We start from the raw sequence: 115,343 nt of genomic DNA, 5'->3' as shown, positions 1-115,343 counted from the left end.
GACGGAGGGGAGAGACATCACGATGCGAGTCGATATAGTCGCGCTCCTGTACGTTCTTCAGAATGTCGGCATAGTCGGCAGGCATTCCCTTTTGCTGCAACTCGTCGTAGCGGCGCTGGGCACGTACCTCTGCACTGGCTGTGACGAAGATCTTGAGTTCGGCATTGGGGAAGACAGTGGTGCCGATATCGCGTCCATCCATCACGATACCACCTTCGAGTCCCATCTTCTGTTGCTGGGCCACAAGGGCTGTACGCACAAAGGGGATGGCAGCGATGGGGCTGACGTGACTGCTCACCTCGAGGCTGCGTATCTCGAGTTCCACATTCTCGCCATTGAGGAATGTGGTGGTCTTGCCATCGATGAGGCGCTGGTCGATGTTGATATCAGGCATTACCTGGCGCAACTGTTCCTCGAGTACGCTGCCGTCGGCTGCAAAGAGCTGATGGCGTAGGGCATAGAGGGTGACGCAGCGATACATGGCGCCTGTGTCAACATAAACATAGCCCACACGACGGGCAAGTTCCTTGGCCATTGTGCTTTTGCCGCACGAAGAGTGGCCGTCTATTGCTATTGTAATCTTTTTCATGTTTTTTTTATGGGTCTAATGGGTCTAATGGGGTGAATGGGTCTAATGGGTTTGATGGGACGTCAGAGTGCATAGCTGAAGTTAATCATCAGCGAGGTGCTGCTGACGTGATACTTGCCATAGGCGATGTGGAGCTGCAGGCGTTCAAGCATCATGCCGGCACCCAGCGAGAGGGCTGCACCATGAGAGCTCTCCTCGTCGCCAGCAGTGATCTTCATCTCTGAGGCACGCAGGGGGTTATAGCCTGCTGCGACGTAGAACTGCTCAGAGAGCAGGAGGTCGGCACCTAAGACGAAATGCTTGCCTATCCCATACTGCCAGTCGTTGAGGCGCACCAGCGTAGCCGAGAAACGCAGAGGTGAGCCTACAAGTCGCTTGCTGACACCCAGTTGCAGGTCGAGGGGCATTCGCTCGAAGTCATCATCATAGGCTTTGAGCTGTCCTCCCAGATTACGGGCCACAGCGCTGATGCTCCATTCCGAGTCAGGGTCGTAGTAGTTCAGACCCAGGTCGACAGCCGCTGCCAGCGAGTTGTACTGTCCGATATATGAGGCTACCATCTTGGCTGTGACGCCACCACTGATAAGGTCGGTAAGTCCATAGGCGAAGGTGCCACCCAGCGCAATGTCCCTGGCGCCAAAGGTGCCCGTCTGCTGGTTGTCATAGGTGGTCTCTTTCATCTCGCCATAGCTGATGAAACGTCCCTGCACACCCCATGTGCCGCGTTCACCGATGGTCTGAGAATAAGAGGCACTACCAGTTATCGAGCCCTGCATGTAGGTCATCATGTTGAGACCTAAGGTGCGGTCGCTGACATTATAGAGTAAAGCAGGATTATGGAACACCAGCGAGGCATCGTCGTCGGACAGTGTGATGTTGTCGCCTCCCAGTGCAGCAGCATGGGCGCTGACGGGTAGTCGCAAGAAGTTGAACACAGTCTGGCTGTCCTGCGCATGAATCATCATGGCAAGTGCCGAAAACAGGACTGACAGCATCAAACGTTTCATAATTCGGGCACAAAGTTACGAAATTCGTAAGAGAAATGAAAAGAAAAAACAAAAATATTTCCTATTGTCGGCTTTATTTAGTACTTTTGCACACCGAATGTTGGAAGTAAAGAAAAGCAGGAAGGCGGACCTGGAGCATGGACGATGGGCCAGATTCGCGCTGGGGTTGGTGGTTGCACTGGCCTTCCTCTTCGTTGGCCTGAACTACAGCCTGACGCCTGACGACCCACTGGACGACCCCGACTTGCTGGATATGCTGTCGATGGACGAGGAACTGCCATCGATGATGCAACTTGAAAATGAGCTGGCGCTGGCCCCGAAGGTGGAGCCAGAACCCTCGAAGAAGCTGGTGGTGGCTGAGGAGGAAGAACAGGTGGAGCCGCTGAAGGATGACGAGCCAGTAGAGACAGATATGGACAACGACATGAGCGCCCTGGACGGTGAGGAGGAGATAGAGCCGCCAGCACCTATGGACGATGATGTCATCAGTTTCCGCATTGTGCAGGACCTGCCGCAGTTTCCTGGTGGTGCTGTGGAGATGATGAAATGGCTGCAGCGCAACCTGAAATATCCCCCACTGGCGCAGGAACGTAAGATACAAGGTAAGGTGGTGGCAGAGTTCATCGTCAACAAAGACGGCTCCGTGACTGATGTCAAGGTGGTGAAGTCGCTCAACCCCATGTGTGATCGCGAGGTGCTCCGCGTGCTGAGGATGATGCCCCGTTGGACTGCAGGTATCGAGAACGACCAGCCCTGTCGCACCAAGGTGTGCATACCAGTGGTCTTTAAACTGTAAAGAAAATAGGTAAAAAACAAGAGATATGACAACATCAGAAGAAATCTTGAGAATCGTGAACGAGGGATTAGAGTCCCTGCCGTATGAAAGAAAACCCGCATCGCTCTACGATCCCATACGCTATGTGCTCTCGCTGGGCGGCAAGCGCATCCGTCCTGTGCTGATGCTGCTGGGTTATAACCTCTTCAAGGAAAAACCCGAGGACATCCTGATGCCTGCCCTGGGTCTGGAGACGTATCATAACTACACGCTGCTGCATGATGACCTGATGGATAAGGCCGACATGCGTCGCGGACAGCTTACCGTACATAAGAAGTGGGACGACAACACCGCCATCCTCAGTGGCGACTCAATGCTGGTGCTGGCCTATCAGCGTGTGGCAGCATGTGATGCCGCCCATCTGCCTCAAGTGCTGGAGCTGTTTACGGAGACAGCGCTGGAGATTGGCGAGGGACAGCAGTATGACATGGACTTTGAGACACGCAACGACGTTACAGAAGATGAGTATATCGAGATGATTCGTCTGAAAACCAGTGTGTTACTGGCCTGTGCCCTGAAGATGGGCGCCATCTTGGGTGATGCCTCACAGGAGGATGCCGACCTGTTGTATCAGTTTGGTGAGAAGATTGGTCTGGCCTTCCAACTGCAGGACGACCTGCTCGATGTCTATGGCGATCCCAAGGTCTTCGGCAAGGCCATTGGTGGTGATATCACCTCGAACAAGAAGACCTATATGCTCATCAATGCCGTGAATCGTGCCAACGCCCAGCAACGTGCTGAGCTGATGCGATGGATTGAGGCGAAAGAGTTCAATAGGGCTGAGAAGGTGGCTGCCGTCACCCGTCTATACGACGAGATTGGCATTCGTCAGTTGTGCGAGGAGAAGATCAACTTCTACTTCGAGCAGGGCAAGAAGCTGTTGGAACAGGTCCATGTGGACAGCGCTCGCAAGGAGCAGTTACGCCAGTATACTAACGAAATGATGCACAGGGAGAAGTGACCTTTATCGATACACATTGCCATTTGGATGGCGAGGAGTTTGACCAGGATAGGGTAGAGGTGATGCAGCGCGCTCGAGAGGCAGGCTGCAAAGCAATCTTCCTGCCTGCCATCGACCTGCCGTCATCGCAGCGCATCGTCAGCCTCTGTCAGCAATACCCTGATTTCCTTTATCCCATGATTGGCCTGCATCCTGAAGAGGTGCATGCCGACTGGCGCGAACAGATGGCGCAAATCAAATCTATCCTCCCGTCACCTTTCACCCTTCACCCTTCACCTTTCACCGTTCTCGCCATTGGCGAGGTAGGCCTTGATTTCTATTGGAGTCGTGAGTTTGAGCAGGAGCAACTGGAAGCCTTCGAGGAACAGGTGCGATGGTCAGTAGAGATGCAACTGCCCCTGATGATTCATTGTCGCAAGGCGCAGAACGAGCTGGTGGCTATATTAAAAAGGTATGCGAAAGAGTTACCTGGTGGCGTGTTCCATTGTTTTACTGGCAACGAGAAAGAAGCCGAGGAACTGTTACAGTTCGACAAGTTCGTGCTGGGAGTGGGTGGTGTGCTGACCTTCAAGAAGAGTCATCTGCCAGAAACCCTTCCGCAGACAGTGCCCTTAGACCGCATCGTATTAGAGACCGATGCCCCCTATATGGCGCCTGTGCCCATGCGAGGTCAGCGCAATGAGTCGGCTTATATCAGTTATGTGATTCAGCGAATGGCAGAGGCCTATGGCATCAGCGAAGACGAGCTGACAGCGCGTACCAACGAGAATGTGGCTCGTGTGTTTGGCGTAAAATGATAAAGAATATTAAATTATCAATTGCCAATAATCATTTGTCAATTTTATGCATTACCTTTGCATCCGCTTAACAGTAAGGAGAGGTGCTCGAGTGGTTGAAGAGGCACGCCTGGAAAGCGTGTAACCGGCAAAACCGGTTCGCAGGTTCGAATCCTGTTCTCTCCGCTAGGAGGAACAGGTTCAAAGCCCTAAGGCGAAATTGTTCTCTCCGCCAGGAGGAACAGGTTCAAAGCCCTAAGGCGAAAATGTTCTCTCCGCTCCCCCCTTGATTTTTGAATAACATGATGAAAAGATTAATGACTGCTGGTATTCTGGCAGGTTTGTTGATGCTGGGACAGCCGGCTTTGGCTCAAGACTTGCAGGTTGCTGACTCTATGGCAGAGACCCAGATGGTGGCTGCCGATAGTGCTGTTGGCGACCTGACGGTAGAAGAACTGATAGGTGCCGATGATATGGCAGCACTCGACTCGCTGGCCAGCGAAGGTGGTTTTGGGTTGCACGACCAGTTGAAGACGAAGTTCATGGAGGGCGACCCGCGATTCATGTCATTGGTGGCACTGGTATTGGTGCTGGGCCTGGCGCTGTGCATCGAGCGAATCATCTATCTCACCTTGGCCGAGATTAACACCAAGAAACTGCTTGCCGACATTGAGAAAAAGGTGGAAGCAGGCGATGTGGAAGGAGCAAAAACCATCTGTCGCGATACCCGTGGTCCTGTGGCCAGTGTCTGCTATCAGGGACTGATGCATATTGACGAGCCTGTCGAGGATATAGAGCGCAGCATCATCAGCTACGGCTCTGTGCAGACAGCCCGTCTGGAACGTGGCACCTCATGGATTAAGCTGTGCATCGCCATCGCACCCTCGCTGGGATTCCTGGGTACTGTGATTGGTATGGTGATGGCTTTCGACCAGATTCAGACTGAAGGTGATATTGGTCCCACCATCGTGGCCGAGGGCATGAAGGTGGCCCTGCTCACCACTATCTTTGGTATCGTGGTGGCCTTGATACTGCAGGTGTTCTATAACTTTGTCAATAGCCGCATAGACCGTCTGACCATTCAGATGGAGGAAGGCGCTATCACGCTGTTGGACATCATCTCAAAGAGTAAAAGGGTAAAAGAGTAAATATAGTAAGGATATGATTGACGTTCTGCTCTATACCATTTACGTGCTGATGGCACTGATAGTGGTGCTGATGGCTTGGGCCGTGATTCACCAATATACCACCCATAACGACTGATGCAATGTTTGCACGAAGAAGAAGAGAGATGCCTGGTCTGAACACCACATCGACAGCCGACATATCGTTCATGCTGTTGATCTTCTTCCTCGTAACCTCATCAATGGACAGCGACTGGGGATTGCCTCGCCAGCTGCCAAACCCTGAGAACCAGACGGAAGAACAGGAGGTTATCGTCAAGAAACGTAATGCGTTATGCCTGAAGCTGGGTGCCGATGGTGTGATGACCTGCAACGACGAGCCCATAGCAATGGACGCGTTGACGGAACGTGTGAAGACCTTTGTGGCCAACGATGCCGACGACCCTACATTGCCTGAGATGAGTGAACGTGAGGTGCATCTGCTGGGACGCTATAAGGTGAGCGATCGTCATGTCATTATGATGGATGTGCATCGCGATGCCTCTTACGACATGTATTTCCAGATGCAGGATGCCATCGTCAGGGCCTATCACCAGTTGCGCGAGGAACTGGCACAGAAGCAGTTTGGAAGGACGCTGGCCAACTGTAATAACGAGCAGCGTGAGGCTATCAATATGGTTTATCCGCAGCGTATCAGCGAACAGGCTATCACAGAGGAAGGAGGTGGCCGATGAAACGAGGAGTCTTCCGTCGTCGCCGTAGTCGTGAGTTGCCTGAGCTGAACACCGCGTCGCTGCCCGACCTTATCTTCACGGTGCTGTTCTTCTTTATGATTGTCACCCACATGCGTGATGTGGATTTGCAGGTACGTTATGAGGTGCCGCAGGGCACAGAACTGCAGAAGCTTACTCATAAGTCGGCAGTTACCTATGTCTATATTGGTCGTGTGAAAGATGCACCAGTCGACAGCTTTTACATCCAGCTGAACAACAGTCTGGCTACTGTCGATGATATCAAGGCTTATGTGGAGTCAGAACGTTCGAAAATGTCGTCAGAAGACCAGCCTCGCATGACGGTTTCTATCAAGGCAGACCGCGATGTTCCTTTCGGCATCATTTCAGATGTTAAAAAAGCCTTACAACAATCGTTTGCTTTGAAAGTTAACTATTCTGCTACCGAAAAGTAACAATTTGAACTACGCAACGCGTTTTTTCTTCACAAATTGTTGTAGTTGTCAGATTTTCTTGTTACCTTTGCACATCAAAATTAATATAGCAATATGGCAAATCAGAAACTTGACGGGCTGGATAAGCAGATTTTGAAACTTATTGCAGCCGATGCGAGAATACCTTTCTTAGAGGTGGCTCGTGCGTGTGATGTGAGTGGTGCAGCCATTCATCAGCGTATTCAGAAGTTAACAAATATGGGCATCCTGAAAGGCTCACAGTTTATCATGGACCCAGAGAAGCTGGGCTATGAGACCTGCGCCTTCATTGGTCTGAACCTGAAGAATCCTGAGGATTTCGACAGAGTGGTAGAGGAACTGAAGCATATTCCTGAGGTGACGGAGTGTCACTATACCACTGGTAACTTTGATATGTTCATCAAGATCTACGCGCAGAACAACCACCATCTGCTCACCATCATCCACGACAAGCTGCAGCCGCTGGGACTCAGTAGCTCGCAGACGCTGATATCTTTCTATTCAGCATTCGAGCACCAGTTGCCCATTATGGAGATGGTTGATACAGAAGAGTAAGGTTTTAAGCAGAACAACAAACAAAAACAGGAGCGCTGAACTCCTGTTTTTTTTATTCTCCATATTTCCTCTTTCTTATTTCCCATATTTCTCTACCGCCTCGTAGTAGGTGTCGAGACTGCCTATGTCGAAGCGTCCAGCACTCATGGGCCAGGCGTGCATTGTGGTGTGCTCCACCATATAATGAGCCAGATTGCCTGGTGCATCTTTGCCGCAACCATTTTCTACAGAGTGACGTACAAGGTCGAGGTCTTTCTTTAGATAGATATAGAACGGTGGTACTGCCCAGTGACTTTTGGGCACCTGAGGCTTCTCCTCCATGCCCAGCACCTTGTTGTTGGCATCCAACTCTACGACACCAGTACGCTGCAACTTCTCTATTGAAGGTTGTTCGTGGCACATGATACAGCTGGTTCCCTTCGCCTTTGCGAAATCAACGAATTCCTGGAATGAGAAGAACAGCAAGTTATCTGCAGCCACCACCAAGACCCCCTCCGACTCCCCCTGCTTAGGGGGAGTGTTTAATACCAAAAGAAGATCGTTTACGGCACCTAGGCGCGTTTCGTTGGTTTCGGTACCATCGTCGACGATTGTTATTGGTTTGGAATAATGCTGCTCTGCAGCCCATTGCTTGAATATGGGAGCAAACTTATGATTTGTAACTATGATATGCTCGGTGATGTCATCGATTGTATCGATGTCATCAAGCATTCTACCCAAAATAGTGTTATTGCCTATTTTAAGTAATGGTTTGGGAAAGTTCTTGGTGAGTTCCCCAAGTCTGGTTGCATAACCAGCAGCTAAAATTATATTTTTCATAAAGACCCTCTAATCTCCCTGCTTAGGGAGACTTTTATTATTTCAATTACTTTGTTAGTATCAAATAGAACCTGCTCATTTGTAAAACGTACTATTTTGTAGCCTTGATGCTCAAGCCAATCAGTACGTAGAGCATCGTTTTCCTGTTGCTCGTTTGTGAAGTGATAACCTCCATCAATCTCTACTATAACTTTACTCCTACGGAACAAAAAGTCAACTATATAATCTCCTACAATATGTTGTCTTAAACAACGTTCTCCTAAAGCATTCTTCTTCACCACCGACCAGAAAATGCTTTCTGCTTCTGTCATGTTCTTACGATTACTTCGAGCATCCTCTTTTAATAATTCGTATGTCATTGGGTCAGCAGTCCTCCACTTAGACCCTTTTAAATCATCCCTTTTTTGCATGTAATCATAGGAAAATGTGTGGGGCAAGAGCTTCCCCCTAAGCAGGGGGATTGAGGGGGTCTACAAATCTTGCTCCGTCGTCAGGCGATACCCAGAATACTTGGAAGGTCTTTTCGTATTCAGGGAACTGATCCAGATAGCGTTGGGTGAGCACCTTCTCGATGTCTGTAGTATGGGCAGGATCGACGAGGGCAATACAGGCACCCTTGAAGCCAGCTCCAGAGAAGCGTCCACCATAGACGCCAGGCAGCTGCCGCATGATTTCGTAGATGGCGATGAGCTCAGGCGAACCACATTCGTAGTTATGGATAGAGCTCTCACACGAGTCGAAGCTGAGCTTGCCGAAGAGCTTCAAGTTACCTGTCTCCCAAGCGGTGACACCCTGACGAACACGACGATACTCGCTATAGAAGTGCTCAGCACGACGGGCAAAACGTGCTGGCATTGCGATGCGTGTCTTCTCGAAGGTCGCCTTGGGGATATCACGCAAAAAAGTCTTGTCGAAGGTCTTCAAAGGCTGCTCCGTATAAGCCAGCATGTTCCATGCTGCCGTCTTACATTCATAGACACGCAGGTTGTAGTCGCTATTCACCAGCGAACGTGTGAGTCCAGAGAAGAAGATGCCAATCTTGAATTCAGGCATCTCTGGATGACGCTTGATGATGCGCCATTCGTTGCTGTCGCAGTCAAGGAACAGCAGTCCGTCTTTCTTTCCCAAGGCGATGCATGCCTGGTCCAGCAGTCCGTTGTTCAGTCCAATATACTCGCGCTCTGCCTCAGAGGCAATCTGCACCACCTCGAAAGGCTGCAGCGTGATACCGTTGGCCTTTGAGAATGCCATCACATAGGCGATGAGGACTGCCGCTGATGATGACAGGCCACCTACAGGCAGCGATCCTTGGATGACGCCGTCGATACCGTTTTTCAGTTCGAAGCGTTTCTTCAGCGCATATTTCGCACCACGGGCATAGTCGCCCCAATGGTGCTCCTTCACCTGTGAGGGAGCATCCACCTCGAAGTTCACCTCGCCCTCAAACGTCTTCGATACCAGATGCACGTGACCATTGTTGTTGATATTGAACCACAGGTCCACACCCTTGTCTATGGCGAAACCTGTCACCAGTCCGTGCTGGTGGTCCACATGGGCACCCAGCGGGCAAACCCTATATGGTGAAAAGATATGATACTGATACTCACTCATAACTCAGTTTTTGTTATTCTATCGTCTTTACTTCTTAACTCCTTAACTTCTGACATAATCCACAAAGCTATAGGCAAAGGCATGCTTCTCGTCTGTAGCATGGTCTTCGCGCCACGTCTCCTTCCATTCGCTGTAGTCTGGGAAGAAGGTGTCAGCCTGTGCTGGGGTATCGTCAATCTCTGTGAGACACAGGCGCTGGGCCTTGTCAATCAGTCCGCTATAGAGACTGGCACCACCTATTATATATATGTCCTCGTCAGGCTGACACGAGGCGATGAAACTGTCCCAGTCCTTGAAGCACTCGCAGCCAGGCAACTGCTCTGTGCTGCGTGTCAGCACGCAGTTACGACGATTGGGAAGTGCTCCTTTCGGCAGACTCTCAAAGGTCTTGCGTCCCATCACGATGGTGTGGCCTGTGGTTAGCGCCTTGAAGCGCTTTAGGTCGTTAGGCAGCCAGTATATCAGTTTGTTCTCGAAGCCAATAGCGCGGTTGCGCGCTACGGCAGCAATCATACTTATCATCTTGTTAATGAAGAATTAATAATGCATGCATCATATTTTGATGCAGAATTACACGTGTAGGTCTAACACGAAGCGTGTACCCTTGGTGAACTTTGGATCAATCTCCAGGTCGCCATTCATCTTCAGCGCCATCTGCTTACAGATGGGCAGTCCCAGTCCGTCGCCTGTGGTCAGGTCGTGTATCTCGAGGAAGGGCTTGAACACATCCTCGCGCTTCTCTTCTGGGATAATCTGACCTGTGTCTGACACCAGGAACTGATAGGTGTGGGGACTGCGTTTCTTGAACTCCAGACAAACGGTGCCGCCCTCAGGTGTGTAGATAGCTGCGTTCTCCAGCAGGTGGAGCAGGATGTGCGACACATATTTCTTGTTGAGGCTGACGCTCATCTTCTGGGCGTTAACGGTGATGTTGACTCCGTTCTTCACCTTGTCGCGAATCTGGTCGATGAGTGCCTCGCAGAAGGGCTGTACCTGTGTTTCCTCCAGCACGATGCTGTCGCTGGGCGTGTTCTCCAGATCTGAGAGTGTCTGTATGTGATTTGAGAATTCCAGCATAGCCTTGACGTTGGCGTTGTTGGTGTCCAGTTTCTTTAGTTCTGGCTCCAGGTGGGCTGCGATGTTACTGATGAACTTAGCCTTCAGGGCGTTGGTCTCGTTAGCCAGGTTGATGGTCTTCTTCTGCTTGCGGGTGAGCACGATGAAGCGCATGAGGATGATGGCGCCTACTACCAGCGCACCAGCGAGGATGGCAGCGAGGATACCCAGACTCACAATCATGGCCTGACGTGAGCTCAGCGAGCTGTCCTTCTCTTCTATCGTGGCCTCGTGGTCAGCAATCTGCTTGTTCAGTGCCCCGATCTGGTCAGCCACCTTCAGCGCATTGATAGAGTCTTTCCAGACAATATAGCTGCTGTAGGTCTGTGCCACCATACTGGCATTACCTGAGCGGCGTCCGTTGGCAATCAGTGTCTGATATACCTCGTCCACCTTGTTGTATTCCTTCGATGCCGTCAGCTTGTCGGCCATCACCTTGAATACCGCATTACCCTCGGCATTCTGTCCGAAGGTGTAGTAGAAGATGGCTTTGCTATAGAGCAGGTCGTCGTTCAGCGTTTCGTCGCTAGCCTGTTTGGCATAGTTTTCCATCGTGTTCAGATGCTCTTTGGCGCTCTCGCTACGTCTCATCTTGATGTACATCTGCATACGCTCCTTGGTGACCCAGTAATGCATGCCAGCCTTCTGACTGTTGGCCGCTTTGCGGTCTGCATTAATCGCTTGGTCTATGCGACGCAGCAACTCGAACGACTCTTTGTAGAGGCTCTCTTTGTAATACAATGCAGCGGCTTTGACACCACACTCCACACCCTGCTTCGTCTGTCCCTTGGCGGCATAGTCGTCAAAGGCGCGGATATACAGCGAGCGTGCTTTCGCAATATTCTGCGAGGCATCTACGGCCTCGGCTTGTTTCTGAAGTTCGCTCTTCTCCTGTGCATAAATAGCGCAGCAGCAAATCAGACTGAAAAGGATAACAAATAGTTTTCTGTTCATATAAGCTATAATTATGAATAATGGATTTTTCTTTTCTTGTTTATACCGATACCTCGGCCTTGATATGTGGCCAGGGGTCGTAGCCCTCCAGTTGGAAGTCTTCGTATTTGAAGTCGAAGATATTCTTCACGTCAGGATTGATCTTCATCGTGGGTAACTTACGAGGCTCACGTGTCAGCTGCAGACGGGCCTGCTCCAGGTGGTTCAGATAGAGGTGGGTGTCGCCAGTGGTGTGGATAAACTCACCAGGCTGCAGTCCGCAAACCTGAGCCATCATCATGCAGAGCAGCGCATACGATGCGATGTTGAAGGGCACACCCAGGAAGGTGTCGGCAGAGCGCTGATAGAGCTGCAGCGACAGCTTTCCGTCAGCCACATAGAACTGGAAGATGGTGTGACAAGGAGGCAGTGCCATCTTGTTGACCTCTGCCACATTCCATGCTGAGACAATCATGCGGCGTGAGTTGGGGTTGTTCTTAATCTGGTCCACCACATACTGTATCTGGTCGATGGTGCCTCCATCGTAGTCAGGCCATGAGCGCCACTGGTGTCCATAGATAGGTCCCAGCTCGCCATTCTCGTCAGCCCACTCGTCCCAGATGTGTACGTTGTTGTCCTGCAGGTACTTGATGTTGGTGCTGCCTTTCAGAAACCAGAGCAGTTCATAGATGATACCCTTCAGATAGAGTTTCTTCGTGGTCAACAACGGGAAACCCTCTGCCAGATTATATCGGCTTTGGGTGCCAAAGATGCTCAGGGTGCCAGTGCCTGTGCGGTCGCCCTTCTGTGCACCTTCCTTCAGAATGCGGTCAAGTATGTCTAAGTATTGCTTCATATCTGTTTTATTATTGGTTCGTATTCGTTGGGGATATGTGTTGTCTTTATTCTCCAAGGCTTGGGGTAGAGGTTGTTGGCGCGAGTGCCAATGTTCTTTGCCAGCCCTAATGACTGTCCCATGAAGCATGCCTCCACCTCGCCGCGTGGCGTTTCTTCAGGCAAATGAAGGGCTTCGCCGCGCAGATAGGCCATCGCCTGCTGGTAGGACAGCTCCACATGGGGCACGTCAGCGTGTATCTGATTTGTTTCCATAGGAGAAATAGTTTTTTCCCTTTGGAGGAATAGTTTTTTCCCCATGGAGGAACAAGTTTTTCCCAATGGGGGAACACTTTTGAAACTTCCTTTTCTTAAAACGCAGGCAAAGAGGCCCTCGCTGCGGGTGATGCCTGGGATGAATCGATAGACTGGCTCATGGAAACCTTCGAGAAGCGAGCCAGTGATGTGCCATTCGGCTTTTGTCTCTATGGGTAGCACCTCGGCACCCAGCTCTTCCATCATCCAGCGCACGTTCTCCTCGTTTTCCTTTGTATTAAAGGTACACGTACTATATATAAGGATGCCACCCTCATTCAAGCATTGCCAGGCGTCGCTCACTATCTCGCGCTGCAGTTGCCAGCATTTCTCCACGTTCTGAGGGCTCCATTCCTTGATGGTGGCCTCGTCCTTGCGGAACATGCCTTCGCCAGAGCAGGGCACATCGCAGAGGATAAGGTCGAAATGCATTTTCGCCTTGCGATAGTCCTTTGGGTAGAGGTTGGTGACGAAATGATGCTCGTAGCCCCACTTCTGCACGTTCTCCAGCAGGATGCTGGCACGATTGCGGATGGGCTCGTTGCTATAGAGCACGCTGTCTTGGGGTAGTGCAGCACGCAGGAGTGTTGACTTGCCGCCTGGGGCAGCACACATATCGAGTGATGCGAGATGGCTGATGTCAGAGGGAAGATGTTGGCGAAGGGCCTCGTCGATAAACATCGAAGCGGCCTCCTGCACATAGTAGCAGCCTGCATGAAACAGCGGGTCGAAGGTGAAATTGGGGCGCTTGCTCAGATAGTAGGCGTTGCGACACCAGGGCACAGGCTCGGCCTTATCTGCCATTTGCCATCTGTCGTCAGATGTTTTCTTGGGGTTTAGACGAATGCTGACGGGAGGCTCCTCATCGAACGACTGCAGATAGCGTTCGAAGCGTTCCTGTCCCATCAAGTCGCAGGTTTTGCATACAAATTCGTCAGGTAATTGCATATTCGCTTGCAAAATTAAGAAAAAAATCTTATCTTTGTGCAACTTTTACGATTAAAGTTTCGTCAAACGTTCAGAAAGAAATTAAAAAACAATATGATTATGAAAAAGATTCTTATGGCTTTGGCAATGATGTTCGCCCTTCAGGCAACATCGATGGCGGCCCCAAAGGCGCCGAAAGACTCTGTAGATGAGGTGGTTGTGTATTCAGACACGACAACGAGTGAATCAGCTTATGATGATGAATGGAACTGGGATGAAGACGAAGATGTGGACTATAACTACTCTGGTTCGTTCTCCGATTTTGTAGGCGCTGACGAAGGCTTGGTAGAAGCCCTGGGCGGTGTGCTGGTCTTCTTCCTCGTCCTCATCCTTATCTTTATCGTTGCACCTATCGCTCTTATTGGATTGATTCTCTACTTCGTCTATAAGAGCCGCAAGGACAAGATGCGACTGATGGAAATGGCTGTCAAGAACGGCAAACCGCTGCCTCCTCATATTGTGTCGCCCATTGCCAACCGCGACGACTACCTGTGGAATAAAGGTATCAAACAGATGTTCCTGGGTGTGGGTCTCGCTATCCTGCTGTACTTCATCCTTGGTAAGTTTGGCATCGCCATCGGCGCACTCATCTTGCTCATTGGCTGCGGCAACCTGGTGATAGGCTATAATGCCCGTCAGAAGCGCCAGGAGCAAGCGCTGCACGACCAGCTTTTCAATCAGAACAATCAGAATAATAACAATCCTGAAGGCGAAGACGCATAATACTCACGATGGACTCGCTCAGTGACATATCCCTTGTTGCCCAGGTGGCTGTGTTCCACAATCGGCGGGCCTTTGACCAGCTGGTGAGGAAGTATCAGTCGCCTGTGCGCAGGTTTCTGCTCAACCTGACGTTGGGTGACGAGTCGCTCTGTGACGACCTCGCTCAGGACACGTTCCTGAAGGCTTACACGCACATCACGCAGTTTCGCGGCGTGGCTTCGTTTCAAACGTGGCTCTTCCGCATTGCGTATAATGTTTTTTACGATTACAAGAGAAAAGATGGTGAAAAGTATCTGGTGAATGGTGAAGGGAGTATAGACTCCAAGACGGAGTTGGCTTCTGGTCATGTATCATCATCAACCAGTCAACTGAAGATGGATATTAGCACCGCGCTGGCTCAACTGAAGGAGGACGAACGGGCCTGCGTGACGCTGCAACTGATAGAAGGCTACTCAATTGACGAGATAGCGAAAATATTAAAGATGCCTGCCAATACGGTGAAATCGCATTTGCGCAGGGGAAAAGAGAAACTGACTACTTACCTTAAAGAAAATGGATATGACGGAAATAGATGATAAACTACTGCAACAGTTCTTCGAGCCTGCTCGTCAGCAGCAGATAGAAGACAATGGATTTACGGAGCGTGTGCTGAGCTGCTTGCCTGACAAGTCAATTCAGCTGTCGCATTATTGGACAGCGTTCTGCCTGGCCGTTGGCCTCATATTATTTGTGGTCTATCGTGGTTGGGAACCGCTGATTGTCAGCTTGGTATCGCTGGCACGCATGGTGTCGCAAAACATCCATCCCATACCATTCTTTATGGTGCTGGGTATGCTGGGTTGCTGGCTTATTGTTGATCTGACTCAGCGGATGTGGAGGCTGCAGGTATAAGGTCCATACCATAGGTGGTGCGCAGAACCTTGAACTCCGTACGACGGTTCAACTGGTTCAGCACCTCCTGCTTCTCCTCATCATCGATGGCGCGTATAAACTCTTCCGTCAGTACGTCGCCCTCTTTCAGCCAGTCGTACTTCTCCGTCAACTTGCGTTTGATGGTCTTAGGCTTCATCTTGCCATAGCCCACAGGTTGCAGTCGTGCTTCGTCAATACCATGTTCTATCAGGTAGTTCACCACACTCTCTGCACGTTTCTGCGATAGTCGTTCGTTATACGCCTCAGAGCCGCGATAGTCGGTATGTGCGCTCAGCTCTATCGTCACGTTGGGATTTTCGTTCAACAGCTCTATCAACTTGTCCAATGCCTCTGTCGACTCAGGTCGCAGGGTGGCTTTGTCGAAGTCATAGAAGATATTGTCGATGAGCACGGGGGCTGTGATTGATGCCAACGGGAACTGCAACACATACTCCTCTGACTCCAATACAGGTTCTACCCTTAGCTCTTCCTTATGGTTTAGGTATCCCTTGCAGGTACCCAGGAATACGTAGTCTACTCCTGGCTTGATATACTCTGTAAACGAACCGTCGCCTCTGACGCTGAGCTTCAGGTTAGTGCCATCGTTGCCTACCATATATACCTGTGCCTCAGGTAGTTCGTAGCCGTCTTTCTCATACACCCAGCCTTTCACTGTCTGCACCACCTCGTGCTTCTCAAACGAGAAGATATGGTCCCAACCGCGAGCATCACCTCTGTTCGAGCAGAAGTAGCCGCGATTGTGAAGACCCTCGAACGTCATACCGAAATCATCGCCAGCAGAGTTAAGTGGTGCCCCAGGGTGCTCCAGCTCCCAATGGGTGGTATCGGGCTGTGCAATAAAGATGTCGAGACCTCCGAATCCTGGGTGTCCGTCGCTCGAGAAATACAGGTCGCCATTGGGACGGAACGTAGGAAACATCTCGTTGCCAGGCGTGTTGATGGGCGCTCCCAGATTCTCTACACCACCCATACCACGAGCATTTATCTCCACGCGCCAGATGTCGTAGCCACCCATGCCGCCAGGCATATCGCTGACGAAATAGAGCCACATGCCATCAGGCGAGATGGCAGGATGTGCAAAGGTGGATAGCGTGTCACGTGTGATCTCCAGTGGTGTGGCCTTGCCCCACGAGGCATCGCTGCGCTGCGAGGTGGCAATCTGTGCATAGCGGGGGTAGGTGGGGTCTGTGCGACAGATGGTCAGATACATCGTCTTGAAGTCTGGCGTAAAGGCGCATGCGCCCTCGTCTAGCTCCGTATTCAGTTCACTATCAATAACTTCCGGTTTTGACCACTTGCCTTTATCGTCCATCTGCGACATGAAGATATCAGCATTTTTCGTGCCTGTGATGCCACTCAGCTCGTCGCCTCTGGCCTGATTTCGTGTTGAAGAGAAATACAGTTGTGAGTAATCGTCGCCTGCCAACATGGGCGAGTATTCTGCTCGTCTGGAGTTAAACAGCTCCTGCTTCTTCACCTCATAGCCCGAATACTCGGCTTCCGCCTTCCATTGTGGAATCATCTTGGCACTCTGCAGTCCGTTTTTCACCAGTATATTGTTGGGCATCGAGTCAAGTAGCAGCGTAAAGGTCTTCTCTGCATCCTTATAAGAGCCGTTCTTCAGTTGCAGACGTGCCAAATGGAACACAGCGGTCGAGTCCGCCTGCTTATAGCGAACAGCATTGTTATAGGCAGCGATGGCCTTCTGTGTATAGTTGATGCGACGATAGCAGTCCGCCATCTTCAGGGCTCTCTGTCCTCGCAGCGGCTTTTCCTTCGCCTTGGTGTGTGCATAGGCCTTCTTATACTGGGTTGCAGCATCATAGTACTCACCCAGCTCGAAGAACTTATCGCCCTTCTTCATGGCACCCTCAGCACCGCATCCTACTACGAGCAGGCCGATGAACCCTATATATAATATGGTGAAAAGTTTGCGCATACCTATATATAACGCAAACTTTCCTGTTTTATTGTCCTGGTGGCACACGACGGTTGCTGGAATCGCTGATCACGTCGCGCACAATCTCCGTCACCTGCTGTTTCAGCTCGTTGATAAACTGCTGTGGGTCGTACTTCTGCGCTTCTATGTCGCGCAGTTTTTTCTCCCAGATACCTGTCAGCTCGGCGCTCTTCAGCAGTTCCTCGCGAATCAGGTCTATCAGCTCTATGCCAGTGGGTGTGGCCAGCAGGTTCTTACGTTCTTTCTTGATATAATGGCGCTTGAAGAGCGTCTCGATGATGGCTGCACGTGTTGACGGACGACCTATGCCGTTCTCTTTCATCACGCGGCGCAGCTCTTCGTCCTCCACCAGCTTACCAGCCGTCTCCATAGCACGCAGCAGTGTGGCCTCGGTGTAGTACTTAGGAGGTGTGGTCCATTTCTCCGTCAGTGTGGGGATATGGTCGCCACTCTCGCCTTTCACGAATACAGGCAGCGTGCGCTCTTCCTCTTCAGGCTTCTTCTCGTCATCGTCGGCCTGTGTGTCTTTGGCATATACGGAACGCCAGCCTGGGTCGAGAATGGTGCGTCCTGTGACCTTGAACTCTATGGCCTTCTGCTGTTCTGTTTGTTGCGTGGGCTGTTCTGTTTGTTGCGACTCAGTCGCAACAGGCTGGACCTCTCCAAGCACGGTGGTTTGGGCAAACTTGCAGTCGGGGTAGAAGACAGCGATGAAGCGGCGTGCTATCAGGTCGTACACCTTACGTTGCACGTCAGTGAGGTTCTGCGGCACGATGCCAGTAGGGATGATGGCGTGGTGGTCTGTGACCTTCGATGAGTCGAACACCTTCTTCGACTTCAGCAGAGGCTTGCCACCCAAGGGACGTATCAGGTCAGCGTAGGGTGCCTGACCTGCCACTTTCACCTGAAACAGACCGTTCATGGTCTGCGGACACTTGTCGTAGACATCGTCAGGCAGGAAGGTTGTATCCACACGCGGATAGGTGGTCAGCTTCTGTTCATAGAGCTGCTGAATGATGTTCAGCGTCATCTCGGCCGAAAAGCCGTATTTCTTGTTGCAGTCCACCTGCAGCGACGTCAGGTCGTAGAGGCTGGGAGGCGTCTCCTTACCGTTTTTCTTCTCCACCTTCGTCACAGTGAAGGGCTTGCCCTCGATGGCAGCAAAGGCCTTTTCGCCTTCCTCCTTCGAGGTGAACTTACCAGAGGTAGCCGTGAAGGTGGTATCGCGATAGACGGTGGCCAGCACCCAGTAAGGCTCTGGCTTGAAGTTGTCAATCTCCTTCTGACGATTCACGATGAGGGCGAGGGTAGGGGTCTGCACGCGACCAATGGAGAGCACCTGACGGTTCTGACCATATTTGATGGTGTAGAGGCGTGTGCAGTTGATGCCCAGAAGCCAGTCGCCCACGGCTCTTGACAGTCCTGCCAGGTAGAGTGACTGATATTCCGCTTGGTCTTTCAGGTTGGCGAAGCCCTCACGGATGGCCTCGTCAGTCATCGACGATATCCACAGACGCTGCACAGGACACTTAGCCTGCGCCTTCTGCATCACCCATCGCTGAATGAGCTCACCCTCCTGTCCGGCGTCACCACAGTTGATGATGCCGTCGGCCTGCTGCATCAGTTTCTCGATGGTGGCAAACTGCTTCTTGATGCCTTCGTCATCCTTCAGTCGGATGCCGAAGCGTGGTGGTATCATGGGTAGTGCCGACAGGCTCCACGCCTTCCACATGGGCGTGTAGTCCTCTGGCATCTTCAGTTCACACAGGTGTCCAAACGTCCAAGTCACCTGATATCCATTACCTTCCATATACCCGTCGCGACTGCTGTTGGCGCCAATAATGCGCGCTATATCTTTCGCCACGCTGGGTTTCTCTGCTATACATACTATCATACGGACTGCAAAGGTAGTGAAAATCGAGGGAAACGCAAAGAAAAAACAGACCTTTTTACTTTTTCGGAATACGTTTCGAGACGCCGATGGCTCCTGCAGGACATACCAGTCGACAGAGGTGACAACCCACGCACTTCGTGCCAATCAGTCTGGGTTGACGTGTCTCATAGTTGAATACAATAGCTTGGTGTCCTCCGTCGTAGCACGACACCTCACAACGTCCGCAGCCTACGCACAGCTCCTTGTCGAATTTCGGATAGATGATGGTGTCGCGATCCAGATGGTCTGGGTTCAGGAACTTCTCCAGACTCTCGCCCACCAGTTGCTGCAGCTCGTTGACACCGCGTTTTGCCATATAGCGCTGGAGACCCAGAATCAGGTCGTCGATGATGCGATAGCCGTATTGCATCACAGCCGTACACACCTGCACATTGCTGCATCCCAGCTGTATGAACTCCATTGCGTCGCGCCATGTCTCAATGCCGCCGATACCGCTCAGTTCCACGATTCTTCCATCGCACATCTGAGCCAGTTCTAGGATGTGACGCAAGGCGATAGGTCTTACAGCTCTGCCAGAATAGCCTGAGATGGTGCGCCGTCCAGTGACCTCCGCGAAGGTATCCATCGTCACGCTCTTGATGGTGTTGATGGCCGAGATAGCATCGGCCCCAGCCTCTACGCAAGCCATCGCAGGTTCTGCGATATGCGTGATGTTAGGTGTCATCTTAGGAATTACGGGTATCTTCACGCTCTTCTTCACGCAGGCGGTGTAGGTCTTTACCAGTTCAGGACTCTGTCCCACGTCGCTGCCCATGCCCTTATGCTTCATCTGCGGACATGAGAAGTTCAGCTCCACAGCGTCGCAGCCAGCCGCTTCCGCCATCTTTGCCAGCTTCATCCATTCCTCCTCCGTCTGTCCCATGATTGAGGCGATGACCACTTTCGTGGGATAGTCCTGCTTCAGCCGTCGCAGTATGTCGAAGTCCATATCCACGGGGTTCTCGCTCAGCTGCTCCATATTACGGAAGCCGTAGAAGTCGCCATGGGTGGCGTTACTGTGCATGGCGTCGAATCGTGGCGACACCTCTTTGATTTCCTGCAGACAGATGGTCTTATAAAACACACCGCCCCATCCAGCCTCGAAGGCTTTTGCCACCATTTCGTAGTTGGTGCATACTGCCGATGATGCCAGGAAAAAGGGGTTCTCGCATTTGATGCCGCAGAAATCGATGGCCAGCGAAGGGTAGGGCGCTGTCACATCATCAGGATGAATGGCACGCATCATCTCCTTGATGCGAATGGGCCAGTTGTAGTGGATACATGCCTGCTCGGCCCGTTCCAGGTCGTCGTCAGTACAGGCCTTCACCCATTGCAGCGCAGGCTTGTGGTTATCGAACCTGATGGCACGAATAGCACGTGCTGGGTCGCCAGTCTTACAGGCCTTGGTACATGGTGCGTCCTGACACAGCAGACATCTGTTAGCCTCCTCGTAGATGTTCATAATTTGGTTGGTTAGTAATTAATACGAATTTTTGAAAAAAGGAATAACGGGACCTTCGCCCCTAAAAGAATTCGAAGGTCAGCCAGAGACCAGCTCTTACCAGAGTCGGTTTCCCAGCTGACCTTTTCGATACGATGATTGTCAGTAATTACTTAGCTTCTTCCTTTTTCTTTGGAGCAGCTTTCTTTGCAGCGGGTTTCTTAGCGGCAGCCTTCTTTGGAGCGGCAGCCTTCTTGGGCTCCTCTTCTTTTTTCTCTGGCTGCAGCTTGGCCAACTTGGTCTTCAGTCGCTCAATCTCGATGTCCTTCATCTCGATCTCGTCGCCCTGGTTCTTGATGGTGGTCAGCAGCGAGTTCAGCTGCTCGTTGTCAATCTCCTCAGGATAGAGGGCGTTGACCCTGTTGATAAAGTCGCCCAGGATGTTCATATAGTTCGTGAAGGCATCGAACGGACCGCTGTAGATGCCACGATCGAGACCTACGTTAGAAGGCTTGGTGGTCATGAAGCGGAAGTTGTTAGAGGCCTGCAGATAGTCCCAGTCCTGATTGATGCGAGGGTCGTTGGCAATGAGCAGACGGTCAGCCACTGAATACAGCTTGTTGAAGGCCTCACGCTGCATGGCGTTACCCAGCCAGCATGAGCAGTCGCGCTCCTCATCAACCCACGACAGCGTGTCAGGCACGTCGATGGCACCCACGCTCTTGGTCTTCATGCAGATCTCAGTAGGCGTAGAGAAGGTGATGCCTTTCTCCTTAGCACAGGCGGGCAGTGCCTGCAAGAACTGCAGGATGTTTGAACTCAGGGGCTGAGCGATGCCCAGTGCCGACAGCTCCATGAAGATATTGATGATCTGCTCTTCCTCTGGGAAGCGTGCGATGCGGTCGATATAGGCATCGGCAAAGAGGGGATAGCCCTCCCACTCGGCGTTGTTGAAGCGCAGAGAGATATCGTCAGACAGCTCTACGTCGCGCAACAGCAGCTTCAGCGATGGTGCCATGTTACAGTTGTACACATAGTGTGGTGACTTCCATCCCAGCACGTGCTTGGCACCCTCGGTGAGCATGCCCTTGAAGCCCAGCGCAGCGATCTGTGCGCCGATGTCATCGCTATAGATCAGTGACGAGTTACGTGCCACAGTAGGTTTCTTGCCGAAGAGCTCCTCCATCTTGGCGCTCTGCTTCTTCATGTCGCGAGCGAAAGCCTCAGGGTTAGCCAGCGACGAGAGTCCGTGACTATAGGGCTCTGCGAGGAATTCTACACAGCCAGTCTCGTTGAGCTCCTGCAGTTTCTCGATGACTTGAGGAGCATGATACTCCAGCTGCTCGATGCCAGTACCTGAGAGCGAGAAAGCCACCTTGAAGTACTTGCCGTGCTCTTTGATCATCTGCTGCAGGGTGTTGAGTGCGGGCATATAGCTGCGCTCTGCAATGTCACTGATGCTACGCTCGTTCTCGTAGTCATCGTAATAGTAATGGTCGGTACCGATATCGAAGAAACGGTATCTCTTCAGATGAATAATCTGATGTATCTCGAAATATAAACAAATTGTTTTCATAACTATTAATTCTTAACTCTTAATTCTTAATTAAATTAGTCTTCCCAGCCGAGTGTGCGACGATAGAGTGTGCGAATCCAGCGACCCACCTTCTCCCACGTAATCTGGTCCACCTCTTTCTTTCCCTCGTCCTTGAGGTAGTTGAAGAGCGACTCGTTGACACAGATAGAGTAGATGGAGTCGGCCAGCGCATGCACATCCCAGTAGTCCACCTTGATGCAGTTGTTCAGAATCTCGGCGCAGCCACTCTGCTTCGAGATGATAGAGGGCGTGCCGCATTGCATAGCTTCGAGGGGCGAGATGCCGAAGGGCTCTGATACAGAAGGCATGACATAGACGTCGCTGGCCTTCAGACACTCGTACACCTGCTTGCCTCGCATAAAGCCAGGGAAGTGGAAGCGGTCGGCGATGCCACGCTCTGCAGCGAGGTAGATCATCGCATCCATCATGTCGCCAGAGCCAGCCATGCAGAACCGCACGTTGCGTGTGCGATGCAGCACCATATTAGCGGCCTCGACGAAATACTCAGGTCCCTTCTGCATGGTGATACGTCCCAGGAAGGTCACCACCTTCTCCTTGCCCGTATGGTCAGGACGTGGGATGTCCTGATACTCCTGCGGCAGCGGATATACGGCGTTGTGTACTGTGAAGCACTTACGCGGGTCCTGATGATACTGGTTGATGACCGTCTGTCGTGTGAGCTCAGACACACACATGATGCAATCGGCATGGTCCATACCGTTCTTCTCGATAGAATAGACGGTGGGGTTCACCTTGCCGCGGCTGCGGTCGAAGTCTGTGGCGTGAACATGTATGCACAGGGGCTTGCCGCTGACCTGCTTGGCGTGGATGCCAGCAGGGAAGGTGAGCCAGTCGTGTGCGTGGATGATGTCGAACTCCTCCGTACGAGCCACGACGCCAGCGATGATCGAGTAGTTGTTGATCTCCTCGTGCAGGTTGCTGGGATAGCCTCCGGCAAACTCCATAGCACCTAAGTCGTTGACGTGCATATAGTTGAAGTCGGCATAGATATGCTCACGACACTTGAAGTAATATTCTGGGTCCATGATATTGCCCACACGCTGTCTGACGTAGTCGTAGCTGACATCGCGCCAAGCGATAGGCACAGCGTTCATAGCCACGATGCGACAGGCGTGCTGACTCTCATCACCAAAGGGGTGGGGCAGGCAAAGCACCGTCTCGATGTCGCCCTGTGCCTTCAAGCCCTCTGATATACCGTAGTTAGCGGTGGCAAGTCCACCGAATACATGAGGAGGATACTCCCATCCAAACATTAATACTTTCATAGTCGGCCCTCCTTACTTCTGATATGAATATTTTTCCAACAGCTTCATGGTGCGCAGGATCTCGGCCACATTCATGGCAAACGACATAGCTCCGCGACCATGGAACGGTGGGTTACCGTCAAACAGTTCTGAGATGGTGCCGATGGCATGATAGTCCATCTCGTCCTCGTAGCCCACCATCTGACGCTCTACGAACGACAGTCGTGTGCGCTTATACAGCTTCAGGCAGGCTTCCATGTAGAATCCGCCCAGCCAAGGCCACGCCGTACCCTGATGGTAGGCATAGTCGCGCTGTGTCTGCGGACCTACGTACATGGGGTTGTAACCGCCACTCTTAGGCGACAGCGAGCGCAGTCCCTTGGGTGTGAGCAGCTCGCGTGTGCAGATATCCACCACGCTCTTCATCTGCTGCTGCGAGAGTGGTGAGTAGTCGAGTGCTACGGCGAAGATCTGGTTGGGGCGAACGCTCCAGTCCATCATGTTGCCATCGACATAGTCGAGCAGATAGCCGTACTCGTTGACAAACGTATCGACAAACGACTGCTTGGTCTTCTGGGCCAGCTTCTCCAACGCCTCGGCACCCTTGGCGTCGCCCTTCTCGGCAGCCATCGAAGCACAGAACTTCAGGGCGTTGTACCACAGGGCATTGAACTCTACGATATAGCCCGAACGGGGCACCACGGGCTTGCCGTTGGCCACAGAGTTCATCCAGGTGATGGCCTTGTCGCGTCCGTCGGCAAAGAGCAGTCCGTTGTCGTCGAGCCTGAGGTTGGGATGCTTGCCATCCTTTATATATATAATAATGTCTTGCAGCAGCTTGCCGTATTTCTCGAAGGCCTTGTCGCGACCCATATAGCGGGCATACTGCTGAATAGACCATACGGCCCAGAGGGGCACGTCGGGCTGGTCCATCTCGTAAATCTTTACCGTCAGCGGCTTACCCTCCATAAACTCGCGCAAACCCCGCTCGGCGGTGTTCATTACCAGCTCGAAGTAGTCGGCCTCGTTGATAGACAGCGTCAGACCAGGCAGCGAGATAAAGGTGTCGCGTGCACGACACTTGAACCAGGGATAGCCAGCCAGCAGATAGCGGGTATCGTCAGCCTCGCGGTTGTGGAACTGATGGGCGGCAGTAACCAGACAGTGGTAGAAATTGTCGCGCGGCACGCGCAGGTCAATCTCCTTCTGGAACAGCGCCTTCAGCGAGCTCGACTTGATCTGCGATGTTGAGGCAGCGAAGACGATGCTCTCGCCCTTCTTGATGGGCAGCTCGAAGTAGCCAGGCACGTAGAGGTCCTCGTTAGAGGCGTAGCCGCGCTCCTGCTCCTTCGGATATTCTATGCCGCGATACCAGTCGGGCTGGAAGATAAACTCGTTTTTCTTGTTAAACTGCATGAAGAGGTCAGGATAGCCTCTGTACATACAGGTCTTGATGCCGTTGTCCACCTGCTGGTACTCACGGCTGGCCACCGAGTTCTCGTGTGTGAACTGGCGTACGCTGCGAAATGCCAGGAACGGACGGAAGCGCAGCAGTGTGGCTGAGTGTGCATCCTCCAGCGTATAGCGGATGAGGATACGGTCCTCGTAGGCTTGGAAGATGGTCTCACGTTTCAGGATGACGCCTCCCACGCGATAGACGGTGGTAGGCACGAGGCTGGCATCAAACTCACGGATGTACTTATGTCCCTTGGGACTAAAGTTGTTGCCTTGATACTTATGGAGTCCCAGGTTGAACTCTGCTCCGTGCTGCACCACTGTACAGTCGAGCGACGACAAGAGCACATGGTTCTCATCGTCAATCTCTGGCACAGGCACCACCAGCAGTCCGTGGTACTTACGTGTGTTACAGTCCACCAGTGTTGATGCGCTGTAAGCACCACTGCGGTTGGTACGGAGCAATTCACGACGCAGGCTTTCCTCCAGATTTGTCATCACGGCTTTCTCGAATCGTAAATAACTCATAGGTCCTATAGGTTTTGTAATTTTGTTAATAATTCTCGTTTTAGATTTGATTTTCCAAAAGTACGCATTTTTCTCGTGATAACAAAATATTTGGGCAATTATTTTGCTTTTTTACGAAAAAAAACCGAAAAGCGGTTGTTTTGGTCCCCTTTTCGGCTCTTATCGTGTTTTTTTTGCGCTGCATTATTTTCTACGCAGGAATCAGGAAGTTGATGACCTCCGGCTCCACATGGATGCGATATTCGCCCACGGGTCGGTCTATGAGTCGTCCGTCGACGCCCACCAGCGCCTTGCCTGTGTCGGCCTTCATGTCGCGGGTGCGATAGGGGTGCACGCTCTTATGGTTCAGGAAGCGTCCTGTGACCAGCAGCCACAGGCCCTCGAGCAGCTGTTTTATCTTGGGGTTATAGACCACCGACACGTCCAATAGTCCGCTGTATGGTGTGGCGCTGGGTGTCTGTCCGTAGCCTCTGGCGTTGCCCACGCATACCGTCATCACGCTGCGTTCCACCACGTCGTAGTCTATCTCCAGTCGCATCTTATAGTCGTGGGGGTGAAACAGCATGGGCACCAGCGACCACAGGAAGGCCAGCTGTCGTGAGCCCAGCACCTGTCGAGCCTGTATGCGCAGGTTCATGATGTCGGCAGTGAGTCCAATGTTGATGCAGTTCACGAAGTAGCGGTGCTGCTCCTGGTCGTTCTTGTCGCGATAGGTGATGCATCCTGCGTCAATCTTTCTCACCCTGCGTGCCTGCAGCCACTCTACGGTCTGTGCGTCGTTGTCCTCGTCGAAGCCCCAGAAGCGTGCAAAGTCGTTGGCCAGTCCGTTGGGCACCAGTCCCAGCGCCACCTGGTCGCGCACCATCTTCTCCTGCCTCATCAAGCAGTTCACGGCATCGTTGAGTGCTGTGTCGCCACCTACGATGATGATGGTTCTGTAGCCGTTGTTGATGAGCATCGTCATCAGTCGCTCCACGCTTTCCACCGACTCGCTCTGCACGAAGTCATAGTGTATGCTGCGTGCGTCCAGCTCCTGCTGCAGCCGGCTCCATCGCTTGCGTGTGTTGAACCATCCTTTCTTCGGACAGTACAGTATTGCCCATCTTGATTCTTCTACTGCCATAATCCGTACTTTTGTGAAGTTATATTCGTGTAATTCGTGGTTTTAAAAAAGTGTTCGTTAATTTATCGTCATGCCATCGATGTCAGGACACCAGCCGCGTGGGTTTTTGATGCTGATGGTGTTGTCGCCCTTCTTCAGGTTCACCTCAATCATCACCGTCTCGCGTTTGTTGAAGTCGCCGGCGGGCACCTTGATGGTCTTCACGAAGCTGCCGTTGACGTAGATGTCCATCTCGCGCTCGTCGCCGGTGAAGTAGGCTATGGTCATCTTCTTCACGCCGCCCTTCTTCACGTTCACGTGCTGCCATTGCAGGTCGTTGTCGGCGCTGTTGCCCAGGAACCTGACGATGTATCCGCCCTCGGCGCCCTCTTTCTGTTCGTAGATGGCGGTGTTCGCGGCCTGGTTGTTGCGCAGCTCCTGATAGCGGCTCAGCCATGCCGTCTCCGCCTCATAGCGTGTGCGCTCCAGTCGTTTCCCTCCTTTCACCTTGTATATCTTCGTGCCGTGGGCAGGAACATACACGGGAATGGCGTTCTGGTCGTACAGATAGGGTGCCTGCATCACGCAGTCGTAGTACTGCACGGCGCCGCCTAGATCGATGGTCTTGGGGTCGAGCCTCACCTTCTGGTCTTCGTCGCTGGGGTTGTAGACGGCTACGGCGCGCTCCTTGCCGCCCAGCGTCTTGATGTCCTTCACCATGATGTAGCACTCGCCCTGCTTGTCGGCCACGTAGGCCTGCAGGTGCAGCTTGTCCTGGTTCAGGTCTATAAGGTCGCTGTTGCACATCAGTCTCAGGGCCTCGGGCTTGATGTTAGCCATGTCGCAGCCAATGAGTAGTGGCGAGCTCATGATGCACCACATGCCGAAGTGCGTCTCGTCCTCCACCTTCGTCATCGAGCGTCCCACCTCCAGCATATCCATGTCGTTGTAGTGTCCGTCGTGACAGTAGGCGCTCAGGTAGAGGTTCTCGGCCAGTATGCCCTTCACGCTCTTCCATGCGTCGTAGATGTCGCCCGTGGTGCGCCACGAGTCGGCTACGTCAGCGCCCCAAGTGCCAGGAAATGCCCATCGGCACATGTTATATACAATGTCCTTCTTGCCGCAGTTTCTGATGGCGTTCGATATCTTCGTGTACTGCTCGCGCTCGTCCAGCCTCATGTGCATGCCGCCGCAGTAGTCCACCTTGATAAAATCAAAGTCCCAGTCTATGAAGTACAGCTTGCAGTCCTCCGCCTCGTGCCCCGCGAAGCCTACACCCAGGCCCCAAGCATGACGGTTACCGCTGCCGCAGGTGTTGTCGCCCGCATCGCTGTAGATGCCAGCCTTCAGTCCTAATGAGTGGATATAGTCCACCAGGGCGCGCATGCCGTTGGGGAATAGCTTCGTGTTCAGCCGCAGGTGACCCTCGGCGTCGCGACCGTCCCAGTAGCCGTCGTCTATGTTCACGTACTTATAGCCCGCCTTCTGCAGACCCGTGGTGTGCATCGCATCGGCCTGCTGGCGTATCAGTTGTTCGTTGATGTTCAGGGCAAAGGTGTTCCATGAGCTCCAGCCCATCGTGGGTGTGCGCTGTGCGCTGATAGTCAGCGTAATGGACAGCATCAAAAGGAGTAAAATATTTTTCTTCATCTTCTTAGTTATTGTTATCATGGTGCAAAATTACGAATAAGTGAGCAAAAAACCAAATAAATTCTATAAAAAAAGTGCACCATTTCTGATGCACTTTCTTTAATCTATTTTACTTATTTCACTTTATTCGTATTGGAAATATTTCTCAGGAACTTGTGAAAGGGTACCTGTAAATGTGAATGGCTTGCTGGTAAACGCAACATTTTCCCTGTCACCACTGAACATTTCATAGAAATCGAGCTCGCCCAATGAGATGGTATATTTGTCGCCGCTCTTGGTGATCTTTACAGGAGAATTCTCCGAGAATGCCGTATACTGCTTGCCGTGTTTCTCGCCTTCCATCAACTGCTGCTTGGTAAGAGAAGCCAGCAGAGCCTCAAAGGGCGCATAATCGCCTGCAGGGATGGCCTTGGCGGCTGCCTCGTCAACATCGAACATGATTGTCATGGTCTGCAGGTTGTTGGGGAGCATGCTGGCATCTTGTCTTTCCAAAGCCTCGTAATAAGCGCAGTTAAACAACAGAATGACGTACTCAGTCGCTGAGTCACTTATTTCGTATGCATACCAATAGCCATAGTCGAACTCATAGGTCTCGCCGTCGCCCGTAATAGACGAAGAGCCGCCATTGCCGCCTTCGTTATTGTTGCTAGTTTTCTTCAGCTCGTATGTGCCATAGCCATCCACGGTGATGAAAAAGATAGAATTCGAGATGCTGACAGTAGCTCTGCGCTGATCTTTAGACATGGTGCCGCCGCCTTCCTGTTCGTAAGCCTTGACGTTCTTGTAGCCCTCGTAGAAGTCGTAGATAATGAAGGTGCTTCCCTCTATGCGGTATTTACCAACCAGAGTCTTCTCCTCACGACCACGAATCTCTTCATCGCCCCTGTAGTTGATAGACCACTCTTCAATATTTCCGTTTGCAGTAATATTGTATCTTTTATAATACTCCCACACAGACTCCTGAGAGCGGTTAACCTCAATTCTTTTGCCGCCTTCTGGTGTGAAAGCGATTGCTAACCATTCACCTACAACGTCCTGGGGACTGACTTGCTGTCCGCTGTTGTTTCCGCCGCCGTTGCCGCCATTGTTATTGTTGTCATCGTCATCACCACAGGCTGAGAAGCCTACACACACCAATGCCATCATCATGATGGTCATCATACTCAAGAAATACTTTTTCATGTCGTTAATTGTTTTGTTTGTTAGTATACAATATAATTTTTGTTCATAAAAATAAACTGTGTCTGAGAGTTATTTCATCTTGATATAGACGCTGTTACTCTCAACAATCTGACCATTCTTGTATTCCAGCGACTGGCCGTTGCTCAGCTGAATGGTAGAGCCCTTCATCACATAGCGATACTCTTCCTGGGCATACAAGAAAGCAAAGTAATAGACCGTAGCTCTGCCTTTGGTGTCTTTGCCTATCACCGTGCAGTTGTACATCTTAGTGGGGTCTTTGCCTGCCATGCCCATTTCCACCCATTCAATTTGGGATCCGTCCACGACATGCCATCCCTTGATATGAGTCTCGTCTAGATTGTCAACATAGCCCATGTCGAGATAGCTTTGGGCAGATTTTCTAAAGGCCTCAGGGAAGTAATAGCCGAACATGGCGGCAGTACCTGCCGTGGTGGGCGTATCATCACCGTCGTCTGAAGCATCAGCATTGCCTCCGCCACCAGTCCAACCCACGGGCTTGTTGTTCTTGAAAGTCACCTTCAACGTCTCTTGGAAGTCGTTGTTGCCCTTATACTCAATGGTCATCACGTTGCCGCTGATGGTAAACGGACAGTCTTTCTCGCCGTAGTCCCAGCGATAGTGGCCGTCGGCATCGTCGCCGTTGCCAGAAATCTGTACAGTGGCGAAATACTCGGTCTTGAACGAGAGTGAGTACTTCTTCGTCTCTACATTTTCACCGCCAGCATAGGTCTCCGACTTATACCAGCTCGAGCCTACCAGCGCCTTCACGTTGATGCCGCCGCTGCCGCCACCATCATCATCATCGCCGTCGTCACCGCAGGCCGTCAGTCCTACACTCAGCACCACAGCCGTGAGCAAGGCCGACATCATCATAAATATCTTTTTCATAGTCGTCATCCTAAAGTCTGACATACCGCTTCAGTTTCACTTCTTTGCGAGAACCTTCAATTTCTTCTTCTGTCAGTTCAAACTGGTTACCAGAAATAACGATGGCTCCCCATAATTCCCATCCTTTATCATGATCCAGCTCTACGTAATACAGATTTCCGTTCTCAACCTTGTACTTAAGCTCATCGTCATCTGCCTCATAGCTGCCATCCTCGTTAAAGTCAAGCTCTACAAATTTGCCGTTGTCAAAGAACTGGAAACCATCACCCCATTGGTATGTTTTCTCCTGTGGTTCGCCAACTTGAACCCACTGGCCAGCATCGTTTTTCTGATAGGTGGTTGTTCTCTTGTAGACGCGTTTCCAAACACCAACGAGGCCGCTATTACCGTCGCTGCCGCCGTCATTATCGTCATCACCACAGGCTGAGAAGCCTACACACACCAATGCCATCATCATGACGGACATCATACTCAAGAAATACTTTTTCATGTCTTAATTGTTTTATTTGTTAGTATACAATAAATTTTGTTCACAAAAGTAAAGCATTTCTCTGCATTCGCCATATAAATTAATGTTTGTTAAATGTTTGCGTAAAAATTTAACCCTTTTTAAACCGCAATTCCAGTTGTGTACATTATTTGAACTATTATGCTAAGGACTACAGCAAATAAAGAGGAGGGGATAGCTTGTGCTACCTCCTCCTCTTTTCTTTTTACCTTTTACATGCATCCCATGCAAGAGGTCGTTCCCAGCGCCGTCAGCGCTGCAGTCAGAATCGACACGATAATCTGAATAACGGTTTTCCAAGTTTCTTTCTTCATAGCATTAAATAATTAAGTTTCACCTTTCAAGTTTCAACTTTCACCTTAGTTGTAGCCGTCTCCGTTGTCACCACCACCGGTGTTGTCACCATTCGTGGGATTCGAGGGATTCGTGTTCGAGTTGGTGCCGCCATTCTCCGTAGATCCGTTGTTTCCGTTCTCCGTGGTTCCATTCTCGTTCTCGTTGTCCTCAATCTCGCCGCTGTCGCCAGAGGTTACGCGCTTCAGCACGTTGCCGTTCTCGTCCAGGCAGGTGATTTGGATGGCGGTGTTCTTCAGCTCGTCCTTCACGTCCACGCTGGGGGTGAACACGATGCGGCGGGTACTGATCAGACTGGTCTTTACATCGTCCAGACCCTCGACAGCCTTCGAGCGGACTCCGAAGCGCATGTGGCCCAGACCAGGCAGGGGTACGCTGTGACCCTCGGTAGCCCACGTGCGGATGACCTCGCCGGCTGCGTCCCAAGCCGCCTTGATAACTCCTGCGCTGATGCCGCTATGGGTGGCGGCCTCTGCGAAGACCTTCTTCTCAGTGAGCGACGTGTAGAGCTCGGGGCGCATCACGAACTTCTTCACTCCAGGATTCTTGCCGATTTTAAGCACTCGGCGCTGTGCAATAATACGAATTGCCATAGTTTAGTTTGTGTGTTTTTTAAGGGTTAAACATTTAGTTTAGTTCTCGTGTTTTTGCTCGGATTAATCCTCGCAATTTTTTGTCTTAATAGTAGCAACTGCAGCGCTTAATTTTTGACAATGCAAAGGTACAAAATTTTCATTGCGTTTCCAAATCCGACGCGCCCTGTAGTGTGAAAATCTGTTAACAGAAAACGTGATTCTGTGACATGTGATTTTGTGACATTAAGCACCTTCCATAAATCATCAGCAAGAATCGCTTACTACTATACTATAAATTATATAATATTATAATATTATATAATTCTTATAACATCCCTTGACTTTGTGAAACCTCCTTAATGTCACAAAGTCAAAAGTCACAAAGTATAAAAAAGAAGTAAATATCTCGGAAATAATAGATACAGATTTTGACAATTGGCTGAGGGCGCTAAGCTTTAAAATATCGATGAAATGGGCGATTTTTGTTGTTTTACAAGATCGCAGCCACACCCCGAGAGGCATGGCTGCGACCAATTATAAGAGCAATTATAGGTTCTTACTTGCCGTAAACACGAGTGGTGTGCTTGATGACCAGACCCAGGAAGATGCTCTTGTCGATGTATTCCACCTGAGAAACCTTCGTGATGCCACCGTTCTCGGCAGCCTTCTTGATGTTGTTCTGCTCACCCTGCGAGCTCCACATGCCCAGAATGTAAGTAGATTGAGCCTCACCCACCTTAGGACCTACGGGACCCTTCTCGGCGATAGCGGCACCACTGTTGATTGTTGCGCAGCTGCAAAATAAAAAAGTTCGAAAATAGTGAAATATTTTTGGTATTTTGCGCATTTTTTTGTACTTTTGCAGTCAAACTGAAAACCAAAGATATGGACGACGAGATAAAAGACGAACTGATAGAGGAAAGTGCTGAACAGATAGAGGAGAGCTCGAAAGAGGGACACTCGGACTACCAGCCAGTGAACAGGTTTGACGCCTCGGTGGTGCACCACCTGAGCGGCATGTACCAGAACTGGTTCCTGGACTATGCCTCGTATGTGATTCTGGAACGTGCCGTGCCGCATATAGAAGACGGCTTCAAACCCGTGCAGCGACGCATTCTGCACTCAATGAAACGCATGGACGACGGCAGGTATAACAAGGTGGCCAACATCGTGGGACACACCATGCAGTTTCACCCTCACGGCGATGCCAGTATAGGCGACGCCCTGGTGCAGTTGGGACAGAAGGACCTGCTGATAGACACACAGGGAAACTGGGGTAACATTCTGACAGGCGACCGCGCCGCAGCACCACGATATATAGAGGCGCGACTGAGCAAGTTTGCGCTGGACACCGTGTTCAACCCCAAGACCACAGAATGGCAGCTGAGCTACGACGGACGTAACAAGGAGCCCATCACGCTGCCAGTGAAGTTCCCGCTGCTGTTGGCACAGGGTGCCGAGGGTATTGCCGTGGGCCTGAGCTCGAAGATTCTGCCTCATAACTTCTGTGAGCTGTGCGACGCTGCCATCAGCTATCTGCACGGCGAGGAATTCAACCTGTATCCTGACTTCCAGACGGGCGGCAGCATCGACGTGTCGAAATATAACGACGGACAGCGCGGCGGCGTGCTGAAGGTGCGCGCGAAGATTGAGAAGCTGGACCAGAAGACGCTGGTGATTCGCGAGCTGCCGTACTCGAAGACGGTGACATCGCTGATAGAGAGCATCACCAAGGCCATTGAGAAGGGAAAGATCAAGGCCAGAAATGTCACAGACCTGACATCGGCAGAGGTGGAGATACAGGTGCATCTGGCACCTGGCGTGAGTAGCGACAAGACACTCGACGCCCTCTATGCCTTCACGGACTGTGAGATCAACATCTCGCCCAACTGCTGCGTCATCAAGGACAACAAACCGCAGTTCCTCACCGTGAGCGACGTGCTGAAGCACTCGGCTGACCGCACCAAAGACCTGATACGTCAGGAGCTGGAGATTCGCAAGGGCGAGCTGCTGGAGCAGTATCACTTCTGTTCGCTGGAGAAAATCTTCATCGAGGAGCGCATCTATAAAGACAAGAAGTTTGAACAGGCACCAAACCTCGATGCCGTGTGCGAGCATATCGATGAGCGTCTGACGCCATATTATCCCACACTGGTGCGTGAGGTGACGAAGGACGACATACTGAAGCTGCTGGAAATCAAGATGCAGCGCATACTGAAGTTCAACAAGGAGAAGGCCGACGAGCTGATGGCGCGCATACAGGCCGAGATCGACGCGATAGACCGTGACCTGGCCAACCTGGTGGAGGTGACGGCAGCGTGGTTCCAGTTCCTGAAGGACAAGTACGGCAAGGACCATCCGCGACTGACGGAGATACGCAACTTCGACACCATCGAGGCCACGAAGGTGGTGGAGGCAAACCAGAAGCTGTACATCAACCGCAGCGAGGGCTTTATCGGCACGGGACTGAAGAAGGACGAGTTTGTGTGCAACTGCTCGGACATCGACGACATCATCATCTTCTACAAAGACGGAAAATTCAAGGTGGTGCGCGTAGCAGAGAAGCTCTTTGTGGGTAAGAACATCATCTGGCTGGGCGTGTTTAAGAAGAACGACAAACGCACCATCTATAACATGGTGTATCGCGACGGCAAGGCAGGCACCTGTTATATCAAGCGCTTTAACGTGACGGGTATCACGCGCGACAGAGAGGTGGACCTGACGATGGGCACACCGGGCACGCGCATACTTTACTTCACAGCCAACCCCAACGGAGAGGCAGAGGTAATCAAGGTGACGCTCGACGCCTCGGTGCTGAACGACCACCCACGCATGAACCTGTTCCTGGAGCGCTCGTTTGCATCGATAGACATCAAGGGACGTACGTCAAAAGGTAATATCCTGACAAAGTTCCCTGTACATCGCATCACGCTGAAGAGTCAGGGACACTCCACGCTGGGAGGCCGCAAGGTGTGGTTCGACCCAGACGTGAACCGACTGAACTACGACGAGCACGGACGACTGCTGGGCGAGTTCTTCGACGATGACCAGATACTGGTGGTGCTGAAGAACGGTGACTTCTACTTGACCAACTTCGACCTGAACAACCACTACGAAGAGAATATCCTGCGCATAGAGAAGTTCCAGCCCGACAAGGTGTGGACCTGCGTGCTGTTCGATGCTGACAACCAGGGCTATCCCTACATGAAACGATTCCTGATGGAGGGCACCAAGCGCAAGCAGAACTACGTGGGCGAGAACCCGCAATCGCAGCAGGTGCTGCTGAGCGATGTGGTATATCCGCTGATACGCGTGACCTACGGCGGCGCCGACGAATATCGCGGCAGCGAGGATATCGATGCAGAGCAGTTCATAGCCGTGAAAGGCTTCAAGGCCAAGGGCAAGCGCATCAGCACGTGGCAGATAGAGAGCATCGAGGAACTGGAGCCTGTGCGTTTCCCTGAAGAGTCTGAGGAAGCTGAGGACGCAGAAAGCACGGAGGAGCCAGAAGACCTGGACCCCGATGCAGGCAAGAGTCAGCAGCAGATCATCGACGAGATGACAGGACAACTAAGACTGTTTGACGATGAGGCGTGAAACGGTTAATGGTGAAGGGTTAAGGGATAATGGTGAAGGGTTATTGGTTAACGGTTATCGGCCTTCTGATCAGCGTCAGCACGCTGGCTCAGAAGAGCTACCAGTTGGGCATAGGCCCCACACAGATACTGGACACCTACCTCTCACAAGAGAAATTCAAAGGCACAGGATTGACCTTTCTCGCCACTAGCGAGTATGGCAAAACTCCAAACCTCAAAACTAAAAACTTAAATTGGTCGTGGGTGTGGCAGCACCAGCTGAACCTTTCGAAATGTGACGACAGGGCTGAGAAAGGCACAGAGCTGGAGGGCGGCTATAACCTCTACGTAGGACGCTATCATGCCTGGCAACTGATGGACGGCAACCTGAAGCTGCAGGCGGGCGCTATGTGCGATCTGGGGCTGGGGTTTATCTATAACACTCGCAACGGCAACAACCCTGCGCAGGCTCGCGTAGGGCTGCAGCTGCGGCCATCAGGCATCGCCACCTATCAGCTGAAGCAGTTCTCGCTGCGCTATGAGCTGGACCTGCCGCTATGCGGACTGGTGTTCAGTCCTAACTACGGACAGTCGTACTACGAGATTTTCTCGTTAGGCAACTACGACCATAATATCGTGCCAACCACCTTCGTCTCGCAACCCTCGTTTCGCCAGCAGATCACGGCAGCATGGCATTTCTCGTCATCTACAGCCCTCACGTTGGGCTATCTGGGCGACTACCAGCAGTTGCAGGTGAACAACCTGAAACAGCACGTCTATTCTCACCGATTCCTTGTGGGAATCGTGGTGGAAAGGTGAAAGTTGAAAGGTGAAAGTTGAAAGGTGAAAGTTGAAAGGTGAAAGTTGAAAGGTGAAAGTTGAAAGAATGATGGAAACTCGTATGATAGACAAGATAATTGGGTGGGTAAAAAGTTTTTTACCTCTTTACCTCTTTACCTTTTTACTTTTATCAAGTTGCGTGGATGAGGAGCAGTATGACGATACGCCCATGGGCAACTTCGAGGCGCTGTGGAAGATTATGGACGAGCACTACTGTTTCTTTGAGTATAAACACGAGGCCTATGGACTGGACTGGCAGCAGGTATATAATAAATATAAGGTACGCGTGAACAACCAGATGACCAACAAACAGTTGTTTGAGGTGCTGAGCGACATGCTGGGCGAGCTGCGCGACGGACACGTGAACCTGATGGCTGCTCACGACCTGGGGCGATATTGGTCGTGGTACGAGGACTATCCCACCAACTTCAGCGACACCCTGCTGCGACGCTATATGGGTACAGACTACCAGATTGCCTCTGGACTGGACTATAAGATTCTGGACGACAACATCGGCTATATTCGCTACGAGAGCTTCAACAACGCCATTGGCGAGGGGAATATAGACGAGGTGATGAAATACATGCTGCTGTGTAGGGGCGTGATTATCGATATACGCAACAACAGCGGGGGCACGTTGACCAACGCTGAGAAGCTGGCGGCACGCTTCTGTCAGGAGAAGACGCTGGTGGGCTACTACCAGCATAAGACGGGACCAGGACACCAGGACTTCTCTGGTCGTGAGGCTCGCTATCTGGAACCATCGTCAAACCTCAGATGGAACAAAAAGGCAGTGTTGCTGACCAATCGTCAGGTATATAGTGCTGCCAACGAGTTTGCCGTATATATGAAGACGCTGCCCAACGTGATACTGGTGGGCGACCATACGGGTGGAGGCGCGGGCATGCCCTTCAACAGCAGTCTGCCCAACGGCTGGAGCGTACGCTTCTCTGCTGTGCCGATGTACGACGCACAGGGCAACTCAACAGAGTTTGGCATAGAACCTGACTACAACGTACAACAGACTGATGAGGACTTCGCCAAAGGCTACGACACCATCATCGAGTTTGCACGCCGTTTGTTGGTTCAGTAAGAAGTATTATTTGCTTTTTTTCCTAGCTTTTTTTCTTTCCTTCATCTCGCGGATGCGCCAGAAGGCATCTTGGCGCGTCAGGTAGATCTGATAGCCATAGACCACGCATGCCAGCCAGAAATACAGGAAGGTGTGGAGCCACAAAACGGTAATCTCTGTTGATACATCGCTTAACGTAGCACCCATAGAGTTGAGACGCACGTAGGCCTTCACGCCAAAGGTGGAGGGGAACACCCACGACACGCCCTGCCAGATGCCAGGAATATTGCTCTGAGGCCAGCTGACACCCGTCATAAACAGCAGGGGTACTGACACAAAGACCATCAACAGCATCACATTCTCACGATATCTCACCATGCACGACACCACCATACCAAAGAAGATGCAGGCCAGCGTATAGGGCAGCATCAGCAGAAGAAGTGGCTGCCATGTGGCAAGCTGGGGGAAGTGGAACATACGAGGCACCACCACTACGAGCCATGTGCCCATGAGGGCGTAGATCATGAAATAACATAGCGACTTGCCGAAGATGATACGAAACACGTTCTGATAGGGACGGCTGATAGGAATAAGCTGTTTATAGTGGTTGCGCTCGCGAGCCGTACCTGCCGACATACCAATGCCCAGCACCAGCGTCTGTTGCAGTATCAGCATAAGCACGCCAGGCAGCACAAACGAGCCATAGCCGCCCTGAGGGTTGAAGATGGCCACATCGGCATAGTCCAACGGACGGGCCGCAATCACCTCCTCGCGCTTGGTAAAGTGCTGGCCTAACTTGGTCTGAATATCTGCTCCCATCTGCATCGATACCAGCATGGCCGTCTGGTAGATAGCCTTATAGGTGAGCATCAGACTCATGTCGCAATACACGCCAATGGTGGCCTGCTCCATGCGATTGACCTTTGTCTCGAAGTCGCTGGGGATGAGATAGAAGCCCTTGACCAGCTGGCGACTCACCAGCGACTTGGCCTCGTCAAGGTCCTGCGCATAGTAGGCCACATGCACGTCAGGCGAGGCGTCGCACATCCTCAGAAACTGTCGTGAGAGCGCCGTGTGTGAGTCGTCGACTACTGCCACAGGCACCTCGTGGACTGTCTCATTGTTATAGATCCAGGAATAGAGTAGGGGATAGAGCAGCGGCACGATGATAAAGAAGATGAGCACGCCCTCGTCCTTGACCACATTTTTCATCTCTTCACGCCAGATGAAAAAGGTATCGTCTATTCGTCGTCTGAAACTATTACGGTATGTAGACATAATTCAACATTGCATTCTTGATTTTTCCAATCACCAGCCAAGGCAGCAGCATGAAGCCTGCCATCGCTGCGAAATGGAACCACGCCTCGAGCAAGGGATAGCCGTTGAACACGGTAATCTGGTACAGCATGTAATAATGGCGCAGGGGGAACAGCCACGACAGCAACTGTAAGGCACCATCCATGCCCATGACTGGGAAGGCGGAACCCACCATAGAGAACGACAGCACAGCCCACAGCGAGCACACACTCATAGACATGCGCAGCGAAGGCATCAGACCAAAGGCGAAGATGCCAAAGCCCTGGGCCGACAGCACCTGCATAAGTCCCAGCAGGATAAGCATCCAGGGACTGCCCTCGTGGGGGAAGTGCAGCACATAGAAGACGTAGAACTCGTAACTATAGACCAGCGCCAGCCAGATAAGGGTCTGAGGCAGGAACTTTCCAATGATGGCCACCACGCCGCGATTGTTGGCACGTGCCATCCATTCCTTCGATGTGTTGAATTTCAACTCCGTACCCAGCGAATAGGCCGAGATGAGGAAGATGAACAACATCATCATACCTGGCACCAGCATGGTGGAGAGATAAGCGTTGTAGTTGGTCCAGGGGTTCGCTATCTGGTGCAGATCCAAACGGATGGGCTGCAGAAACGCCTGTATCTGAGCGTCAGTAAAGCCCTTGGCACGCATGGTGGCCTGTCCCACAGAGGCAGAGCCCAGCGTGGAGATGGTCTTCAGGTCGCGCATCAGCAGGGCACCTGAGGCAAGGGTGGTATAGGAATAATAAAATGAGATCTTGGGTTGACGGCTGGCCAGCAGCTGGTCGGTGGTGCCCTTGGGAATCAGCATGAAAGCATAGATATGATTTTCCTGAATAGCACGGCGAGCCTCGTTGACGCTGGGATAATGGGCCACCACCCTCGACATCTGGAAGGCGTCGAGACGCTGTATCAGCGAGCGCGACGTTGACGTGTTGTCAAGGTCCACCACACCTATAGGCATCTCTGTAGGCAGTCCGTCGTCCATCAACGTGGTGAAGAACACCATCGTCATCAACGGGAAGATCACCATACAGCACAGATAGATGTAGTGGCGACTGATGGTCTGCATCTCGTGCAGCGCAGTATCAAATATAAGTCTCAGCGTCTTCAACTCTCAACCTTAACTACGTTGACTTTCAACTTTCAACTCTCAACTCTCAAATCACTTGATAATCAACGACATGCCAGGACGCAAGCCCTCGATAGCCTCTGTGGGACGGGCCTTCACCTCGAAGGTCTTCAGGTCGTACTGACCGTTGGCCTTCGTGGCCTTCCACACAGCATATGAGCCCTGGTCCTTCATGTGATACACCTTCATGGTAATCTCTTTGTTGAAGGCTGGGATGAAAGCCGTGAACTCTGTGCCTACCTGCAAGCCGTTGAGCTGGTCCTCGCGCACATTGAAGGTGCCCCACATATCGTTCATCATCGAGATGGTCATGATAGGACTGCCAGTACCTACGAGCTCACCCACCTTGGGATAGATGCTGCTCACCTCGCCGTCCATCTGGGCTATCTGCACAGTCTCGCCGATATAGGCGTTGACCTCCTGCACAGCACCCTTGGCACGCTCCAGCTGAGCTTGGGCGGCACGCTTCTCCTCAGAGCGGGCACCGTTGACAGCCATATCATATTGACTCTGGGCGGCTTTCACCTGAGCCTCAGAGGCCTTAAACATAGCATAGGCCTCGTCGCGCTTCTGGGCACTCATCACACCCTCGTCGAAGAGGCGCTGCACACGGTTGTACGATTTCTCTGCAATCTCCAGTCCGGCCTTGGCCTGCTGCAACAGCTGGAAGGCGCTCTGCACCATCTCCTTGCGTGCACCGTTCTTGGCCATATCGTCCAAGGCGGCAGCACCATCCTGTACGCCCTGTGCCTGCTTCATCTTGGCTTTCACCTCAGGGGCGTCGATAATAGCGAGCGTGTCGCCAGCATGAACGAAGTCGCCCTCGCTGACCCTAATCTCCAGGATACGTCCAGGCACCTTACTCGAAACTCTGTATTCAGAAACCTCAACCTGTCCCTGAATAAGCTCTGGATCGCGACCCAGGGTGAAAAAACCGATGAGGGCCACGATGATAACCACTGCTGCAAAACCTATGATGGCATACAGAATGTTATGATGCTGTTTTTTTGCTTGATTACTCATATCTGATAATGCTTTATTCTTAATGCTTGATTCCTAATTAATAGAGTGTACCCAGCGACTTCTGCAGGTCAACATGTGTGAGCTTCACGTCAATCTGGGCATCGATGAGCTGTGACTGTGCCTGCAGCCAGGCCGTCTGGGCCTCCATCACCACCGTGGGGGCGATGACACCTTCCTTGAAGCCGAGGTTGGCAGTACGCAGGTTCTCCTCAGCCTTCTTGATGCCTGTCTGTGCGAGCATCAGGCGCTTGTTGGCCTCATCGACCTTCAGGCTGTTTTGGTTCACCTGCAGCTCAATCTTCTCACGAATCTCCTGCAACTCGAGGTTGGCAATGGCGGTGACACCCTTCGAGGCACGTACCTTATAGGCTACATCGCCCCAGTTCCAAAGGGGCACACGAACCAGCACGCCCACATTCCAGAAGCCGCCGAACTTCTTTTCGAAGCCGTCCAGCATATTGGGGTTGCTCACCACATAACCACCTGTCAAGGCTACCATAGGCAGGTTGCCTGCCTTCAGCACGTTGGTAGCTTGCTTGCTGATATCAACGGTGTTTTCGAGCATCTTCAGCTCAGGACGGTTCTCAATGGCTGACGACACTCTGGTGCTGATGGGGCTGACAGGGGTCTCAGAGCCTGTGAGTCCTAAGTCCTCGCTGTCCTCATCGGCCAGGGTGATGGCTTCGTCCATAGGCAGTCCCACCATCTGACAGAGCAGCATCTTCGACAGCTCCAAGCCGTCGTTCACCTTCTGCAGCGTCATCTCGGCCTCGTTAACCTTCACGCTGACGCTGAGGCCGTCGCTCTTGGTGGCAACACCTTCCTCAATCATCTTCTGCACGTCGCTATCGAACTTCTTGATGAGGTCCAGATAGCTCTGTGCCAGACGCTGCTTATGCTTCAGCGACACCACCTGCCAGTAGGTCTGGTCAGTACTGTAGAGGATAGCCTGGCGCTGTGCGTCGCTCGAGTTTTTCGTCATCTGCTCGTTCAGGTCAGCAATGCGGTTCAGAGCCGTGATGCTACCCCCCAGGAACACGGGCTGGGTCACCATGATGGTACCTGCAAAGATGTTTCGAGTGTCAGTACGCAGGGCGTCCACAATCTTCTGACCACCATTGTTCAGCAGGTCAGTAGCTGTGCCAAGACCTTGTGCCAGCTGTGGCATCTGCTGTGCAAGAGCATCCAACGGATAGCCCATCTGCGCTGCCATCGTACCCACCTTCGTCATGGCGTTAGTGCCTAGGTTCGAGAGTGCACCCTTCTGTTCGTTGTTCAGGATTGACACCTCTTCGCTGGTGTACTGATAAGTGCCGATGGCACTGATGTGAGGCAGGTACTTGGTGCGTGCCGACTTTCTCAGGTTGGCAGCCACCTCCTGCTTCAGCTGGTTGACGCCCATCTGCTTGTTGTTTCGCAAGGCCATAGCTCTACAGCTGTCCAGGCTCAACATCTGCTGGGCTCCAGCGGATAAAGGCAAAAAGGTCAAAAGGTAAAAAGGCAATAACCTTTTCACCCCGCTTTTCACCCTATTCAGTCCTTTCATATTCATTATCTTTTTCTTAGTAGTTTTACCTTTTTATTCAAAGTTAAAGGTCTTGGTTCCAATCATGTTGCCCTCGTCAAAGATGCTGACGCGATACTGTCCTGCCTCCAGGTATTCGCCCACAGTCCAGAAGGTCTGAACGCTAACCTCCTCGCCAGCATACTCCACCACTTTCTTCATGGAGTACTCCAGTTGACGGTTCTCATAGGCAAAGGTGCCTGCTGTCAGCGTCTGACCTGCAGGGGTCTGGATGCGTACATACAGCGTGCGATTGCCATTCTCGGCAGTCACGTTGCGAGCGATGGTGAAGTTCACCTGAATAGTCTTGGCATCCTTGATTTTCTTAGCTGCCTTCTGACGTTTGTTCAGCAGCGTCATGCTGATGCCTGTGGCGTCGAGCTGGGCGGCGATGGCCACCTTCTCTGTTAGGTTCTGACGCTCCTGCTTCAGACCCTCGTTGGCACGGTTCGACTGTTCCAGTTCCCTGTTCACACGATCGTTCTCAGCTATGAGGTTCTGATTCACCTGGTTCAGCGAGTCCACCTGACGGATATACGAACGCAGCACCTCGCGAACAGTGGCCAGCTCTTTCTTCAGACGGGTAATCTCGCGAGCGTCGTTGGCCTTCACCTGCTTCAGCTCCTGCAGCAACTGCTGGGTGCGCATCTGCTCCTGTGTCAGCTGTGCAATAATCGAGTCGTTGTTAATCTGCGTCATCATCTCGCTATACTGCAGCGACAGACGCTCGTAGTCGTTCTCCATTTCCTGCTTGTCCAACTCGGCCAGCTCCTGCATCTCTATTCGCTCCTGCTCCAGCTGTCTGTTGTCCATCAGCAAATATACCACCAGTGCGGCCAGTCCAATCATTAAGATTGCAGATGCTGCTATCAGTGCTTTCTTCATTTTTTAATAATTCCTATTTTCAATTATAATTAGTGTAGCTTTCTCATGAAACGCCTGCAAAGATACGGGTTTTCTTCGAAACAGCCAAAAAAAACTCTCACAAATTTGGATGTTTTATTTTATTTCACTATCTTTGCCCTTTGAAAACATTTTTCGTTACGGCCTATGGAGAAAATCGGGTTCTGGCATCGCGCCTTTGACCTTTATTATGACGGTTTCCGCAGCATGACGCTGGGGAAAGTGCTATGGGCCGTGATTATCATCAAACTCATTATTATCTTCGCCGTTCTCAAACTCTTCTTCTTTCCTGACTATATTGGTCAGCACGCCACTGACGGCGCTGAGTCTGACTTCGTGGCCTCGGAGCTTATAGAGCGAAGCCCATAGGCCCGTCCCATACCCCCATAAGGCCTATAAGACCCATAGGTCCCCCACAAGATCCCCAAATATTTAAAAACCTAAAATAATATGACAAACCTACTCTTAAACATCGATGCCGGTACCATTGACTGGTCGAGGGCGCAGTTTGCACTCACGGCTATCTACCACTGGCTCTTCGTGCCGCTGACGCTCGGCTTGGCGGTCATCATGGGTATTGCCGAGACTTTTTATTACAAAAAACGTACGGCCTTCTGGAAGAAGACGGCACAGTTCTGGCAGCGTCTCTTTGGCGTGAACTTCGCCATGGGTGTGGCCACAGGTATCATCCTCGAGTTCGAGTTTGGCACCAACTGGAGCAACTACTCGTGGTTCGTGGGTGACATCTTTGGTGCACCGCTGGCTGTAGAGGGCATCGTGGCGTTCTTCATGGAGTCGACCTTCGTCGCTGTGATGTTCTTTGGTTGGAAGAAGGTGTCGGCTGGTTTCCATCTGGCCTCCACATGGCTCACGGGTCTGGGAGCTACCATCTCAGCATGGTGGATTCTCGTGGCCAACGCATGGATGCAGTATCCTGTGGGCTGTGAGTTCAACCCTGACACCATGCGCAACGAGATGACCTCGTTCCTTGATGTGGCCCTCTCACCCTTCGCCATCGATAAGTTCTGTCATACGGTTATCTCCTCATGGATTATCGGTGCCATCTTCGTGTGTGCTGTCTGTGGCTGGTATCTGCTGAAGAAACGCGAGACCGAGCTGGCCATCGAGAGTCTGAAAATTGCTGCTGTGGTGGGCTTCGTGGCCGCCATGGGTGCTGGTGCTACAGGTCATAAGAGTGGACAGACAGTGGCTCAGGTGCAGCCTATGAAGTTGGCAGCTATGGAGGCGCTCTACGATGGTGGTAATGAGATGGGACTGAAGATTGTAGAGGGTGTGGAGGTGCCCTACGGCCTGTCGATGATGGCTACTAACACTCTCGACGGGTTCGTGCCTGGCATCAACGACCTGCTCAACGGCTATCAGAAAGCTGACGGCACGTGGGAACTCTCTGTCAATGAGAAGATTGCACGTGGACGCTTGGCCATACAGGCCCTTGCCGATTATCGCAAGGCGAAGGTCGAAGGTGCTGACGAGTCAATCCTCAATACTCATTTGTCAATTCTCAATACAAACATGCCTTATTTCGGCTATGGCTACGTGAAGGATGCCAACGACGTGGTGCCCTCGGTGTTTATCAATTTTTGGGCCTTCCGTGTGATGGTGGGCTTAGGGTGCCTGTTCATCGCGTTCTTTGGACTGCTGATCCTGCTGGTGTTCAGAGTGCCGTTGTTGTCAGTCATCATACGTCGTCTGCTGTCTGCCTTAGGTCTGTTAGACGAACGCAACTCCGATGGCTGGCAGATGGCCGACAGCGTGCCGAGTTGGCTCTGCTGGGCTTCTATCCTGCTGTTGCCCCTGGCCTATATCTGTTCTGAGAGCGGATGGCTGGTGGCTGAGTTCGGTCGTCAACCCTGGACTATTCAGGATATGCTGCCCACATGGGCTGCCGTCAGCGACTTGCAGTCGTCGAGCGTCATGATTACGTTCATCCTCTTCCTTATCCTCTTCACCACCATGTTGGCTGTCGAGATTAACATCCTGCTCAAACAAATCAAGAAAGGACCATCATTATGACATACGAATTCTTGCAACATTACTGGTGCTTCATCGTGTCACTATTGGGAGCACTTCTCGTCTTCCTGCTCTTCGTACAGGGAGCTAACTCCATGATTTTCGCGTTGGGAAAGACTCCACAGGAGCGACGCCTGCTGATAAACAGCACAGGTCGCAAGTGGGAGTTCACGTTCACTACGCTGGTCACCTTTGGTGGTGCCTTCTTTGCCTCGTTCCCACTGTTCTATTCCACCAGCTTTGGCGGCGCCTACTGGTTGTGGATGCTCATCCTCTTCTCGTTTGTGTTGCAGGCAGTGAGTTATGAGTTCCAGAATAAGCTGGGCAACTTCTTGGGGCCCAAGACCTTCCAATGTTTCCTCGTGTTCAACGGCATCATGGGTCCTTTGCTCCTTGGAGGCGCTGTGGCCACCTTCTTCGAGGGTTCTAATTTCATCGTTGAGAAGGGCAACCTCATTGATGTTGATTCAATGGTGAATGGTCAATGGTCAACGGTGGTTATAAGTCATTGGGCCAACGCCTCTCACGGCCTCGATGCCCTGCTCAATCCCTGGGTGCTCATCATGGGCTTGGCTGTGTTATATCTCTCGCGTGTGCTGGGCATTCTCTACATCAAAAACAATATTGCCGATGATGTCATACGCCGTCGCGCTAATTACCAGTTGGTGGCTTCGGCCGTTATCTTCGTTGTGCTCTTCGTGGCCTATGTCATCCATCTCATGGTGAAGGACGGCTATGCATATGATGACAGCGGACAGATTATGATGGAGCCCTATAAGTACCTCAATAATGCCCTCGACATGTGGTATCTCACCGTCGTACTTCTTATAGGCGTCGTACTCGTGCTCTACGGCATCATCAAAGAGGTTTATCCCGTTACCCTCCACCCGTCGCCATTAACCAGTAATGGCATCTGGTATGCTGGCATCGGCACCGTACTCACTGTGTTGCCTCTGCTGCTTCTCTCGGCGTGGAACCATACGGCCTATTATCCCTCTACTGCCGACCTGCAGTCATCACTGACACTCGAGAACTCATGCAGCAGTTATTTCACCCTCAACACCATGTTCTGGGTCTCGCTCCTCGTACCTTTCGTCCTGGCTTATATCGTCTATGCCTGGCGTAAGATAGACAGTAAGAAGATAGATCGAGCGGAGATAGCCAATGATGATCATGCTTACTAAAAATAACACGCTTACTAAATAAAAAAGGAGGTTTCGACCTCCTTTTTTTTGTTACTTAATTACAATCTTGCGTCCATCGATGAGGTAGATGCCTGGCTTCAGACCTTCAGTGTTAGTGCTTTGGCGCACGAGACGACCACGGAGATCGTAGATGACTCCCTTGGTGACGGGTGATGAGTGAAGGGTGACGGGGCTGACTGCTGTATCAATATGTTTGACGAAGAGCAGACCCTCGGCGATGCGAGTAGCATCCCACTCAATGCCGTCGACGCCCTCAACGGCAGGATTGCCCGTGAAGCGGGTGGCGTTGAAGATGCGGATGCTGTCGCCCTCCTGCAGGGTGTTGTTGCGGACGGGCTGTATGCGGATGGTACCATTGATGGTCAGCGTGTTGATGCCGTCGATGGCAGTACAGCCAGCAACATTAGCTGTAGCGCAGCTCTGAGCATTGATGACGAGGGTAGAGCTGGCGTTGAGCGTAACGTTCTTGCCACCAAAGAACAGAGTGCCGCTAGAGGCTGTGGCTGAGGCTCCGGGTCTGAGTGTGCCGTTGATGGTATAGGCGCTGTTGGTGAGTGCCTTGCTGGTGGTGTTGGCACCAGAGAGTGTGGCTCCCTCAGCAACGGTGAGCAGACCTGTGCCGAGCTTACCATTGCTGGTGACGCAGAGCTCACCATTCTTAATCTGTGTGCTACCAGTATTGGTGCTGGCGCCACTCCATGTGATACGACCTGTGCCTACCTTCACGAAGTTGGCGTTAGAGGTGACCTTAACACTGGTGCTCCAGTCATCATCATTGCCCACCTGCCAGGTGTTGGCACCAACGCTGGTGCCATTGCTGAAGGTGCAGCTGCCGCCTAGGTTACCAGCACCAGCAACACGTCCTACGTGGAAGGTCTTGCCGCTATTCTGAATTTCTGCGCCTGAAGCAATCTCGAAGGTGCCCTTAGGCATACCGCTCGAGGTGTTAAGGGTGAAGCGCAGCAGTGAGGGGTCATCGAGACTTGAGGTGGCCTTGATGGTACCCTCGAAGTCAGCGAAGTTACACTGTATAGGGGTACGTGTGGCGTAGTAGTTGGTACCCTTCTCCGTGACGCAGTAGATGGTGATGGTGCCCTCGCCAGTGAGCTTGTTGGTATAGGTGGCGCGGTTAGCCAGATACCAGGTGCCCTGCTTGCCCTTAGGCACGTTGACGGTATAGCTGCTGCTGGTGTTCTCACGCAGCGTACCACCCTGATACTCAACAGTCTTGGCTGGCGTGTTAGCGTTGATACACTGCACATTACCTGCTGCGATGATGAGCTTGTTCAAAGCAGTGTTGCTGGTGTTGAGTTTCATCCATCCGCTGCCCTTCTTGGTGAGCACTGTGCCACTCATGGCCTTATCGACGATGAAGTCACCAGTATTATTGATGATGCCGCCTTCTTCAGTCTCGAACTTGATGGGCGAACCATTAGTGACGGCAGCATTGGTGCGCAGCTCGCCGCCATTCTCGATGACGAACTTGGTGTTGGCTGTTACCACGCCGCCGAGGGCTCCCTTAGGCTGGTTGGCGTTGGCCAGCGAGTTGACAGAGACAATACCGCCAGAGATGCGTGTGCCACCAGTGTAGGAGTTCTCGGTGTTGATGGTAAGCATCTTTGAGCCACGCTTCACAAGGGTGGTGTTGCCCACCAGCGAGCCAGAACCATTGAAGACGTAGGCCTTGACATCATTATCGACGATAACGCTGTCGGCCTCGAGGTCAGTGCTCAGAGATACGTTGGTACGAGTGGCATCATCGTTGAAGGTCACCACATCGCCTGATACGAAGAAGTCTTTATTGCCCTCCTGTCCCTCAGCATTGCGGAAGTTTTCAGTGATGGCCATATCCCAGATGCTGCTCTCGCTGCCAGTCCAGAATACATGACCAGCATCGCGAACGCCTGCAATCTCGAGATAAAGCTTGCCGTTCTCGTAGATGAGAGAGGTCTTATGCTGAGTACCCAGTCCCTCGATGCGAATATCGCTGATGTTGCCGCTGATGGCTGCCACAGAGCCTAGCAGGAACTTTCCCTCAGGAATCTCGGCCGTGTGGGGCGTGAACTCAAAGACGGGGATGAGGTATTGTGGACCATATTTCCAGTTCTTCTTCTCGATGGTAAGCTCCTTGTTGACGTTGAGCTGGTCGGCAGCAACGTCTGTCAGGTCAAAGATGACGCGAGAGCCGAAGCCCAGCGCCAGCGTGTCGGTGGTGACAATGGAGGTGCTGGCCTGGTTGATATCACCAATCACGAGGTGGGCGTCGTAGTCCATGTGGATGCTACGGAACTGTCCACCATCGCTCTTCAGCACAGCAAAGCGATTGAGCCACAGACGGCTGTTGAGTAGGGCGCCATCGAAGCACAGCGTGCCTGCCCAAACATCGGTGTTGCCACTATAGGTCTGTGCCACCTTGGGCAGGAGGAGGGTGCCGTCGCCTTGTTTCACTACGCGGGTTTCGCCACTGAAGGCGCCGCCAGTGACCTCACAAGTGTAGTATACATAGTTGATCTTGGCATTGCCATTGGTAATGGTGCTGTTGGTGCCCTGCACCCACGAGGGCACGTTGAACGTAGCCACCCAGGGGTTGGCGCCATCAGCAACGGAAATCTTGGTGTCGTTGGTCTCGCATACCAGTACATGCTGACCATTGTTCGCTGTACCAATGGTGCCGTTGTTGGCAATCTCTGTGCGGCCTGTCATCGTGAAGGGTGGGGGAGCGATAGTGATACCTTCAAGCTCGCCCAAGAAGTAGCTGGCGTGAGGTGGCTGGTTGTAGCCCATGCTCTCCCACACCATAGCCTGACGATACTGATGGTCGTGCCACAGCGTGTAGTTGCGATAGTTGGTCTTGATATTCGTGGTATATACGCGTACATATTTATTATCGGTGGTACGCACGATGATTTCCTCGCGCCAGTCGCCCAGCACATCGCCAGTGGCCGATGGGGTGTTCTTCGTCCAGTTGCAGTTGGCAGTACCATCAGCAGTGAACACCACAGAGCCGTCAGCCTTGAACACACGGGCTGCACCCTCGCGACTGCTGGCTCCGTCGAGTCCTTCCTCCAGCAGGTCGCCATCCCAATAGATGCGGAAGTTATTCGTAAAGCCTGTAGGACCGCCAGAGATGACCTTGTCAGCAACGCACGAGATAGTACCTGACTGTGATGAGTGGCCTATGGCACCAGGATAGTCATTAGAGAAATTGCCACAGAGGGCACGTCCGTCATCACCAGTGGACTGCAGACGGTAGTAAATCTTCGAAGTGGTAGCGTTGCGATAGTTCATGGCAGGCTCGTCTTCGTTACAGGCGAAGATCTCCTGTCCGTGACGATAGGGGTCGAAGTCAGAACAATGCTGTGCATCACCGTGTCCCAGACCAGTGGTTGAGAGTCCTTTACCGTTATCGTCAATCACCATTGAACCAAAGCAGATCTCATCGCGTCCGTCCCAGTCCACATCGGCAATGCCGAAGTTATGATAGCCGTTGCCATACCAGGGACTGTTCCATCCCTCGTTATTGCTCCATTCCCAGTAGAGCGACAGCTGGTGGGTCTGTGGGTCTACTTTGAAAGCCTTCATGTGGTGTTTCGTATAGCAGCCTCGACCTAGGAAGATATAGGCGTTGCGACCATCAAGCACAGGGGCACCGAAATAGTGCTTCGTAGAGCGGTGACCATAGCCGTCACCCCAGTTGTCAGCAGTGCCGCGAGGCAGAGGATAGCTCATCCACAGTGCACCGTTGTTGCCAATAGCGTAAGGCTTACCAGTGGCACCTTCCAAATAAAGCAGATACTCGGCACCTGTGTTGGTGTAGGCCGCATTGTCATCGTCCTGTCGCACAGTGTTGCGAGTGTTCACATTCATGTTGCCGATATTGGTCGTAGTACCATCAGGATGGTGGATAATCATGTTGTCTGCACCACGCATCAGTATCTCGGCCTTGCCGTCGCCGTCCCAGTCGTAGCCCACAGCGTCGTACTGCTCGTCAGGACCACTCACCATGTTGGGACCCAAGTCGATGTACCACAGGCGTTCGCCCTTGATGTTGTAACAGTCCAGGCAGTTATAGGCAGAGTCGTTGGCAGGCGACTTCTTATCAGGTGTGTAGTTACGCTTCAGGATGAACTCGCTCACACCATCGCCATCAACATCGGCCAACGCAATATCATTGATATCGTAACTGTTGGTTATGTCAGCGCCGCGACGCGAATAGAGCTTCTTCACGGCAAACTGGATGTACTGCTGGTTCAGACGAGTCACAGCCTCGCACTTGGCCTGCTCCTGACCTTTCACCACAGGGGCAACCTGATATTTAGAGCCAGCTTTGCCATTGGCATCCACATAGTTTGATACTCGCAGGGGGGTGTCGTTCACCTTCTGTCCGTCACGATAAAGGTTGTATTCAGTATCATAGTATTCCTCGCCAAAGATTCTCCAGCTGACGAAAGAGCCAGAACCAGAGGGTACAGCCACGAGACCACGGTCAAGTTTGTCAGTCATTCGCTGAGCCTGTGCGTTGCCGCACATCATCAACATTACTACTGTTAGTGCATAGAAAAGATTCTTCATTTGTTCTAATATAGTTAGTGTTATTTTCTGGGCGCAAAGATACAAAAAAAGGTTGATAAACAATGGGTCATAATGACAAAAAGTGAGAGAAATATCAGAAAATGCAGTAGAATAACAAAGATTAGGGGGCAGATTTTTTGCAATTTGATAATATTATAGTACCTTTGCGACCAAATTGTAATTTAAGAGATTGTTTTATGAGTCAAGTTATCAAACCAATAGCTTATCAGCGCCTGCTCGACATGAAGCAGACAGAGCAGGGTATCAAGCTGATTAAGGAGTTCTTTCAGGCTAACCTCTCTACCGAGTTGCGTCTGCGTCGTGTTACTGCACCTCTCTTCGTATTGAAGGGATTGGGTATTAACGACGACCTGAACGGTGTGGAGCGTGCCGTCACTTTCCCTATTAAAGACTTGGGCGACGCCTATGCCGAAGTGGTGCATTCGCTGGCCAAGTGGAAGCGACTCACGCTGGCAGAATATCAGATAGAGCCAGGTTACGGCATATATACCGATATGAATGCCATTCGTGCTGACGAGGAACTGGATAACCTGCACTCGCTCTATGTGGACCAGTGGGACTGGGAGGCGTCTATCCGCAAAGAAGACCGCACGCTGGCCTTCCTGAAGAATATTGTGGAGCGCATCTACGCAGCCATCCGTCGTACGGAATACCTGACCTGCGAGACCTATCCACAGCTGAAGGCCTTCCTGCCTGAGAAGATTCACTTCATACATGCTGAGGAACTGCTTCAGATGTATCCAGACAAGACGCCCAAGGAGCGCGAGGATGCTATTTGTGAGAAATATGGTGCAGTGTTCGTGATTGGCATTGGTGGCAAGCTGGCCAATGGCGAGAAGCACGATGGACGTGCCCCTGACTATGATGACTGGAGCACAGTGGCCGAGGACGGACGTAAGGGTCTTAACGGTGATATCCTCATCTGGTATCCTGTTCTGGGTCGTTCCTTCGAACTATCGTCAATGGGTATCCGTGTCGATAAGGAATCGCTGCTGCGTCAGCTTGAGATTGAGGGCAAGCAGGAGCGCGAACAGCTTTATTTCCACCAGCAACTGCTCAACGACAAGCTGCCTTTGAGTATTGGTGGCGGTATTGGTCAGAGCCGTCTCTGTATGGTGCTGCTGCATAAGGCTCATATTGGTGAGATTCAGGCCTCGATATGGCCCGAAGACATGCGCGAGGAGTGCCGTCAGCTGGGTATGCCCCTGATTTAATCCTTTGAGTGGCCTATGGAGATCGTCCTTGTCATATCTGTGATTGTCATCGCCGTCGTGGTGGTGATATTTGTGGTGCGCATGTATGAGTCGCGCATTACCGACCTCAAGGCTTCGTACGACAAACAGCTGCTTCAGACCAAGGAATCCTATGACCAGCAACTTCAGCAGACAAAAGAATCCTGCGACCAGCAGCTGCTTCAGACCAAAGCATCTTACGACCAACAACTGCAACAGACCAAGGAGGCTCATGAAGGACAGCTTGCTGCCTTGAAGGCCATGAACGAGGAACAGATCAAGAGTCAGCTGAACCTAATTAGGGAGCAGATGCAGACCACCTCGGAGAAGGTGTTGAAGATGCGTCAGGAGGAACTTGGCGAGAGAAATGTGGAGCAGGTCTCAAAGATTATAGACCCCTTGCAGAAGAGTCTGAAGGATATGAAGGAGGCCCTCGACAAGACCAAGGAACAGCAGACTGAGGCGATGACCCGTCTGGACGAGACCATCAAGATTAGCATGCAGCAAAGTGTGGCCATTGGTGAGACTGCCGACCGCCTGACACGTGCGCTGACTGGTGAGGTGAAGGTTCAAGGTAACTTTGGCGAGTTGAAGCTGAAACAGCTGCTCGAAGACCTCGAGTTGAAGGAAGGTGAGCAGTTTGACACCCAGGAGACGCTGAAAGACAAAGGTGGCAAGGGCCTGAAGGGCGACGACGGCAAGGGCTTGGTACCTGACTTTATCCTGCATTTCCCCAATAACCGTCATGTGGTTGTCGACTCGAAGATGTCGTTGACAGCCTACGAGCGCTATATGAATGCCGAGGACGGTACGCATGAGAAGAGCGAATTCCTGAAGTCGCACATCGAGAGCGTAAGGGCTCAGGTGAAGCGTCTGGCCAAGAAGGAATACACCAGATACCTGCCTGAGGGCTATAACCGTCTGAACTTCGCCATCATGTATGTACCCATCGAGGGTGCCCTGAACCTGGCGTTGCTGAACGATGCATCGCTGTGGCGTGAGGCCTATGACGAGGGCGTCATGATACTGGGACCACAGACTATGTATATGAACCTGCGTGTGCTGGAGATGATGTGGACCCAAGTGAAACAACTGGAGAACCAGCAGGCTATGGTGGATGCCGCCAATACGGTGATAGATCGCGTGCAGGACTTTGGACAGCGTTTTATAGAGGTGGAGTCGAGCATGAACGACACCGTGAAGAAAATGGCAAGACTGAAGATTACCACTGCCGATAGCGGTCCTAGTATTATCACCGCAGCACGCAACCTGCTGAAGGCTGGCGCAAAAGAGAACAAGAAGAAGAAACCGCTGGCAGAAATGGATGATACGGTGTTTCTGGAATGAAAGTGACACAAAAAAGTTAAAAGGTGAAAAATAAGAGGTGAAAAGTGATACAAAAGTGATGCTTTTCACTTCTTTTTCTTATCTTTGCATTCCAATAATAACAGAATATGGAAGAATATATTGTTTCGGCACGAAAGTACCGCCCTATGTCGTTCGACTCGGTGGTGGGACAGAAGGCGCTGACTACCACACTGAAGAATGCGGTGAAGAGCGGGAAACTGGCTCACGCCTATCTGTTCTGCGGTCCGCGAGGCGTGGGAAAGACCACTTGTGCACGTATCTTTGCCAAAGCCATCAACTGCCAGAATCCTACGGCAGAGGGTGAGGCATGTAACGAGTGCGAGTCGTGTCAGTCGTTTAACGAGCAGCGCTCGCTGAACATCTTTGAGCTCGATGCTGCATCGAATAACTCGGTGGAGCATATCAAGACACTGATGGAGCAGACCCGCATACCACCGCAGGTAGGCAAATACAAGGTGTTTATCATTGACGAGGTGCACATGCTCTCTACAGCAGCCTTCAACGCTTTCCTCAAGACGTTGGAGGAACCGCCTGCACACGTCATCTTTATCCTGGCTACCACAGAGAAACATAAGATTCTGCCCACCATCCTGTCTCGTTGTCAGATTTATGACTTTGAGCGCATGACGGTGCAGAACACCATTGAACACCTGAAGGAGGTAGCACAGAAGGAAGGCATCAAATACGAGGAAGAGGCGCTGGCAGTCATTGCCGAGAAGGCTGATGGCGGAATGCGCGACGCCCTCTCCATCTTCGATCAGGCCGCTTCGTTCTGTCAGGGAAATATCACCTATCAGAAGGTGCTGGAAGACCTGAACGTGCTTGACTCTGAGAACTATTTCCGCATCGTGGACCTCTCTATAGAGAATAAGGTGAGCGAGGTGATGGTGCTGCTCAATGATGTGCTGAACAAAGGCTTCGACGGGGGACTCCTCGTGCAGGGACTGGCCAAGCATGTACGCAACGTACTGATGGCGAAAGACCCTCAAACGCTGCCCCTGCTGGAGGTCAGCGAACAGGCACGTCAGCGATATACGGAACAGGCACAGCGTGCCGACACCCGTTTCCTTTATAGCGCACTGAGGGTGATGAACCAGTGCGACATCAACTACCGTCAGTCCAGCAACAAACGTTTGCTTGTGGAGCTGACGCTCATCGAGATAGCGCAGATTACCCAGCCGGCTGATGCGCCTGGCAGTGGGCTTCGGCCCAGAAGATTAAAATCCCTGTTTAAGCAACTGATTCAGCAGGCAAGGCCCAAGCAGACGGCTCCACAGGTGGCTGTGGCTGCGCCAAAGAATCATACCCAGAGCAAAGCGGATGCTCAGAGTGCTCAGGCCCAACAGCCTGCCAAGAAGGTAACCCTCAAGACATCGAGTCTAGGACTGTCGTGGAACAAGTTGAAACCCCAGAACCGCAAGATGGAGATCCTGCCAGGCACCCCTGGTGTGGAGGATAAGAGGGAACAGGAGTTCGAAGAGTTCACGCAGGACGACTTGGCGCTGCAATGGTTGTCGATGTGTAACCGTATGCCTCAGAAGCTAATCGGCATCGCAACTCGAATGAAGAACATGACTCCTGTGATTTTGGAGATTCCGGCCTTGGAGGTCGTGGTGCCCAACGAAATCGTGAAGGACGAGATGGAACTCATCAAGGGTAGTATTGTCAGTACCCTGAGGAAGTATCTTCATAATAATGCTATTACGCTGACCATCAGAGTGGCAGAGAAACAAGAACGCGAGGTGATTCTGACCCGCAAACAGCAGTTCCTCAAGATGGTTGACGACAATCCTGCCGTAGGACGGCTTTGCGAACTATTCGATTTAGTATTGACATAACAGAGAGATAGAGATATGAAGAAAATCAAAGAAATGGCAAAGGCTTTCTGGTCTATCCCCTACATGAAGTACCTCGTAGTGTTGGTGATAGGCGTAGTGCTCATAGGCTTTGTGGGTTCCAACAGCGTGTTGGCCCATTTCCAGAACAAGCTGCACATCAGCGAGTTGAGGGAAGAGATAGATCACTTTGAGAGTGAGTATCAGCGCGACCAGAGCGAGATACATCAGTTGCAGAGTAATCCGAAGGCGATGGAACGTATTGCCCGTGAGCGTTATTTCATGAAATATGCCGATGAGGAGATCTTTGTGTTGAACGACGAGGAGCATGCCTCAGAGAATACAAGCCATGAGACAGCTAAATAAAGTAGAGAACGCCATCTTCGTCATTGGTGCCCTGCTGATGTTGGCTGGAGCTATCGCCGGACTATTCCGTTGGCAGTGGTTCCCCTATGTCTATGCCGTAGGTGCTGTGTGCTTTGCCAGCATGCAGATGCTTCAGCGCTATGAGGGCAGCAACTTCACCATTCGTCGTCTTCGTCGCATCATGCTGTTGAGCGATGTGCTTTTCCTGCTCACTGCCGTACTGATGTTTGCAAGTCACGGAAATGCGTTGGGACTCGACTGGCTGTACTATCTGAATTATGTCAAGAACAACTGGGTGGTGCTGCTGTTGCTGGCATCCATCCTGCAACTCTATACAACGTATAGAATAAGTAACGAACTGGAAAAAGAGACAAAAAAAATCTAAAAGATTGCGCAATTGTTTTAAATTGCGCAAATTTTTTTTCGTAGTTCAATATATCATTGTACATTTGCATACGGTAAATGCAAATTGAACTATATGAAGAAACTATTACCTATATTCATCTTTCTGGCAGCGTTGACATCGTGTGCCGATTCGTATGTCATTGAGGGCTCATCCACTGTGCCGCAGTTAGACGGCAGCAAGCTCTATTTGAAAGTTCTCAAGGGCAACGAACTGACCAGTATCGACTCGTGTGAGGTGGTGCATGGGAAATTCCGCTTTAGTGGTTCGATGGATACCACCCAGATGGCCTCGCTGTATATGGACGACCAGAACATCATGCCGCTGGTGGTGGAGAAAGGTAATATCAATATCTTGATAGAAGGTAGCAAGCAGAAGGTGTCAGGCACCTTGCTGAACGACCGCCTGTACGAATTCCTGGAGAAGCACGACCGTCTGGCTAATCAGCTGGAAGAGCTGGATCATCGCTTTGGTCAGATGTTGCTTGACGGCATTGATGAGGCTGAGATTAATAAGACGCTGTCAGCCGAAAGTGATATCATTATTCAACAGGAAGATAGTTTGGTAACCGACTTCGTGACATCCAATTTCGATAATGTGCTGGGTCCGTTCGTGTTTGTAAGAATGACTTCTTCCATCCCACAGATTGAGCATATCCTGAGCAAGGCTCCTGATACGTTCAAGCGCCTTTCTGCTGTCGATGAATTCTATAAATTTGTGACTGGTGCTGGCGAAGCGCAGAATAATGAGCAGCCTGCAGCAACGTCAGGCTCTGAAATTGACGACGCCACGATTCAAAACATCCTGAATGGCAATGAGAACGCTAATTAAAGGAGGACGTATTGTCAACGAAGGAACGTGCTTCGAGGGTTCTATTGTCATCGATGGTGAGCAGATAGCCGAAATACTGAAATCGGGACAGCATCCCGAGACACCTGTCGACCAAACGATAGATGCCTCGGGATGTTACGTTTTGCCTGGTATCATCGACACGCATGTGCACTTCCGTGAGCCAGGAATGACGGAGAAGGCCGATATAGAGAGTGAGAGCCGTGCTGCCGCTGCCGGTGGTGTAACCTCGTATTTCGAGATGCCCAACACGGCGCCTCAGACCACAACGATAGAAGCCCTTGACGATAAGTTCCAAAGGGCGGCGAAGACGAGTCATGTGAACTATACGTTCTTCTTTGGCGCTACCAACGATAACGTGTCGCTTTTCGACAAGCTGGATGTGCATCGTATTCCTGGCATCAAGCTCTTTATGGGTAGTAGCACAGGCAATATGCTGGTAGATCGCGATGAGGCGCTGAACCGTATCTTCGCCTCTGCCCGTTTGCCCATTATGGCCCATTGTGAGGATACCGCCATCATCAACCGCAATATGGAGGAGGCCAAGAAGGCGTGGGGCGATGACCCGCAGGTCAGCCTGCATGCCTTGATTCGCAGCGAGGAGGCCTGTCTGGCTTCTACGACAAAGGCTGTGGATCTGGCCAAGAAACACAAGGCCCGTCTGCATGTGGCCCATGTGTCAACAGCCGAAGAGCTGGAGCTCTTCCCCCCCGTCTCCCTATGCAGCAACAATGTTGCTGCACAGAAGACGGCTGCAAACATAACCGCTGAGGCAACGGTAGGTCATCTCTTCTTCACGATGATGGACCACGAACGACTGGGGGCTCGCATCAAGGTGAACCCCGCTATCAAGAGTCCTGTAGATCAGTTCATGCTGCGCCAGGCCCTCAACGACGGACGCATCACGACGATAGCCACCGACCACGCACCTCATCTGCTCTCACAGAAAGAGGGCGGCTGTGCGAAGGCTGCCAGCGGAATGCCTATGGTGCAGTTCTCGCTGCCTACGATGTTGGAACTGGTAGACCAGAACGTGCTGACCATCGAACGACTGGTGCAGCTTATGGCCCATAACCCCGCCTTGCTCTTCGAGGTTCGTCAGCGTGGCTTTATACGCAAGGGCTATCAGGCCGACCTCGCCATCGTGCGCCCCAAGAGTCCCTGGACGGTGACCCCTGAGGTGATAGAAAGCAAGTGCGGCTGGAGCCCGATGGAGGGTCACACCTTCCAGTGGCGTGTGGAACAGACCATCTGTAACGGACATATAATATATAATAAAGGTGTGGTTGACCGCCAGTATATTGGTCAGCCTCTGACGTTCCGATGATACTTACCTACGACATCAGCGACCTTCAGCCCTACATCAACTGGGTTTACTTCTACTTCGCCTGGCAGCTCAAAGATAAAGCCGAACAGCAGCGAATCAGAAGCGAGGCCGAGACTTTCCTGCAGGAGTGTGAGGGCCACTATCAGGCTTATGCGCTCTTCCAGATTGTTGAGGCTCACGCCGAGGGAGAGGATGTTTTAGTGGAAAGAGGACGCATTCCTTTATTGCGGCAGCAGGAGGAGGGCTCGCAGTTCCTCTGTTTGTCCGACTTTGTATCGCCCGTTGCCGATAAGATAGGGCTTTTTGCTACCAGCGTCGATGCCGCTATGGTGAGTGACTTCGATGATGACCCCTATCAGAAGATGATGGCCCAGTTGCTGGCTGACCGCTTGGCTGAGGCTGCTGCCGAACGTATGCACGAAGAGGTGCGTAAACACTATTGGGGCTATGCCAAAGACGAGCAGTTGAGCATCGCTCAGATGCAGCAGGAGCAGTTTCAGGGCATACGTCCTGCAGTGGGTTATCCCTCGTTGCCCGATGCCAGCCTGAACTTCGTGCTCGACGAACTGCTTGATTTTCAGCAGATTGGCATCAGCCTGACGGAGAGCGGCGCTATGCGTCCTCACGCCAGCGTCTCTGGCTTGATGCTATCTTCCCCTGAGTCGCACTATTTCAGTGTGGGCCGTATTGGTGAGGATCAGTTGGCCGATTATGCCCGCCGCCGACAGATGCCCATTGACAAAATGAGAAAATTCCTAACAGCAAATCTATGAATAGTATATTTACCACAACGATCACCCTCCTGGACCCCGACACCTATATCTATATAGGGTGGGGCATCCTCATACTCCTCACAGTACTGCTTGTGCTGCTGTGGCGCTTCAGCAAGCGCCTCTGGCTGAAAGTAGTACTCACGGCGCCCCTCATGTTTCTTTGGCTGGTGTTCCTTTATGGTTCCTACGTTGGAGTGAATCAGTTCAGGGTGCGTTATATTGAACTGACCTTCAACGATCTGCCGCCCTCGTTCGATGGCTATAAGATTGTGCAAATCAGCGACATACATTGTGGTACGCTGACAGGCTCTCGCCGTCATCTGCTGGAAGAGGCCATCGACAGCATCAATGCGCAGGATGCCGATATGGTGGTATTTACAGGCGACCTGCAGAATCGTGCTCCAAGGGAGATCGACCCCTTCAGGAAGCTGTTGTCGAGCATCAAGGCCAAGGACGGCATCTTCTCTGTGATGGGCAATCACGACTTTCCGCTGTATATGGAGGGCGACCCTATTATGAAGTCTGACACGCTGTGTGTGCGTGAGAATGTTGATGAGGAGTTAGGATGGCGCCTGCTGGTCAACGATCGTCAGTTTATCAAGCGAGGTGAGGAGAAGATCTATATCTCAGGAATGGATAATGACGGCGATGGTGTGCGCTTCCCCCAGAATGGTGACATACAGCACGCGCTCTATGGCCTCACCCCCAAGCATTTCGTCGTGATGTTGGAACACGACCCCTCAGCCTGGCGTCGTAAGATTCTGCCCCACAGTCATGTGCAGCTCACGCTGAGTGGTCACACCCACGGCGGACAGTTCTCGTTCCTGGGCTGGTCGCCGGCAAGCTTGAAATATAAGGAGTACAGCGGACTCTATTCCTTGGCGGGCCGCTATCTCTATGTCTCCAACGGTCTCTCGGGTGTGGTGCCCTTCCGTTTTGGCACGCTGCCAGAGATCTCCGTCTTCACCCTTAGAACATCAAAATCATCCGTCAACAAATGAAATACTTGTACAACACCTATCAATTACTGATTGCCTTACCACTCATCGTTATCGAAACGGTGATTATCTGCAGTTGCATCATCGTGGGCGCCGCCTTGGGCTTCGGCCATTTCTGGGCAAATTACCCGCCCCGTCTGTGGGCCCGCATCATCCTGTGGCTGCTGTTCATCCCAGTAAAGGTTGAAGGCCGCGATCGTCTCGACCCTAAGGAGTCGTATGTCTTCGTGGCCAACCACCAGGGTGCCTTCGACATCTTCCTGATTTATGGTCATCTGAACCGTAACTTCAAGTGGATGATGAAGTACCAGCTGCGCAAGATTCCCTTTGTGGGCTTTGCCTGTGCCAAGACGCATCAGATATTCGTCGACAAGCGTGGTCCCAAGAAGATCAAGGCTACCTACGACCTGGCCCGTGAGACGCTGCAGGATGGCACCAGCGTTACCGTCTTCCCCGAGGGCTCACGCTCGTATACGGGTCACATGGGTGTCTTCAAGAAAGGTGCCTTCATGTTGGCCGACGAGCTTCAGCTGCCTGTGGTGCCGCTGACCATCAACGGCTCGTTCAACATCATGCCTCGCACCCGCGACATGAAGTTTGCACGCTGGCATCGCCTCACGCTCACCATCCACGACCCCATCTATCCTGTGGGTAAAGGTCCCGATAATGTAGAGGCCACCAAGAACCAGGCTTACGACAGCGTGATGTCGGCTTTGGTGCCCGAGTATCAGGGTTTTGTTGAGAATCCTGACCAGTGAATAATAAAAAAATGAAAAATATGCGGCTATTTTAGACACATAGTCTATTTTTTCCGTATCTTTGTAACCGAAAACCATTTTTGAGCAATGAACAATAGCGACAGCATCGTCATTATTCCTACTTATAACGAGAAGGAAAATATCGAGAAAATCATCCGGGCCGTCTTTGGTCTGGAGAAGTGCTTCCATATCCTGGTGATCGACGACGGTTCGCCCGACGGCACCGCCAACATCGTGAAGGGACTCATGCAACAGGAGTTCAGCGACCGCCTCTTCATCGTAGAGCGTAAGGGTAAGCTGGGCCTGGGCACCGCCTATATCGCAGGCTTTAAGTGGGCGCTGGAGCGCGACTATGAGTACATCTTCGAGATGGATGCCGACTTCAGTCACGACCCCAACGACCTGCCTCGCCTCTATGGTGCCTGTCATGATGAGGGCTACGACCTGGCCATCGGCTCGCGCTATATCAGCGGTGTCAACGTGGTCAACTGGCCTATGGGTCGCGTGCTGATGAGCTATTTCGCCTCAAAGTATGTGAAGTTTGTCACAGGCTTCCCCATCCACGACACCACCGCAGGTTTCAAGTGCTACAAGCGTCGTGTGCTGCAGACCATCGAGCTCGACAAGGTGCGCTTCAAGGGCTATGGCTTCCAGATCGAGATGAAGTTCACCGCTTGGCGTATCGGCTTCAAAATCAAGGAGGTACCCGTCATCTTCGTCAACCGTAAGGAGGGTACCAGCAAGATGTCGGGTGGCATCTTCGGTGAGGCGTTCTTTGGCGTCATGCGTCTGCGTTGGGACGGCTGGACCCGTCACTATCCCCCCATGCCAGCCAATTAGTGGATGAAGATACAAGATATACAATCGCTCTATGCCCATCTGCCGCAAGTGTCGGCATTGGCAAAACTCGTGGGAGATAAGTCCGTCAAGACTATCTCCCTCGATGGTCTCTTGGCATCGTCGGCGCCGCTGGCCTTCAGTGCGCTGGCGCTGAAGTCGTCGGCCCGCATGCTGTTCATCCTCCAGGATGCTGAGGAGGCCGGCTATTTCTATCACGACCTCTGTCAGGTGATGGGCGACAAGCAGGTGCTCTTCTTCCCCTCCAGCTACAAGCGCGCCATCAAATACGGTCAGAAAGACCCCGCCAGCGAGATCCTTCGCACCGAGGTCCTCTCTTCTGCATCAGCTTGTGCGGCAGCAAAGAACCCTTTACCTGCAAAGAACCCTTCACCTTTCACCCTTCACCTTTCACCTTACATCGTTTCCTACCCCGAGGCTCTGGCCGAGATGGTGGTGACGCGCAAGCAGCTCGATGCCCGTCGATTGACCCTCGAACAGCAGCAGACCGTCAGCGTGGACGCTATCTGTAAGACGCTGCGTGAGTTTGGTTTCCGCGAGGTGGACTACGTCTACGAGCCAGGACAGTTTGCTCTTCGCGGCTCTATCCTCGACGTCTATTCCTATAGCCATGAGTTCCCGTTCCGCCTCGACTTCTTTGGCGACGAGATCGACTCTATCCGCACTTTCGAGGTGGAGAACCAGCTGTCGAAGGAGCGTTGCGACCACGTGGATATCGTGCCTGAGCTGACTGCCGTAGAGGAGAAAGAGTCCATCCTGAAGTTCCTGCCCGACGATACCCTGTTGGTCACGAAAGACCTGCAGTTTGTGCGCGAGACCATAGAGAATATCTATGGGGAGGGCTTCTCGCAGCAGGCCATGCAGGAGCGTCTGGCTAACGCTACAGAGATGGAAGCGCGAGAGATAGAGAAGGAGATGCAGCGCGACAGTCAGATTATCACTGGCTCGCAGTTTGCTAATGATGCTGAGCCCTTTAGAAAGATATTTCTCTGCCCTCCCTCCACCCTTCACCCGTCACCATCCGCCAAAATCAGCTTCAACATCAAACCCCAGCCCCTTTTCCACAAGAACTTCGACCTGCTAACGCAAGCCTTCGAAGACTATATCTTGAAGGGGTATAAACTCTATATCTTGGCTGATAGTGCCAAGCAGATTGAGCGTCTGAGAGATATCTTTGCCGAAAAACTATCCTCCCTTCACCCTTCTTGCGTCCCTTCGGTAGCAAGCGAGCATAGCTCGAGCGCACCATCCACCCTTCACCTGTTCCAAGGCGTTGACAAAACCCTCCACGAGGGCTTTGCCGACAACGACTTGAAAGCGTGCTTCTTCACCGACCATCAGATTTTCGACCGCTTCCATAAGTACAACCTCAAGAGCGACAAGGCCCGTAGTGGTAAGGTGGCGCTGACGCTGAAGGAGATTCAGCAGTTCGAGGTGGGCGACTATGTGGTGCATGTGGATCACGGCATCGGTAAGTTTGGCGGACTGGTACGAATGCCCATCAATTCTCCATCCACCCTTCACCCGTCACCATCCACCCAGTATCAGGAAATGATCAAGATCATCTACCAGCGTGGCGATGCCATCTACGTCAGTATCCACTCGCTGTATAAGGTGTCGAAATACAAGTCGCAGGACGATGGTCAGCAGCCCCGCATGTCAACGCTGGGCACAGGCCAGTGGGAGCGCCTCAAGGAGCGCACCAAGAAGCATATCAAGGATATAGCCCGCGACCTCATCAAGCTCTATGCGGCCCGTCGTCATCAAAAGGGCTTCGCCTTCAGCCACGACACCTACCTGCAGCACGAGCTCGAGGCGTCGTTCCTCTACGAGGATACCCCCGACCAGCTCAAGGCCACGCAGGATGTGAAGGCCGATATGGAGCAGTCGAAACCTATGGACCGCCTGGTGTGCGGCGATGTGGGCTTTGGCAAGACCGAGGTGGCTGTGCGTGCTGCCTTCAAGGCTGCTGTCGATGGCAAGCAGGTGGCGGTGATGGTGCCCACTACGGTGCTGGCCTATCAGCACTATCGCACCTTCTCCTCGCGCCTGAAGGACATGCCTGTGCGGGTGGACTATCTCACGCGAGCCCGCACCACCAAGCAGACCACCGCCCTGCTGAAAGACCTCGCCGAGGGTAAGGTCGATATCCTCATCGGCACACATAAACTCATAGGTAAGGGCGTGAAGTTCAAGGACTTAGGACTGCTGATTATCGACGAGGAACAGAAGTTTGGCGTCTCTACCAAAGAAAAGCTGCGCCAGATGAAGACCAATGTCGATACCCTCACCATGAGTGCTACGCCTATTCCCCGCACCCTGCAGTTCTCGCTGGTGGGCGCCCGCGACCTGAGTGTCATCCAGACGCCGCCGCCCAACCGCTATCCCATTCAGACAGAGATACATACCTTCTCGGCAGAGATCATCACCGATGCCATCAACTTCGAGATGAGCCGCAACGGACAGGTCTATTTCGTCAACAACCGCATCAACCAGTTGCACGAGATTGCCGAGATGATTCATAAGTACATCCCCGACTGCCGCGTTGCCATTGGTCACGGACAGATGAAGCCCGAGGAGCTCGAGAAGATAGTGCTCGACTTCTCCAACTACGACTACGACGTGCTGCTCTCTACGACTATTGTGGAGAATGGCATCGATATCCCCAATGCCAACACCATCATCATCAATGGAGCCCATTATTTCGGACTCTCCGACCTGCATCAGATGCGTGGACGTGTGGGCCGTGGCAATCGCAAGGCCTTCTGTTATCTGCTCGCGCCGCCCCTCGCGGCCCTGCCTGTCGACAGCCGTCGCCGCCTCGAGGCCCTCGAGAACTTCTCCGACCTGGGCTCAGGCATCAACATCGCCATGCAGGACCTCGACATCCGTGGTGCCGGCAACCTCCTTGGTGCCGAGCAGTCTGGTTTCATCTCCGACCTTGGCTACGAAACCTACCAAAAGATTCTCAACGAGGCGATGGCGGAGCTCCGTAATGAGACCCCAGAGTTTTCGAAGAGTGAAGAAGGAGGAAGGAGAACTGATGAAACCTCTCAAGGCAGAAAGAAAGGCTTGCCAAGTAATCATAATTCTCAATTTGATTTCGTCTCCGACTGCAACCTCGAGTCCGACCTCGAGATGTACTTCCCCGACAATTACGTGCCCAGCGACTCAGAGCGTATGCTGCTCTATCGCGAACTCGATAATACCCGCAATGATCAGGAATTAGAGGCCTATCGTCTGCGCCTTATCGACCGTTTCGGTCCTCTGCCGCCGCAGGCCGAGGAGCTGCTGCAGGTGGTGTCTCTGCGTCGTTATGGAAAGAGCTTGGGTTGCGAGAAGATCATGCTCAAGCAGGGTCGTATGTTCCTCTATTTCGTCTCCAACCCACATAGTCCTTTCTACGAAAGCGACACCTTTGGTCGCATCATCGACTTCGCCACCCAGAACCTCCGCCGCTGCAATCTGCGTGAACAGAACGGCAAGCGCTCCCTCGTCATCACCGATGTGCCCACCGTGGGCGAAGCCGTCAACGTCCTAAAGACTATTTAAGTTTCACCTTTCACCTTTCACCTTTCACCGCTTTCTCAACGGCATTCTTGATGGGTTCGGGCCCAGGAAAACCTATCTCTTTGTATGTCTGGTTACCCTTGGCGTCATACACCACGTAGGTGGGAATACCCTGCGACTCATATTTCTCCAGCACATACAGGTACTGCTCCTTCGTCAGGTAGTAGTGGTCGCCGTCAATGTCCTTGATCATCTCCTGCCACGTATCCAGGGGCGATGTGGGCGAGGTGATATATACGAACTGCACGTTCTTGCCTTTCATCTCCTCCTTCATCGGCTTCAGCGCCTGGTGTCCTGCCCTACAGGGTCCGCACCATGTGGCCCACACGTCGATGAGCACCGTCTTTCCCTTGTATTTGTCCAGGATGGTCTGTAGGATTTTCTCTGGAGCCACGTTGTCATATTTCTGGTAGAACACGTTCTCTTTCGCCACCCGCTGCTGTGCGTCGCGCAGCTGCTTGCCGATGGTCTTGTTCTGTGCCGCTCCCGTCATTGCCACGAGCACCAGCACCACTGTCATCACTAATTGTTTCATCATCATTCTATTGTTTTGTTGGTTTTATGCCGCAAATATAGGAATTATTTTCGAGACCTCCAAATCCATCAGCAATTATTCCGCAAAAAATAGTTTATAATTAATTTGTAAATGTTTTTCACGGGTCGCAAGTCCGACTCCATTTTGCCGCTTAACTTAAGAAAATTATCTCGCTAGCTAAGAAAAAATATTTCTCTAGTTAGGGCGCAAATTTTATCTTTCTTATGACGATACAAAGGTACAAAATCTTGATAGCGGTTCATGAATACTTTGTAAGAATTATTTATTTACAACATTTCCCAAACATTGCAGTTGCTGCAGTGTTGCAGTTAGAAAATAGACTTGCGAAAACTGAAAAATATATCTATAATATATATATTATATATAATATATATAATTATAGCACTTTTCTGAGGTCGTGAAGGTACCCTTTCGAGAACTGCAACACTGCAGCAACTGCACATTTCTTTTTTTAATTTTTTTTGCCCTCCATGCAATGTTTTGGGGTGGGGGAGCGTATATATAAACAGAAGACCATAAAAAAATGATAGAAACAGACATAGACCTGATAGCGGGACTGAGGAAACAAAGTCCCAAAGCACAGCAGCAGATGCTCGACCGCTATGGCCGCGACGTCTTTGCCCAGGTGGCGAGACTGGTGCCCGGCATAGAGAATGCGGAGGAGGTGTATCAGGATGTGTTTGTGAAGGTCTTTAAAAATATAAATAGGTATGACGAGGGGAAGTCGGCGCTGAGGACGTGGATACTGCGCATTGCCTACAACGAGGCCATCAGCTTTCTGAGACACCAGCGACCAACGATGGTGTATATAGAGGACAGGGAAGGCGAGGCGGACAGCCTGTCGGAGACGGAGGTGGAGGAGACGCTGGGCCACGCCAACGCAGAGACGGTGCAGATAATAAGAGCCGCGCTGAAGCACCTGCCACCCGACGAACGCGCCATCATCACGATGTTCTATTACGATGAGCTAAGTCTGAAGGAGATAGCCGAAATAACGGAGTCGATACCTACGACGGTGGCCTCGAAACTGAGCCGAACGAGAAAGAAACTTTGTAGAATCATCAATATGTTACGATCATGAAGGAGGAACAACTCAATACTCTTAGGGAACAGGACAAGAACCTGCGCGACGCCATCAGAATGGAAGAGGCGGAGATGCCGCAGATGCCTGCCGACCTGAACGCCCGACTGATGCAGCGCATGGCGCAGGAGCCACGAAAGGCTCGTACCCGCACCATCTGGCCTTGGATAGCAGCAGCCTGTGTGGCTGGCGTGATGATGATATGGCTGACACCACCCAAGGAACAGATGCCAACAGTGGCCATGCAGACCCCAAGCCAGCAGACCCCATCCCCAACCCTTCCCCTGAATGGGAAGGAAGAGGTTAGTGCAGAGGTCTCAAAGGTGGAAGAACCCGTGGTGGCGAAAGTGGAGAAAAAAGAGGTGCCTCAGAGAACTCCCAGAGCTAAGAAAGTCCAAGATGCTCAGAAGACTCTTACTCCTCAAGCCGCAGATGTTTGCAACGACTTGGCTGCTGTGCAAGAGCAAGAAGAATCTACTCCCCTCCCTTCAGGCGAGGGGCAAAAGGGTGAGGCTGTTGTCACACTGACGGAGCACGATATCCCCATCACCCGTCCAGAGAACTATAAATACACCCCTGAGGAGCTGGCTCTAATGCGAAAGCAAGCTAACGAGGCCTATCTGAAATGGGTGCAACTGGAGCTCGAGATTTCAAAGTATAATTTGGAACAGACAGCACAGAAGTGAAAAGGTAAAAGAGTAAAAAAGTAAAAAAGTAAAAAGGTAAAAAATAACGCGATATGAAACGAATAATGATTTTGCTGCTCATTGCTTGCAGCGCAACAATAACCACTAGTGCCCAGCAGAAGAAGGCCACAGTTGACAATACGCCTTACAACGTGAAGGCCCTGTTCTATACATTCCTCAAGTCGTGGGGCGCCCCCTCCGACGAGGTCTATTCCGTTCAAAGGAATCCTAACACCAACCAGATTGAGTCGAGCGTCAAGATTACCCACTTTGTGGCCAATGTCAATACTGGCACTGTGCGACAGAACATGTCTGCCATCGGTGACGCGTTTAAGAAGGATGAATCGAGAGCTTATCAGCTGCTCCACCTGGCACCTGGAAACAAAGAGTCGCTCGCGCTGAGTGCTGTCAACGAAAACGGACAGAGAACCTCCTACCTTGTCCGCGGCGCTGACTACGAGGAAATGTGGCTCCTATGCGCCAAGAACCCAGAGAACCCCAAGCTGCGCGATGCCTACGCCATCAAGTGGTCTATGAACGACGATAAGAGCAAGGCCCTCGGAGCCATCTATCAGATCACCTCGCTGCGTCCTGACTTGTATGAGCAGAACATGAGCGCCAGCATCTTCAACGATGGTCAGAACCTCACCACCAAGACATTCAGAATTGACGGTCGTGTGGGCGAAGACCTGACGGACAGCCTCTACGTGGTCTATATGGCTGATACTGCCGAGGAACTCGACAAGGTTGCCGACGATGCCTTCGTGGCTAAGATGCCTGTGGTGGGCAAGCGTTTCTCGTTCAGCGTGGAACTTGACAAGCGCAAGGTTGGCCGCATCCGTACCGTGATGTCTGACGGCTCGCTCTGCCAGTTGTGGACGAACCTCGACTTCGTGCCTGGCGAGACCTATCGCATCACCACTCATAATGGTTATTACGATGCCGACAACGACTACGAGCAACGTGTGGGCCGCTACTCCGGCAAGAGCCTGCTGAACGACCTGCAAAGACGGGGCATTGACGACCAGACGGTGGAGGTTGCCGACACCATACCCGTAGTGCAGGATGGCGATGTGATACAGGTAACACGGGGACAGGAAGCCTCCAGTATGGAAGCATGGTTCAAGACCATTTCGCCGCAACAGCAGGCAATGCTGATGTTCAAAGGTAAAAATGTCGAGGCTGGCATCAAAAGGGTCAAGGCGTCATATGAACCTCTTGGGAGAATCATGAGAGACACCCCGTCGCTTCTCCTCGACAATAACAAAGGCATCAATCAGATGTTTGAGAATATCACTGCACAAAACAAGGCATTGGACAAAAGTGTCCAGGAGTTCCAGGAGGCTTTATTCTCACTGAATCCCCCTGTCAGTGTGCGACAGAGTTATTATGCCGATGCCTTTAGGGAGATACTGAATACCCTCACTGATCAGAACAAGGGCTTTACAGAGATTTACTCAAAGACCGGCTCGCTCCCGAAGTCTGCCCAGAAGACGCAGAAGTACATCAATAAGCTCATAGGGAAGTATGCAAATGAGATGATGAAGAACCTCGGGCTGACGAAGAAATAACAGTGTAAATGAAAACAACAGCGGGCTTGCCGAGAGTGGCAAGCCCGTTGTTGTTTTATTGTGGCTGGACGCTGTTGCAGCGCTCGGTATAGAAGGTCTTGAAGTCATCCCATTTATAATAAGGATAGAGGTCGGAGGGCAGAGGCAGGGTGGACTCGATGCCGTTGAGTAGGCACTTGATGAGGATGGGGTCGCCTGCCTTCTTGCTGCGATAGAAGATGAGCTGCAGGTTCGAGGCCTTGCCAGTCTCCCACGTCTGGTAGCAGTTCTTCACCTCGTAGGGGTCCTCGGGGTCGATGTCGGCACCATTGATGCCCATCAGCACGGTGAGGGGACCGAGACAGGTGTCGTGACCAAAGCGCAGGTCGGCCAAGCGTTTGGTGCTGCCGTTGAGCACGTTGTCGGCCTTCTTGATGATGTCGCGCAGAATGGGAATCATGTCGTAGCGGGGCTCAAAGACCCAGGTGTAGCCACCTAGGTTCTCGTTCTCCCAGCGTGCAGCCAGTTCCTGGTCGGTGATGATATTGCCCATCATGCCCTCATGACCGATGCTGGGCAGCGAGGTGTAGAGGTTGATGAGGTTGCTGGCGATGTGGTGGGGAGTGCCGGGCAGACCCTCGGTGCTGGTGAAGACGCGTGGGATGATCCGTTCGCGCAGGCCGTCGTTATACTTGAACTGCTGGCGGTTCTGTTCGAAACGTGGACGAGACTTTGGGTATGTCTGGCGCAGCGGGTTCTGACGATCGTCGGGCTTCACGCCGTCGAGCACCTTACGGGCCGACTCCATGCGAATCTCAATCTTGGGGTTGCATTGCTTCAGCTCCTCGCAGAACGAGGCCATGCTGACCACGCAGCGTCCCGTGAGCGACGAGATGGCATAGACGTCACCACCATTCTTGAACACCTCCTTGAAGTCGCGATACATGGTGCGGGCGATATACTGATGCTGTTCCCAGCCCAGGTCGCTGAGCTCGCTGACGCTGACGGCCAACTCGCGCTTGGCGGCGTCGTACTTTGTGCGGAAAGCCTCGCCCTCGGGCGTCAGCTGGTGCTGGCGGTGGGCTTTGGTCAACAGCGAGTCGAGCTCACGATAGAGCGCATCGTTCCAGTAGTAGCGCGAGCCGTGACGTCCGTAGTGGCTGATGTAAAACGCCTTGTAGCCCTTGGGGGCCTTGGTCATCGTCTGTGCCTCGTACGAGTAGGGATAGTCGGTACCGTAAGCCTTGCGGGGGTCAGACTTGAGTTGTTCGAGGGCTGGTGCGCCCTGAGCCCATGTGGTCAGCGCTAAGGCGACCAGAAGCAGGAGGTTGAGGATTCTTTTCATTGTTGTTCCTTTTTATGAGGTAGCGTAATAATTAATGTTTTATGATTGTGGCTACAAAGATAAACAATTCTTTGGAAATAAGCAAGGGCTTGGTGAAGTTTTCCTATGGCAGAGGGGCGATTTTGAGTACTGTTGTGTCATTTTGTCGTGCTTGGCTGTCATTTTGGCGCGCTTTTCCGCACTGGCACCAATGTTGCATTTTATGAAGCGAGCAAGGTGCTCAGAAACAATAAAAATAACGTTTAACAATTAAATAAAAACATAGGAGGACAAAACTATGACACCAATGATGAGAACAAACAACTGGATTCCTGCAGTGTTCAACGACTTTTTCGACACCGACTATATGCCGCGTGCTAACAGTACCGCTCCGGCAATCAACGTGAAAGAGACCGATAAGGCCTATGTAGTGGAACTGGCCGCTCCTGGCATGAAGAAGGAGGACTTCAACGTACACATCAACGATGAGGGCAACCTGATCATCAAGATGGAGAAAAAGGATGAAAAGAAGGAGGAGGACAAGAGCGCTCGCTATCTGCGTCGCGAATTCTCGTACTCGAAGTTTGAACAGACGCTGCTGCTGCCCGACGATGTGAAGAAGGAGGACATCACGGCAAAGGTAGAGCACGGCGTGCTCACCGTAGAGCTGCCGAAGGTGGTAGAAGAGAAGGTGAAGGTTTCAAGGCAGATTGATATCTGCTAAGGGTACAGAAAGTAAAAGCCCCGCCAGTCGGCGGGGCTTTACTTTTATCCTTGTTTGTCAAGTTCTGCGAGATTCTCAGCAATCATCTCGTCAGTAACGGTGTAGTTCTGCAGGTCGCCCTTGATATAGGCCTCGTAGCTGGGCATGTCGATGAGTCCGTGACCAGAGAGGTTGAACAGGATGACCTTCTCCTCACCAGTCTCCTTGCACTTCAGGGCCTCGCGGATGGTGGCGGCGATGGCGTGGGTGCTCTCAGGAGCAGGGATGATGCCCTCGGTACGGGCGAAGAGCATACCTGCCTCGAAGGTCTCGAGCTGAGGAATATCGACGCCGTGCATCAGTCCGTCCTTGATCAGCTGCGAGATAATCATGCCGGCACCGTGATAGCGCAAACCACCAGCATGGATGTTTGAGGGCTTGAAGTTATGGCCCAGGGTGTACATGGGCAGCAGGGGCGTGTAGCCGGCCTCGTCGCCAAAGTCGTAGCGGAACTGTCCGCGAGTGAGCTTAGGACAGCTGTCGGGCTCGGCAGCGATGAACTCGGTAGTCTTGCCATCGAGCAGGTTGTGGCGCATGAAGGGGAACGAGATGCCGCCGAAGTTTGAACCACCGCCGAAGCAGCCAATCACGATATCGGGATACTCGCCTGCCATCGCCATCTGCTTCTCAGCCTCCAAGCCGATGATGGTCTGGTGCAGACCAACGTGGTTGAGCACAGAGCCCAGTGTGTATTTACAGTTGGGAGTGGTGGTGGCTAGCTCTACAGCCTCAGAGATGGCGGTACCCAGAGAGCCTGAGTGGGTGGGGTCCTTGGTCAGGATGTCCTTACCAGCACGGGTGGACATCGAAGGAGAACCCTCGACCACAGCGCCGAAGGTGCGCATGATGCTGGAGCGATAGGGCTTCTGCTGCATGGTGATCTTCACCTGATAGACAGCGCAATCCAAACCGTAGATCTTGGCGGCATAACTCAGAGCGGCGCCCCACTGGCCGGCACCAGTCTCAGTGGTGACGTTGGTGGTGCCTTCCTGCTTGGCATAGTAGCACTGGGGCAGGGCAGAATTGATCTTATGTGAGCCTAAAGGGTTGGTACTCTCGTTCTTGAAATAGATGTGGGCGGGAGTACCAAGTGCCTCTTCGAGGGCGTAGGCGCGCACCAGCGGCGTAGAACGGTAGTACTTGTATTTTTCGAGTACGTCCTCGGGAATGTCAATCCAGCGGTGCTCGGTGTCCAGCTCCTGTACGCAGCACTCGCGTGGGAAGATATGTGCCAGGTCGTCCACACCCAGAGGCTGCTTGGTAGCCGGGTGGATGGGAGGCATGGGTTTGTTGGGCATGTCTGCCTGAATGTTATACCACTGTGTTGGGATTTCACTCTCCTGGAGGATGAATTTCTTTTGTTTGCTCATACTTTTTTTAATTATTGGTTTAGTGTTTGCGCTGCAAAGTTATAAAAAAATATCAATTCTCAATTATCAATTCTCAATTATTTTGTAACTTTGCACGCCGAAATGTGGATTATTGCAATTATATTAGTTTATTTTGCAGTTCTGATGGCTATCAGCCGACTCGCTGCCAAACGAACGACGAATGAGACCTTCTTCAGGGCCAACCGTCGTTCGCCCTGGTATATGGTGGCCTTCGGTATGGTGGGGGCCTCGATATCGGGGGTGACGTTTGTCAGCGTGCCGGGTATGGTGCTCTCGTCGCAGATGACCTACCTGCAGGTGTGCTTAGGATTCATCGTGGGTTATCTGGCGGTGGCCTTTGTGCTGCTGCCTGTCTATTACAAGCTGAACCTCACGTCTATCTATACCTATCTGGGCTTGCGACTGGGCTCGCATTCCTATGAGACGGGGGCGTGGTTCTTCCTGCTGTCGAAGATGATTGGGGCGGCGGTGAAGTTCTACGTGGTGTGTATCATCCTGCAGCAGTTTGTGTTCGACGCGCTGGGTGTGCCCTTCTGGGTCAACGTCATCGGTATGGTGCTGCTCATCTGGCTCTACACACGAAAGGGTGGGGTGCGGACGCTGGTCTTTACGGACACTTTTCAGACCATCTGCCTGTTTTCGGCGCTACTCCTTATTATATATATGGTGATGCGACAGATGGACTTCTCGCTGACGGATGCCTTCAGGGCTGTGGCTGATGATGAGAGGAGTAGGGTGTTTGTGATGGACGACTGGCAGTCGCCGCATAATTTCTGGAAACAGTTTCTGAGTGGTGCGTTTATCGTGATTGTGATGACGGGCCTCGATCAGGATATGATGCAGAAGAACCTGACCTGTCGCACGCTGCGCGAGGCGCAGAAGGATATGTGCTCCTATGGTGTGGCCTTCGTGCCTGCCAACCTGCTGTTCCTCTCGCTGGGCATCCTGCTGGCGCAACTCTTTGAGTCTCAGGGCGTCACCATTCCCACTAAAGGCGATGAGCTCCTTCCAATGTTTGTCTCAGGCGCAGCCAACTATTCTCCCTTCACCCTTGACCTTTCACCCGTCACCATTCTCTTCGCTCTCGGCATCGTGGCGGCCTCGTTCTCTTCTGCCGACTCGGCGCTGACGTCACTCACCACCAGTTATTGCGTGGATATCCGCAAACGTACAGACGATGAACGGCTGCGCAAGCGTACTCATCTGATTATCTGTGGGTTGTTCGTGGTTTTCATCCTGCTGTTTCATGCCCTGAACAGCACGTCACTCATCGATGCTATCTACACCATCGTGTCATATACCTACGGTCCGTTGCTGGGACTCTTTGCCTTCGGACTCTTTACAAAGCGACAGGTTCGCGACCGTCTGGTGCCGCTGGTCTGTGTGGCCTCGCCCTTCGTGTGCTATGGCGTCGATACCCTTGCGCAAAGCCTTTGGGACTATCATTTCGGCTATGAACTGCTGATGCTCAATGGCTTGCTCACCTTCCTTGGATTGCTGGGACTATCGAGAAAAGCTGAGGGCACCTGTGAATGATGGTCTAGGGCACTTGTGAATGATGGCCTGAGGGCGACTATTTATTGTGCTGCTCAATATATTCGCTGGGCTGAATGCCAAACTCTTTTCTGAAACAGGTGGCAAAATATTTCGGGTCTTTGAATCCTACCTTATATGCTAAGTCGCTGACACGCAGGTCGCTCTGTGTCTCTGCCATCCTCTTGGCCTCCTTCATGCGGATATCGCGGATATAAGCGGTGACGTTCAAGCCCGTCAGAGCCCTTAGCTTGTTGTAAAGCGTTGATTGTGAGGCGCCCATCTCGCTGGCAAAGGCATCGCGATCGAAGTCGGAATCGTCCAAATGCTTATGTACACAGGCGTTGGCGCGCTGCAGGAACTCTTCGTCAGGTGTTGCTGGACGGGGCTCTTCCTCCACAGCGGCGGCGGTGGCTCTCTCGCCCACAATACGTATGCGGTTCTCTATGATATTGTTGATGCGCAGTTCCAGGTCGCCCAAACGGAAAGGCTTCGTCACATAGTCGTCGGCACCTAACAGCATGGATGCCTTGCGGTCTTCCTCATGGGCTTTGGCCGAGATGAGGATGATGGGCAGATGGCTCCATTCGGGCGTCGTCTTGATCTGACGGGTGAGCTCGTTACCGTCCATCTCGGGCATCGACACATCCGAGACAATTAGGTCTATAGGCTCTTTGCTGATGATGTCGAGGGCGGCAGCACCGTTGGTGGCTTTCAGGATGTTGAAGCGGTTGCTGAGCAGCGTCTCCATCAGCATCAGCAGTTCCTCGTTATCCTCCACCAGCAGTATGCGGTAGAAATGTGAGCGGTCCACTTCCTGGTGTTCCTCAGTGGTGTCGGGCTGTTCCAGCGAGCTCAGGTCTATAATATTATTGTTGGGCTTGGCGAAGTCAATCTGGTGCTGGTCGTCAATCTGGGAGGGGGCGAAGGCCTCTTTCTTGATGGGCAGCGTCACGGTGAAGGTGGTGCCGATAGTCTGGTCGCTCTGACAGGTGATAGTCCCGTTGTGCAGATATACCAGGTCGCGTGTCAAAGCCAGTCCCAGACCAGTGCCGTGTACCTTCATCCATCTGTAGTCGCCGTCGTAATAGCGTTTGAACAGCTGTTTCATCCTGTCGGCAGGAATACCTATTCCGTTGTCAATCACCTGGATGACGATCTGGTCGAAATACTCATTTGTCCTCACCTTTAACTGCACCATACCTGGTGTGCGGGTGTATTTGGCGGCATTCGACAGGAGGTTGTAGATGATTTTGTCCAATTTGTCGGTATCTATCCAGCCCATCATCGACTTCGGCGTACACTGAATGGAGAACGCCAGTCCTTTTTTGTGCATCAGCGGTTCTATACAGAGTGCGGTCTGACGGATATACTCCATCACGTCGCCCTGTGCCACCTTCAGCTTCAGTTCACCCGACTGCGACTTGCTGGTTTCCAGGATCTGTTGCAACAATCGCGTCATGCGTTCCACATTCAGTTCCATGAGTGCGTAATCCTTCGCATAGCGGGGCTCTTGGTCGCGCAATCGCTCTATCGAAGCCCCAATAACGGTGAGGGGAGTGAGCAGCTCATGTGAGATATTTGTGAACACCTGATCCAGTTGCATGCGTTTTTTGATGTTCACATTACGCTGATAATGCCACCTCGCAATGAAAAATATGGCGATGGCTGTCAGAAAAATGGCAATATAATGAAAAACTGACATCTTATTAATCTTCTTTTTGGTTTAAAATTCGTGAGCGAAAGTAATATTTTTCTGCTAAATCTCCAAATATTTTGCCCAAAAAGTGTGTTTTTGGGTTTAATTTTCGTGATTTTAGGTAGAAAATGAGTTAAATAACGCATTTTAAACTCTAATTAACTATCATTGAACCTCTGTTTGTGTAGAATGCCTTATCTTTGCACATGAAAAAGATTTTTAATGGTTAAGGTTTATGGTTGATTAATTTAGTTGGGAAAGCCTCGCTGTGAAGCGCGGCTTTCTTTTTTTTACCAAACAAACACAAAAAAGGGGCGGATGCTTATTGCGTCTGCCCCTTTCTTATACTATTATTATTTCTGTTCTTCTTTTCTTATTGCTTCTGCAGATATCTCTTATTGGTTCAGCAGATAGCGTTCGGCCTCAATGGCTGCTTGACAGCCTGTACCAGCGGCGCTAATGGCCTGACGATATACTGGGTCGGCACAGTCGCCAGCCACGAATACGCCAGGAATCTTGGTCTTGGGCGTACCGTCAATCTTCTTCAGGTAGCCTACCTCGTCAGTATCGAGCCATTCCTTGAAGATATCTGTGTTGGGCTTGTGACCAATAGCCAGGAAGAAACCGTCGATGGCGATATCTACCATCTGCTCGTCAGCCTCACCCTTGCGCTTCACCAGGTGCGCACCTTCTACGCCATTCTCACCAAACAGTCCTACGGTGTTGTGCTCAAACAGTATCTCGATGTTCTCGCGCTCCATAACGCGCTGTTGCATCACCTTTGAGGCTCTCAGGTAGTTTTTACGAACAATGAGGTATACCTTCTTACAGAGACCGCTCAGATATAGTGCGTCCTCGCAGGCTGTGTCGCCACCGCCTACTACTGCTACAGTCTTCTTGCGATAGAAGAATCCGTCGCAGGTGGCACAGGCACTCACACCGTTGCCGTTGTATTTTGTCTCGTCAGGCAGACCCAGGTACTTTGCTGAGGCACCTGTAGCGATGATAACGGTGTCAGCAATGATTTCCTCACCAGCATCGTCCCAAGCTTTGTAGGGCGCCTCTGAGAAGTCCACCTTCACAATCTCGCCATCGCGGATATCGGTACCGAAGCGCTCGGCCTGTTGGCGCAGGTCCATCATCATCTGGTTGCCGTCAACACCCTCAGGATAGCCTGGGAAGTTCTCCACCTCGGTGGTCTGGGTCAACTGTCCTCCGGGCTGCAGTCCACAGTACTCCACAGGGCTCAGATTGGCTCTGGAGGCATAGATGGCTGCGGTATAACCCGCAGGTCCGCTACCTATAATTAAACATTTCGTATTCATAATTAGAAATTAGTAATTATGATTAGTATTATTTCAGCAGCTCTTCAATCTGCTTGGCAATGTTCTCAAGCTTCTCGGTAGGCTCGAAACGGGCTACAACGGCACCCTTCTTGTTGATCAGGAACTTGGTGAAGTTCCATTTGATGCCTGGTGTCTCCTTATAGTTGGGATCAGCCTTGCTGAGCATATCGTCAAGGATATGTGCTATGGGGTGCTCCATGTCCCAGCCTGCAAAGTTCTTCTGTTCTGACAGGAACTTAAACAGCGGCTCGGCATCGTCACCAGTAACCTTCACCTTCTTGAAACGGGGGAACTCTGTGCCAAAGTTCACCTTACAGAACTCGTGGATGCTCTCGTCAGTGCCAGGAGCCTGTTGTCCAAACTGGTTGCAGGGGAAGTCCAGAATCTCGAATCCCTGACTATGATACTGCTCATAGAGCTTCTCCAGTTCTTCGTACTGTGGTGTGAATCCGCATTTTGTGGCTGTGTTTACGATGAGTAATACCTCGTTGGCATACTCTTTCATTGATACATCCTTACCTTTTCTGTCTTTGACAGTGAAATCATAAACAGTTCTCATTTTCTTGTTGTATTGGTTAGTTTGATTGTTGTTATTTCGTTTTTACTTGTTTTCGTTTACTTTTTTGTCAGTCCCCAGAGCTTCTTGATGGTCTCAAGATCCTGAGTCTCAACGCTGTTTTCTATATCATCGGGTAGGTTACAGAAGAAGTCGATACCATCGTTCCTGCCTTCGTGCTTACTCGTTTTCTGTTCCAGTTCGCGAATGCTGATGACGTAGTCTCCCAGCTTGTCATTGGAGTGGTCGCTGCTGAGGTGTTCTACCCAGAAGGCCATTGCCTGATGGGTGCCGTTGCTGCGCTTCAGCAATAGAGCCATATAGAAATAGCGGGGTACGATAAAGCCGCTACGTGTGCGACAGAGAATATAGTCCTCGCGGTCTATAGTGCCGCCCTTGACGACAAACAGCGTATCATTGCCAGTAATCTTTCTGCCCCAGTCATTGCGTACGAAAGCTTCCATCTTTGACCAGATGCCTGTGTTGAAGTTCTCGCCCTGCGGAAACATGTTGGTCATATAGTAGGTCTGACCATTAGCATCCATCGATGCCACGCGATCTTCCGATGCACAGATATGTCCTCGTTGGAAGTATGAAAAGCCTTTGTCTGGATAACTGCTGCCGCTGAATTCTCCTGTGACACTTGGTTGTTCGTATGCTGGTATGTCGGGGTCTTTCTGGAAGGGATCGCCGCTCCAAGTCCTGCCGTTCCATGTGGCTCCGTCCCATTGGCCTCTGCTCCAGTTCTTCACCTTGTTATCTTTAGTGAAATAGAAGGCTGTCCAGCGCTGAGCCTTCAGGTCGTGGTCCCATTCCAGCGAATACGTAGTGCCGTATTTTGATGTACTATGGGTAATCACCGTACTGTTTCCGCTACTGATGTGCGGAAATTCCAGTCCGGCATAGCGGGCTATGTTCTTGTTCTCGTTGCCCGTAAATGTCGAGGTGCCTCCCTCGTCATCATCGCCACATGCCACGAATGCTATGGAGATAACCAGGAGAGAAAGTACTCTGTTTAGTTTCATTGTTTCTGTGTTATGCCAATGAAGGTGCGTACAAGGCATATGCAACTACCCTGGACGCACCTTCTGTAAGTGTCATTTCCTAGAAATATCTTACTTCTTCGAAGCCTTACCGTAGCGGCTCATGAACTTATCGACGCGACCAGCGGTGTCGACGAGCTTGCTCTTACCAGTGTAGAAGGGGTGAGAGCTGCTAGAGATTTCTACTTTTACCACAGGGTAAGTTTCGCCTTCGAACTCTACAGTGTCATTAGTCTTTGCAGTAGACTTCGTAAGGAACATATCGCCGTTGGACATGTCCTTAAACACGACGGGGCGATAGTTTTCGGGATGAATTCCTTTTTTCATTTCTTTATTGTAACTATTTATAAATAATGTTCATGCGCACGTGTAGTGCCAATCAGGGTGCAAAGGTACGAACTTTTTTTGAATCCTGCAAATATTTGCTCCTTTTTTTAGAAAAAACGGGCTGCAACCCGAGTATGGGTGCAGCCCGTTTTTATATTTGAATACTTATAGTTTACTTGCGGCGGCTTGCTGATGTCTGAGAATTCAGCTTCACTAGATAGTTCTTCTTGCTGGCAAACTCGGGTGTGTTACCTTGATAGTTAACAACTTTACCGCAGACGATAACCTCGTCGCCCACCTGTACCTGCGTGTTGCCCTCAACCCAAGGCTGATTGCCGAAGTAATAGCAGCTATAGGCGATGAACTCCTTACCACCAGTAGCACCATCGTCAGAGATGTTAAAGGTGGCAGTACCATATTGAGCACTGAAGGTGAACTTGATGCTTGAAATCTTGCCCTTCACATAGTAGTCCTCATCAGAGGTCTTGCCGCCTTCCATAGCTGCAACGATGTCGTAGGCCTGAGAAGCTGTAAGCGGATTCTCTAAGGTGCCTGTAGAGCCGCTGGGCGTATCACCACCACCTTCACTACCATTTGTCAAAGATACAAGGTAGTTGCCTTGGTCGAACTCCATAGTGCCTCTATAGTTCTTAACTTTACCACAAATAGTTACTTTATCGCCAACTTTCAAGTCTGTATCAGATGTGACAGCTGCACCATCGAGTAACTTACCACGGAATACATAGAACTTATTACTCTTCTGAGAATCGTCAGAGATGTAGTAGGTAGCATTGCCGTATTGTGTAGAGAGATCAGTGATTTCAGTCACGATACCCTTAGCATAGACTTCGGCTCCATTGTTAAGGAACTCTCCATCAGCGAGGTTGGCTGTCTGTGCCAGCAGTGCTGCTACATTCCAGGGGTCAGCCTGTGTGCCGCTACCCTTAGCATCACCGCTTGGTGTGTCACCACCGCCACCACCGGCTGGATTCTTACCAATCTCGGTGCCATTAAGGATGGCGAAGGTGACGGTCTTGATACCTGTGACACCGAAGTATTTCTCGATGTTTCCATAGAGGGTCACTTCCTTCTTGTAGTTGCCAGGATTGTCCTTGAGGTTGAGGCCAGTGCGGATATCGCCAGCAGGCAACTGTACAGGCATACACTTGTTGATGTCTGTCTCGTCAGCAGAGGCAGCAATCAGGATGTTGGTCTGAGTATCGCCAGTAGCGTCGAAGTGGGCACCTTCGGCCAGAGCCTGACCTGTGACATTTCCTACGATATAGGCCTTGACATAGACGCCAGTAGCAGAACCTGCTGCGATGGCAGCTGTCACATTGTAGGGAGAATCGGCAGTACCCTTGCCTTCGCCCTCGCCGCTGGGAGTATCACCACCCTCAGCCTTCTTGTCGTTGAGCTGCATAATCTTGCTGCCCTGGGCGAACTGCTTGGTATTGCCCTTGTAGTTGACGAGCTTACCAGAAACGATGACATTGTCGCCAACTTTAATATCGTTAGCATTGGTGAACTTAGCACCACCAAGACCATAACCACGATAAATCTGCAGGGTGTTGTTTTCTGAACCATCGTCAGAGATGGTATAAGTGGCGTTGCCATACTGACCAGTATCAATCTCGCTGATAGCAGCAATCTTACCCTTGACATAACCTACAGGCGACTGCTTGTCGGCCTCAAGGTTGGCATCGATATAGGCCAGCGCCTCGGCTACAGTGAGGGGCTTCTCAGCAGTACCAGGAGCATCAGGTGTCTCACCGCCACCGCCTTCACCTTTCTTGTAATATACGAGGTAGTTGCCCTGGTCGAACTCCATAGTGCCCTTGTAGTTCTTGATCTTACCGCAAACGGTGACAGAGTCGCCCACCTGCAGGTCGGTGTCGGCAGCAACGGCAGCACCGTCGAGCAGCTTACCACGATAGACGTAGAACTTATTGCTGGCCTTGGCATTGTCTGAGATATAATAGGTGGCGTTGCCATATGTCGTAGAGATGTCAGAGGTCTCTGTGACAATACCTGTGACATACACCTCGGCGCCATCGTTGAGGAAGTCGCCATCGTTGAGACTGCTACATGCTTCGATAACGGCAGCCACGTTCCAGGGGCTTTCCTGGGTACCTTCTCCCGCAGGTTCTATGACCACCTCGGGCTCTGAGGGTTTGATCTGGTCGTACGGGTTGTTGTACGGCTCGGGCACATCTTCACAGGAAGTGAAGGTGAATGCTGCGATGGCCATTGCCATCATGCTTAAATATATCTTTTTCATAATACTTAATTTTCAATTTTCAATTATCAATTTTCAACTCTTATTTCACTTCCTCCACATCGTCGATGGTGCGGATGATAAGCTCCCACTGGTCTCTGTAGCGCTTGATGACGCCAGTGATGTTTACCTTTCCAGTGGGCAGCTTCTTGGCAGCAAAGTCAGCATAGTTGCTGGTGTAGATCTGCACACCGCCAGTCTGCCCGTCAGGCTGCTCCTTGAAGTACCATGAGGTAGAGTAGTTAGGATCAGAGTAGGAGGACTCGCCAGCCACGAAGGGGATATTATCGACATACTGCTTGGTGTCGGTGTTGTAGTAGCCTCCCTTCTTGAAGCTTACGTTCTTGATGATACACAGCTTGCCGGCATCCTTGGCGATGTCCCATGTGGTCTTGGTGCTACCGTCGGCAAAGAGCTCAGGCTCTACACGGGTACGATAGCCCGTGAGCTTGAAGTGCTGATTCCACAGCTGACGCGGCATACGGCTCACGCTCGTGTCGCCCGACGAACTGGTGTAGGGCGTTCCGATGGTGGCACTCTTACGATAGTTGCCGATATACAATCCGTTGAGGTCAACGAGAATCTCGGTGCCTACGGGCAGGTAGCCGAAGATACCGCCCTGTGCGATGCCGATAAAGATGGCACCTGAGGCATCCTGTACGGATATCTCGTTATACATATTTCCTTCAATATCGTTGGCGGTGACCACGGCCTTGATCTGTATATCCTCGCTGATCAGCTTGTACTGACCCTCGTTGTTGATCTCGTTGCTGAATTTGGTCTTCAGATCATCGATGCTCAATACCTTGGTCTCCTTGATATTGTTGTTGCCATAGAGGGTGTTGTCTGTTGCAGGCTCGTCCCACTTGCTGTTGAAGAAATTGGAGTTGCCGTCAGCGCATCCTGTAAAGATGCCGCATACAAGTGCTAATAATAAATAATGTATCTTTTTCATAACCTTTCTGTTTTTATTTGAATTAGAACTTGTAAGCAATATTCAGCATGCCGTTGATACCGTAAGCGTAGTACTTGAACGGGTTCTTCTGGAACTGATAAGCACGTACGTTGTCGCTGGAGGTGTAGCTCGAGCGGCTCTGCTCATAACCACCAGTCACGATGTTCTGGTTGTTCAGCACATTGGTGAGCGACAGGTTAATGCTCATAGAACGCCCTCTAGTGAGATACAGGCTCTTGCCGATAGAGAGGTCGAGCATAAAGCCGCCATGACCTTTGGCCTGTTCCACAGCACTCTCAAGCAGGTTGCCATTGCTGTCGTAAACGGGCTCGAAATCCAGACGGTTGCGCTTCTCCAGTGTAGAGGCGTAGCGGTATGAAGGCGAGTAGGAGAGGTAGATGCGGTCGTAGTAGTTACCGTTGATATCAATAAACCAGCCGCCTTGGTGATAACTCAGTATGAAGCTCAGGGCAGTGAGAGGAGTGCCAGCTTCACGCATGTTCTTATTATAACATATCTCGGGTTTGCCGTCGTTGGCATCGTTGAAGGTACCCTTCGTCGAACTCATATACCAAACCTGAGCGTTGTTGGTGTTGCGAGCCTCGCTGACGGTACCGAGGGCTTTGAAGCTCCATGCCTCGGTGAGCTTGAAGTTCAAGCCCCACTCAATGCCGTAGTACTCTTTCGACATGCCAGTCATCGAAACATACGAGAACGAGTTGATATCGTCGAAATAGAAGTTCTGCCATTCTGTAGCATCCTCTACGATGGCGCCATAGGCCATGATGTTGGCCTTAAGCCAAGAGTTCTGCATCTGGTAGCCAATCTCGGCCGAGTAGTTCTTCTCAGTCTTCAGGTCCACCACGAAGTCGTTGTTCATCTCGGGTGATACGAAGGCGGCCTGAGCCTCTGGAGCACGCATGTTGATGCCGAAGCCACCAGTGATGACGTGACCATGACCCAGTGTGACTGCCGCACCTACCTTACCACCACCTTCCAGGAAATGGGCAGTGCCGCTCTTGCCGTAAGAGTTTTCGAGGAACATACCGTTCTTCATCTTACCGTCACGCTGCATCTCTACGCCAGCCACACGTCCACTGACAAAGGCGTGGGTGTTGTTGCCGATGTTGGCAGCATAGGTGGTCCAGAAACCAGCCTTATTCACTAATATGTTGTAGTCGTAGCCAAAACGGTCGCCTTCACCTACCTTGGCGTTGGGGTTGTTGGCGTCGTACTGTACACGGGCATCGTCAATGGCGTAGGTTCCCAGAGCGTAGGTGTTGATGTTATGGAAACTGTTGGCACCCATCAGATCCTCCATCGTCTGATAGTGCATGCCCTTGTTGGTAGCCAGCTGGAAGCCCAGACTCAGACGCTGGTCTTTGCTCAGGTCCACATTCAGGTTCGATGACAGTGCCAGGTTCAGGTTGTCGTTATGCTTGGCCTGGATGTAGTACATAGCGTCGGTGCCCTGTGCGTTGGCATTCTTGTTGGCCAGATACAGCTTGTCGAAGTTGATCTGACGGTCAGCCACATTACCCGACATCAGGTTCTTGGCACGCAGCCAGTCACTGGCTCCTTGCTCAGTACGGTTGGCAGCATCATCCTCAAACCATACGTCGAAATAGCTGCTGGGCAGGTTCTTCCAGTAGTTAGGCTGGGGGTTGTCGCTGTTGTTATAGTTCAGCTTGGTGCTCTTATACATCGAGTAGCGGCCTGTCAGGGTGGTCACCAGCTTCATGTCGTCGTTGATCTTCCAGTCCCACGTCATCAGGGCGGTGGGAGCAAAGTCGTTAACGACGCGTGAGTTGCGGATATGGCCGTTCTGATAGCCCCAATAGGGGTTGTAGTAGCGGTTGTTGGCCAGCCAGTACATCTCGTCGGTGGCAGCACCCTGTCCTGCACGCTCTGTGGGGTTGCCCCATGTCACGAACGACAGGTGATGCTGGTCGTTGATGAACTTCTCCAATCCGAAGAAATAGCTCAGCGAGTTGTAGAACGTACCATCGACGTAGGCCGTCTTAGGGCTAGCCCAGCGGTAGGTGACGTTAGCCGACAGCGCCCATCCGTTCTCCATCACACCTGAGTTATAGGTGTACATGCCGCGGAAGGTGTAGTTACGGTTAGCTCCCGAGAGAGTGATACGCTGACCGGTGGCAAATGCCGACGGACGGAAGTTGTAATTGTTCGAGCCAGCCATTGCGCTCATGGCGAAGTTGTTGTCCTCGAAGGGCAGCGAGTTCTCCACGCCACGTGTCTGCTGGTTCAGACCGCCAACAAGCGAATAGCGGAACTGTCCCGTCTCCATGTCGTTCATCTGAACACCGTTGATGTAGATGTCATTGTACTTTTGGTTAAAAGCACGGTAGCGGAAACGCATGGGACTGAACAGATACCCCACCTGCGAGGCGTAGGTATTAGAGTTCGAGTTGATGATGGTCACGTTCTGCGACATGTCATCATCCTCGCCCAACTGTGCTTCCGTGAAAGTGAAGGCCTGTTCGTCCTGTATGCCCAGAGAGTCCACCTCTTGGGCCATCAGTGCAGGGGCAACGCATAGGGCCATCACCACGAGTTTCAGTTTCTTGTTCATAGAATTAAAATTAGTTACCATTATTTGCCGCAAAGATACATCAAAAAAATGGAATATCAAAGTAATTATGAAAAAAGTTTTTCATGATTTAAAATATGTAGCAAAAATGCTGGCTGTTATCAGAATTTTTATTATCTTTGCAGCATTATTACTGACTGATTATGAAAAAGACGATTGTTTTATTGGTGGCGATGCTGCTTATAGGGGCAGGTTCCGCCTCGGCTGACGAGAAGAAATTCTCACTCTATGGAGTAGGATTCTACAATCTGGAAAATCTCTTTGATACCTGTCACGACGAAGGGCACAACGATTATGAGTTCCTGCCTGACGGACAGTACAAATGGAGCGGATTGAAGTATAGTCACAAACTGAAGAACATGGCTCGTGTGCTGGCAGAGTTGGGTACCGACAGACTGCCTGGCATTGGCTGTGCCATTATCGGTGTGTCTGAGGTGGAGAACGCCAAGTGCATGGAGGACCTCTGCGCTCAGGAGCCCCTCAAGGCCCGTGGTTATCAGTTTGTGCATGTCGAGGGTCCTGACCGTCGTGGTGTTGACTGCGCCCTGATTTATAATCCCCGTATGTTCAAGATTCGCGATGTGAAGCTGGTGCCCTATGTCTATGTCCTTGAAAAGGATAAGGAACGTGCCACCCGTGGCTTCCTTACCGTGAGCGGCACCCTGGCTGGCGAACATGTGGTGGTCATCGTCAACCACCTGCCTTCGCGTGGTGCAGAGTCGTTCTATCGTGAGGAGGGCGGACGTCAGCTGCGCATTGTTAAAGACTCGCTGGTGAAGGAAGACCCTGAGGCCAAGATTATCATTATGGGTGATATGAACGACGACCCGCAGGACAAGTCGATGGCAGTGTCTCTGGGTGCTAAGCGCAAGATGAAGGATGTGGAGAAGGGTGGCCTGTGGAATCCCTGGTGGGATGTGCTGGCCGACGGCACAGGCACGCTGCAGTATGACGGCAAGTGGAATCTGTTCGACCAGATTATCATGTCGCAGACCCTGCTCGACCAGAAAGGCAAGAAAGACTATAAGACCCTGAAATACTGGAACCATCAGATATTCCGTCGTGACTATCTGTTCCAGAAAGAAGGTCGCTACAAGGGCAACACCCTTCGCACGCATGCTGGCGGTGTGTGGCTCGACGGCTTCAGCGATCACCTACCCACCGTTATCTATTTAATTAAAGAGGTAAAGAAATGACCATCATCGGAATAGCAGGCGGTACGGGTTCCGGCAAGACCACCGTCGTCAAGAAAATTGCTAAGGCATTGCCCCCACATTGCGTGGCTGTGGTTCCCATCGACTCGTATTATAACGACACCACGAACATGACGCCCGAAGAGCGCAAAGCCATCAACTTCGACCATCCCGACGCCTTCGACTGGAAGTTGCTCACCGAGCATATCAAGAAGTTGAAGAATGGCGAGGCCATCGAGCAGCCCACCTATTCATATATAGAGAGCAACCGCCAGAAGGAGACCATCCACGTGGAGCCCAAGCCGGTGATTATCATCGAGGGTATCATGGCACTGCACAGCAAGAAGTTACGCGACATTATGGATCTGAAGATCTTTGTCGATACCGACAGCGATGTGCGCCTCATTCGCAACATCCGTCGTGATGTGGTGGAACGTGGACGTACCGTGGAGATGGTGCTCGACCGCTATGAGAAGGTGCTGAAACCCATGCACGAGCAGTTTATCGAGCCTACTAAGAAGTTTGCCGACCTGATAGTGCCTTGGGGTGGCGACAACCATACTGGCATCCATATCTTGAAGACCTATATCGAGGGTATCGTTACTGGTGTATGACGAAACTTTATCTGGCTCGCCATGGGGAGACCTTCGATAATGAACGTCAGATCATGCAGGGACAGACCCCTGGTGAACTGAATACCAATGGCATCCGCCAGGCTGAAGAGTTGAGTCTTCAGCTGGTGGATGTGTCGTTTAATGCTGTGGTAGCCAGCGACTTATGGCGCTCTGTTCAGACAGCCCGCATCGTGGCTGCGCCACATCATCTTGAGGTAGTCACCACCCCTTTGCTGCGCGAGCGCGACTGGGGTAGTTTTACGGGACGTTTCATCCCCGACCTGAAAGATGTCAAGCCTTGGCCTGACGATATCGAGACGCTACAGCAGATGAAGGATAGGGCAGGGCGGTTCCTCGACTATATCCGTACAACCTATCCTGACCAGACCGTGTTGGCTGTGGGTCATGGCATCATCAACAAAGCCATCCAGGCGGTGTTCTTCCACAAGGAGATGCACGAGATAGAGAAAATGAAAAATGCCGAGGTGCGAATCCTCGACATTTCTCTATAAAGTATAGTTTAGTATTGTTTTTCTTTCTTATCGGCGTCCGCCACCGCTTCTGGCACCACCACTGCTTCTGCCACCTCCAGCATTGCCTCCGCCACGGCTCATAGAGCTGCCACCGCCACGGCTTACGCTACCTCCGCTGCTGCGAGTGCTTCCACCACTGAAGCTGCCACCGCTTCTGCTGCTTACGCTGGAGTTCGAGCTTCTACTGCTTACGCCAGAATTAACACTTCTGCTGCTGACGCTGGAGTTGCTACTTCTGTTGCTAACGCTGCTTCTGTCGATATTGACACTGCTGTTGTTTCTTTCAATGCTTCGGCCAGCATCCCTTCTCTCAACATTGCGATTGGTGTTCACTCTTTCAATAGAGCGTCCAGAGTTCACAGTACCTTCATTCCTGTTTCTGTCAGAGCCACCGCGGTTCACGTTCCTGTCAGTATTGCGGTCGGTGTTCCTGCCGTTATTGTTACGTACACCACCATTATTGTCGCGGTCAGTGTTTCTGCCGTTGTTGCCGCGCTCAATGTTTCTTCCGTTATTGTCGCGTCCACCACGATCAATGTCATTGCCACCAGTCACACGGGTTGAGCTGCGTCCATGATTGCGGTCACGATAGTCGCCACGGTCCCAGTGATTACGCATGCCCTCATGACGGTCACGAGGCCTGTCAGGACGGAAGTGGTCATGACGTCCTTCGTACCAGCTACGACCTCCGTTGTGATGCCAGCTGTGTCCACCGCGATAGGTCACGTAGAAGTGTGGACGGCCAAAGTAGAAGTAGTCACGATGCGGGTAGCGGGCATAGATGCCGAAGTGCCAGTATCCTCCCTCCCAGTACAGCGGGCGGTAGAAATAGGTGGCTGCGCGGAACAGGTCCCACTGCCAGCTATAGAGTATGTAACTCAGATCCAGGTTGCGGCGCTCCCAGTAGGTTCCGAACACATTGCTATAACTAGTCACGCCCATCAGGTAGTCCAGATTAATCTCATAGGCTGCCTCGTACTGTGCGTCAGTCAAGTTCAGTTCATATGCCATCTTATCGGTCAGGAACAGTGCCTCTCTGCGAGCCTGCTCGTATGACATGGCGTTAGCCGATACTGCTATCGTCAGCATGGTAACCAGAGTGAATAACATCTTCTTCATAATCGTATAGTTTTAATCATTCAACATTCAGTTATCTTTGTTTTCTGCTGCAAAGATAAGGCAAAATAGTGGGCGACGCAAAGGATTTTCCCTAAACAAGTGGGGGAAAATCCCTATACCTTATTAATACTTATAGAAGCTCCATGTCTTACCATCCTGACTCAGTGTCAGGTCTTCCGAGTCCAGATGGTCTATCCTCAGCCGGATATTGGTAAAAGGCTTGAAGCCGAAATGCTCTTCAATATATACGGTATCGTTTGGTTCTCCTTTAATAGATGAACATTGTATAAACAGACTGTCACCAACATGTTGGAAATTGCCAAAGACCTTTCTTCCCTTGGCATTACGGAAAACGGTTACTGAACCGGAGAAGCTGATGTACTTGTCATCCGTACCATTCTGCCGCCACTGTCCCCATAGGTCACCAGCATCTCTTCCTTCCTGACAAGAGAAAAGTAAAACGGTCAGAAAGTAAAAAGGTAAAAAGGTGAAAAGTAAAAACTTACAGAATCTTGCCATGATAACCTATTTTGATGTCAAACGTCGTGCAGTCGCCGTAGATGTTGCCCTTGTCGAGAGCACAGGCGGCGCCAAACTGCCAGGGACCTATGGTGTAGATGCCCTGCACCATGGCGTCGAAAGAGTGGTGCTTATGAGAAAGAGGGTAGTCGTATGTGCCCCATCCCTCACGGTATGATCCTTTGGCCAGATAGCTCAGATGGTCCGTTATTTCGCCACTAACGCCTACATGCCATGCCTTGACGCGATTGTCGAGGAACCTGGTCTCTCCACCTTTATTATATATAGGAGAGGTGATAAGTGCTATACCAGGTGTCATACCATAGTGTGTATAACTGTCATAGCAGGTGTGGTTATAATAGTCATCTTTGCCAGTCACCTTGTCTGTTATCTGACTGCGTATGGGTTCCGGATAGTCGCCTCCGTCGTAATGTAAGGGGCCTGATTGGTTGGTGCTCTGGAAATACTCTACCACAGCCTTGCGCACATACTGCCTTCCTGCAGCCTTGTTGTTGTATTGAATGCCGTAGGTGCCGTCCCATCCATTACTCTTGCGCATACCCGAACCATCCTCGAAGATATCATCATAATACACCTGCAGCAGGTGGTTCTTATTGATGTTCCAGCCCAGTTGCACCGTCATCTCGCCCAAATGGTTGCCATAAATCCAGTCCTCCATGGCGTCATTCTCGAAATAATGCTTATCGCCTAGGGGCAGGATGATATCCATAAACGATTTAAGATTGGTGCTTTTACTCTTTGATGTAAATACACCGTTGTTGTCATATCCATATTTCGTGCCGCCAAACTGCACCACATGTTCTATACCGCCAATGAAGAAAAACTGCTCGCAGAAATTAATCTTGAAAAACAGGTGCTTCTGGTGATAGAGAATGTTGGTGGCGTATTTGTCGTTGATGTATTGCCCACTGGCATTGGTCTCGCCGTTATAAAAAGCATCGTGGCGATAGTTGCTATCCAGAAACTTGCCGTAACCCCCGTCAAAGTTTAACTCCAGCCATCCATTGGTGAATGGTACAGTCCAGAAACCATTGGTGCCCAGATGTATCTGCGCAAAAGGCTTAGCGTTGGTACCTTTGGCATACGAGCCAATACTCAGCTCCTCATCGCGAATCACCTGCTTTTGTTCTCTTGCACCAGCCTCTATGAAGAAGTCCTGAAACGATAGGTTGGCATAACATTGCTGCAGGTAGTCCTTGTGGTCGGCATGTACCGATGCGATGGCATCAACACCACCCGAGAGCTTCCAGTCTTTATTCAATTGATGCTCCACATTCACGGCTCCCCTTAGATAGGCGGTGTTGGAGCGTGTGCCCAGCACATGGTGGCGGTTGGTCACCAGTTGGTAGGCCGTATAGTCGCCAGTACCTACGGCAGCCTCTGCCGTCAGGTCGTAAGTGATATGGGTGTGGGGAGCGTCCTGTGCCTTCACCATCGAGGCGCCAAAACAAAGCACCGAAAGAAGAAGGGTTCTGTAGCTCATAGAAAGCAAGCTTTAGAATTTCTTTCCAAACACGATGTTGATGAAGGTCTTGACCAGAATCTTAAAGTCGAACCACCATGAGCGGTGCTCCAGGTAGTAAAGGTCCAACTCCAGTCGGCGCAGCATCTTTTCCAGTGTGTCGGTATAGCCATTATAGAGGGTGGCATAGCTGGTCACGCCAGGACGGATCTGATAAAGATAGACATAGCGTGGGTCGCGCTCCATAATCTGTTTGATATAGAACTCACGCTCCGGACGAGGACCAATGAAGGCCATATCGCCAGTTACCACATTCCACAACTGTGGCAGCTCGTCCAGATGGTGCTCTCTTAAGAATTTCCCTATCTTCGTCATGCGTGTCTCGTTCTCGTGCTGGAATAGGGCAGGGCCATCTTTCTCAGCATCGATACGCATGCTGCGGAACTTATAGATATTGAAAGGACGTCCGAAGCGACCAATACGCTCTTGTTTGAAAATGGCGGGCCCTCCGTCTTCTCTTTTTACCAGGATATAACAGATAAGGAATAATGGTGAAAAGACAACGAGGCAGATACAGGCGATGAAGAAATCGACAACGCGCTTCACATTACGCTCAATTTCGTTCATTCCGTCTAATACGTATCCGTTTTCGAGTACTGTCATATAAGTTTTTGTTGTTTCTCGTATTACTTTATTATAGTAACGAAGAAATCAACTTTATATTATAAAATTGGTTGATTTTTTTTTGTTAAGGTATTTAATGCTGTCGAAACGCTTTTTTACACGCTTCAATAGATAGGTTGGGACGAAAAGAAAATAGAAGTACAAGTAAGACTTCAGAGGTGAAAAACCTAATACTTTCTGATAAATCAGAATGTTGTATTTTATAAGTCCGAACTTCCTTGACGATACAGATCCTTTTCGGTCACGATAGTAGGCCAAAGGCTCACTAATGGCTCTCACCTCGCGACAGTTGCGCAATATGGCAAGAAACAGTCCCCAGTCCTGACGCTTGCGAATAGCAGGCATATAGTACTTATGTCCCAGTTTCTCAATGTCATAGATGGCAGTCAGACAGCCAATCTTGTTGTCGCGCTTCAACTGCCCGAAGGTTAGTACGTCTGGCGCAATTACAATGCCTTGCTCTTCGTCATGTTCATCACACACAATATATGAAGCGAAACAAAGGGCACAGTCGTGCTCGTCCATAAAGGCTATCTGCTTCTCCAGTTTCTCGGGAAACCATCGGTCATCGCTGTCACAGAAAGCGATGTATCTTCCCTTCGCACGTTCAATAGACTTGTTGCGAGCATATCCTGGACCGTGGTTGCTGTCCAGATAGAGCACGTTCACACGGCTGTCCTGCTCACTATAGTGTCGCAGGATGCCAAGTGTCTGTTCGTCATCCGAATGATCATCGGTGATCAGTAGCTCCAAATGTTTATATGTTTGGTTTAAGATGCTGTCAATACTGTCTGCCAAGTGCTTGGCTCCATTATATGACGGCATGATAACCGACACCAGTCTATCGCTCATTTTTTGCAATTTGGCTGCAAAGGTACGAAAAATAATCGAAAGACACTCTTTTTTTTCATAATTTTTAAAAACAGCGACGCTTATCGCTTGCCTGTCTTGGCCTTGAACTCCTCGCGAGCCTTTTTCATCTGTGCCAGAAAACGCTCGCTGGTATGCAGACGGGCATAGGCAGCCGAAGCAGCCAGACGGGCAGCATCAGTATCACTCGAGGTGCTGTCAGGCGGACCAGGCATGAATATCATCATGTCGGGCATCTCACCAGTGGTAAAGTAGGCGTCAACAGTTTCTTTTTTTCGCTATTTGTATTTTTGACCTTCGGTCGAAGATACTTCTGCTCGAGAAAACTCAAAATTCTTTTGGTTTTCTACTCGCTTATTCGAACTCTGACCTTCGGTCGAAGATGCTCTCGCTCGGAAATTCGCAAATAAATTTGCATTTTCGCTCGCTTATTCGTATCTTTGCAGCATGAAAAGACTTGTCTATTTAATATTGGTACTGGCATGCGTAAAGGGCTATTCAGCAGAAGGGCCCGAGAAAAGCATCATGCTTGATGAATTTGTGGTGAAGAATGTTGACTGGTGCGAGACAAGACTGGACAACGTGCATTATATCATGACCACAGGCGGGCCCGTCAAGGTGCAGGTTTATCTGGAAGGCAGAAAGATAAACCTAAGACTGAAGAATGAGAATCCGAGGGAACTCATATATTATATAAGGTGTAATGGGTTTGTACATCCCTACAGCGAGCCCGTGGGAAAAGAGAAGGTGGATGCGGAATATACCTATACGAAGACGCTGGCTGCAGGCAAAGAGGATGTGTACACAATAGGTCACAGAAGCATGATTACGGTGATAGGTCATGGTGGTGTGCCTGACGAGGCGAAGGACCTGGACAAAGCCTATCGCGACATGGTGTATGCTGGTTTCGACGTCAGTTTTTGGAATGGCAGGCTCATCAATACGGGAATGATGATGAAAGCAGCCCGAAGGAATGGCATCAAACTGATTGCGGGTGGAGGAAACCTCAGCAGCTATAAGATGCTGGCCGATAGTGTCAAGAGATACAAAGAAACCGTGTATGGATACTACATTGGCGACGAGCCGTTTCTGAAAAAAGTTGAAAGATATAAGAATCATGTCATTATTAATGACCTGATACCCAGAGTAAAAGCCATCAACGATGTAGACCCTGACGCCTACATACGTATCTGTCTGAATCCGATATATGGACCAGAGAGTCAAAATCCCGACGGCTCATATAACAACCAGAAATATGCTGAGTATATTGATTCATGCATCACGAGACTACAATTAAAGACGCTTACCTTCGATAACTACTCCGTTATGTGGTCGAGAGGCGACGAGGTGCTCAGACGCCAATGGTTTGATAATCTGGAGATTATACGCAGCCAGAGTATAAAACACAAGATTCCGTTTTGCGGCTATGTGCTGTCGGCACAGCACCTGATATACACGATGCCTACGCTAGGCACCATGCGACTGCAGATGTATGCGAACTTGGCCTACGGTGCCAAGTCGATAGCCTACTACACCTACTGGCACAGATGGATGCGAGGAGAGGGGTCGTACGCTGCCCCTGTAGATACTTTTGGACAACGGAGGGCAGAGCTGTATGAAAATGTGAACAGAGTGAACGAGGAGATGGCACGCATCAGCAGTCTGTTTGCTGAAGGAACGGTCAAAGAGGTGTATCACATCAATGGCGCACCATCGAACGAGCTGGTAAAGCCCTTGACGGCAGACCGTCTGCCCAGAAATATTGAGTCACTGAGCATTGAAGGCAACAAGAGTGCTATCGCCTCGATGATAGAAAAGGGGAAAGATGCGTACCTGGTCATTGTGAACAAGGACTTCAGAAACCCGGTGAGGTTGCATATCAAGGGTAATAAAAAGCTGTATCACGTGTCGAAATGCACGCTGCAAAGCCAAGAAATAACTACTGGCGACTATATCATAGAGGCCGGAGATATAATAATATTCAAATATTTATAAGGAAGAAAGCATTTTCGTTCATGAACAAGATAGAATCTTTTGTATATAATAAGGTAAAGAACAATTATGTCATAAAAAACCTGGTGCGTAATGCCTATCAGGGCTTTTATGATTTATTGCCAAACTATGAATCAAAGTTTTCGATGCCTCCCATCCTTAAAGAAAATTCGTTCTTTGGCTTCCATGATGTAACTCCTTTTAGCGCTGATGGCAGTAAGCATTTGGCCTACAGGTTGAACATTCCTTTGAAAATGCCCACCCGTGACGATTTGCTGGAGGTGGGCTATTGGACTGGTGAGAATTTCTCGGAATGGAAACATGTGGGTGAGACAGGCGCTTGGAACTATCATAAAGGCTGTCGCCTGCAATGGGTCGATGCCAATACTTGCATCTTTAATGCTGTGGCCGATGGAAAGTTGTGTGCTAAGATGATTCAGGTGGAAACGGGACAGAATACTATTCTTTCCTGGCCCATAGATACGGTGAGTCATGACGGAAAACTGGCAGCAACCTTTAGCTATGAGCGTCTGCAGGCTATGATGCCCGGCTATGGCTATCTCTATGGCGACGAGGATGCGTATATGGACGAGAAGGTGAGCAGCAAGACAGGACTGTTCCTGATAAACCTTCATACCAACGAGCGTCAGTTGCTGTTCAGTCTTAAACAGTTGTCGGAACTGCAGCATGAGCCCAGTATGGACGATACGCTCCATTTCGTTACCCATACCGAGTTCTCCCGTGATAACCGCTATCTGTCTTTCCTCCATCGCTGGTATAAAGGCACTTTCCATCGAACCCGTCTCATAGTCTATGACTTACAGCAGAAGCAGCTCTATGTGTCGCCAACCACTGGCATGGTGTCACATTACAACTGGAATGCCCTGAATGGCATTATTGCTTATTGCCGCATGGAGAATGTTGATTCTCATGTGTATTTCTCCGGGCCGGACATGAAAGAGTGGAAACGTTGTGCTTATCCTCAGATAAATGTTGATGGACACCAGCATTTTATTGACAACGACTGGTTCCTGGTGGATACCTATCCCGACAAATGGCGCCATGCCAAGCTGTATAAGGTAAACAAAGATACCAACGAGGTAGTGCTCTTAGCTGATGCCAAGAGTCCCAAGCAGTTTGTGGCTCCTGATCCTCAGCATTGGTGGAAATGTGACCTTCATCCCCGTTGTGACCGTCAAGGCCGTTGGGTGTCGTTCGATACTGTCCACACAGGCATCCGTTCCCTGTGCATCATGCCCCTGACCTAATAATAGGTCTTCAAGATATAACTCAGGGCCTCGTAGTTATACCGGCAGTACTTTCTTCGGCGGAAGGTGCCTGTTGAGGCATGCTCTGTGTCTCTTACTCTTATTTGCGGGTTGTATACCACCTTCAACCCATGCTTTAAGCATAGTTCCCCCAGATAGATCTCCTCGCAGAACAAGAAGACAGGGTAGTCAATGATGCCACATCTTTTGAAGTATTCCTGAGTCAGGATGATAAACGATCCATGGCCGGCATATATCTCTCCTGGTTCGTGTTTAATGAGTTTTTTTGATTTATAGGCCGTATGCGTATAGAGGTTGTAGAGTGGGGGAATGCTGAATAAGAAGCGTAATATCTGCAATTTCCTTTTGGCATAGCGACGCATGATCTTCGGGTTGCGGTCACGATGCTCCGTGTCTGAAAATATCTGTGGGGCTATCCATCCTAAGGTTTTGTTCGCTGGCATTTCTGCCAACTGCACAAAAAAGTCCTTCTCCATCACCACATCCACATTGCTGATGATGCTATAGTCGTAAGACATGGGATCATATCGCTTCATGCCCTCGCTCACGGCCCCGAAGTACCCTTTGTTCTCACCAGTATTCACAACCTTGAGCGAAAAGGCCTGAGGCGCATAGTCAATGGTTTCAGCAGGAACGCTGTTGTCTATGGCTATGACATCCAACTGTAAGTCGCCTTCAGCAGCCTTTACAGCCAGGTCAATAGACTGGAGATAATGTTCCAGCCGGTCCTTTGAGTGATAATTTACGCAATATATAGCTACTTGTTTCATTTCTTAATACCTTTTATTCCTTCCTTGATGCCACGCCACATATACTTCCAGCATTCCCTGCCATTCTCCACTACGAAGGGAAAATAAAAGAACCGCGCAAAGAACTTGACACCATAGCTGATTTTCCATTGCACGGGCACATAGCCTCTTCTTGCCAGCACCAGATAATTGCGGTATAGGTAGAAATACCTGAAAGGCGCAGAGATGCCAATGACATATTTACCGATGTGCATTTCTTTCTGTCCGATGGTGTGTGCCATACTGATATGTGGCGTTATGCCACACACATACCCCTTGGTATGGGCTCTCCAGCACCACTCATCGTCCACGAAGTCAATAAACAGCGCATCCTCGAAGACACCCACCTCCTCGAATAATTCTTTTCGGATGCAGCTGCCAGAAGAGATGATATGCTTACGAAGAATGAAGTCCTGGTTCACAAACTCCTTTTTGTGGAAGACTGATTTGTATTCTTCTCCCGTCTCGCGTCGACAGACCGTTGGTCCCAAAGCCGAAAGACGGATACCTTTTTGGCGCAGTGCCTCATATTCAGCAGTAATCCTTTCCGCGTAGTTATCCTCCCAGCGGCTGTCTTGGTCCATGAAGACGATATGCTCCGTTGGTCCATGCTGCATAATATGCTGGATGCCTACATTCTGAGCGTGAGCAATACCCTTGTTGCCTCCCAGGAAGATGTAATGCATCAGCTCCACCTGTTCAGACTCAAAGTGTCGCGTCTCCGAATTATCGACAATCGCGCCGGGGTATAGTTGTGCCACGTGCTGCAGGTGATGGATGTCATCATCTGTAGGATTGAAAAGTACGATTACCAGCGCAGTTGTCATTTATCTTTATTTTTGTCTTGTTTCACAATAGACGATGTTTAGTAACGCCCTCTCCTGATGCGTTTCTTATACATAATCTTATAGTAGAGATACTTGAAAATGGAGCCATACCCCAGTGAGCGCAGCATCACATAATAGTTGCGGTTACTTCTATAGACCTTGTCTATGTTCATAATCCTGTATCTGATGTTCACATCAGGCGCTTTTGTCTCTGCTGCGCCAAGACAGTTGTTGCCGTGCTGCCGATAGAGCACCAGCTGCTTGCTGATTCCATAGACGATGCCGCCGTCCCTCAGTGTGCAGAGACAAACCCAGCAGTCGTGCATAATTGCTTTCTCAGGACTATAGTGAGAGTAGCATGTCTTCGATAGCTTGTTGAACAGCATGGTGCACCCTGTTGCGATGGATGTATGTCCCCCCGTATCTTCAAATGTCTTGATATATTGAGGATGAATTCCCGTATAGCGCCACATGGAGTCATAGGTGATATTCAGGTGCTCATCAACGACGTGCAAATCCGTAAAGACGACAATGGGTTTCTGTGGATGCTCATCTTCCAGACGTTTCATCTCCAGAATCGACAAAGCTATCTTCTCTGGCATCCACACATCATCCTGGTCACAAAACATGTAGTAAGGAGCCTCCACCTTTTCCATCATGCTCAGGAAGTTCTTGCATGGTCCGCCTTGTGGTGGATAATCCAATAGTGTAACCTTTTCCGGATATTGCTCAGCGTACTCTTTGACAATGGCTACGGTACCATCCTTAGATCCGTCATCATGCACATACAGATGCCAGTCCTGACAGGTCTGGGCCAATAGCGAGTCTATTTGTTCCTTCAAATAAGTCTCTCCGTTATAGGTTGCCATGAGAATGGCTATGCTGTTATTCGTCATTGTCATTTGTTGTTAACTGTTTTCGTGGAAATAACTGATAGTATTTCCATGCGTTGGCAAGTACTCCAGGGATGTTGACCAGACACATCACGCAGACCAGACTAGTTACTGTGCCAAAGGTCTTACAGACATACCACGCCAGCGGATAGAACACAATGGTAGCCCCAATGATGAATACCAGTTGGATTTTCAACTGGTTCAGTCCGTTCAGTATGTAGGAATAGCGTTGGCTGAGGCTGAGAATGAAAATATAGGCGGCCGTACACACCGAGAGCTCGAAAGGAATATGTACCTCGTCGCCAATCCATATCTGATAGACCACTTCCGATACCATCACCATCACCGTCAGCAACAGGAAGATACCCACCATCAGCAGGTTGAGTTTATGCGATGAACGGCGAATCCATTTGTAGTCTTTACGGCTATAGGCATCGGCTGTGGCATTCCAAAACGGGATGCAGATGGTGCTGAAGGCAACAAAGGCTATATTGAAGTATCGATATGCTACCTGATAGGGCGTCACCTCGGCAGGCGAGAACCATTTGCTGATGAGGATGTTCGTAGTCATAAACAGCAGCACACCGCAAATCTGAATGACGAAGAACTGAATACCCGTGGAACAGAGACTACGTGCCAGCTTCAGGTCTATATGCCTAAGGGTAGGGCGGTACTGCGGATAAGCTTTGAGGAATGTATAAGGTATGAATGCCGCCCATGTCAGAACCAGTGAGAAAGTATTGACAAACACAACCAACAAGAGCGAGTGTACATCAAGCAGATAGAGAATATATGTCAGCACCAAAGCCAGCGTGTGACCTATGCAGACTATCAGGTTGTTGACTGCAGGCAACTGTATGCCCATATAGAAACTACCCGTTGCCTTAAGGATAAAGGTGGTTGATGCCAGTACCAGGGCTACGCTGAGAATCGTGTTCAGGTCGTGGGTCTTCTCCGCATCCACTCCCAATGCCCCATACATGTCGAACCCCCATATCACCGCAAAGAGAACCAGCAGGATCGGAATGACAATCACCGCCAGCATGAAGAAAGTAGAAGAGACGGCTTTCTTGACACTTTCATCGTCTCCAATGGCTACATAATGTGACACGGCATTACGCAAGCCGTTGCCCAGTCCGATGTCCATCAGGTCTATCCAGATCAGTATGCTGCTGATAGTCAGCCATACACCATTATTATATACACCCAGAATCTTGAGCGTCAGCGGCACCATCAGCAATACAATGATAGCCGACCATCCTTTAATGGCAAAGGATGCAACTACATTCTTTAGAAGTAGTCTGGTTCTGGTATCGTTGTTTTGACAGAAGCTCATGTGTGAAACTTTTCAATGCAAAGGTAGTGAAAATCGAGTGAATTGCAAAGAAAAACACAATTTTTCTTTCAATTCCGAGATGCATCCTACCTTCATCTGTGCTCTCTGTGTGCCCTTAAAAAATATTTCTGTGATTTCACTAGTGTCCGGTTAAATTTTCCAGAACATTAATTAAATTCTTAATTTTCAGTGAGATACAGCGATTTTAAAATTTTCCGATTTGATTTTGTATCTTTGTACTGTCTCATATATGCCCAAGTCCACTCTTGCCGACCTCACGGTTATTGGAAACAACGGGCCAGCAGGCCTATTACCGCCATGTGGGCGGGATAGTAATAGTAGAAGAACTTGCCGAGCCACTTCAGCCGTCCTCGCTGGCCGTTGTACATCGCCAGCAGCGGCACTGCCAGCCAGCAGGCCAGGTGGACCATGCCGTAGGTGGGACTGTGGAATATGAAGAAGGCGACGGCGTAGAGCGAGATGATGGCCATCATCCAGAGCATCTGCTTGTGGAAGCAGCCCCGGTTACGGCCTATCATGAGTATGGCCAGCGGGGCGGCACAACTCCAGTCGGAGGTGCAGGTGAGCAGGCAGGCCACCAACGTAACACCGACCTTCTGCCATCGGGCAAGTCGCTCCATGTCCCATACTTTCAGCAGTATCAGCCCCCAGAGCAGCGGCCAGGCGATGCTCGTGGCATTGAAGAGCAGGTTGCCGAGCGGGTTGAAGCCTGACATATTGAAATAGCAGAAGGCAAAGTGGCTCACCACAGCCAGCATGAGCAGACGGCGCAGATAGTGGCGGAAGTTACGGGTGTGATGATAGCCCTCGGCCACGAAGAATATCATCATCGGGGCCGTCAGCCGTCCGATGCAGTGCAGGAATATCTGCGTCGGCGTCTCTGCCTGCTCGTAGGTCTCGATGCCCACCCATGCCAGGTGGTCGATCGTCATGGCGACGATGGCGATGACCTTCAGTGCGTTGCCGCTCAATTCTTTTTCCGTCATTACTCTAATCATAATGTTTACGATGTTATCTGATTACTTGCCTATCATCCGTGGCTCCACGCGGTGCAGGTAGCGCAAAAGGAAACGGGGATGTACCCCGTCTCCTCGTTGTAATTGATATTATTTCTTCAGTTTAATTACGACCTTGAGCTTTGCTCGAGCTCACTCACGCTCGGAAGTGAGAGATTTTTCTCTCTCACTTCACTCGCTTAATCGTGACCTTGAGCTTTGCTCGAACTCGTTCACGCTCGGAAGTGAGAGACTTTTCTCTCACTTCACTCGCTTAATCACGACCTTGTTGCCGTGGTGGATATACACGCCGGACTGGGTAGGCTTGCGGCCTATCTTGAAGCCCTGCAACGTCCACCAGTCGTCATCATCGTCATCGTCAGCAGCGATGGTGCTGATACCTGTCCGCATTTCGCTCAAGTCGATGACGTAGGGATTCCACGGTGTGCCGATGTTCACGTCGCTGATATAGGTCTGTGTGTTGTCGATGACCACCATCTCACCATTGATACAGGTGCGCAACTCTAACGGCTGTCCGCTGCCCTCACCGGCGATGATGAGATAGTAGAGTCCGCCGTTGGCACGAGTGGCGCCGCGGCACTCGCCACCGATGTAGGCAGCCACCTCGCAGGTGTCCACGCTCTGCTCACCGTCCTTCAAGGCAATCACCATCGACATGTTGTCGGGATAGTTGCCTACAGTAGGAGCGAAGAGTCTCGTCTTCTGACTTTCGGACTGAGACTCAGCATTGAGGAGCGTCCTTCTTGCCGCCGCACGTCTGGTGCCTGTAGCGTCAGGATAGACAAACGACTTCTCCTTGTCGGCCGTGCTGTTATACATATAGCCGTGTCCGCCCTCCATCACCTCCAGGCTGCCTTCCCAGCCGTTCTGACTGTAGAAGGCTATGCCATGCTGCGACTTCACGCAGTCGCCCACCTGTGGGTTGGCGGCAGCCAGTGCCATGTCGAGGGTCATCGCCGTCAGTGGCGTATAGCCTATCCAGTTCCATCCCGGTGTCAGCGTGACGGGTGTTTCCGACAGCTTCAGCTGCTCACCCGTTACGGGCACCTGCTCAGGCAATTGCTGCCCCTCCACGACGGGGGTAATCTTCACCTTGTACATCGTGGCGGCCTGTATCTGTGCATCCTCCGGCATCCAGTTGTTGCCGTCGCAGAAGATCATCGACGTGGTCTTGTCCTTGATGAAGACATCCCACGGTGTCAGCAACGGGAATACGGCGGCGGGACGCTGGTCGGCAGGTCTCACACCCAGTGCCACCCAGTTCCAGTTTGTGGTCAGCTTCAGGTTCTGCTCCACGTCGGTACCCTTTGTCCAGATGACGGGCTGGTCAAACGAACCTCTTACGGCATTGAGCTGGAAGCCGGTTTCAACGGCGGAACCGTTGAACGCGTTGATACGTACATCCGTATAGGCAATGCCTGCCGAGGCATCCCAGATGCGGAAGCTGATGGGTTTGCCGGCATCGGTGTCGCCGTTGCCATAGACGGTCATCGTCACGTAGGCTGCGCCGCGCACCCGCTCGGGTGACGCCACGCCACGGCACTCGTCGCCGATGAAGGCGGCCACCATGCTCTCCGAGTTCTCTATCAGGATGCCGCCGATGCGTACCTGTCCGATGTAGTTCATCTGGTGCTCATACTTCGTCGGGTCAACGGTCCACTGGGGCTTCTCGCCGCGCACCTTCATCACCACGCGCAGCGGCTCCTGTATCTGGTTGTTGCCCTGCACGCCGATGGTCACCTCGTAGTTGCCCACAGGCACCAGCGGGTTCACCTGGAAGCGCAGCACCTTCGTGGAGAGAGGGCTGACTTCGTCGGAAGCAGAACTTCCGACGACGGTGAGCCACTGAGGCATATTATATAAGGTGTAGTACTCCGTATTGCCGCTCTTGTTCTCGATGGTGACGTCGAAGGTGTGGCTGTCGCCGTACTTCTTGATGATGTTCACCGAGTCCTTCATCCACTTCAGCGTGTTCTGCTGCACGTAGGCCGTCCAGCGGATGGGCAGCGACGTGTTGCCGTGCAGGTCATGGATGCGGTCTACGGTGACGTTCAGCGTCGTTCCCTCGATGTCGCGCGGCGAGATGCCGGCACCTGTCAGGTTGATGACCACCTTGCGCTCAGATGCCACCGGCGAGGCGATGAGGCGCGTCTCGTCGGGAGCGTTCTTCAGCGGCGGCGTATGGGTCAGCAGGTTGTCCGCGTCGAAGAGCATCTCCTTGGCCGACCCTGCCGCCAGGTTGGGAGCCATGTTCTCCATCGTCGCCACCTTCGTCGTTACACCGTTTTCCTCACCCGTCTTCTCGAACGGATAGTAGGCCACCAGTCCGCGCGAATAGACGTCGGTGGTGTCGATGGTGTTGTAGATGTTGCTGAGCAGGCGGCTCTCGCTGAGTGCCGCATGCCAGATGCGCAACTCGTCGGCGAAGGCCTGTATCTCGCTGGCCTTTCCTATGACGAGCCTTGAACCCTCGATGGGCGGCACGTCGCGCTCGGCAATGACGGCCGTGCGCTGTCCGTCCAGGTAGAACGAGGCGGCCTGTCCGCGCACCACGTTCAGTGCCACATGGTGCCATCTGCGCAGGTCGGGGAAGTCTTCATGACTGGCCACCACTATCGACTTCTTGCCATAGTCGAGCACCAGGCTCTGCAGGCTGTCGTAGCGCAGGCGTAGCTTCGACTCACTGGCCAGCAGGTCGCCATCGACGGTAGGTGTGGCGGTTTCGAACACCACCTCGTCCTTGGCGCCGCTCTTGTTGTACCACATCTCGATGGCGTAGCTGTCGCCCTGACCGGTGCCCACGCGTGTGATGTCGGCCTGGGCGCCTTCCGGCTTGTTGATGCGCAGCGAGTAGTTGCGGTTGTTGAGCGTCCACGAGTCATACACGGCAAAGTCGTGCGTGTGGCGGGTGTCGGCGGCAACAGAGCCGTGGCCCTCGTCCATGGGCCAGTAGTTGGCCAGTCCGTAGATGTAGTTGTCCTTGGCCTGATACTTGGTGGCGGCGGCCTCGTGCACGTCGTGGCAGATGTTGTAGAGGCTCAGCCCATGCATGTCGGCCCAGATATAGCCTAAGTAGAGATGGTTGTCGGAAGCGTAGTTCACTACCTGTTTGTTCTCTGCCGTCACAGGCTGGTCATGAAACAGCTCAACGGTGGTGGTGCCATATTGTGCCAGAATGTCGAACGTCATCTTGGCGGCATTGTAGCTCAGGGCAAAGAACACCCACTCGTCCTTCGGCACGGTGTCTGTGCTGACAAACTGTGCCTTGGCAATGGTCACCTTCACGTGGCCTGCGTCGTCGATGCCCAGCGCGAAGTTGTCCGTGCCGGCACCCTGGTGCAGGATGGTGCCCGGATCGTGCCAGTTCAGCCAGAAGTCCATGGCGAAGTCGCCCTTCAGGAACACGGGGTTCACCGTCCTCGGCATATCGAAGAAGGGGATGATCTGGTAGGCCACGTCGTGGTTCACCTCGCTGTTGTTCAGCTTGGCGGTGACGATGACGTTGTCGTCGCCCACATAGCCCGGCACGATGTCCTCGTTGAACTCGATGGCCAACTGGTCGCCGTAGCCCAGAATTCCGTTGGCGGGCGCCGGCGTATAGAGGTTGCGAGGCCGCGTCATGTCCTTGGTGACGGTGACGATGTCGCTATATACTTGGACATTCTCCGTGCCGTAGGGCGTGGTGGTGAAGGCACGGAACTGGTAGTCGCCCTCAGGGAACGAGAGGTTGCTCTTCATCTTCGCCGCATATAGCAGGTCGCCCGACTCGGGCAACAGGGCGTTGCTCACGGCGTCGCGGCCGATGGTGTCGGTGGGATTGACCCACCACGTAAACAGGTCGGTCCACTGCGTGTTGCCCTGGAAGCGGTACTGCACGCCGACGTTCTTCAGGTTCTTGAACTGGCGGTTGAAGTCGGAGAGCTTCATGTCCAGGATGCCGTCCTCGCGGTCGTTGTTGAGCACGGGCTCCTGGATGGCCAGGTCGATAGGCGACGACGACGGCTTGAAGTGGGCGTTCAGCGTCACCTCGTCGTGGATCTTGGTGGGCTGATATTGCGATTCAAACCATATCGTGATGCCTTCGTAGTCCAGCACGCTCTGGTCCGTCTGGCGGATGGTGATTACCTTCGTGGCTGTCTCGCCATGCTCCAGATAGAGCGAGCGTCCGTTGATGGGCACGCCGTCCATGAGTATCTGCAGGCCGTTTTGGTTGGTCTCGTCCATGATTTCCAGGTCGTAACCGAAGTTCTTCCCCTGATGGGCGGTGGCAAGGTTGGTGCAGTAGAGTATCACGTTGGCTTCACCGCCGGCAGGTATGTCGGTCACGGTGACGCTCTTCGCCCCGTTCTCGCCCGGCAGCGAGATTTGCAGGTCGGGGTTCTCCATGCGCGTGGTGCCGTTGCTCAGGGTGTGCTGGCCCGGCTCGTAGTATTTGGTCTTCTCCTCCGGCTCGTAGGGGTTGTACGACTGCCCGCCGAAGAGGCTGAAGATGTCGCTCCATCCCGTCGGCGACTTATAGACATCTACCGAGAAGTCGGTGTCGCGGTTGCCGTCGCTGAACTCATACGCGAATTCGGCGAAGTTCGTCTTGTTCTCGTCGTAGTCGCTCTCTGCCTCCGAGTACTGCCAGCCGTTCTCCGTGTCGATAGAGAGCTGGGTCTTGAACTGTGCTCCGGCCACGGAGTTCTTGCTGGTGAAGCCGCCCTTGATGATGGCGCCTAAGTTGTGCGAGTAGGTATGTGTCACCGTGCTCGTTGTGTCGCAGCGGTTCGAATAGCTGTAGTTGGAGCCGCCGTCGAACGAGACGTTGCGCTGCCAGTAGGTGCCGCGGCCCTGCATGGCTACCACCTTGTCGCGCTCGTTCTCCAGCAGGGTCTGCCGCCAGTGGGCTAACTGGTCGTTACACCACGCCACCTTGTCCTCGGCATAGAACACGTCCTTCTGCTCCCACTCCTCGGGAATGACCATCAGGTAGGTGCCGTCCTGGCCGTAGTTCTCTTCGTCCTCCTTGAGCCAGGTGACATAGACCGGTTCGCTGGCGTGGTTGACGAAGGCTTCTGCCTCGGCCTTGGTGGAGAAGTGCTGGGTCAGGTAGCTGTTGCGCGTCTCCTCCCACTTCGGCATCATGACCGTCTCTATCTCGTAGGCGGAGTACATGAACTTCGTAGTGACGCTGTCGCCTAAGCTCACCGCCACGTCGTCCTTCAGCTCGAAGGGCGCGGTGGCGTTCTCACGGAAGAAGCCCACCTTGCGGCACTGGCCCATGAGCAGGTTGGTGGAGTAGCCGATGAAGACGTCGCCCTTGGAACCCACGTATTGGCTCTCGCCGCTGGTACTTATCGCCTCGGTGGCGGTCACCGTCCAAGTCTTCTCTGTCGATGAGCCGGCGGTAAACGAGTAGTGCAGTCCGCCGCCGATGTCGATGGTGTTGTCCAGGTCGGTGGTCTGGTAGTACAGGCCGATGCCCGACATGAACTTGATGGCAACACCGAGGTTCTGCTCTATCACGAATTTCTCGTCGCCGTAGCCGGCATTGGCGACACTGTTGACCTTGGTCTTTGTCGAGCCGGTAGTCCATACGGTGCGCGACTTGGCACCGGGTGGGTCGCGCAGCACCATTAGCACCTGGTCGGGGCCGTTGGTCACGAAGTTGTTGCCCAAGGGCAGGCTGCCCACCACGATGGCGTCGAAGTTGACGGGTCCGTAGGTGCGTCCTTGGCGCTCTAAGATCATGCCCAAGTGGCGCGTATAGGGGCTCACCACGTTGGGTGCGCCGGTGTGCCACTTGAAGGTATAGCAGCCGTCGGCATCGAGTACCAGCTGGTTCATCTTCAGGTCGTACACCTGTCCCACCTGCTGGTTGTTGCTCTCGTCGGTCACCACGGCAATAATCTGCTGCACGTTGCTCATCTCGTTGGCGACGGTGACCACCTGGCCCGCCAATTTGATGGTGTCGGTGACAACCTCTGCGCCGTCGTAGTTGTGGTAGGTCTCGTAGCCGAAGACCTTCATCTGGTATTCGTCGCCCATCTGGTAGATGGGATAGCCGTACTTATAGCTGACGGCACCGTTGTCGTCGGTCCACAGGTCGCTGACGGTGAACTTGCCCAATGCGTCCTCGCCTTGGTAGTCCTTCATGCCGAACACACCGGCGGGACTGCCCGGCTGGCTGATGTCCATCTGGGGCTCAGCATAGTGGGTCTTCACCATCTTGGTGTTGTACGTGTAGTTGTGCCATACCGAGTCGCCCTGCTCGTTGACCTGCAACAGCGAGTCGGTCATCTCCTTCAGCACGTTGCTCAGGTCTATCTGCGGCAGCGTGGTGAACTCGATGTTGTCCCTGTTGTTCTTCAGCACGATGCTCTTGGTGATGTATTTCAGCGGGGGCAGCAGGGCCGAGAACTCGCCCGTCTTTGGGTCTGTGTCTATATAGATGTACTTGGCGTCGCTGCCCTTGCCGGCCCATGCGGTGCTCTGGATGGCGGTGGTGTCGCTCTGGAAGGGGCGTTCCTCGGTGCCCACCTGGTCGTTATAGTAGTTGAAGAGCAGGCTCTCGTTGTTCAGCTTCAGCGTGATGCGTGCCGTGCCGATGTTGTTTTTCGACGCGCCGAAGCCCACGGCCAGCGTGTCGTTGCGCTCACCGCCGCCCACACGGCCCACGAAGTTGACCAGCGTGGAGTCTTGGAAGTCACAGACCACGGGGGCGTTGAACTCGTGCTTGCCCTTCAGCGGGAAGCGGCCCTTGCCTACCATCGTGTGCTCGCCAAGCTTGGCCTCCACATAGTGCTGGCCGATGGGCACGCTGATCAGGTAGCGGCCATTGGCATCGGTCTGCTGCACCTCGCCGTCGTTGGTCTGCAGCTGTCCGTCCACGTAGAACTGTATGCCCTCCACGGGGATGTTGGTGCCGGCATAGGTGATGCGGCCCTCCATGGGGAACGACGAGACGTCCTCGAAGTCGATGTTGTTGGCGATCAGGCTCGTCGGACTGACGAACATGGTACGCGTGACGGGCGCAAACTCGTGGACGCCCAGCTCGGGCACAATCCTGTAGTTGGTGCCGCCCTGCTGGAAGGGTACACCTTTGATGATATAGTTACCCTCGCTGTCGGTCATGCCGTAGAGCTTCAGGTGCTGCGGACAGCTGGCGTCGGGCACCACGTTGACGCCCACCTCGGGGTGGTTCAGCTGGTAGAGGCCGTCCTGACGGGCGATGTCGAAGGCATAGCGCTGCACAGCCAGTCCCTCGTCGAAGGGCCAGTAGAGCACCATGCCGCTCTCCGTGCCGCCCAGGATGCGGGCGTAGTTCTCGGTAATCTCTGCCTCGGTGAGGGCGCGCTGCCACAGGCGTACATCGTCGACGAAGCCCTTGAAGCCGCTGCCCTGTGTGCGCGTAGCCTCCGGACCGCCCAGGCTCAGCGTGGGCAGCGTGGCGGTGGTGCTGCTGACGGCGTTCCATGTGGTGGCTGCTGCGGTCATCGTGGCTTTCTGCAGGGTCTCCGTACCTACGTAGAAGGTCCATGTGCCGCCGCTGTAGGTGGCAGCGACGTGGGTGAAGTCGGTGTCGTCGAACACGAGGTTGGTGAACTCCTTCACCGTCTTTCCGCCCTGCGAGCGGTCGACGGCATAGAGGTGGAAGCGACCGCCCGACTCCTTCACGCCTAACTCCAGGGCGCCGGCTATCTGCACTATCTGCTGCTGCGACGCGCCGCCGGCAAGCGTACTCTGCGGACGGGCCCACAGCTGCAGCGTCAGCGGCTGCTGGCCGTTGAGCACATTGTCATATTTCTCGCTGTTGGCACGCCACTGCAAGCCCGCCCCTTCGCCGTCGATGCGGCGCGAGAGGAACTGCGGCTGGCTGTTGGCATCGTCGGTACTCGACTTGACGAGGTTCACCCTGACGCCTGCAACCGCCGTGCCCGAGCCGTAGGCGATGTGGCCGGTGATGGTGCCGCGGGCCTGCGAGAAGCCGGGCTTGATGATCATGTCGCTCTGCTTCAGCTGCTCGTCGCACAGGGCACCGAAGGCTTGCACCGCATACTCATAGTAGGTGCCGGCCTGGGCGCGGTCGTCGGTATATTCGTATTCGCTGAAGGTGCCGTGCTTGGAGCTGCTCAGCATCACCCAGTCGCTCTCGCCCACGATGCGGCGCAGCACGCGGTAGTAGATGTCGTGCTCCCGGTCGGGGTTCTCCACCTTCCACGCCACCACCACCTTCTGCTCCTCGGTGCCGGTGGTGACCTGCACGTCGCTGATGTAGGTGCTGGAGGGCAGGCTGGCGCCGAGAATGTCGGAGCGGAACTGGGTGTTGTTGACCACGACGCTCACGCGGTACTCCTTGGGGTCGCAGGCCGAGCCGGCGAGCCTCACCTCGGCGGTGTGCTTGTTGGGGTCCAGGCTGAGCTGCTGCTCCTCGGTCCAGGAGTTGCTGCTGCCCGCAGCGCGGCTCTCCACGCTCCACTTCAGCCCGCTCAGGGGGATGTTGTACTCCCACGTCAGGTGTATCTTGTCCGTTTCGCTCTTGTCGTGCGACAGCGTGATGGGTATCTCCAGCTTATTGCTGATCGAGGCCTCGTTCCACAGGTCGTAGGCCGTGGGCGTGCTGCCGTTGCCGTAGCCGGGCAGCTGGGCCAGGTTCTCCCTGTACTTGTTCTCCAAGACCGAGGGCAGGAAGATGACGCGGTAGGTGTACTCCTTGTTGTAGTCGATGCCGTCGTCGGTCAGTTTCAGCGACGAGGCGTCGCCGTTCAGCGTCTCCACCAGCGTGTAGTCGGTGGCAGAGCCGCCCTTCGCGTAGCGGATGACGTACCACTTGCCGTCGTAGCGGCAGGCGACGCTCTGTTCCTTATTGCCGTTGTAGCCCGTCGCCTCGTCCTGGCGCGTCCACGTCACGACGTTCTTCTTGTTCCACTTGTCGAACTCCACCGACACCGATTTCGGCCGCGTGAAGGGCTTCACGAAGAAGCCGTCAGCCCAGGGCTGGCTCAGCGTGTGGTCCGAGGGAACAATTTTGCCTTCATTCTGCGGCTTCGGCTTCACCAAGCCGCGGTATTCCACGAAGACCGGCACGGTGTAGGCGCCCTTGGCCTTGTCTGTCGACGGGGTCAGCGGCCAGTAGCTGTACGCCATGTCCATCTTGCCGTTCGTCTCGTTCGTGAAGGAAATCTTGTTGCCGTCGGCAGTGGTGAAGGTGTTGTTCCTCGAACTCTTATTGTCGTTGTCGTAGTGGTAGTACAGGTTCATGTTGTAGCCCTGTGCAGAATAGCTGTCGTTGCTCCGCTTGTCGGGCACGCCGGCGGCCTTGAAGGTCAGCATACCCCCGTCGCCCCAGTCCACCGAGAGCTTGGGCATCGGCTTTTCAGTCTCAAGACCGCTCAATGTGATGTCTTTCTCGTATTCTATCCAGCCCGCATTGTAAGCATTAACGTCAGTACCACCATATTTCCATGTTACCGTCTGTTTCATCGCGATGCGCTTCACACCGTCTTCAAATGCCTTGGTCGAGGGCGCGTAGTACACTTGGACATTATTACTTTCTATATTGCTTACCCATACCTTTCCCCAGGTATGGTCGACAGTTTCCAAGGGAGTAGTGGATTCTTGCAAATAATCTTTCTTCCACTTCTCGACCAGATGCTTGGTGCCGTCGGATGTCACCAGATAAATCTCTCCTTCGTATAAGAATGTTGATATGGACTGATTATTTAAATTCCTGCCCCAATGACGACCAGAATAATAGTCTTGATTTACTTTGACGTGGAATCCCCAATAGAACTGGCCATTGTCGATGTTGAACTTATCTTTGGTTTCAAAATAGGCATAACTATAATCACCTGCAACCAAAATGTAATCAGAATAGCCATGACATCTGTAATTTCCTCCCCCAGCGTCTGTTTTGGTAAAATCGAATGATTGCTGCTCCGCCCTTGCCTGCGGGCTGCCCCCGATGAGCAGGGCGAGCATGAGCAATAGCACTTGCAGCCCGAGGCCTCCGTGCCTGTTCTTAGTCTTTTTTCTCATATTTATAGTCGTTTGGTTAGTTATTGTTAATATTATTATTATCAGCAGTAGTTGAATATTCGGTACAAAGATACAAAAATTATTTTATTTATGTTCCAATTCGGAAGAAAATTTTCTTAAAAGGACGCATTTTGAGGTACTTATGCCTCATCAGTCTGTCATAATGCCCCCTATCTACACGTTTATGAAAGTTCTTGCCGTGCAAGCGACCTGGGAGCAGGAGGACTATTACCAGTTTCTCAATACCTTGGATATGATGGCTCAGTCGTATGAGCCTGATGGCACTCCCTTTGGAAGAAACTATATCCTATATGCTTATTTCGCAAATATCTCCCAACTTCACTTTCTACCACTCACTCATGCCTGATCCTCCTTTCCGATAACTTCCCAATGGCCAGTTTTATCAGAGCCTATGCGTCGGATGAACTCGCGGCTTTGTAGGGCTTTGATGGTACGGGCGATAGTAGGACGAGAAAGCTGGCAGTATGTGGCAAGCTTCTCGTAAGAATAATTGGGGTACGTACTTATCGCATTCAAGACGGTCTGTTCGGTCTTTGAAAGCTGGGGCGCGACTGCTTTTACAGTATCATTTACAGTATCATTTACAGTATCATCGTCTTCCCGCATCAGCCTGAGCAGGTCAAGTTGGGTGGCTATCACACGGTCGGCAATAAAGTCAACAAAGACCTCTGGACGAGTATGGGCTGCCTCTAACGAATAGATGTATTCATGACGCAGAACAGCAGGAATAATGGCAATGGTAAAGCCGTTGCGCAACAAAGCCAGGTTCATCAGCAGACGCGCCACACGCCCGTTGCCATCCACAAAGGGATGAATGAAGACAAAACGCTGATGCAACGTAGCCGCCAACTCTATTGGGTGCAACTTCTTCTCGTTGTCATTGTACCATTTAACAAGTTTCTGCATCTCAGCAGGAATCTTAGATACTGCCGATACCGCATAACGGCTGCCGCTGATATAAACCTTTACGTCACGATATTTTCCTGCCTTTTCGGCATCTATCTGCTGATAGAACAGGCGATGAAGAGCCAGAATGTCCTCTTCTTCAAGACTTTCCTTTTCGGTAATCTGGTAGATATAGTCGTAGGCCTTGGCATGACCTACTGCCTCGTAATGGTCGCGCAGGGGCTTACCCTCAATCGTCAATCCGTCCTCAATGACTACTTTGGTTTCTGACTCTGTCAGGCTATTGCCTTCAAGGGCATTACTCGTATAAGTGAGCCCTACGCGGTAGTACTCTCTTAACGATTTTAGTGTTTCGGGCGGTAAAGGTCTGTATGCTGACAGCAAACGGTTGTTCTCGTCAGCCTTCTTAAACTTATCTTTCATTTCATTCATACCTCATCCTCCTCATTTCTTTATTTCAACCCCTCCCACGAAGCAGGTCTGCCGACTCCCAAAGGTCAGCTTCCAGTTTGCGTATATTTATCTTTACAGTCATTTGCTTCTGTTTTAAGCAACAAAAATACTAATTTTTCATGTAAAACGTGCAAGAATAAACAAAAATATGACAAAATGCGGCAATTTTCTTTGCCTTTTAGTTCAATTGAGGCTAAAAATCACAAAATTGACACCAATATTTGTGAGATTGAATGGGAACGGGGGGACATGGATGAAGTCCCCTAACACGGCTTTCTTAAAACATAATATAGACTATATTTCTTCGGGGCATGTGAAGCATTTACAGTTAAAGACTGGTACAGTCTACTTAAAGAATCTGGTACAATCTGGTACAATAAACCGAACAAAACAACCACAAATGACCGAATAAAATTACTACAAACGACCGAATAAAATCGTCACAAACAACCGAAAAGTCACAAAAACATTTGGATAATTCAGTACAAATCAGTAACTTTGCACGCAAAAGCGTGCGAGAACAGGCTGCACCTCAGCATAGAGCAAGCTATCTGCATTCGGTTTGCACTGTCCTTGCGCCCTGTAAACAGAACGAATAAAACGATGGAGAATATGTACAAACCAAGAATTGCCGACAGACTGTTGGCTCGCAAGCTGGCAGGTAAAGGTGCCGTATTGATTGAAGGACCTAAATGGTGCGGTAAGACAACGACAGCACGCCAGCAATCCAAGAGTCTGCTTGATTTGGGAGATACGGAAGTCTTGAAACAGAGCAGGCAGATGATGGAAATCAGTTCGAAAACCCTCCTTCAAGGCGAAACGCCCAGACTGATTGACGAATGGCAGACGATAACGGAACTGTGGGATACTATCAGAAATGAAGTGGATAAGCGAAGTGCGTTTTCTCAATTCATCCTGACGGGTTCTACAGTTGCACCACAGGCTGAAGACACTGTTCACAGCGGAACGGGGCGTATTGGCAGAGTCAAGATGCGCCCGATGAGTCTGTATGAGTCTGGAGAATCTACTGGTAGCGTCAGTCTGGCAAAGCTCTTCGATGGCGAAACGTTCGAACCGCAATCCAATAGCATCGATTTGGAGCGTATTGCCTTTCTGACTTGCCGTGGTGGCTGGCCGCAGGCAACGCTGCTCGAAGGTGATATTGCTTTGGATCAGGCCTTTGGCTATGTTGACGACATTGCAGAACGAGATATACAACGTGTAGATGGCGTAAAACGCAGTCCAGAGCGTACACGTCTGCTGCTGCGTTCGTATGCCCGCAATATCTCTCAGCAAGTACCCTACAGCACCATCAAAGCCGATATGCTGTCCAACGACGCAAAAACGCTTGACGAGGATACCGTTGCCGACTATATCAAGGCGCTGAGGAAACTTTTCGTGATTGAAGACCTTGACGCGTGGAATCCCAATATCCGCAGCAAGGCAGCTATTCGTACCAGTGACACCCGTCATTTCGTTGATCCAAGCATTGGTACGGCATCATTAGGTTTGGGTCCCCAAGACCTGATAAACGATTTAAATTCGTTCGGACTCATCTTCGAAGATTTGGCTGTACGTGACTTGCGTGTTTTTGCCGAGGCACTCGACGGAAGACTCTATCATTATCGCGACAGTTCAGGACTGGAGTGCGACACCGTGCTGCATCGTCGTAACGGCACGTATGGACTGATAGAGATAAAGCTTGGTGGCGAGAAGTTGATAAACGATGGTGCCGAGGCTTTGAATACGCTTGCCGATACTATTGACACCACGAAGATGAAGAAGCCTTCATTCAAGATGGTACTGACAGCAGTTGGTCCCTATGCATACCAGCGGCCAGACGAAATATTTGTAGTTCCAATCGGTTGCTTGAAAGATTGACATTCACCATCCTGCCAAGTTGGTCATATGTACTTCTGACTCATAATCTTTTAAAATTAAACATTTAGTCTCTGACAAGAGAGTGTCGTTTCTCGCAAAGTGTATTTATTTCTCGCAGATGGCGCAGATGACGCAGATCTTTGCTGCGCGCACCTGAAGTCTGTCTCTTTTAAATCTGCGAGATCTGCGAGAGATTAAAACCACAAACTTCTGCGAGAGATATAAACCAGTCTTCTGCGAGAGATAGGTATGTCACTTTGGGGTCGTCCGGGACGTTTCTTTCACCCGAGGGAACGTCACTTTGCGGTCGTAGATGCGATACTTTACCCCCCTAAAGTATCATCGGAACGGGTCGCAGATGACGTCGGAACGGATGGAAACAAACATCGGAACGGGTCGTAGGTGACGTCCCTTCGGCTCACTTGCCTTAACGAGTACAAAGGTACTACAATCGCGAAGGACGTTTTCCCATCCTTCCCCGTTCTTCCCCATCTTTTCCCATTATTTCCCATCGTCAGTCATCTATTCTAATTCCATAGTTCACTGATAGCCACTCAACAGCACATGGTGGTACTATATGGTTGGGGCGCAGCACTTGTCTGATAGATGGTGATAGGATTTCGTTGAGCTTCATTGCTTGTTGATTTTTGCTTCCCTGAGGAAACCCTCCCTCTATATTGGAGTTCCCCCTAAAGGGGAACGGAAATATAAGAGGGAAGTGGGGTTTCAGAAGGGCGCCGTCTCCTCGCCCGCATGCTCCAGTTCCGCATCCAACTGGCTCATCACATTCTCATTCATAACTTCATTTCATTGGTTAAACTTTTGAGCGCAAAGTTACGAAAAAGCAGAAACAAATACCCCCTACAATGTATGTACATATAGGGGGTATAACGTGGTAGAAAGAGCCTGATAATTAACGGAATAACTCTTTCAACTTATCTCTGAATTGTAGGGACTGGCGCTGGTCGAGAGCATCTATTTCTTATGGACTTATTGTATTATTCGAATAAACACACACACTACTATACGTTAAACTTGTTTTTCGACTCTCATCGTATGAAACAAGCCGCTTTACCTAACCCTATAAAAACTAATATAAGGAACAATGCTAGGATGATGAATCTCATCCAATTGCATAAACTGATGATTCTATCTGCCTTTTCTCTATTCATTTTCAGTATTATGTATTTGGTTTTATTGCTGCAAAAGTAGATGGAATATGTTACATTAATATTTCAATAATATGATGGAAAGGTTACAAGAGTAAATTGTAACAAGGTTGTAATATCTGCGTAATAGAGTCGTAACACGATTATCATACCTTTGCGACATATTATAGAAAACAGATATATGGAATTAATTATCAACATTTTCTCGTTGATTGGTTCTCTGGCGTTGTTCCTCTTCGGAATGAAAACAATGTCGGAAGGACTTGAAAAGTTTGCAGGCGACCGCCTGCGTAGCATTCTGGCGGCTATGACCAAGAACCGCGTGATGGGTGTGCTGACGGGTATCCTGATCACGGCACTCATCCAGTCATCGAGTGCCACGACGGTAATGGTGGTGAGTTTTGTGAATGCAGGACTGATGACGCTGGCACAGTCTATCGGTGTCATCATGGGCGCGAACATCGGCACAACGGTGACGGCGTGGATTATCTCTGCCGTAGGCTTCAAGGTGAACATCGCGGCTTTCGCTATTCCTCTTTTGGCAGTTGGAATGCCATTAATCTTTAGTGGAAAGGGCAACAGGAAAAGTATTGGCGAATTCATCTTCGGCTTCTCGTTCCTCTTTATGGGATTATCGTTTCTGC

At 51.6% G+C, this 115,343-nt stretch carries 95 protein-coding genes and 1 tRNA gene (1 of these 96 running past the window's edge); 43 read left to right on the top strand and 53 right to left on the bottom strand.

Features of this window, described 5'->3' with window-relative positions; translation table 11 throughout:
- Nucleotides 1-589 carry the 5' portion of a (d)CMP kinase gene (gene cmk, locus Q0R57_RS04660; protein WP_294744242.1) on the bottom strand. It extends 101 nt beyond the left edge of the window, so only the first 589 of its 690 coding nucleotides appear in the window; its start codon is at nt 587-589; the stop codon falls past the left edge of the window.
- A 62-nt stretch (nt 590-651) separates the two neighbouring features.
- Nucleotides 652-1,596 carry a type IX secretion system protein PorQ gene (gene porQ, locus Q0R57_RS04655; RefSeq protein ID WP_294744241.1) on the bottom strand — a complete coding sequence of 315 codons (945 nt, stop codon included), beginning with the start codon at nt 1,594-1,596 and terminating at the stop codon, nt 652-654.
- A 97-nt stretch (nt 1,597-1,693) separates the two neighbouring features.
- Here porQ and Q0R57_RS04650 point away from each other — a divergent pair, with 97 nt between their 5' ends.
- The 8 genes from Q0R57_RS04650 to Q0R57_RS04615 all read left to right on the top strand — a co-directional run bounded on the left by Q0R57_RS04650 (nt 1,694) and on the right by Q0R57_RS04615 (nt 7,051).
- Nucleotides 1,694-2,392 carry an energy transducer TonB gene (locus tag Q0R57_RS04650; RefSeq protein ID WP_294744240.1) on the top strand — a complete coding sequence of 233 codons (699 nt, stop codon included), beginning with the start codon at nt 1,694-1,696 and terminating at the stop codon, nt 2,390-2,392.
- A 25-nt stretch (nt 2,393-2,417) separates the two neighbouring features.
- Nucleotides 2,418-3,392: a polyprenyl synthetase family protein gene (locus Q0R57_RS04645; protein WP_294744239.1), complete on the top strand. Its 975-nt coding sequence runs from the start codon at nt 2,418-2,420 to the stop codon at nt 3,390-3,392.
- Entirely contained in the window at nt 3,389-4,189 is an 801-nt protein-coding gene (locus Q0R57_RS04640) for a TatD family hydrolase (protein WP_294744238.1), read from the top strand. The genes Q0R57_RS04645 and Q0R57_RS04640 overlap by 4 nt, the downstream gene beginning before the upstream one ends.
- A 77-nt stretch (nt 4,190-4,266) precedes the next feature.
- Nucleotides 4,267-4,354, top strand: a tRNA-Ser gene (locus Q0R57_RS04635).
- A 209-nt stretch (nt 4,355-4,563) separates the two neighbouring features.
- Nucleotides 4,564-5,316 carry a MotA/TolQ/ExbB proton channel family protein gene (locus Q0R57_RS04630; RefSeq protein WP_294744253.1) on the top strand — a complete coding sequence of 251 codons (753 nt, stop codon included), beginning with the start codon at nt 4,564-4,566 and terminating at the stop codon, nt 5,314-5,316.
- 143 nt (nt 5,317-5,459) lie between these two features.
- The gene (locus Q0R57_RS04625) at nt 5,460-6,026 is read left to right on the top strand and encodes a biopolymer transporter ExbD (RefSeq protein ID WP_294744237.1); all 567 of its coding nucleotides are present in this window, start codon (nt 5,460-5,462) and stop codon (nt 6,024-6,026) included.
- A complete protein-coding gene (locus tag Q0R57_RS04620) occupies nt 6,023-6,478 on the top strand; it encodes a biopolymer transporter ExbD (RefSeq protein WP_294744236.1) in 456 nt (151 codons plus the stop codon). The genes Q0R57_RS04625 and Q0R57_RS04620 overlap by 4 nt, the downstream gene beginning before the upstream one ends.
- A gap of 93 nt (nt 6,479-6,571) precedes the next feature.
- On the top strand, nt 6,572-7,051 hold the full coding sequence (locus tag Q0R57_RS04615; RefSeq protein WP_294744235.1) for an Lrp/AsnC ligand binding domain-containing protein: 480 nt from the start codon (nt 6,572-6,574) through the stop codon (nt 7,049-7,051).
- A 75-nt stretch (nt 7,052-7,126) separates the two neighbouring features.
- Here Q0R57_RS04615 and Q0R57_RS04610 read toward each other — a convergent pair whose 3' ends face one another.
- The 7 genes from Q0R57_RS04610 to Q0R57_RS04580 form a co-directional block, all read right to left on the bottom strand.
- Nucleotides 7,127-7,870, bottom strand: a complete 744-nt coding sequence (locus tag Q0R57_RS04610; protein WP_294744234.1) for a sugar phosphate nucleotidyltransferase — start codon at nt 7,868-7,870, stop codon at nt 7,127-7,129.
- A complete protein-coding gene (locus tag Q0R57_RS04605; RefSeq protein WP_294744233.1) occupies nt 7,867-8,229 on the bottom strand; it encodes an endonuclease domain-containing protein in 363 nt (120 codons plus the stop codon). Before Q0R57_RS04605 ends, Q0R57_RS04610 begins: the two co-directional genes overlap by 4 nt.
- Before the next feature lie 88 nt (nt 8,230-8,317).
- Entirely contained in the window at nt 8,318-9,481 is a 1,164-nt protein-coding gene (locus Q0R57_RS04600) for a galactokinase family protein (protein ID WP_294744232.1), read from the bottom strand.
- A 42-nt stretch (nt 9,482-9,523) separates the two neighbouring features.
- Complete coding sequence (locus Q0R57_RS04595) at nt 9,524-10,003, bottom strand: dihydrofolate reductase (protein ID WP_294744231.1); 480 nt, start codon at nt 10,001-10,003, stop codon at nt 9,524-9,526.
- A gap of 48 nt (nt 10,004-10,051) precedes the next feature.
- A complete protein-coding gene (locus tag Q0R57_RS04590; protein WP_294744230.1) occupies nt 10,052-11,551 on the bottom strand; it encodes a sensor histidine kinase in 1,500 nt (499 codons plus the stop codon).
- A gap of 40 nt (nt 11,552-11,591) precedes the next feature.
- On the bottom strand, nt 11,592-12,386 hold the full coding sequence (locus tag Q0R57_RS04585; protein WP_294744229.1) for a thymidylate synthase: 795 nt from the start codon (nt 12,384-12,386) through the stop codon (nt 11,592-11,594).
- Nucleotides 12,383-13,627, bottom strand: a complete 1,245-nt coding sequence (locus tag Q0R57_RS04580; protein WP_294744228.1) for a hypothetical protein — start codon at nt 13,625-13,627, stop codon at nt 12,383-12,385. The genes Q0R57_RS04585 and Q0R57_RS04580 overlap by 4 nt, the downstream gene beginning before the upstream one ends.
- Before the next feature lie 99 nt (nt 13,628-13,726).
- Here Q0R57_RS04580 and Q0R57_RS04575 point away from each other — a divergent pair, with 99 nt between their 5' ends.
- The 3 genes from Q0R57_RS04575 to Q0R57_RS04565 are packed head-to-tail and all read left to right on the top strand — an operon-like array spanning nt 13,727 to nt 15,280.
- Nucleotides 13,727-14,389 (top strand): DUF6249 domain-containing protein, encoded by a 663-nt coding sequence (locus Q0R57_RS04575; RefSeq protein WP_294744227.1) that lies wholly within the window; start codon nt 13,727-13,729, stop codon nt 14,387-14,389.
- An 8-nt stretch (nt 14,390-14,397) separates the two neighbouring features.
- Nucleotides 14,398-14,964 (top strand): RNA polymerase sigma factor, encoded by a 567-nt coding sequence (locus Q0R57_RS04570; protein ID WP_294744226.1) that lies wholly within the window; start codon nt 14,398-14,400, stop codon nt 14,962-14,964.
- A complete protein-coding gene (locus Q0R57_RS04565; RefSeq protein WP_294744225.1) occupies nt 14,948-15,280 on the top strand; it encodes a DUF5056 domain-containing protein in 333 nt (110 codons plus the stop codon). Before Q0R57_RS04570 ends, Q0R57_RS04565 begins: the two co-directional genes overlap by 17 nt.
- On the opposite strand, the gene Q0R57_RS04560 is transcribed toward Q0R57_RS04565, so the two are convergent.
- The 14 genes from Q0R57_RS04560 to Q0R57_RS04495 form a co-directional block, all read right to left on the bottom strand.
- Nucleotides 15,237-17,261 carry an OmpA family protein gene (locus tag Q0R57_RS04560; RefSeq protein WP_294744224.1) on the bottom strand — a complete coding sequence of 675 codons (2,025 nt, stop codon included), beginning with the start codon at nt 17,259-17,261 and terminating at the stop codon, nt 15,237-15,239. The two genes, Q0R57_RS04565 and Q0R57_RS04560, sit on opposite strands and share 44 nt — an antisense overlap.
- A 28-nt stretch (nt 17,262-17,289) precedes the next feature.
- Nucleotides 17,290-19,176 (bottom strand): DNA topoisomerase 3, encoded by a 1,887-nt coding sequence (locus tag Q0R57_RS04555; protein ID WP_294744223.1) that lies wholly within the window; start codon nt 19,174-19,176, stop codon nt 17,290-17,292.
- A gap of 55 nt (nt 19,177-19,231) precedes the next feature.
- Nucleotides 19,232-20,677 (bottom strand): NAD-dependent dihydropyrimidine dehydrogenase subunit PreA, encoded by a 1,446-nt coding sequence (gene preA / locus Q0R57_RS04550; RefSeq protein WP_294744222.1) that lies wholly within the window; start codon nt 20,675-20,677, stop codon nt 19,232-19,234.
- A 148-nt stretch (nt 20,678-20,825) separates the two neighbouring features.
- Nucleotides 20,826-22,232: a glycoside hydrolase family 57 protein gene (locus tag Q0R57_RS04545; RefSeq protein ID WP_294744221.1), complete on the bottom strand. Its 1,407-nt coding sequence runs from the start codon at nt 22,230-22,232 to the stop codon at nt 20,826-20,828.
- Between the two features lie 35 nt (nt 22,233-22,267).
- Complete coding sequence (locus Q0R57_RS04540; RefSeq protein ID WP_294744220.1) at nt 22,268-23,539, bottom strand: glycosyltransferase family 4 protein; 1,272 nt, start codon at nt 23,537-23,539, stop codon at nt 22,268-22,270.
- Between the two features lie 12 nt (nt 23,540-23,551).
- Nucleotides 23,552-25,501: a glycogen debranching enzyme N-terminal domain-containing protein gene (locus tag Q0R57_RS04535; protein ID WP_294744219.1), complete on the bottom strand. Its 1,950-nt coding sequence runs from the start codon at nt 25,499-25,501 to the stop codon at nt 23,552-23,554.
- Between the two features lie 190 nt (nt 25,502-25,691).
- Complete coding sequence (locus tag Q0R57_RS04530; RefSeq protein ID WP_294744218.1) at nt 25,692-26,624, bottom strand: diacylglycerol kinase family protein; 933 nt, start codon at nt 26,622-26,624, stop codon at nt 25,692-25,694.
- Between the two features lie 57 nt (nt 26,625-26,681).
- Nucleotides 26,682-28,253 carry a CBM35 domain-containing protein gene (locus Q0R57_RS04525; RefSeq protein WP_294744217.1) on the bottom strand — a complete coding sequence of 524 codons (1,572 nt, stop codon included), beginning with the start codon at nt 28,251-28,253 and terminating at the stop codon, nt 26,682-26,684.
- A 123-nt stretch (nt 28,254-28,376) separates the two neighbouring features.
- Nucleotides 28,377-29,435 carry a hypothetical protein gene (locus tag Q0R57_RS04520; protein WP_294744216.1) on the bottom strand — a complete coding sequence of 353 codons (1,059 nt, stop codon included), beginning with the start codon at nt 29,433-29,435 and terminating at the stop codon, nt 28,377-28,379.
- A gap of 69 nt (nt 29,436-29,504) precedes the next feature.
- Nucleotides 29,505-30,344, bottom strand: a complete 840-nt coding sequence (locus Q0R57_RS04515) for a hypothetical protein (RefSeq protein WP_294744215.1) — start codon at nt 30,342-30,344, stop codon at nt 29,505-29,507.
- Between the two features lie 10 nt (nt 30,345-30,354).
- The gene (locus Q0R57_RS04510; protein ID WP_294744214.1) at nt 30,355-30,834 is read right to left on the bottom strand and encodes a hypothetical protein; all 480 of its coding nucleotides are present in this window, start codon (nt 30,832-30,834) and stop codon (nt 30,355-30,357) included.
- Nucleotides 30,835-31,064: 230 nt separating this feature from the next.
- Nucleotides 31,065-31,166: a smalltalk protein gene (locus Q0R57_RS04505; RefSeq protein WP_294744213.1), complete on the bottom strand. Its 102-nt coding sequence runs from the start codon at nt 31,164-31,166 to the stop codon at nt 31,065-31,067.
- 45 nt (nt 31,167-31,211) lie between these two features.
- Nucleotides 31,212-31,799 carry a DNA-binding protein gene (locus Q0R57_RS04500; RefSeq protein ID WP_294744212.1) on the bottom strand — a complete coding sequence of 196 codons (588 nt, stop codon included), beginning with the start codon at nt 31,797-31,799 and terminating at the stop codon, nt 31,212-31,214.
- A gap of 538 nt (nt 31,800-32,337) precedes the next feature.
- A complete protein-coding gene (locus Q0R57_RS04495; RefSeq protein ID WP_294744211.1) occupies nt 32,338-32,628 on the bottom strand; it encodes a TRL domain-containing protein in 291 nt (96 codons plus the stop codon).
- 38 nt (nt 32,629-32,666) lie between these two features.
- On the opposite strand from Q0R57_RS04495, the gene Q0R57_RS04490 reads away from it, so the two are divergent.
- The 3 genes from Q0R57_RS04490 to Q0R57_RS04480 all read left to right on the top strand — a co-directional run bounded on the left by Q0R57_RS04490 (nt 32,667) and on the right by Q0R57_RS04480 (nt 37,289).
- Entirely contained in the window at nt 32,667-35,378 is a 2,712-nt protein-coding gene (locus tag Q0R57_RS04490; protein WP_294744210.1) for a DNA gyrase/topoisomerase IV subunit A, read from the top strand.
- A 29-nt stretch (nt 35,379-35,407) separates the two neighbouring features.
- On the top strand, nt 35,408-36,175 hold the full coding sequence (locus Q0R57_RS04485; RefSeq protein ID WP_294744209.1) for a DUF3316 domain-containing protein: 768 nt from the start codon (nt 35,408-35,410) through the stop codon (nt 36,173-36,175).
- Between the two features lie 82 nt (nt 36,176-36,257).
- On the top strand, nt 36,258-37,289 hold the full coding sequence (locus Q0R57_RS04480) for a S41 family peptidase (protein WP_294744208.1): 1,032 nt from the start codon (nt 36,258-36,260) through the stop codon (nt 37,287-37,289).
- 6 nt (nt 37,290-37,295) lie between these two features.
- On the opposite strand, the gene Q0R57_RS04475 is transcribed toward Q0R57_RS04480, so the two are convergent.
- The 5 genes from Q0R57_RS04475 to Q0R57_RS04455 are packed head-to-tail and all read right to left on the bottom strand — an operon-like array spanning nt 37,296 to nt 43,189.
- Nucleotides 37,296-38,546, bottom strand: a complete 1,251-nt coding sequence (locus tag Q0R57_RS04475; protein WP_294744207.1) for an ABC transporter permease — start codon at nt 38,544-38,546, stop codon at nt 37,296-37,298.
- Nucleotides 38,530-39,699 carry an ABC transporter permease gene (locus Q0R57_RS04470; RefSeq protein ID WP_294744206.1) on the bottom strand — a complete coding sequence of 390 codons (1,170 nt, stop codon included), beginning with the start codon at nt 39,697-39,699 and terminating at the stop codon, nt 38,530-38,532. The genes Q0R57_RS04475 and Q0R57_RS04470 overlap by 17 nt, the downstream gene beginning before the upstream one ends.
- Before the next feature lie 51 nt (nt 39,700-39,750).
- Nucleotides 39,751-40,740 (bottom strand): biotin/lipoyl-binding protein, encoded by a 990-nt coding sequence (locus tag Q0R57_RS04465; RefSeq protein ID WP_294744205.1) that lies wholly within the window; start codon nt 40,738-40,740, stop codon nt 39,751-39,753.
- A gap of 37 nt (nt 40,741-40,777) precedes the next feature.
- Nucleotides 40,778-42,292: a TolC family protein gene (locus tag Q0R57_RS04460; protein ID WP_294744204.1), complete on the bottom strand. Its 1,515-nt coding sequence runs from the start codon at nt 42,290-42,292 to the stop codon at nt 40,778-40,780.
- Nucleotides 42,293-42,319: 27 nt separating this feature from the next.
- Nucleotides 42,320-43,189, bottom strand: coding sequence for a hypothetical protein (locus tag Q0R57_RS04455; protein WP_294744203.1), 870 nt, complete (start codon nt 43,187-43,189; stop codon nt 42,320-42,322).
- 165 nt (nt 43,190-43,354) lie between these two features.
- On the opposite strand from Q0R57_RS04455, the gene Q0R57_RS04450 reads away from it, so the two are divergent.
- The 3 genes from Q0R57_RS04450 (at nt 43,355) to Q0R57_RS04440 (ending at nt 46,422) form a co-directional block, all read left to right on the top strand.
- On the top strand, nt 43,355-43,576 hold the full coding sequence (locus Q0R57_RS04450) for a DUF4492 domain-containing protein (RefSeq protein WP_294744202.1): 222 nt from the start codon (nt 43,355-43,357) through the stop codon (nt 43,574-43,576).
- A gap of 81 nt (nt 43,577-43,657) precedes the next feature.
- Nucleotides 43,658-45,241: a cytochrome ubiquinol oxidase subunit I gene (locus Q0R57_RS04445; protein ID WP_294744201.1), complete on the top strand. Its 1,584-nt coding sequence runs from the start codon at nt 43,658-43,660 to the stop codon at nt 45,239-45,241.
- On the top strand, nt 45,238-46,422 hold the full coding sequence (locus Q0R57_RS04440) for a cytochrome d ubiquinol oxidase subunit II (protein ID WP_294744200.1): 1,185 nt from the start codon (nt 45,238-45,240) through the stop codon (nt 46,420-46,422). Before Q0R57_RS04445 ends, Q0R57_RS04440 begins: the two co-directional genes overlap by 4 nt.
- A gap of 51 nt (nt 46,423-46,473) precedes the next feature.
- On the opposite strand, the gene Q0R57_RS04435 is transcribed toward Q0R57_RS04440, so the two are convergent.
- On the bottom strand, nt 46,474-51,015 hold the full coding sequence (locus Q0R57_RS04435; protein WP_294744199.1) for an autotransporter-associated beta strand repeat-containing protein: 4,542 nt from the start codon (nt 51,013-51,015) through the stop codon (nt 46,474-46,476).
- Between the two features lie 197 nt (nt 51,016-51,212).
- Between Q0R57_RS04435 and asnA the strand changes: the two genes are divergently transcribed.
- The 12 genes from asnA to mfd all read left to right on the top strand — a co-directional run bounded on the left by asnA (nt 51,213) and on the right by mfd (nt 65,355).
- Nucleotides 51,213-52,250 carry an aspartate--ammonia ligase gene (asnA, locus tag Q0R57_RS04430; protein ID WP_294744198.1) on the top strand — a complete coding sequence of 346 codons (1,038 nt, stop codon included), beginning with the start codon at nt 51,213-51,215 and terminating at the stop codon, nt 52,248-52,250.
- A 15-nt stretch (nt 52,251-52,265) separates the two neighbouring features.
- Complete coding sequence (gene rmuC / locus Q0R57_RS04425; protein ID WP_294744197.1) at nt 52,266-53,615, top strand: DNA recombination protein RmuC; 1,350 nt, start codon at nt 52,266-52,268, stop codon at nt 53,613-53,615.
- A gap of 107 nt (nt 53,616-53,722) precedes the next feature.
- Nucleotides 53,723-55,474, top strand: coding sequence for a DNA polymerase III subunit gamma/tau (locus Q0R57_RS04420; RefSeq protein ID WP_294744196.1), 1,752 nt, complete (start codon nt 53,723-53,725; stop codon nt 55,472-55,474).
- A gap of 15 nt (nt 55,475-55,489) precedes the next feature.
- Nucleotides 55,490-55,837, top strand: coding sequence for a septum formation initiator family protein (locus Q0R57_RS04415; RefSeq protein ID WP_294744195.1), 348 nt, complete (start codon nt 55,490-55,492; stop codon nt 55,835-55,837).
- Entirely contained in the window at nt 55,821-56,222 is a 402-nt protein-coding gene (locus Q0R57_RS04410; protein ID WP_294744194.1) for a hypothetical protein, read from the top strand. Before Q0R57_RS04415 ends, Q0R57_RS04410 begins: the two co-directional genes overlap by 17 nt.
- 93 nt (nt 56,223-56,315) lie before the next feature.
- Entirely contained in the window at nt 56,316-57,071 is a 756-nt protein-coding gene (locus Q0R57_RS04405; protein WP_294744193.1) for a DUF4369 domain-containing protein, read from the top strand.
- Nucleotides 57,055-58,416: a dihydroorotase gene (locus tag Q0R57_RS04400; RefSeq protein ID WP_294744192.1), complete on the top strand. Its 1,362-nt coding sequence runs from the start codon at nt 57,055-57,057 to the stop codon at nt 58,414-58,416. Before Q0R57_RS04405 ends, Q0R57_RS04400 begins: the two co-directional genes overlap by 17 nt.
- Nucleotides 58,413-59,189, top strand: a complete 777-nt coding sequence (locus Q0R57_RS04395) for a vitamin B12 dependent-methionine synthase activation domain-containing protein (RefSeq protein ID WP_294744191.1) — start codon at nt 58,413-58,415, stop codon at nt 59,187-59,189. The genes Q0R57_RS04400 and Q0R57_RS04395 overlap by 4 nt, the downstream gene beginning before the upstream one ends.
- The gene (locus Q0R57_RS04390; protein WP_294744190.1) at nt 59,186-60,190 is read left to right on the top strand and encodes a metallophosphoesterase; all 1,005 of its coding nucleotides are present in this window, start codon (nt 59,186-59,188) and stop codon (nt 60,188-60,190) included. Before Q0R57_RS04395 ends, Q0R57_RS04390 begins: the two co-directional genes overlap by 4 nt.
- Nucleotides 60,187-60,945 carry a lysophospholipid acyltransferase family protein gene (locus Q0R57_RS04385; protein WP_294744189.1) on the top strand — a complete coding sequence of 253 codons (759 nt, stop codon included), beginning with the start codon at nt 60,187-60,189 and terminating at the stop codon, nt 60,943-60,945. Before Q0R57_RS04390 ends, Q0R57_RS04385 begins: the two co-directional genes overlap by 4 nt.
- 87 nt (nt 60,946-61,032) lie before the next feature.
- Nucleotides 61,033-61,785 carry a polyprenol monophosphomannose synthase gene (locus Q0R57_RS04380; protein ID WP_294744188.1) on the top strand — a complete coding sequence of 251 codons (753 nt, stop codon included), beginning with the start codon at nt 61,033-61,035 and terminating at the stop codon, nt 61,783-61,785.
- Between the two features lie 3 nt (nt 61,786-61,788).
- Nucleotides 61,789-65,355: a transcription-repair coupling factor gene (gene mfd, locus Q0R57_RS04375; protein ID WP_294744187.1), complete on the top strand. Its 3,567-nt coding sequence runs from the start codon at nt 61,789-61,791 to the stop codon at nt 65,353-65,355.
- Nucleotides 65,356-65,365: 10 nt separating this feature from the next.
- On the opposite strand, the gene Q0R57_RS04370 is transcribed toward mfd, so the two are convergent.
- Nucleotides 65,366-65,911: a TlpA disulfide reductase family protein gene (locus Q0R57_RS04370; protein WP_294744186.1), complete on the bottom strand. Its 546-nt coding sequence runs from the start codon at nt 65,909-65,911 to the stop codon at nt 65,366-65,368.
- A 541-nt stretch (nt 65,912-66,452) separates the two neighbouring features.
- On the opposite strand from Q0R57_RS04370, the gene Q0R57_RS04365 reads away from it, so the two are divergent.
- The 3 genes from Q0R57_RS04365 to Q0R57_RS04355 are packed head-to-tail and all read left to right on the top strand — an operon-like array spanning nt 66,453 to nt 69,267.
- Entirely contained in the window at nt 66,453-67,010 is a 558-nt protein-coding gene (locus tag Q0R57_RS04365; protein ID WP_294744185.1) for a sigma-70 family RNA polymerase sigma factor, read from the top strand.
- Nucleotides 67,007-67,696: a hypothetical protein gene (locus tag Q0R57_RS04360; RefSeq protein ID WP_294744184.1), complete on the top strand. Its 690-nt coding sequence runs from the start codon at nt 67,007-67,009 to the stop codon at nt 67,694-67,696. Before Q0R57_RS04365 ends, Q0R57_RS04360 begins: the two co-directional genes overlap by 4 nt.
- Before the next feature lie 53 nt (nt 67,697-67,749).
- On the top strand, nt 67,750-69,267 hold the full coding sequence (locus Q0R57_RS04355) for a hypothetical protein (protein WP_294744183.1): 1,518 nt from the start codon (nt 67,750-67,752) through the stop codon (nt 69,265-69,267).
- 55 nt (nt 69,268-69,322) lie between these two features.
- Here Q0R57_RS04355 and Q0R57_RS04350 read toward each other — a convergent pair whose 3' ends face one another.
- On the bottom strand, nt 69,323-70,591 hold the full coding sequence (locus tag Q0R57_RS04350) for a hypothetical protein (protein WP_294744182.1): 1,269 nt from the start codon (nt 70,589-70,591) through the stop codon (nt 69,323-69,325).
- 277 nt (nt 70,592-70,868) lie between these two features.
- Between Q0R57_RS04350 and Q0R57_RS04345 the strand changes: the two genes are divergently transcribed.
- On the top strand, nt 70,869-71,294 hold the full coding sequence (locus Q0R57_RS04345; RefSeq protein ID WP_294744181.1) for an Hsp20/alpha crystallin family protein: 426 nt from the start codon (nt 70,869-70,871) through the stop codon (nt 71,292-71,294).
- A 44-nt stretch (nt 71,295-71,338) separates the two neighbouring features.
- Here Q0R57_RS04345 and Q0R57_RS04340 read toward each other — a convergent pair whose 3' ends face one another.
- The gene (locus Q0R57_RS04340) at nt 71,339-72,703 is read right to left on the bottom strand and encodes a TrpB-like pyridoxal phosphate-dependent enzyme (protein WP_294744180.1); all 1,365 of its coding nucleotides are present in this window, start codon (nt 72,701-72,703) and stop codon (nt 71,339-71,341) included.
- Nucleotides 72,704-72,805: 102 nt separating this feature from the next.
- Here Q0R57_RS04340 and Q0R57_RS04335 point away from each other — a divergent pair, with 102 nt between their 5' ends.
- Nucleotides 72,806-74,260, top strand: coding sequence for a sodium:solute symporter (locus Q0R57_RS04335; protein WP_294744179.1), 1,455 nt, complete (start codon nt 72,806-72,808; stop codon nt 74,258-74,260).
- A 37-nt stretch (nt 74,261-74,297) separates the two neighbouring features.
- Here Q0R57_RS04335 and Q0R57_RS04330 read toward each other — a convergent pair whose 3' ends face one another.
- The 8 genes from Q0R57_RS04330 to Q0R57_RS04295 form a co-directional block, all read right to left on the bottom strand.
- Nucleotides 74,298-75,962 carry an ATP-binding protein gene (locus tag Q0R57_RS04330; protein WP_294744178.1) on the bottom strand — a complete coding sequence of 555 codons (1,665 nt, stop codon included), beginning with the start codon at nt 75,960-75,962 and terminating at the stop codon, nt 74,298-74,300.
- Between the two features lie 389 nt (nt 75,963-76,351).
- On the bottom strand, nt 76,352-77,281 hold the full coding sequence (gene trxB, locus Q0R57_RS04325; protein ID WP_294744177.1) for a thioredoxin-disulfide reductase: 930 nt from the start codon (nt 77,279-77,281) through the stop codon (nt 76,352-76,354).
- Nucleotides 77,282-77,309: 28 nt separating this feature from the next.
- Complete coding sequence (locus Q0R57_RS04320) at nt 77,310-77,861, bottom strand: glutathione peroxidase (RefSeq protein WP_294744176.1); 552 nt, start codon at nt 77,859-77,861, stop codon at nt 77,310-77,312.
- A 56-nt stretch (nt 77,862-77,917) separates the two neighbouring features.
- Nucleotides 77,918-78,883: a DNA/RNA non-specific endonuclease gene (locus Q0R57_RS04315; protein ID WP_294744175.1), complete on the bottom strand. Its 966-nt coding sequence runs from the start codon at nt 78,881-78,883 to the stop codon at nt 77,918-77,920.
- A gap of 90 nt (nt 78,884-78,973) precedes the next feature.
- Nucleotides 78,974-79,228, bottom strand: coding sequence for a type B 50S ribosomal protein L31 (locus Q0R57_RS04310; protein ID WP_248506248.1), 255 nt, complete (start codon nt 79,226-79,228; stop codon nt 78,974-78,976).
- A gap of 172 nt (nt 79,229-79,400) precedes the next feature.
- Nucleotides 79,401-81,509, bottom strand: coding sequence for a DUF6359 domain-containing protein (locus Q0R57_RS04305; protein ID WP_294744174.1), 2,109 nt, complete (start codon nt 81,507-81,509; stop codon nt 79,401-79,403).
- Between the two features lie 40 nt (nt 81,510-81,549).
- On the bottom strand, nt 81,550-82,461 hold the full coding sequence (locus Q0R57_RS04300; protein WP_294744173.1) for a DUF5689 domain-containing protein: 912 nt from the start codon (nt 82,459-82,461) through the stop codon (nt 81,550-81,552).
- 22 nt (nt 82,462-82,483) lie between these two features.
- Nucleotides 82,484-85,054, bottom strand: coding sequence for a TonB-dependent receptor (locus Q0R57_RS04295; protein ID WP_294744172.1), 2,571 nt, complete (start codon nt 85,052-85,054; stop codon nt 82,484-82,486).
- A 67-nt stretch (nt 85,055-85,121) separates the two neighbouring features.
- Between Q0R57_RS04295 and Q0R57_RS04290 the strand changes: the two genes are divergently transcribed.
- From Q0R57_RS04290 to Q0R57_RS04275, 4 genes are read left to right on the top strand one after another with little or no spacing between them, the layout of a single operon-like run.
- Complete coding sequence (locus Q0R57_RS04290; RefSeq protein ID WP_294744171.1) at nt 85,122-85,280, top strand: hypothetical protein; 159 nt, start codon at nt 85,122-85,124, stop codon at nt 85,278-85,280.
- The gene (locus Q0R57_RS04285) at nt 85,216-86,268 is read left to right on the top strand and encodes an endonuclease/exonuclease/phosphatase family protein (protein WP_294744170.1); all 1,053 of its coding nucleotides are present in this window, start codon (nt 85,216-85,218) and stop codon (nt 86,266-86,268) included. The genes Q0R57_RS04290 and Q0R57_RS04285 overlap by 65 nt, the downstream gene beginning before the upstream one ends.
- Nucleotides 86,265-86,879, top strand: a complete 615-nt coding sequence (gene udk, locus Q0R57_RS04280; protein WP_294744169.1) for a uridine kinase — start codon at nt 86,265-86,267, stop codon at nt 86,877-86,879. Before Q0R57_RS04285 ends, udk begins: the two co-directional genes overlap by 4 nt.
- Entirely contained in the window at nt 86,876-87,391 is a 516-nt protein-coding gene (locus tag Q0R57_RS04275) for a histidine phosphatase family protein (RefSeq protein WP_294744168.1), read from the top strand. Before udk ends, Q0R57_RS04275 begins: the two co-directional genes overlap by 4 nt.
- A 27-nt stretch (nt 87,392-87,418) precedes the next feature.
- Here the strand turns inward: Q0R57_RS04275 and Q0R57_RS04270 are convergent, their stop codons facing one another.
- From Q0R57_RS04270 to Q0R57_RS04245, 6 genes are all read right to left on the bottom strand, one after another.
- Nucleotides 87,419-88,531, bottom strand: coding sequence for a hypothetical protein (locus Q0R57_RS04270; RefSeq protein WP_294744167.1), 1,113 nt, complete (start codon nt 88,529-88,531; stop codon nt 87,419-87,421).
- Nucleotides 88,532-88,654: 123 nt separating this feature from the next.
- Nucleotides 88,655-89,050, bottom strand: coding sequence for a hypothetical protein (locus tag Q0R57_RS04265; protein ID WP_294744166.1), 396 nt, complete (start codon nt 89,048-89,050; stop codon nt 88,655-88,657).
- Nucleotides 89,034-90,554, bottom strand: coding sequence for a hypothetical protein (locus tag Q0R57_RS04260; protein WP_294744165.1), 1,521 nt, complete (start codon nt 90,552-90,554; stop codon nt 89,034-89,036). The genes Q0R57_RS04265 and Q0R57_RS04260 overlap by 17 nt, the downstream gene beginning before the upstream one ends.
- Nucleotides 90,555-90,566: 12 nt before the next feature.
- Nucleotides 90,567-91,196 (bottom strand): sugar transferase, encoded by a 630-nt coding sequence (locus Q0R57_RS04255; protein WP_294744164.1) that lies wholly within the window; start codon nt 91,194-91,196, stop codon nt 90,567-90,569.
- Nucleotides 91,197-91,250: 54 nt separating this feature from the next.
- A complete protein-coding gene (locus Q0R57_RS04250; protein WP_294744163.1) occupies nt 91,251-92,069 on the bottom strand; it encodes a glycosyltransferase family 2 protein in 819 nt (272 codons plus the stop codon).
- Between the two features lie 80 nt (nt 92,070-92,149).
- Nucleotides 92,150-92,314 carry a hypothetical protein gene (locus Q0R57_RS04245; RefSeq protein WP_366516827.1) on the bottom strand — a complete coding sequence of 55 codons (165 nt, stop codon included), beginning with the start codon at nt 92,312-92,314 and terminating at the stop codon, nt 92,150-92,152.
- Between the two features lie 220 nt (nt 92,315-92,534).
- Here Q0R57_RS04245 and Q0R57_RS04240 point away from each other — a divergent pair, with 220 nt between their 5' ends.
- Together Q0R57_RS04240 and Q0R57_RS04235 are read left to right on the top strand one after the other, a co-directional pair.
- Nucleotides 92,535-94,082 (top strand): hypothetical protein, encoded by a 1,548-nt coding sequence (locus Q0R57_RS04240; RefSeq protein WP_294744162.1) that lies wholly within the window; start codon nt 92,535-92,537, stop codon nt 94,080-94,082.
- 20 nt (nt 94,083-94,102) lie between these two features.
- The gene (locus Q0R57_RS04235) at nt 94,103-95,347 is read left to right on the top strand and encodes a hypothetical protein (protein ID WP_294744161.1); all 1,245 of its coding nucleotides are present in this window, start codon (nt 94,103-94,105) and stop codon (nt 95,345-95,347) included.
- Here Q0R57_RS04235 and Q0R57_RS04230 read toward each other — a convergent pair.
- The 6 genes from Q0R57_RS04230 to Q0R57_RS04205 all read right to left on the bottom strand — a co-directional run bounded on the left by Q0R57_RS04230 (nt 95,344) and on the right by Q0R57_RS04205 (nt 110,269).
- Complete coding sequence (locus Q0R57_RS04230; RefSeq protein WP_294744160.1) at nt 95,344-96,138, bottom strand: glycosyltransferase; 795 nt, start codon at nt 96,136-96,138, stop codon at nt 95,344-95,346. The genes Q0R57_RS04235 and Q0R57_RS04230 overlap by 4 nt on opposite strands.
- Complete coding sequence (locus Q0R57_RS04225) at nt 96,135-96,983, bottom strand: glycosyltransferase (RefSeq protein WP_294744159.1); 849 nt, start codon at nt 96,981-96,983, stop codon at nt 96,135-96,137. The genes Q0R57_RS04230 and Q0R57_RS04225 overlap by 4 nt, the downstream gene beginning before the upstream one ends.
- Before the next feature lie 38 nt (nt 96,984-97,021).
- A complete protein-coding gene (locus Q0R57_RS04220; RefSeq protein ID WP_294744158.1) occupies nt 97,022-97,885 on the bottom strand; it encodes a glycosyltransferase family 2 protein in 864 nt (287 codons plus the stop codon).
- Entirely contained in the window at nt 97,869-99,212 is a 1,344-nt protein-coding gene (locus Q0R57_RS04215; RefSeq protein ID WP_294744157.1) for an MATE family efflux transporter, read from the bottom strand. The genes Q0R57_RS04220 and Q0R57_RS04215 overlap by 17 nt, the downstream gene beginning before the upstream one ends.
- 281 nt (nt 99,213-99,493) lie before the next feature.
- On the bottom strand, nt 99,494-100,231 hold the full coding sequence (locus Q0R57_RS04210; RefSeq protein WP_294744156.1) for a TraX family protein: 738 nt from the start codon (nt 100,229-100,231) through the stop codon (nt 99,494-99,496).
- Between the two features lie 258 nt (nt 100,232-100,489).
- Entirely contained in the window at nt 100,490-110,269 is a 9,780-nt protein-coding gene (locus tag Q0R57_RS04205) for a LamG-like jellyroll fold domain-containing protein (protein WP_294744155.1), read from the bottom strand.
- Between the two features lie 184 nt (nt 110,270-110,453).
- On the opposite strand from Q0R57_RS04205, the gene Q0R57_RS04200 reads away from it, so the two are divergent.
- Complete coding sequence (locus Q0R57_RS04200) at nt 110,454-110,636, top strand: hypothetical protein (RefSeq protein ID WP_294744154.1); 183 nt, start codon at nt 110,454-110,456, stop codon at nt 110,634-110,636.
- Here Q0R57_RS04200 and Q0R57_RS04195 read toward each other — a convergent pair.
- The gene (locus Q0R57_RS04195) at nt 110,627-111,628 is read right to left on the bottom strand and encodes a Fic family protein (RefSeq protein WP_294744153.1); all 1,002 of its coding nucleotides are present in this window, start codon (nt 111,626-111,628) and stop codon (nt 110,627-110,629) included. The genes Q0R57_RS04200 and Q0R57_RS04195 overlap by 10 nt on opposite strands.
- 624 nt (nt 111,629-112,252) lie before the next feature.
- Between Q0R57_RS04195 and Q0R57_RS04190 the strand changes: the two genes are divergently transcribed.
- Both Q0R57_RS04190 and Q0R57_RS04185 read left to right on the top strand, forming a co-directional pair.
- The gene (locus Q0R57_RS04190; RefSeq protein ID WP_294744152.1) at nt 112,253-113,530 is read left to right on the top strand and encodes a DUF4143 domain-containing protein; all 1,278 of its coding nucleotides are present in this window, start codon (nt 112,253-112,255) and stop codon (nt 113,528-113,530) included.
- A gap of 1,350 nt (nt 113,531-114,880) precedes the next feature.
- Nucleotides 114,881-115,343 (top strand): Na/Pi symporter (locus Q0R57_RS04185; protein ID WP_294744151.1); only part of this gene is annotated, 463 nt, incomplete at its 3' end.

Source organism: uncultured Prevotella sp. (assembly GCF_946407605.1).
In the GTDB taxonomy this organism is placed as follows: domain Bacteria; phylum Bacteroidota; class Bacteroidia; order Bacteroidales; family Bacteroidaceae; genus Prevotella.
Note: the sequence above shows the minus strand (reverse complement) of the source record. Positions and strands in the feature narration are given on the sequence as shown.

Bases quoted from the DNA above. Each gene is read 5' to 3' on its own strand.
- porQ (WP_294744241.1), bottom strand. From the start codon at position 1,596: ATGAAACGTTTGATGCTGTCAGTCCTGTTTTCGGCACTTGCCATGATG.
- Q0R57_RS04650 (WP_294744240.1), top strand. From the start codon at position 1,694: ATGTTGGAAGTAAAGAAAAGCAGGAAGGCGGACCTGGAGCATGGACGA.
- Q0R57_RS04645 (WP_294744239.1), top strand. From the start codon at position 2,418: ATGACAACATCAGAAGAAATCTTGAGAATCGTGAACGAGGGATTAGAG.
- Q0R57_RS04630 (WP_294744253.1), top strand. From the start codon at position 4,564: ATGGCAGAGACCCAGATGGTGGCTGCCGATAGTGCTGTTGGCGACCTG.
- Q0R57_RS04625 (WP_294744237.1), top strand. From the start codon at position 5,460: ATGCCTGGTCTGAACACCACATCGACAGCCGACATATCGTTCATGCTG.
- Q0R57_RS04620 (WP_294744236.1), top strand. From the start codon at position 6,023: ATGAAACGAGGAGTCTTCCGTCGTCGCCGTAGTCGTGAGTTGCCTGAG.
- Q0R57_RS04615 (WP_294744235.1), top strand. From the start codon at position 6,572: ATGGCAAATCAGAAACTTGACGGGCTGGATAAGCAGATTTTGAAACTT.
- Q0R57_RS04610 (WP_294744234.1), bottom strand. From the start codon at position 7,870: ATGAAAAATATAATTTTAGCTGCTGGTTATGCAACCAGACTTGGGGAA.
- Q0R57_RS04605 (WP_294744233.1), bottom strand. From the start codon at position 8,229: ATGACATACGAATTATTAAAAGAGGATGCTCGAAGTAATCGTAAGAAC.
- Q0R57_RS04600 (WP_294744232.1), bottom strand. From the start codon at position 9,481: ATGAGTGAGTATCAGTATCATATCTTTTCACCATATAGGGTTTGCCCG.
- Q0R57_RS04595 (WP_294744231.1), bottom strand. From the start codon at position 10,003: ATGATAAGTATGATTGCTGCCGTAGCGCGCAACCGCGCTATTGGCTTC.
- Q0R57_RS04590 (WP_294744230.1), bottom strand. From the start codon at position 11,551: ATGAACAGAAAACTATTTGTTATCCTTTTCAGTCTGATTTGCTGCTGC.
- Q0R57_RS04585 (WP_294744229.1), bottom strand. From the start codon at position 12,386: ATGAAGCAATACTTAGACATACTTGACCGCATTCTGAAGGAAGGTGCA.
- Q0R57_RS04580 (WP_294744228.1), bottom strand. From the start codon at position 13,627: ATGCAATTACCTGACGAATTTGTATGCAAAACCTGCGACTTGATGGGA.
- Q0R57_RS04575 (WP_294744227.1), top strand. From the start codon at position 13,727: ATGAAAAAGATTCTTATGGCTTTGGCAATGATGTTCGCCCTTCAGGCA.
- Q0R57_RS04570 (WP_294744226.1), top strand. From the start codon at position 14,398: ATGGACTCGCTCAGTGACATATCCCTTGTTGCCCAGGTGGCTGTGTTC.
- Q0R57_RS04565 (WP_294744225.1), top strand. From the start codon at position 14,948: ATGACGGAAATAGATGATAAACTACTGCAACAGTTCTTCGAGCCTGCT.
- Q0R57_RS04560 (WP_294744224.1), bottom strand. From the start codon at position 17,261: ATGCGCAAACTTTTCACCATATTATATATAGGGTTCATCGGCCTGCTC.
- Q0R57_RS04555 (WP_294744223.1), bottom strand. From the start codon at position 19,176: ATGATAGTATGTATAGCAGAGAAACCCAGCGTGGCGAAAGATATAGCG.
- preA (WP_294744222.1), bottom strand. From the start codon at position 20,677: ATGAACATCTACGAGGAGGCTAACAGATGTCTGCTGTGTCAGGACGCA.
- Q0R57_RS04545 (WP_294744221.1), bottom strand. From the start codon at position 22,232: ATGAAAACAATTTGTTTATATTTCGAGATACATCAGATTATTCATCTG.
- Q0R57_RS04540 (WP_294744220.1), bottom strand. From the start codon at position 23,539: ATGAAAGTATTAATGTTTGGATGGGAGTATCCTCCTCATGTATTCGGT.
- Q0R57_RS04535 (WP_294744219.1), bottom strand. From the start codon at position 25,501: ATGAGTTATTTACGATTCGAGAAAGCCGTGATGACAAATCTGGAGGAA.
- Q0R57_RS04530 (WP_294744218.1), bottom strand. From the start codon at position 26,624: ATGGCAGTAGAAGAATCAAGATGGGCAATACTGTACTGTCCGAAGAAA.
- Q0R57_RS04525 (WP_294744217.1), bottom strand. From the start codon at position 28,253: ATGAAGAAAAATATTTTACTCCTTTTGATGCTGTCCATTACGCTGACT.
- Q0R57_RS04520 (WP_294744216.1), bottom strand. From the start codon at position 29,435: ATGAAAAAGTATTTCTTGAGTATGATGACCATCATGATGATGGCATTG.
- Q0R57_RS04515 (WP_294744215.1), bottom strand. From the start codon at position 30,344: ATGAAAAAGATATTTATGATGATGTCGGCCTTGCTCACGGCTGTGGTG.
- Q0R57_RS04510 (WP_294744214.1), bottom strand. From the start codon at position 30,834: ATGAAAAAGTATTTCTTGAGTATGATGTCCGTCATGATGATGGCATTG.
- Q0R57_RS04505 (WP_294744213.1), bottom strand. From the start codon at position 31,166: ATGAAGAAAGAAACTTGGAAAACCGTTATTCAGATTATCGTGTCGATT.
- Q0R57_RS04500 (WP_294744212.1), bottom strand. From the start codon at position 31,799: ATGGCAATTCGTATTATTGCACAGCGCCGAGTGCTTAAAATCGGCAAG.
- Q0R57_RS04495 (WP_294744211.1), bottom strand. From the start codon at position 32,628: ATGCGCAAAATACCAAAAATATTTCACTATTTTCGAACTTTTTTATTT.
- Q0R57_RS04490 (WP_294744210.1), top strand. From the start codon at position 32,667: ATGGACGACGAGATAAAAGACGAACTGATAGAGGAAAGTGCTGAACAG.
- Q0R57_RS04485 (WP_294744209.1), top strand. From the start codon at position 35,408: ATGGTGAAGGGTTATTGGTTAACGGTTATCGGCCTTCTGATCAGCGTC.
- Q0R57_RS04480 (WP_294744208.1), top strand. From the start codon at position 36,258: ATGATAGACAAGATAATTGGGTGGGTAAAAAGTTTTTTACCTCTTTAC.
- Q0R57_RS04475 (WP_294744207.1), bottom strand. From the start codon at position 38,546: ATGTCTACATACCGTAATAGTTTCAGACGACGAATAGACGATACCTTT.
- Q0R57_RS04465 (WP_294744205.1), bottom strand. From the start codon at position 40,740: ATGAGTAATCAAGCAAAAAAACAGCATCATAACATTCTGTATGCCATC.
- Q0R57_RS04460 (WP_294744204.1), bottom strand. From the start codon at position 42,292: ATGAATATGAAAGGACTGAATAGGGTGAAAAGCGGGGTGAAAAGGTTA.
- Q0R57_RS04455 (WP_294744203.1), bottom strand. From the start codon at position 43,189: ATGAAGAAAGCACTGATAGCAGCATCTGCAATCTTAATGATTGGACTG.
- Q0R57_RS04450 (WP_294744202.1), top strand. From the start codon at position 43,355: ATGGAGAAAATCGGGTTCTGGCATCGCGCCTTTGACCTTTATTATGAC.
- Q0R57_RS04445 (WP_294744201.1), top strand. From the start codon at position 43,658: ATGACAAACCTACTCTTAAACATCGATGCCGGTACCATTGACTGGTCG.
- Q0R57_RS04440 (WP_294744200.1), top strand. From the start codon at position 45,238: ATGACATACGAATTCTTGCAACATTACTGGTGCTTCATCGTGTCACTA.
- Q0R57_RS04435 (WP_294744199.1), bottom strand. From the start codon at position 51,015: ATGAAGAATCTTTTCTATGCACTAACAGTAGTAATGTTGATGATGTGC.
- asnA (WP_294744198.1), top strand. From the start codon at position 51,213: ATGAGTCAAGTTATCAAACCAATAGCTTATCAGCGCCTGCTCGACATG.
- rmuC (WP_294744197.1), top strand. From the start codon at position 52,266: ATGGAGATCGTCCTTGTCATATCTGTGATTGTCATCGCCGTCGTGGTG.
- Q0R57_RS04420 (WP_294744196.1), top strand. From the start codon at position 53,723: ATGGAAGAATATATTGTTTCGGCACGAAAGTACCGCCCTATGTCGTTC.
- Q0R57_RS04415 (WP_294744195.1), top strand. From the start codon at position 55,490: ATGAAGAAAATCAAAGAAATGGCAAAGGCTTTCTGGTCTATCCCCTAC.
- Q0R57_RS04410 (WP_294744194.1), top strand. From the start codon at position 55,821: ATGAGACAGCTAAATAAAGTAGAGAACGCCATCTTCGTCATTGGTGCC.
- Q0R57_RS04405 (WP_294744193.1), top strand. From the start codon at position 56,316: ATGAAGAAACTATTACCTATATTCATCTTTCTGGCAGCGTTGACATCG.
- Q0R57_RS04400 (WP_294744192.1), top strand. From the start codon at position 57,055: ATGAGAACGCTAATTAAAGGAGGACGTATTGTCAACGAAGGAACGTGC.
- Q0R57_RS04395 (WP_294744191.1), top strand. From the start codon at position 58,413: ATGATACTTACCTACGACATCAGCGACCTTCAGCCCTACATCAACTGG.
- Q0R57_RS04390 (WP_294744190.1), top strand. From the start codon at position 59,186: ATGAATAGTATATTTACCACAACGATCACCCTCCTGGACCCCGACACC.
- Q0R57_RS04385 (WP_294744189.1), top strand. From the start codon at position 60,187: ATGAAATACTTGTACAACACCTATCAATTACTGATTGCCTTACCACTC.
- Q0R57_RS04380 (WP_294744188.1), top strand. From the start codon at position 61,033: ATGAACAATAGCGACAGCATCGTCATTATTCCTACTTATAACGAGAAG.
- mfd (WP_294744187.1), top strand. From the start codon at position 61,789: ATGAAGATACAAGATATACAATCGCTCTATGCCCATCTGCCGCAAGTG.
- Q0R57_RS04370 (WP_294744186.1), bottom strand. From the start codon at position 65,911: ATGATGAAACAATTAGTGATGACAGTGGTGCTGGTGCTCGTGGCAATG.
- Q0R57_RS04365 (WP_294744185.1), top strand. From the start codon at position 66,453: ATGATAGAAACAGACATAGACCTGATAGCGGGACTGAGGAAACAAAGT.
- Q0R57_RS04360 (WP_294744184.1), top strand. From the start codon at position 67,007: ATGAAGGAGGAACAACTCAATACTCTTAGGGAACAGGACAAGAACCTG.
- Q0R57_RS04355 (WP_294744183.1), top strand. From the start codon at position 67,750: ATGAAACGAATAATGATTTTGCTGCTCATTGCTTGCAGCGCAACAATA.
- Q0R57_RS04350 (WP_294744182.1), bottom strand. From the start codon at position 70,591: ATGAAAAGAATCCTCAACCTCCTGCTTCTGGTCGCCTTAGCGCTGACC.
- Q0R57_RS04345 (WP_294744181.1), top strand. From the start codon at position 70,869: ATGACACCAATGATGAGAACAAACAACTGGATTCCTGCAGTGTTCAAC.
- Q0R57_RS04340 (WP_294744180.1), bottom strand. From the start codon at position 72,703: ATGAGCAAACAAAAGAAATTCATCCTCCAGGAGAGTGAAATCCCAACA.
- Q0R57_RS04335 (WP_294744179.1), top strand. From the start codon at position 72,806: ATGTGGATTATTGCAATTATATTAGTTTATTTTGCAGTTCTGATGGCT.
- Q0R57_RS04330 (WP_294744178.1), bottom strand. From the start codon at position 75,962: ATGTCAGTTTTTCATTATATTGCCATTTTTCTGACAGCCATCGCCATA.
- trxB (WP_294744177.1), bottom strand. From the start codon at position 77,281: ATGAATACGAAATGTTTAATTATAGGTAGCGGACCTGCGGGTTATACC.
- Q0R57_RS04320 (WP_294744176.1), bottom strand. From the start codon at position 77,861: ATGAGAACTGTTTATGATTTCACTGTCAAAGACAGAAAAGGTAAGGAT.
- Q0R57_RS04315 (WP_294744175.1), bottom strand. From the start codon at position 78,883: ATGAAACTAAACAGAGTACTTTCTCTCCTGGTTATCTCCATAGCATTC.
- Q0R57_RS04310 (WP_248506248.1), bottom strand. From the start codon at position 79,228: ATGAAAAAAGGAATTCATCCCGAAAACTATCGCCCCGTCGTGTTTAAG.
- Q0R57_RS04305 (WP_294744174.1), bottom strand. From the start codon at position 81,509: ATGAAAAAGATATATTTAAGCATGATGGCAATGGCCATCGCAGCATTC.
- Q0R57_RS04300 (WP_294744173.1), bottom strand. From the start codon at position 82,461: ATGAAAAAGATACATTATTTATTATTAGCACTTGTATGCGGCATCTTT.
- Q0R57_RS04295 (WP_294744172.1), bottom strand. From the start codon at position 85,054: ATGAACAAGAAACTGAAACTCGTGGTGATGGCCCTATGCGTTGCCCCT.
- Q0R57_RS04290 (WP_294744171.1), top strand. From the start codon at position 85,122: ATGAAAAAAGTTTTTCATGATTTAAAATATGTAGCAAAAATGCTGGCT.
- Q0R57_RS04285 (WP_294744170.1), top strand. From the start codon at position 85,216: ATGAAAAAGACGATTGTTTTATTGGTGGCGATGCTGCTTATAGGGGCA.
- udk (WP_294744169.1), top strand. From the start codon at position 86,265: ATGACCATCATCGGAATAGCAGGCGGTACGGGTTCCGGCAAGACCACC.
- Q0R57_RS04275 (WP_294744168.1), top strand. From the start codon at position 86,876: ATGACGAAACTTTATCTGGCTCGCCATGGGGAGACCTTCGATAATGAA.
- Q0R57_RS04270 (WP_294744167.1), bottom strand. From the start codon at position 88,531: ATGAAGAAGATGTTATTCACTCTGGTTACCATGCTGACGATAGCAGTA.
- Q0R57_RS04265 (WP_294744166.1), bottom strand. From the start codon at position 89,050: ATGGCAAGATTCTGTAAGTTTTTACTTTTCACCTTTTTACCTTTTTAC.
- Q0R57_RS04260 (WP_294744165.1), bottom strand. From the start codon at position 90,554: ATGAGCTACAGAACCCTTCTTCTTTCGGTGCTTTGTTTTGGCGCCTCG.
- Q0R57_RS04255 (WP_294744164.1), bottom strand. From the start codon at position 91,196: ATGACAGTACTCGAAAACGGATACGTATTAGACGGAATGAACGAAATT.
- Q0R57_RS04250 (WP_294744163.1), bottom strand. From the start codon at position 92,069: ATGAGCGATAGACTGGTGTCGGTTATCATGCCGTCATATAATGGAGCC.
- Q0R57_RS04245 (WP_366516827.1), bottom strand. From the start codon at position 92,314: ATGATGATATTCATGCCTGGTCCGCCTGACAGCACCTCGAGTGATACT.
- Q0R57_RS04240 (WP_294744162.1), top strand. From the start codon at position 92,535: ATGAAAAGACTTGTCTATTTAATATTGGTACTGGCATGCGTAAAGGGC.
- Q0R57_RS04235 (WP_294744161.1), top strand. From the start codon at position 94,103: ATGAACAAGATAGAATCTTTTGTATATAATAAGGTAAAGAACAATTAT.
- Q0R57_RS04230 (WP_294744160.1), bottom strand. From the start codon at position 96,138: ATGAAACAAGTAGCTATATATTGCGTAAATTATCACTCAAAGGACCGG.
- Q0R57_RS04225 (WP_294744159.1), bottom strand. From the start codon at position 96,983: ATGACAACTGCGCTGGTAATCGTACTTTTCAATCCTACAGATGATGAC.
- Q0R57_RS04220 (WP_294744158.1), bottom strand. From the start codon at position 97,885: ATGACAATGACGAATAACAGCATAGCCATTCTCATGGCAACCTATAAC.
- Q0R57_RS04215 (WP_294744157.1), bottom strand. From the start codon at position 99,212: ATGAGCTTCTGTCAAAACAACGATACCAGAACCAGACTACTTCTAAAG.
- Q0R57_RS04210 (WP_294744156.1), bottom strand. From the start codon at position 100,231: ATGATTAGAGTAATGACGGAAAAAGAATTGAGCGGCAACGCACTGAAG.
- Q0R57_RS04205 (WP_294744155.1), bottom strand. From the start codon at position 110,269: ATGAGAAAAAAGACTAAGAACAGGCACGGAGGCCTCGGGCTGCAAGTG.
- Q0R57_RS04200 (WP_294744154.1), top strand. From the start codon at position 110,454: ATGAAAGTTCTTGCCGTGCAAGCGACCTGGGAGCAGGAGGACTATTAC.
- Q0R57_RS04195 (WP_294744153.1), bottom strand. From the start codon at position 111,628: ATGAATGAAATGAAAGATAAGTTTAAGAAGGCTGACGAGAACAACCGT.
- Q0R57_RS04190 (WP_294744152.1), top strand. From the start codon at position 112,253: ATGGAGAATATGTACAAACCAAGAATTGCCGACAGACTGTTGGCTCGC.